This window comes from Limnothrix sp. FACHB-406 (assembly GCF_014698235.1).
Lineage (GTDB): Bacteria > Cyanobacteriota > Cyanobacteriia > CACIAM-69d > CACIAM-69d > CACIAM-69d.
Map to the genome: position 1 here is coordinate 1 of NZ_JACJSP010000018.1, position 95,296 is coordinate 95,296.

Consider the following 95,296-nt stretch of genomic DNA (forward strand, 5'->3'; position numbering starts at 1 on the left):
CTGCCATCCGATCCATCATCAGTGACGATCATCAAGGATGCAGCCGATCGCTACTTTGCGTCGTTTGTCTGTGAAGTGGATCCGATCGCTCTGAAGGCTATCAACAATGGAGTTGGCATCGACTTAGGATTGACCACCTTTGCCACTTTGTCCACGGGTGAAAAGGTACGAAGTCCCAAGCCTTTAGCCAAATCCCTCAAGCGATTGCGCCGTGCTCAAAAATCCCTCAGCCGCAAGGTTAAGGGCAGCAAGCGCCGATATCTAGCCCGACGCAAGGTGGCTCGGATTCACGCCCGCATCAAAGACCAACGAACCGACTTCCTACACAAGTTATCGACCCGGATCGTTCGCGAGAACCAAGCGATAGTTTTGGAAGATTTGAATGTGTCGGGCATGGTGAAAAATCGCAAGTTGGCGCGGGCAATTTCTGATGCTGGCTGGTACAGCTTCCGCCAAATGATCGAGGGCAAATCGATCCGCTACGGGCGGGATTTCCAGGTGATCAGTCGATGGGAACCGACTAGCCAGCGTTGTTCATCTTGTGGTCAATTGGGCGGCAAGAAACCCCTTGATGTACGCGAGTGGGTCTGTATGCAATGCGGGGCAATTCACGATCGCGATGTGAATGCCGCCATCAATATCCAAGTCGCGGGCGGGCAGTCCGAGACTCAAAACGGACGTGGAGGCCAGCGCAAATCCAGTTCGCTGGTAGCAGCCGATGAAGCGTCAACCCGTGGTCTAGTCGAGCAACTTCGGTTGTTTGCCTAGGGCCGGAATCCCCGCTCCTTTAGGACGGGAAGGATGTCAAATACCCCCTGCAATCAATCAACGGGCATTCTCAAAGGATCTATGGGCCGATGGTGATACCATCGGACAGCCTTCTTTGCCCCTTGTTTGCTATGCCCTTGAAGGATTTTGAGCAAGACTCAGCCGGCCGTCACTTCAGCTCCTCGCCGGCCACCCTCACCACCGAGGCAGACTCCTCGATCGCCCGAGAATGGTGGGTCGAGCGTTGGCTAGATCTGCTCAATGGCTATCGTTTCAAGAAGCGGCTGGAACGGGCCCGGGACTATGCTCGCCAAGGCCATGTGCTCAGTATTGATTTTAAAAATGCCAAGGTGATTGCCCGCGTTCAGGGCACGGAACCGGAGCCCTATCGCGTGTCCCTGTCGATCGACCCGTTCACCGATGAGGATTGGGCGGCGGTGGCGGAAACCCTGGCCCAACAGGCGGGTTTTGCGGCCAAGCTGTTGGCGGGTGAAATGCCCCAGTCGATCGAGCGGGCCTTTGCCACCAACGGCCTGTCCCTGTTTCCCTTTGCCTTGGGCGACATTCACAGCCAATGCACCTGTCCGGACAAGGCGAACCCCTGCAAACACATCGGCGCGGTCTATTACCTGCTGGGCGATCGGTTCAGTGATGATCCCTTTGTGTTGTTTCAACTGCGGGGCCGCACTCAGCAACAGTTGCTCAAAGCATTGCGGGAGGTTCGATCGCGCCTGGTGGCGGAACTGCCGGAACCCGTTGTCACCAGTGAGCCGATCGCCCTGGAGCCGATCGACCCGCAAACCCCGATCGCCCCGGCCACCGTCCCCGTGAACCTCCAGCAGTTTTGGGACTATAACCAACCCTTGGAGCCGTCCCTGGTGGTGATTACGCCGCCGGCCGATGGTGACACCCCCCTCAGCCTCTTGGGGCCCTTGCCCTTACCAACGGACGGCACCACGGACAATCGATCGACCCAAAAAGTGGTGACCCAATACCTGGAAGATGTCTATCGAACGGCAGGCCAGGCGGCCACCGTGGCGGCCCTGTCCTGACCCTCCGCCCTCGCCATCTGTCCCCGTGCTGGTTCTTATCGTCCTGGAGGCAATGCCATGACCACCCCCCTGAATGGTTCGGTGCGCGGTGAACGCCCGATCGGGCCGCCCGCGCCCGTGCAGGTGGTGGGCATTGGCTTGGACGGGGCCGCCGGTCTGAGTGAACAGGCCCGATCGCTCATTGCGGAAGCCACCTTGCTGGTGGGCAGCACCCGGCAATTGGCCCTGTTTCCCCAAGCCACCGCCGAAACCGTTGTGCTGGGGGATTTGGATGATGTGGTAGCCGTCATTCGGGCCCACATGATCACCCAAGCAACGGAATCGGAGCCTCGGTTGGTGGTGGTTTTGGCTTCCGGCGATCCGCTTTTTTTCGGGATTGGTCGGTTTCTGTTGGAAAAACTGCCCGCCCACTGGCTAGACTTCACCCCCCACCCCAGTTCCGTGCAGCTCGCATTTGCCCGGGTCAAGCTCCCTTGGCAAGATGCAGTCGTGTTCAGTGCCCATGGCCGATCGCTCGATGGGGCCGTGCGCCTGTTGCGCCAGGGGGTGGAAAAACTGGCAGTTTTGACCGATGGGGTCAGTCATCCAGGGGCGATCGCCCGATTGGTGCTGAGTTTGCGGCTGCCCGTGCGCTATCGGCTTTGGGTTTGTGAAAATCTGGGAGCACCCGAAGAACGCACCCAATCATGGGTTCTGGACGAAGCGGCCCTCACGGAAATTAGCGGCGAACTGTTTGCCAACCTCAACGTGGTGATTTTGGAGCGAATCCCCAACGCCGAGGGGATCGATCGCGCCGCCCTACCCCTCTTGGGCATTGCCGACGGCGACTTTTGCAGCTTTCCCGATCGCCCCGGACTGATGACCAAGCGAGAAGTGCGGGTGCAAATTTTGGCGGAATTGGCCCTGCAACCGAACCAAACCGTTTGGGACATTGGCGCGGGAACCGGTTCCGTGTCGATCGAGATGGCGCGGCTTTGCCCCAACTCCCGCATCTACGCGATCGAACAAACCCCCGCCGGCATCAGCCTCATTGAGCGCAACATTGAACGGTTCCAAACCAGCAACCTCACCGCCATCAAAGGCAAAGCCCCGGAAGCCCTGCGGCCCCTGCCCGCCCCCGATCGGGTCTTCATTGGTGGCAGCGACGGCCGCCTTGGCTCAATCCTCGACTGGTGTGCTCCCCGCATGGCCGTTAACGGGCGTATGGTGGTGGCCCTGGCCACCCTCGACAACCAAGCCACCCTCCTCGATTGGGTGTCGCACCAAACCGGTTGGCAAGTGCGCTGGCTTCAGGTCAGCCTCGCCCAAGCCGTCCCGATCGGGCCGCTCTGTCGCTGGTCGCCCCTCAATCCGGTGATCTTGGCCACCATTACGCCGCGCTAGATCGAGTCGCGTAAAGCAAATAAACCTGAGACCCTTTCAGGATATCCATCTGGTCACAATCAACCTGCGCAAACCCCTGGGAGGTGAGGTGGTTGCGCAGTCGGTCTAGTCGCCCGTCCAAATCATGCACCTCCACCACAACCTGTTGAATCACGCTCCAAAGTTGCTCCAACCCCTGAAAAATCATTTCCTCTGACTTTTCCGCATTAATTTTGAGGAGGTCAATCCTAGGAATGGATTGCATTGAAGGAATTTGATCGAGGCGATAGACAGGACAGCTTAAGCGCTCATGACGAAAATGCTTCTTCAGGGTTTGGTCTAGCAAAAAGCCCCGCAGAAACCGAGGAATTTTGCTGAGCGCCTGCAATCGCTCCGGCACATCGGGGCCACTGGAATTGCGAATCAGGGTTTCCCGAAAGTCCATATATTCCCGATCGGTTTCATCGGGAAAAGCACTGGACAGCATGGGCGTTTCGGGATGAAAAGCAAACTCCGCCGTTCCCGTTTCACTTCCCAAAGCATAGTTATAAATCTGCACATCAACCGGCTCCAACTGAGCCATATTTTGTGTCAGCAATGAGGCGAGCTGTGGGATGGGTTCAAACACATAGGCAGTCATTTTGCGCTGGCAAAGTTCAGCAGCCATGCTCGTAAAAATGCCCACATGCGCACCAACATCCACCACCGTTGCGCCCGGTTCCAGCTTAATTCCATGCTTGAAATACCATTGGCAATCTTCATAAATTGCCAGGGCTTCTGCCGCATTCGGACATTGCAACTGCACCTGATTTGGCAGGGTAGCCGTCGCGATTTTCATCACTGCTGTCATGGCTAGTTGATCAACGGGTTATCGACAATTCATGATCTGAATTTAGAATTCAAAATTCAAGATTGAAAGTTCAAAATCCAGATTCAGATTTAGGCTTCAGATTCAGGCTTCAGTACAACGATTTTCGACTTCACGGATGACGAGCATTTGGGCTTGCTTTTCAGTGGTGGCGCTGGAGGATTGATGGTGAAGGATTGGTGTTTTAGCTGGATTTTGGCAGCGCGGTTTCCGCAAAACCCGTGGCGATCGGGCGGTGGCCAAGCAGGATCTTGAGCTGATTAGCCACCGATTGGCCAGCCGCCCCCGCGAGCAACCCGAAGTGATCGCTCGCAATGTCGTGGGTGGTGATGGAGGTTTGGAGCAGGGTTTGCCAGATGGCGGGGGAGTCGGCCAGGTCTACCTGAATGGCCGGCAGGGCCAGGGGATTGTCGGCCGCCGTGAAGCCCAAGGTGCTGCGGAACAGGGTGACCCGCGCCCGACAGGCAAAGGGTTCGGGGTGATAGGCGCTGAGGAGGCGATCGTGCCGAGCGGCCAACCGCAGATTTTTGTCTAGGAGTCGCCGCAGTTGCTCTGGGCGCAGGGGCGAACAGGCCGCCAGGTGATCGGTCATCAGGCTCGCGTAGTCCGCTGGGGCGACGGTTTGGAAATCGTCGAGACTCAGGGGGCGAGAACCACGCCAGCGGTGAACCAGCAGGTTGGTGATCAACAGGGGAGCAAAGGCCGGATCGACGATCGCGGGGTGCTCCTTGATCGATCGCAAGTCTTCGGAGTCGGGCGCATAGGTATCCAGCAGGATCAGATCGGTGACGGACTGGCCCCGCTGCTCCAGCAGGCGACACATTTCCACGGCTACCGTTCCACCGAATGAGTATCCCCCCAAGCGATAGTCGATCGCGGGGTGAAAGGTTTCAATCAGTGACAGGTAATGTGCGGCCATCGCCGTGATGCTCTCTTGGGGCACGGATTCATTGGCTTCAATGCCCATCAGGGGGAAATCTGGCCCCAGGGATTGGCTGAGGGACTGGAGCCAGTTGGTATCTCCCGGCGCACCGTGGATCCAGAAGGAAGCGGGCTGGGAACCTTGGTCGTGGAACACCATCAGGGGGCTGGCTCCGACGGGCGCGACCGGCGCAGGTGGGGAGCCAAGAGCCACTTGCAGTTGCGCCAAGGTGGGGTGCGCCAAGAACAGATTGGCGGGCAACGATCGCCCCCATAGCCGTTCAAGGGATCGCCGCAAATCCGCTTGCACCAAGGAATCGACCCCCACGGTGCTCAGATCGGTGTCTTCGGTAAGCAACGTCGGATCCAGGCCCAGGGTCTGGCTGAGGAGCGATCGAAGGGTGGCCATGGCAGTGGGAGCGGGAGTGGCCAAACCGGCGGGGGTCACCAGGCCAGCGGACAACGCCGTGGAAACCGCTGCCGAGACCACCTCCGAAACCGCCTCCGAAACCGCTTCAGCCCCCGTTGCTGCAACCGCACTGGGCGATCGGGGAATCCAATGGCGGGTTTGGCTAAAGGGATAGCCGGGGAGGGAGACTTTTTGGGGAGGAATGGGGCGATCGCTGGCCTGGGCGATCGCGCTGAGTTCCGCCTGACCGGCTTGCCAGGCTTGGGCCAATTGCGCGAGGGGCGATGTTTCAATCAGCTCCCCGATCGGCCATTGCCCCTGTGCCAGCCAGGTTTGCATCTGCTCAAACAGGGTCGGGTAATCGGGGGCCACAAAGGCCACCCGCTGGGCCAAGGCCTCCCGGCCGGTTTGCAGCGTATGGGCAACATCGGCCAAAGCATAGCGCTCGCCTTCGTTTTGCAAGGCATCGCGCAGGGCCGCCACCGCAGTCCGGAGGGCTTGGGGTGTTTTGGCAGACAGGGGAATCACTTCCGGCTGCGGCTCGGCCAGGGCCGGCGCGGGGGTGGCCGCCGAATCCAAGACGCGCTCTAGCAACAGATGGCAATTGGCACCACCAAAGCCAAAGCTACTGACCCCAGCCCGCAACACCGCTTGCCCGGAGGGGTCGATCGCCGGTTCCCAGGGCTGCGGGGCGATCGGGATTTGGAACCCACCGCGCTCCAGATGCAGCAACGGATTCAGGGATTGTTGATGGAGCGTGGGCGGAATTTGGCGGTGTTGCATCGCCAGCACCACCTTCAGCAGCCCCGCAATGCCGGAAGCCGGTTCCAGGTGGCCGATATTGGTTTTGACCGATCCCAACCAACGGCGGGGAGCTGGTCGATCGGCTCCCTCGGGCGTGGTGGGGCCCGTCAGCCGACCAAAGGCCTCCGTAAGGGCATCCACCTCGATCGGGTCTCCCAGGGCCGTCCCCGTGCCGTGGGTTTCAATCAAGGTAATGGAAGCCGGATCCACCGCCGCCTGCTGATACACCTGGGCGATCAAGTCAGCCTGGGCCTGAGGGTTCGGAGCCGTCAGGGACATGCCATGGCCACCATGGTTCACCCCAGAAGCCCGAATTACGCCGTAGATATGATCGCGATCGGCCCGAGCTTGGGCTAACGATTTGAGGCAGACCACGCCCACGCCTTCGCCCTTCACATAGCCATTGGCCCGCGCATCAAAGGTGTAGCAGCGTCCCTCCGGCGACAAAACCCCCATCCGCGCCGCCATCATCACGGCGGTGGGGGACAGGAGCAAATGCACACCCCCCGCGATCGCCAAGGGGGCCTCACCGGAGCGGATGGCCTGCACCGCCCGATGCACAGCCACCAGGGAGCTAGAGCAAGCGGTGTCAATAATTTCGCTGGGGCCGCGCAGATCCAGCAGATAGGACAGCCGGTTGGCAATCATGGCGTGGGCGTTACCCGTGGCCACCTGAGGGCCCGCGTCGGGGCCAAACCGCTCCACATATTCATTCATCTGCACCCCCACAAACACGGCGGTACGGCTGCCGGCCAAGGAAGAGGGCCGAATGCCCGCATCTTCCAAGGCGTGCCAGGCCTGCTGCAAAAACAGCCGATGTTGGGGATCCATCTGCTCCGCTTCCCGGGGAGAAATCCCAAAAAATAGCGGGTCGAAGGTGGCCACCTCCGTCAGAAACCCACCCCAGCGGGCAGCCTCTTCCCGGCCAGTCCCGGTCAGTTGGGCAGCGCAGTCCCGCCAATCCCAACGCTCCGGCGGGGTTTCCACAATCAGATCCTTGCCCGCTGCCAGGTTTTGCCAAAAGTCCTGCAAGCTCGGAGAACCGGGAAACAGGCCGCTGATGCCAATGATGGCCACGCCGGAGTCTTGATCGGGCAAGGCCGACGTGACGGGCCCGGCGGGCGCTGGGGGCGTGGCGACCACGGCATTTTCATCACTCAGCGCCGCCCCATCAACCTCGGGGGGAACCAAAACCGCCGCGATCGCGCTGGCATAGTCTGTTTGCAGATGTTCAGCCAAGGTAGCCAAGGTTCCCACCCGAAAGAAGAGGGAAGGACTCAGATCGATCGCGTAGCGCCGGTTAATGCGCGTGGCAAATTCCCGCAGCAACATCGAATCAAACCCGTACTCACTGAAGGGAGTCTGGGGCTGGAGTTTGTGGGGGGCGATCGCCAAAACAGCTCCCGCCATCTCGGCCAATTCTTGGGTTAATGGCTCGGTGATTAATGGGTTGGTGGTTAATGGCTCGGTGGTTAATGAATCGGTTAAATCACGGGTGACCCGAGCAGCCGTGGGTGGGGCGATCACCGGGGCCTTCTGTTCAGCGATCGTTGCCGCGATCGGGGGTGGCGTGGTCGCTGCCGGAACCACCCCGGGCAACCAAGGACGCAACAACCGTTCCAGGGCGGGCGGCTCCCCATCGCAAATCACCACCCGGGTATGTTCCGAGGCCAATAACCCCGCCAAGACTTGCAGGGCAGCGGATGTTTGCAGGAGTCGCAGCCCCGTGGCCGCGAGATAGAGATCTTGGGACTGGGGATCGAGGGTCATGCCACCTTCGGCCCACAGGGGCCAAGCGATCGCCACGCCGCCGTTGGCCTCCGCGATCGCATCAAGATAGCGATTGGCGCAGGCATAGTTACAACTGCCCAAGTCCCCCGCCACCGCCGCCAGGGATGAAAACAGAATCCGCAACGAGAGTGACGACCAATCCAGAACGGTTTGGAGCACCTGAGTGCCCAGGATTTTGGGACGCAACGCCGCCGCAAACTCCGGCCAACTGAGGGATCCCAAGGCCGCCTGCCCCTGAAGACCCGCACAGTGAACCAAGCCCTCGATCGCCCCCCATTCCGTGGTCACATGGGCCACCATCACTTCCATGCTGATCAGATCCGTGAGATCCACCGCGTAGTAGCGTGCTTCACCACCGGCCCGACGAATGGCGGCCAACTGCGCCTCGATCGCCGGAGAGAGGGGCGATCGCCCGGTCAGCACCAATCGCGCTTGATGGTGTCTGGCTAAATACAGCGCCACCTGAGATCCCAGGGCCCCGGCCCCGCCGGTCACCAAAATGACGCTGCGAGGGCGCAAGGTCACCGCAGGCGTAGCGGCAGCCTCCCAGGCCACCCAGTCTTCGCCGTAGCGTTTCCCCAGACGATAGAGAATGTCCGCATCCATCCAGGGGGTCTGCACCTCATCGGTCAGAATCCCAGCCCAATCCTTGGCCGCCGCTTCCACACGAATGGTGCGCAACCGCAGTCGAGCACAGGCGGCCGTGAGCGATCGCCGGAAGCCACCCACCGCCACACGGCCCGGCACATCGCCCCCCGCCCCGGAAAACACATAGTGAATATCCAAGGGTTCAGATTGGGTTTGCAGCAGGGCTTGACTGAGCAAGAACATGCGGTGCAAAGGCGTTTGCTGTAAATCCCGGTTCGATCGGGAATCCGCAGCCAACTCCGTGAGATCCCAGGCTTGGATCAGGCATTGCACGGGCGGACAGACCGCCAACAGCCGGATATAGTGCTCGGCCGCATGGGGATCGATCCGAAAATCCATGGGCAAGGGGTCGGCAGCCAACGGCTCAAAGGGCCCTGACCCTGGCAACACCCCAATCACCACCCGGGGAGCCAGGCGATCGCGCACCGCTTGCAACACCTCTGGATTGGGGGCAAAGAACAGCACCGCCGCCGCCGAGGCACAACGCTCCAAGGGAGCCGATCGCCAAATGGGATAGAACCGGTGGGGCAGTGGGGTCAAGGGCGCGGGAGTTGGCTCCGCTGGCAGGGCCAGCCAGTGCCGCTCCGGCTCAAAGGAATAACCCGGCAGGGGCACAGGATTCCCCGATCCCTCCCAAGGGGGCAGCGGGCCGCCTGCCAACCAAGCTTGGGCCGCGGCGGGAAGGGCATTGGCAAGCGCACCGATCGACCATCGTTTCAGGGCTTGGATTGCCGCTGACACCGAATCGGCCATGACCGCCGCCCGGCACTCCATGGGCACACGGCCCCGGTGGAGCGTGGCCGCCACATCCGCCAAGGCCAACGTTGCGCCATGGGTTTCCAGATACTGAGCCAGGTTCCGCACTTGCCGTTCCAAGGCGGCAGGATGACGGGCCGACAGGGTCAACAGCAAGGGAACCTGGGGCCGATCGCCCGAGGCAGGAGCCACGGTGGCGGGGGTTGGCTCATAGCTGGCCAAAATCACATGCACATTCGTGCCCCCCGCCCCAAAGGAACTGATGCCGGCCCGACGCTCACCCACCCAGGGCGATCGCGCCGTTTGCAACACAAAGGGACTGTGGCTGAAGTCCAGGACTGGGTTAGGCGGTGTGCAATGGAGCGTGGGCACAAGGGTTTGGTGACGCATCTGCAACGCCACTTTGATCACCCCCGCCACCCCCGCAGCGGCTTCCAAATGGCCAATGTTGGACTTCACCGATCCCAGCGCACAGAAGTGCGATTGATCCGTGTAGCGGCGAAAGGCCTTGTCTAGGCCCCGCAATTCCAAAGGATCCCCCACGGTCGTTCCCGTGCCATGGGCTTCCAAATAGCTCAAGGTGGCCGGAGAAATGCCCGCATCCTGTAGGGCCAGCTCAATCAGTTCCGCTTGGGCCTCGGGATTGGGAACCGTGTAGCCCGTGGTCAGGCCATCTTGATTGATGGCGCTACCGAGAATCACCGCCTCAATTCGATCGCCGTCGGCCTCCGCCAACGACAGGGGCTTCAGCAACACCGCTCCCACCCCTTCGCCGGGCACAAACCCATTGGCCCCCTGGCCAAAGCTATGGCAGCGACCATCGGCCGCCAGGAAGCCCAAACCGCTCAGGGCAATGTATTTGGAAGGATGCAACAGCAGATTCACCCCACCAGCGATCGCCACGGCACATTCACCCCGCCGCAAGGACTGGACAGCCAAGTGAATGGCCGCCAAGGACGAAGAGCAGGCCGTATCCACCGCCAAGCTGGGGCCCTTGCAATCCAAAAACCAGGACACCCGGTTGGCCACGGACCAATAGGAGGAGGATCCGAGAATTTGGTTACTGCGCAACCATTCCTGGGCCGAGAGCAACTGATAACTGCCCCAGGTGATGCCCACAAAAACGCCCACCCGACGCGGGGAGCCATCGGCCGCCTGACGCAGGCGATCGGGGGTGTAGCCCGCATTTTCGAGGGTGTGCCAGGCGGTTTGCAGAAACAGCCGCTCTTGGGGATCCATGGAAACCGCTTCTCGGGGGGAAATCCGGAAAAACAGGGGATCGAATTGATCAACCCCATCCAGAAACCCACCCCAACGGCAGACGCATTGGCTAGCGTATTGGTCAGGATTCCAGCGGCTGGCGGGCACTTCGGTAATGCAATCTGCGCCCGCCGCCAGGTTGTCCCAAAAGTCCTCCAGGGTGTTGGCTCCGGGGAAGCGTCCGGCCATGCCAATGATGGCGATCGGTTCCTGGGGATTGAAGCGGCGCGATCGGGGGGTTTGGGCTAAATCTCCCGGGCGATCGGACAGGGGTGGGGTGCAGGTTGGTTCCACCACCGAGATTTCCGCCCCGGGGGATTGCTTCCCAGAAACCTCCACCAACCCCAAAGGGGACACCAGGGAATCAGTTGGTTTCGGTGTCGGTTCCGGTGTCGGTTGGGGTGCAGGTTCTGGGGGTTCCGCCGCTTGGTTCGATCGCAAATACGGGGTCAGGGCGGCCACGGTGGGATTTTCAAACAGCAGTGCTGAATTGAAAGCCCGGTCTGAGGGCTGCTTTTGAATGGCTTCACCCAGGCGCGCCAATTGCAGCGAATCAAACCCCAATTCTCCCAGTCGGGCTTGGGGGTCAATTTCTTCGGGCCGCAAACCCAGCAGGTCAGAAATGATCGATCGCAAAACGGGCAGGGTATCCGGAGCCGCAGCCTGAGCAGCCTGGGGAGCCGCAGGCATCGGATTGGCGACCAGGGGCCGAGCTGCCTGAGCTGGTGTTGCGGAGGGGGCTGGGGAGCTGCTTTGGAAGCGGCCCTGAAGAAACGCTTGGAATTTTTCCGGCTCCCCCGGGGCGATCGCCACTTGGGGATGGGGTTGGCGGATGGCCCAATGGATCAGTTCCAGTCCCTGAGCGGGGGTTAGGGGTTGCAGTCCCGCCATGTCCGCCATCCAAGCCTGGGAAACCTCTGTCAAGGCCATGCCGCCCCCTTGCCAGAAAGGCAGATTGAGGGTGCGACTCACGCCCGATCGCTGTTGCCGTTGCCGCTGGGTTTCCCGTTGCTGAATCCAAGCATCCAAGAACGCATTGGCGGCGGCATAATCGCCCTGACCCGGGGCCCCCATCAGGGCACTGAGGGAAGACAAGCACAGGAAGAAGTCCAGCGGATCCTGGCGCGTGAGGTAATCGAGATAAACGGTTCCTTGCACCTTGGGCCGCAAGACTCGCCCGAAGGTGGGCCGGTCTTTGTGGATCAGAAGCGCATCTTCAATCAGGCCGGCGGCATGGATCACACCGCGCAGGGGCCGGCCCGTTTGGCGAGCAGCGTTGACCACGGCGATCGCCCCGTCCCAGTCGCCCACATCGGCCGCCACGTAGGTGATTTGGGCCCCTTGGGCCCGCCAGGCTTCCAGGCGCGCGGTTTTGCGATCGTCTAGGGGCGATCGACCCACCAGCACCAACGACACCGGAGCCGAGCCGATCGCGTCTTCCACCAACTGTTGGCCAATGGCCCCCAAACCGCCAGTGAGGATATAGCAGCCGCCCCCTTGCCAGAGACCGGACGGGGCTGGGTTCCCTGGCGCGATCGCGGGATCCAACAACTGCCAGGTGCGCACCTGAGATCCCGTTGCTTGGAACTGAAGATGATTCAGTTCTGGACGCTGCCACAGCAGGGCGATCGCCCGCAGCAGGTCTCGGGAAGGATGGTTCAGCTCCGTCACCCCCGACAGCACCGCCGGCCGCAATCGGGTGGTTTCCTGGCCCACGGCGGCACAGAAGGCCGCCGCCGCCGCCGTCCAGGGAGCGGCCGGGTCATCTCCCAAATAAATCCAGGACACCGGACTAGGGATGGTTTCGGGCGATCGCAACAGGGCCCGGCATCCGTAGAACAGGGGATAGAGCGTTTGGGTCAGGCCCTGGCGGATCGCCTGCGGGGGCGCATCACCCGGGGCCGCCGTTGCCACCCCCCGGATCAACACATGGGTGGGCGCGAGGCCTTGATGGGCCAAATGAGCCAGCAGTTCGCCAAAGTCCGATTCCCGCGAGCTGTTCAATCGGTAGCGATCGCCCGGTAGCGGTTCAAAGGCCAAGCCCGGGAGCACCTGAATCACCCGCTGGAACCGGCAGCAATCGGGATGGGCCTGCACCGCAGCGGCCATGGCCGCTCCCTCGGCTTCGGGGCCAATCCAGAGGAGCACTTCACCAACCACGGGAGCGGCCACAGTTCCCGGAGCGGCTTCCGGGGCGATCGCCCGCCAATCGGGAATCAAAACCCCTACCGCTCCCTGGGTCGAGGGCGGCTCTTTTGTCGAGGGTAAATCGGCAGAACGGGCTGGGGAACTCGCCGGGAGCGGCTCCACTCGGCCGGTGTTGAGCGAAGCGGTCACGGGTTGGGCCGGCCGGGGAAACCAACAGGGGCGCAACTCAAACGGATAGGGCGGCAGGGTGACGCGGCGGGGTTTGGGCCCCAGCCACAGGGCTTCCCAATCCACCTCGGCTCCTTGAACCCAGGCGGTGGCCAGGGCAAGGGGGGAATCGGGCCGGGTGCGAATCACTCGATCGTCTGGCCCGCAACGCCCCACCAATCCTTGGGCGATCGGCCCGTCGGCCAAAAAGGCTTCCCATTGGCTCAACAGGTCATTGAGATTTTTGGCCACCACGGCCAAGCGATAGGGCAGGGCAACGCGCCCGGTTTGCAGCGTCCAAACCAGCGCCACCCAATCGATCGGGGCTTCCGTTGCGAAGAGTCCTGGGGCTGGGTTAGTGGTGGAGTCTGGCTGGGGGGAGTTTTGAGCTTGAATCAGCACCGATCGCAGTTGGCGCACCCAAGCTGCGAGTCGTTCCCGATCGAGGGCCGAAACCGGCACCACGTATTCTTCCTCCGACACCCTCAGCCCATCCGCAGTGACCGGGGCCACCGCTGGATTGAATGAATCAACGGCAGGGCGATCGAAGCCGTTGCGTTCAGTTCCCCCGTAATGCAAGTCTCCCGCACTCGATCCGTTGCGATCGATCCCTGGGCGATCCCACAGGGTTTGGGCCCTGGCCGGGTCGGGATTCGATCCCGATCGCCACGATTCCGATCGATATTCCTCCACAATCAGGTGCGCATTCACCCCACCGGCCCCAAAGGAGCTGATACCCGCCCGCCGAGGCAGGCCGGGCCAAGCTTGCCAAGGCGTGGCCTGGGTTTGCACCCGCACCGGGGCTTGGTCAAAGGCAATATGGGGATTCGGATCGGTGGCATACAACGAGGGAGCCAACTGGCCATGGCGCATCTGGAGCAGCACTTTGGTGAGTCCCGCAATGCCCGCCGCCGCCTCCAGGTGGCCAATGTTGGCCTTCAACGACCCGATCGCGCAGTAGGGCTGGTCATGGGTCCCGAGGGCTTCGGTTAGCCCCGCCACCTCGATCGGGTCTCCCAAGGTCGTGCCTGTGCCGTGGGCTTCGATGTAGGACAAGCTATGCGGATCCACCATTGCATCCTGAAGCGCCGATCGAATCACCGCCGCCTGGGCCGTGGGGTTGGGCACGGTGTAGCCCGACACCTTGCCGCCACTGTTGACCGCCGAACCGCGAATGACTCCCCAGATTCGATCGCCATCCCGCTCTGCGTCGGCCAGGGGTTTGAGCACCACCACGCCCACCCCTTCGCCGGGAACCATGCCCGATGCCCCGGCCCCAAAGGGACGGCAAACCCCATCATTCGCCAACATCTTCAGCCGATGCAGGGCCAGCAGATGCCGAGGATGCAAAATCAGATTCACCCCACCGGCCAAGGCCGCCCGGCATTCTCCCCGCCGCAGACTTTGCACCGCCAGATGAATGGCCACCAGGGAGGAGGAGCAAGCCGTATCCACGGCCAAGCTGGGGCCTTGGAAATTGCAAAAATAGGAAAAGCGATTGGCGATCGAGGACGGGGAAGCACCGGTCAGCACAAAATCACCTTGCAGCGCAGCCTCGGCGGCCAGGAGCTGATATTCGCCATACATCACCCCCGCAAACACCCCAACGGCTCGCTGGGCGGCCGGATCGGGCGATCGCACCAGGGTACTGGGGGTTAAGCCCGCGTCTTCCAGCGCGGCCCAGGCCACTTCCATAAACAACCGCTCTTGGGGATCAATCCCGGCCGCTTCCACGGGCGAAATGCCAAAAAAGCGTGGGTCAAAGGTATCGATCGCCCCTAACCAGCCCGCCCGCCGCGCCGTGGGATGCCCGGTTAATTCAAATTCGGGCGACTCAAATTCACGACCGGGCGGCGGTTCACTAATCGCATCGCGTCCGGTGATCAGGGTTTCCCAAAAGGCCGCCAAGTCCGGACTGCCCGGGTAACGACCCGCTAACCCCACAATGGCGATCGCCCCATCATCCACAGCCAGGTTCGTCGGGGCCATCGATCGATCTTGACTAGGGCCCTGGCTCGATCGGCTCGTGGGCCCTGGGGCGATCGGCTCCGCAACCGGCTGGTCACCGCCCGCCAATCCCGGTGCGGGTGTGGTGGGGGTCAGCGATGTTGTTGGGGCTGAGATGGTTGAAGTTGAAGTTGAAGTTGAGGCTGAAGTGGTCGATCGGGGCGCAGATGTCAGTGGTGCTGGAACCGGTGCGGGCGGCAACCCTGGGGAGGGCGCTGGCAGTTCCCCAGAAGACCCAGGGGCAGCCACAACCGACGGAGCCGCCGGCCGAGCCGCCGCCACCAAAGCAGCGATCGCCTCAGGCTTATTCGCCTCCAACCATTGGGTCAATGCATCCAGCGAAGGGCATTGGAACAGCAGCGTTTGGGGCAGCAGGCCAAAGGTTTGCTCTAAGGCGCGAATCAACTCCAAGGTCACCAACGAGTCCACCCCATAGGTCTCGAAGTTGGCTTGGCGCGATAGGGTTGTGCCCTCTAGGCGCAACACTTGCCCAAACACCTGCCGTAAATGGGCCAACACCACCGTTCGGGAATCCCCTTCGGCCAGGGTGGGAGCCGCCACCGCCGATGAGGGTGCAGCGGCCGGAACCGATGGCGGAACCGGCCGATCGGGAACCATGGGGGCCCCTTGGGGAGCCGTCGCCACCGTGGGGCACTCAATCCAACCATCGCTCGCCCCCAGAATGATCGTCTCGATCGGCAAGCCCGCATCGGGCCGGGCAGGACTCGCCAGGTGAATGGATTGGAACCCGGCCGCCCGCAACAGGGCTTCCCACTGGGCGGGACTCAGGAGCGGCGCGTGGGGCAAGCGCCAATCCCCATCCCCAAACAGCCACCAGCCCTCCGTGAGTCCAAAGGTCAAGGTAACAAAGTCTTGAACCCGGGTTCCTTCATTGAGCACCAACAGGCCGTGGCGCTTCAGCAGCCGTTTCGCCTCACGCACGGAAGCGGTCACACTCTCCGTGGCATGGAGCACATTGGCCGCCAACACCAGGTCATAGCTACCGGGTGCAAAGGACTGGGCCGCCACATCTTGGGCAATATTCAACACCCGAAATTCACAGAAGGAGCGGCCTTGGGCCAAGGTCTGCTGGGCTTGGTGTACCAGGGTGGGCGAAATATCGGTGAAGGTGTAATGAACGCTGGCTGCATGGGGATCCAAGGCTTTCAGCACCGCAAAACTGGTTCCCCCCGTGCCGCCACCAATCTCCAAAATGCGGAAGGGCTGTTGGGGCGTGGGCTGGGCGGCCACCACCGCCGCGGCCACCGTGGCGGCGGTCAAGTCGTTGTAGTAATCCATCAGGGGATTGCCGCGATAGATCCCTTCCACCTGGGCAGCGGATCCGCGAGGAAAGAGAATCTCGAGCGGATCGCAGGCCCCGCGCAGGATGTCGCCATAGCGTTCTAAGCAGCGATCGAGCAGGGTCAGACAAGGATCAATGCCCACGTAGCGCGATCGCAGTCGATCGGCTTCGGCGGAGCTGTTGGCAATCCGGCGATCCATCTCCGGCGTGAGGCACAGGGGCGTTAAGCCCAACCCATCACCCTGTTCCGCCAAAAATCCGGCCCGGATCAGCAAGTCATCCAAGGCCCAGAGCAGGCGTTCATAACGGGGCTGCACTGCCAGTTGCGTCATCACCGATCGGACAGACCAGCGATCGGCTGCCGATCGCAGCACCCCCAGTTGGCGCAGGGTAGCCAGCAGTCGTCCATGGGCATGGGCCTCAAGCTGCTGGAAGGCCTCGATCGACTCAGGCGCGATCGGGCGTTCTTGCACAAACCGAGCCATGGCCTGGGCCGCCGCCGGGAGCATGGGCGGGGCGATCGCCCCTGCCGGTTCCGTGGTCCAGCCCGTTAGCTGCAACTGATCCAAAATTTCCGGCGCAACCAGCATGGGCAAACATTGGCGCACTTCCCAACGCAACAACCGCGCCAGGGTTTCCACCCCTTCGGCGGTGTTGATGCCCAAAATGCCCTGCTTTTCAATGCGTCGGCTATAGAACTCCGTGGCCACAATGCCCGTTTCGCGCCAGTAGCCCCAGTTAATGATCTGGATCCGCGGCCCCGTGGGCGGCAGCGCCAAGGCAAAGGCATCTTGGAAGGTGCAACCGGCCGCGTAGTTACTTTGCCCCGCATTCCCCATCAAGGCATTGGCCGACGAGAAGAAGATCAGAAAATCCAGGGGTTGTTGGCGAGTCAGTTCCACCAGCAGCCAACTGCCCGCCACCTTGGGAGCCAGGGCCGCTTGCAGGGCCGCCGGGGTCATGGTGCGCAGGCTGGCATCTTGCAACACCAGGGCGGAATGAATCACCCCTCGCAGGGGCCCCCAGGTTTGCTGAATCTCTTGGATCAGACCGGCCATGGCGACGGGATCCGCCACATCGACCGCTCGGTATTGGGCGATCGCCCCCAAAGCCGTGAGTTCCCGCAGTTGGGCGGCTCGCCCTTCGGTGAGAGGGCGGCGACCCGTCAAAATCAATTTGACCCCGGTGATTGCCGCCAGACATTTGGCCGCTTCGTAGCCAATGCCGGTCATGCCACCCACGATCAGGTAGCAGCCACCGGGATGAATCGGCAACGGCCGCGGATCTGGCGGCAAGGCCATGGGCTGAATCGCCCGCCGCAGCCGACGTGTTCCCCGATAGGCCAGCTCCAACCCCGGTTCCGCCGCTGGTTCCGTGGCAATTCGGCGGGCCAGGTGGGCGAATGGGTTCGTTAGATCAGTGAGATCAAGGCGATCGATTGGCTCAACCAGCTCCAGATCCACCCGGCTGAGATCCAAACAGGTCACCGCCAGATCCGTGAATTCCCGGGACAGGGCCTTGGTGAAGCCAATTACCGTGGCTTGCCAGGGCTGAATCGGCCCGACTCCCACGGCTTGGGCATCTTGGGTGATCACCCGCAGCCGCGCTCCCGATCGCCACAGTCGATGCCGATCGAGACCTTGGATCAGATGAAACAGGCTGACCACCCCTTGATCTTGCAGGGCCGTCAGTTCCGCAAGGCTAGCGGGCGCGATCCGACTCCCCGCCGCCAGGAAATAGATCGTTTCCAAGGGGGGGAGTTGCGGCCAAATCGGCTCCCAATCGCTGGCCGCCGCGCCCACTTGCCAATGGTTCGGGCCCAGGGATTGGCGGGATCCCGCAAGCTGCACTTGATAGGTCGGAGCCGAGGGGTGCTGTGCTTGCAAGGCCGCTGCCAAGGGCCGATCGCCCGGTGCATAAACCATTAACACCGCCCCGGGTCCGGGGGCGATCGGCTCTGGCCAAGGGGTTTCTTGCCAAACGGGCCGGTAGCAGGGCACGGCTTCCACGGCACTGGCTGGGGCCGTCGGGGAACCGGCCAGGGCGATCGCCCCCTCTGAACCGAGGGCCACAGGTGCGCCGTTGTGGGCAGGAACCGGCCCAGCTCCCACGGGCAGCCCCGATCGGGACAGGCCCTGACCATAGCCCCCCGGAACCAAAGGCGGAATTCCAGGATGGCCATTGGGCGATGTGCCCAGCAAGCTGCCTTCCGTGCGCAAGGGACGGAGGGTAAAGGTGTTGATGCGGATCAAGTCCTCGCCCGCCAGGTTTGTGATCCGTAAATCAAAGGAATATTCCGAGATGGGTGCTTGCGAAGGCCGCACATAAACCCAGCAATCCTCCGTCAGGGGTTGCAGGATCTGTAAGGTGGCGATCGAAGCCGGCAGCAGCAGGGGCAAATCCGCCGCCCGAGGAGCCAACAGACCCATCACGCATTGCAACGCCCCATCCAGCAACGAGGGGTGCAGCGCCATCCGAGGCAACCAGGCCAATTCTGAGGCGGGCGCTTTCAGCTTGCCCAGGGCCTCAAAGGGGCCGGCCCACAATTGCTCAACGGTGCGATACAGCGGACCGTGAACCACATCGCGGCCATCCACCAGGTCGTAGAACGCCTTTTGCGTCCAAGCGCTGCCACAACGTCGTTGCACGGCATCGGGATCGAGTCTGGGGGTTTCCGAGGGTGATGGAGCGCTGGGGGTAGAGATCCAAACGGCGGTGGCACAGGGGCGATCGGGCGATGCCGTGACCCCGCTGGGATCTGTCTCCATGCTGGCTTGCAATTGCAGCAGCAACCGCGAATCCTGGGTTTGCCATTGGGGAACCAACGCCATGCCCGCCTGCACCGGGTGCAACCAACCGATATCCCGCAGCTCCCCGATCGGATGGCCCGCCGCCTGGCCGGCTTCCAGCATCTGTTGCAAAATCGCTGCACCAGGTAAGACGGCGGTGCCTTGCACATGATGCTGACTCATCCAAAAGGTGAGATCGCGGGTGGGGGTTGGGGCCGGAGATAGGGCTGAGGGGGTGGGCTGGGGCGACCGTTGCACCCAGTAGCGGGTGCGATCGAACGGATAGCGCGGCAAATCCACCAACCGGCCCGGCTGCGGGTAAAGCGCCGTCAGATCCGACAGGGTTCCCGCCACAAACTCCGCCGCCAAAGACAACAGGAAGGGGCGATCGCTCCGGCCGCTTTGGAGCAGTTGAGCCACCTGGGCCCGCTGGTTGTCGCTCAGTGCGCCATCGGGCGTGAGGATCGGATCGTCCGACGGGGTAATCAACCAGGACTGAGCCGGTATGGCTTCCGGGGCGATCGCCCGAGGCGTAATCACCAACAGGGCCTGGTGAATCTGTCGCAGGTTGGCCAGTTGTTCATCCCAACTGCTGGCCACCCAAGCCGCCCGCACCGCCAAATGGCTGCGCTTGGTGGCCAGGGTCACGGCCAAATCCGCCAGGGGCAGCGGCTCTTGGCTGGTCAGGTGCTGGAGCAAATCCGCCACCCGTTGTCGCAATTGGGCCCGATCGCGCGCCGACAGCACCAACAGATATTCCGGGCGGGCGGGCAGGGCAGGCGCGGCCACCTCGGGAGCCGCCGCCAAGACCATGTGGCAGTTCGCCCCATTCGCCCCAAAGGAGCTGATGGCGGCTAGGCGCGGGGTCTGAGTCCAAGGGCTGCCGTAGGGATCCAACCGCAGGGGGCTGGCATCCAGTTGGATATGGCCATTCAGACCGGTGGAGAGGGGGCAAGGGGGCAACGATCGATGCTTCAGGGCCAACACCACCTTCAACAGGGAAGCAATCCCGGCGGCGGTCAAGGAATGACCAATCACCCCTTTCACGGAGCCGATCGGGATGGAAGCGGGGGGCAGATCAGCGGCACGGAGGGCATCGCTCAGGGCATGGAGTTCGATCGGATCGCCCAAGGGCGTGCCCGTGCCATGGGTTTCCACATAGCCGATCGATCGGGGATCCAGGCCAAACCGCTGATAGACCTCCTGAATGAGGGTGGTTTGGGCCGGGCCGCTGGGGGCCGTGAGGCTGCTGGTTTTGCCATCCTGATTGGTGCCTGACCCTTGAATCACCGCATGGATCCGATCGCCATCGGCCAAGGCCCGATCCAGGGGTTTCAAAATCACAACCCCCACCCCTTCGCTGATCACAATGCCATCGGCGCTGTGGTCAAAGGGTTTGCAGGTTCCCGTGGGCGACAGCATTCCCACCTTGCCCAGCAGCAGGTGCAGCCGAGGCGTGGCCAACACGCTCACCCCACCCGCAATCGCCAAGTCGCAATGGCCCTGCTCGATACTTTCGCAGGCGGTATGCACCGCAATTAGGGACGAAGAACAGGCCGAGTCGATCGCCAGGGTCGGCCCCTTCAGGTTCAACCAGTAGGCAATGCGTGCTGGCAACATGGCCCCCGCGTTACCCGTGAAGGTGTAGCCATCCACCGGTAGCCCCGATGCCAGCAACAGTTCCCAATAGTCGCCGCTCGATGCGCCCACAAACACGCCCGTGCGGCTGCCATCCAAGCGCTGCTGCGGATAGCCCGCATCCTCCAGGGCGGCCCAGGTTTCCATCAGCAACAGGCGCTGCTGCGGATCCATAAACTCCGCTTCCCGAGGCGAAATTTGGAACAGGGCCGGATCAAACGCCCCCACGTCATCAAGAAAGCCCCCGTGGCGGCTGGGGGTTTTGTGGGGAGCCAGTCGATCGGGATCATAGATGGCCCGCCAATCCCAGCGATCGGGCGGCACTTCACCGACCACCGGCTGGCCCCGTTGGATCACCTGCCAAAATTCCGCCAAATTCCGGGCCCCGGGAAACTGGCCGGCCATGCCAATGATCGCAATTTGCCGACCGGGGGGCTTGGTTCCAGGCGAGGACACCGGGGGCGCGGCCGCTTGGGGCAAGGGCGCGGCCTCGGGAGCGGGAGCCGTCCCGATCGGCGGTGTGGTGGGCCGTCGCCAATCGGGAAAGGCTTGCTCAATGTGGCGGGCCAATTGCTGCCCGGTGGGGTAGTTGAACAGATCCGTCGATCGCAACTCAATGGCCAATTCAGCATTAAGCAACTTGGCTAGCTCGATCGCCACGATCGAATCAACCCCCAAATCGGCAAAGGGACGCTTGGGATCCAGGCGATCGGCCGGCACATTCAGATAATTCGCCAACAATTCCACAACCCGTTGCTCACAGCGATCGGGGCTACCCTGGGCCGAAACAGGCACGGCGGGCACGGGCTGGAAGGATGGTTGAGGCGCTTGATTGGCGAATTGATTGGCGAATGGGCCAGAGGCTGGGCTGGGTAATGGATCCGACACCTGATCAGTCACTCGATCGGGCGCAGGGGAAACCGCCTGGGCCGCAGACTGCGGACTACGTTGAGCCACAATCAAACTTTGCAGGTAAGTTTCGGGCGATTGGGGATGGCGCACCCCCAAGGTGCGCACCCGGGGAAAGCCTTGGGCCGCCAGGCAACGCCGCCAATTCAACGGGGTCAGCAACGGTGAGTGGGGAATGCGGTTGGGGGCATCCTCAAACAGCCACCAGCCCCGAGTTAAGCCAAAGGTGAGGGTTGCAAAAACCTCGAAGTGACAAACTTCGCTGAGAATCACCAACCCTCCAGGGGCCAGGAGCTGATGCACTTGGGCCAGGGTGTGATCAATGCGGCGCGTGGCATGGAGCACGTTGGCCGCGCAAATAATGGCAAATTGACCGGGGGCAAACCCTTGGCTGGCTAAATCCGCTTCAATGTCCAGCGGAGCATAGCGGGTGAAGGGATACTGCTCACCCCAGCGATTGCGCCCTCGGTGGACAAAGGCCGGCGACAAATCCGTAAAGTGATAGGTCACCTGGGAGCCGAGGGGAGCCAAGGCTTGCAATACCCCAGCGGTGGTCGCGCCGGTTCCCGCACCAATTTCCAGAATTTGAATCGGTGCTGAGCCGGACTGGGCCACCCGATCGCGCACGGCCGTGGCCACCGCCGTGGCCACCAACCCGTTGAAGTGATCCGCAAGGGGAGTTTCACGGTTGATTGCTTCCACCCAGGGTAAAACCTCGGGGGTGTAGAGCAAATCCGTGACGGCCAAGCGCCCGGCCAACAAATCCGGGTAATGATTCAGGCACAGTTGCAGCAGATCGAGATAGGGGCGGCAGGCTGGGCATTGGCTGCGCAGTTCTGCCTCCAAGCGCGATCGGGTGGCAGCCACTTGGGAAGCGCAACCTTCGGGGCGATCGGGATTCAGCGCCAGTTCCCCCGCCACCTCCACCAGCCATCCGGTGTTTTGAAGAATCGCCAACAGGCCCGCAAACAGCAATTGATGGTCTGGGGAAAGCTGAATCAAGGACTGCAAAGCGGCGGGGGCGATCGGGCGGTGGGCTTCTCGCAGGGCCCCCGCCTGTTGGAAGGTGGCCAACAGTCCCAACGCACCCAAATTATCCAGACGCTCAAACACCATTTCCCAACCAACGAGCGGGTCTCCCTGCTGGCTGGCTTGGGCCTCCACCCGGTGCAAGGTGCGATCGAGCCAATCCTCAATCGGTGGCTCCGGCGCGAGGGGGGCTGGTTCCGTGGGTTCGATCGGGGCCGCTGGGATCACCGGAGTGGCCAGGGTCGGAGCCACCGGGGGCGTGAGGGCGCAAATGTCTCGCTCAAAGGCGTAGGCGGGCAAGGAAATCCGCCGGCCGGGCGGCCCCTCCCAAACCTCAGACCAGGCGATCGCCGCCCCCGACAGAAACTCCCGGATCTGGGCCGCATGGGGCAAGGAGGCGGGCACGGCCGCCGGATCCCGCAGGGGCGAGGCCGTCACCAAATCCGCCGTCCACTGCACCACCAACACCGCCCGACAGTCGAAATGCTGCCGGCCAAAGGTCAGCGTCCAGGCCACATCCGCCAAGGAAGCGGCCGAATTGCGATCGGCCCAGGCGGCCAATTGGGCCAAATTACGCTCCAGGGCCGGGCGCGATTGGGCCGACACCGGAATCACCCGCCAAGGCAAGCTAAACGAACTGGTGGGCAAGGGTTCCCGGGCCGGGCCCTCTTCAATCACCACATGGGCATTCGTGCCGCTGAAGCCAAAGGCACTCAAGGCCGCCCGCCGGGGACGATCCCCCTGGCGCGGCCAGGGCTGCGGCTGTGTGGGCACATAAAACGGGGACTGCTGCCAATCAAAGGCCGGATTGGGTGTTTGCAGATGTAATGAAGCGGGCAAGGCCTCATGCTTCAAGCTCAGGAGCACTTTGATGAAGCCCGCCATCCCCGCCGCTGCCATGGCATGGCCAATGTTGCCCTTCACCGAGCCGATCGCACAGAACTGCTTAGCATCGGTCCAATGCCGAAACGCCTTCGTGAGGGCTTGCAGCTCGATCGGGTCGCCCAGTTTTGTGCCCGTGCCATGGGCTTCCACATAGCTCAGGGTGCTGGGGTCAATTTGCCCCTTGGTGTAGAGGGCCTGTTCCAGTTCCGTTTGGGCTTGGACATTGGGAGCCGTAATCCCATTGGAGCGCCCATCCTGGTTCATGCCCGAAGCCCGAATCACCCCATAGATTGGGTCGCCGTCCCGTTGGGCCTCGCTGAGGCGCTTCAACATCACCACCCCGCAACCTTCGGCCGGCACAAACCCATTGGCAGACTGGTCAAAGGGCCGGCATTGATTAGTGGCCGACAGCATTCCGCTGTAGTCCAAAAATTGATGCACCCTGGGCGAGAGCAACAGCAGGGCCACCCCGCCGGCCAGGGCCAAATCACAATCCCCTTGCAGCAATCCCTGACAGGCCAAATGCAAGGCCACCAGGGAGGAAGAACAGGCGGTATCCACGGGAATCGCCGGGCCCTTGAGGTTGAGGTGATAGGCAATCCGCGCAGGCAAGATGGCCATGGAGGATCCTAAGGAAGCCATGGCGTTGGGTTCGCGGTTGGCCGATCCGTTCTGGCCGTCCTGGCTATCGAGGCCATAGAAGTTGTGGGCGGCTCCCACGTAAACGCCACAGCGCGTGTCTGCAAGGGATTCGGGAGCATACCCAGCATCCTCGATCGCCTTCCAAGCCTCTTCTAGGAAAACCCGCTGTTGGGGATCCATTTGGGCCGCTTCCCGAGGAGACAGCCGGAAAAAGAGCGGATCAAAGGCCAGGGCATCGGGCAACAACCCCCCTCGCAGGGGCCGATCGCTCACAGTGCCCCACCGTTCGGTCAGGTCTGAGAAGGGCGTTTGTCCCGATCGCAGCACGTCCCAAAATTCATCCGCATTGCGGGCCCCGGGGAACCGGCAGGAGAGACCAATCACCGCGATCGCCTCTGTTCCGGTGCGGTCGGGAGCGGTTCCGACCGGGGTTTGCGGCCTGGCGACCTGGGAATTCCCGGCAGTCATACCCGCAGGAGCGGCCATACCCACAGGAGCGGCTGCCGTCAGTTCCGCCGCCACCCCTGAACCCAGCGATGGCTCGATCCGGGCTGGACTGATCACCGGATCCACCACTGGCGGCGGGGCCGGTGCTGTCGGAGCCGGGGTTGCCGCCACCTGGGATTCCAAATAGGTGGCCATCTCCAGGGGCGTGGCATAGCGATAAAAATCCGTGGGGGCAATCTCGCTGCCAAACCGGGCATTGATGCGCCGGGCAATCTGGGAAGACAGGATCGAGTCCACCCCCAAATCCGAAAACGTTTGCTCAGGATCCGGGTGGTGATCCATCTCCAGCACCGCCGCGATCATTTGCCCCAACTCTTGACTAATGGCCAAAATGCGCGCGGGAGAGGGGCGATCGTCAGGAACGATCGGGGCAGGGGCGATCGGGGCAGGAGCGATCGGGGCAGGGGAATTGGCGGCGGGACTAACCAAGACAGGAGCCACCACCGGGGGGCTGGCGGCCGCAGTCCGGGCCGCAATGAAGAGCTGTTGATAGGCATTGCCCAGGCCCGACTTGGCCGTTGAGCCAGGGGGGGAGCTGACCGTTAACCCGGCCTCCGCCAGCAGTTGCACCCAGTTTTGGGGAGGCAGCAGGGGGGAATGTTCCAGGCGCACCGCCGGATCCTCGAAGGCCCACCACCCATCCAGCAGGGCGACGGTGATGGTTTGGCAGTCCGATTTGCGGGTTAGCTCATTCAGCAGCAACAGGCCACCGGGTTTGAGCAGTTGGGCAAGGTGACTGAGCGATTGCTGAATTTGGCGCGTGGCGTGAACCACATTGGTCGCCACGATCGCGTCGTAGACCCCCAATTCAAAGCCTTGGGCTTCGGCGGATCGATCGAGATCAAACAGCCGAAACTGCATGAAAGGATAGGTCTGGCCAAAGGCCGCCTTACCCGCCTGCAAAAAGCTTTGGGACACGTCGGTGAAGTCATACACCAGCCGATCGGCCAGGGCCGCCACGGCCGGTAGCGTAAATTGCGTGGTGGAACCGGTTCCCGCACCCACTTCCAAAACCCGCAGGGGCCGCCCCGGTTGGGCCGCCATCCCGCCGCCCAAGGCCGCCGCCAACACCTGGTTAAAGTGATCCACCCAGGGATTGTCGCGATACATCCCCGTCACCAAATCCAGGGATGAGCCAGGGAACAAGATTTCCGTGGCCAATTTCTGCCCTTGCAGAACGGCCCCGTAGTCCGCCACGGTCAAACAGGCCTCCAGGACTCGAGTGAAACCCACCATGTCTGGGTAGCGCTGCACAAAATCCCGGTGGCGCTCCGCCAGGGTCGTGGGGCCGAGGGCGGCCCGGATCGCCGGCAGGGCTGGGCCCGATCGAACCGCTTCCCCATCTCCCCGCAGTTCCAACACTTGCTGGGCCGCCAGCAGGTTGCAGTGGGCCTTCAAAAGGCGCTCGTATTTGGGCGATCGATAGAGCCGTTGTCGCAACTGCTCCAGAGTTCGCCACTCTCCCGGGGCCGGAAACAGATCAAACTCCACCCAAACGCGAATCAGATACCAGCGGCTGAGGTCGTCGAGTTCCTCCAGGGCTTGGATATAGCGAGGCACATCCAGGGTCGATCGGGTCACGTAGTCTTGGGCTGCCAACCGGGCTGCTTGGCCCGGATCGGCCACCGTCGGCCCCGAGTCAGCCCCGTGATTCGCCAAAGGGGCTGACGGTCGGAATCCCAGCAGATCCAGCACCTTGGCAGAAGCCCGCAGGGGAAGGGACTGGCGCAGGCCCCGTTGCCAAACCATGGCGAACGATCGCAGGCCCAGGGCACGCCCCATGGCCTGCACCCCCCATTGGGCGAGGCGGGTGCGGCCGGCTTCCGTGGACAGTTGGCCCACATCTCCCCAAAATCCCCAATTGATCACCGAGGCAGACAGGCCTTGCACATCCTGGAGATAGGTTGCAAAGGCATCTTCAAAGGCACAGGCGGCCACATAGTTGGCGCTGCCCGGCGTGGGCGCAAAGGAAGCCAGGGAGGAGAAGAATAAAACGAAGTCTAGGGGATCTTCGCGCAGGGCCTCGACCAGGGCCACGCTGCCGGCCACCTTGGGGGCGAGCACGGTGCGATAGGCCTTGGCCGGCATGGCGGTCAGGGGATGATTATCCAAAACCATGGCGGAATGGATCGCCCCGGCGATGGGGCCAAACTGTTGTCGGGCCTGGGTCAGGGCCGCCCGCAACGCCGCCCGATCGCTCACATCCGCCTGTAGATACAGGGCATCGCCGCCCCGTTGACGAATTTGGGCGATCGCCTGGGTTTGGCACTCTCCTTGGGGCGATCGCCCGAGCAACACCAACCGGGCCCGCACCTGATCCGCCAGCCATTGGGCCACCTCCAGCCCGACCCCAGATGCACCGCCCACAATTAGGTAAACACCCCGATCCCGCAGGGTCGAGATCGCGGAACCTTGGGATCGATCGGGATTCGCAGTGGCCGGGGTCGGTTCCGCCTCAGCCATGCCCCGCACCCAACGCTCACCCGATCGCCAGGCCACCTCCAGCGCCCCATCGCTCCCCAGTTCCCCAACAATTTGGGCCGCCGCTGGGGCGGGATCCGTTGCCTCTAAATCAACGCAAACCACGGGCAAGCTGGGGCATTCAGCGCGGCAGGCCCGGCCCAAGCCGATCGCCGGTGCGGCCCAAGGCTGCATGAGGCGATCGCCCGGAACCACCGATTGGGCCCTTTGGGTCACAATGCGCAACAGGGGCAGCGGATCGTGACGGTGGGCCAAGACCTGAATGCCTTGTAGGAACGCCCAGGAATCATCCACCGCGTCCTGCCAGTCGCAGGCATCCATCATTCCCAAAAAGTCAATGCTGGCGATCGGGGTCGTCTGGGCCAGCCAATTGCGCCACAGGGTTTCTCCCGCTAAGGGATTGAGGGTCAGCACCTGGCTGGTTTCCCCCAAGCTGCGATAGTGCTGGGCTAGGGCTTCGGCCCAAGGGGAGGGCGATCGCTGAACAATCAAATGCAGCCCGGGCCGTTGGGATGGGGCCACGGGCAGAGGAGCCGCAAACCAACGCGGCACCAACAGGCGAAAGTCTTCTTGATCAGTGGGCTGTTCAATGAACTGATCGATCGGCTGAGGGGCAGCGGACGATCCAGCAGACGATCCAGAGGGAGCAAACATCAACTCTTCATCCGCCTCCACGGGCCAGTAGCGCACTCGTTCAAAGGGATAGGTGGGCAGGGTCAACAGACGGCGGGGCTGCGATCGGGGCAAGGCTTCCCAGTCGGGATCGCCCCCTTGAACCCACCACCGGGCAATTTTGGCGTAGCGCCGCGCGGCCCAAAGGTCGGGCAAGGTGGGAGCCTCGGCCTCGGCGGCCTCCTGGCTTTGGGGCGTAACGCGGCCCACCCACCCCTGAGGCAGGGCCGCTTCGGTCAAAAAGGCCTGCCACTGTTCACAGCAGTCCGCCGCCGAGGCCGCCACCAGGGCCAAACGATGGGGCATGGCGGCCCGGCCCACCTGCAACGTCCAGGCAAAATCGCGCCAAGCATCACCATCGGGGGATAAATCCCGCAGATGTTGCAGCAATTGCTCCACTTGGGCCCGCAAGGCGGCGGCGGATTTGGCTGAAACAACGATGATTTCTTCGGGGATTTCGGTGGTTGCTGCGGTTGCGACCGTTCCGGCATCGGTTGCCCCGTCAACGGCCCCGTTAATGGCCCCGCCAACGGCGCGATCGCCTGCGGGGAGGGGCGTTGCGGAACCGGAAACCGGCGACAACTCCCGCCGGACAGACTCCGGCCCCTCTTGCACAATCAGATGCACATTGGCTCCCCCGGCTCCAAAGCTGCTGAGGGCCGCCCGCCTTGGGCGGTGAGTTTCGGTTGGCCAAGGGGTGCGATCGGTTTGCAGATAAAACGGAGTTTCCGCAAACGGAATCAGTGGGTTTGGCGTTTCGCTGTGGCGAGAAGGCACCAGTTCGCGATGCTGGAACTGCAAAAGAATTTTGGTTAAACCGGCAATGCCCGCCGCCGATTCCAGATGGCCAATGTTGGACTTGACGGAGCCGATCGCACAAATTTGGTTGGCGGCGGTGTGTTTGCGCCAAGCCTCCGTCAGACCCCGAATCTCGATCGGATCCCCGAGGGCGGTTCCTGTGCCATGGGCTTCCACGTATTGAATCGTGGCGGGATCAACCTCCGCCTGTTCCAAGGCATCCAAAATCAAATCCGCTTGGGCCAGGGGATTGGGTACGGTATAGCCCTGGGTGCGGCCGGCGGAGTTCATGGCCGATCCTAAAATTACGCCCCGGATTCGATCGCCCGCCGCCAGGGCATCGGCCAAGGGACGAATCAGGATCGCCCCCACGCCTTCACCATCCACAAACCCGTTGGCCCCTGCCCCAAAGGCCCGGCATTGGTCACCGGGCGCGAGCATCCGCAACTGGCTGAGGTTCACCAGGTGCAGGGGATGCAAAATCAGGTTCACCCCGCCTGCGATCGCAGCTCGACATTCACCCCGCCGAATGCTTTCACAGGCCAAGTGAATCGCCGCCAACGAGGAGGAGCAGGCCGTATCCACACTCACGCTGGGCCCTTGGAAGTCAAACAGCCAGGAGGTGCGATTGGCCACGGACCAAAAGGCCGCATGGGCCCCGGCCCGTTGCCCCCGTTGCCACTGCTCGATCGCGTAGAGCTGGTAGTTGCTGTAGGTAATTCCCGCAAAGACCCCCACATCATTGCGATTCCCCGGCAACCGCCGCCCCGCCCGATCGCCCTCGGCCTTGGCCCGGCGAACGGCCGCCTTCAGGCGCTGGGGCGGATAGCCCGCATCTTCCAAACAGGCCCAAACGGTTTCTAAAAACACCCGTTCCTGGGGATCCATGTCCCGTGCTTCCCGGGGGGAGATGCCAAAGAAGGCCGCGTCAAATTTATCCGCGTCCTGAATGAACCCACCCCAGCGGCTGTAGCTCTGGCGATCGCCCCCTTGAGGGTCAAAAATCTGCTGCCAATCGAAGCGATCGGCGGGCACTTCTTGAATGGCGCTGCGACCTGCGGCCAGGGTTTGCCAGAAGGCTTCCAAGGTTTCGCCCTGGGGATAGCGACCCGCCAGCCCCACGATCGCCAAGGGTTGGTCACCGTTGGTGGGCAGTGAGTCCATGGCCGCCATGGCCGCTGCTTCGGGGGCCACCGGGGGGCGATCGGGTTCCTCGGTGGTGACGGGGGCCACATTGGGAACATCGGGAGCCACCGGGTCGATCGCGGGCGTTTTGGACACCGGGGAGCTAGTCACCGGGGAGTCGATCGCGATCGAAGGGGTTGACACCGAATGGCTAGACGGTGAGGGAGGGAGCGTTGGACTGGTTAACGCGGGACTGGGGGCCGGGGGCAAGGAACTAGCATGGTTTTGATCGAAATAAGCCCCTAAGCGGCTCAGGGTGGGGTATTCATAGAGCAAGGTTTTGGACAGAGACCCGTAGTGACGCTCCAGGGCTTCGGTTAACTGCAACACCGTCAGCGAATCCACCCCCATCGCCTCAAAGGTGGCCTCGGTGGCCAGTTCGGCGGGATCCATTTTCAAAACTTGGGCAAAAATTCCCTTCAGGGTTGCCCGATGACTGGCGGCCGATTGGGGCGATCGCCCAGATTCTGGGCCCGCAGGGGCCTTTGTGTTGGGATCGTTATTCGCGTTATTTGCACCATTGGTGCTTTCGGTACTGGCCTGGGTGCGCGGGTTCGCACCGGGATCAGTGGCCAACCGGGGGGCGATCGGGAGCAGGGCCGTTTCGGGAATCCAACCGTCACTTTCCGCCACAATCACGTGATAGGGCGCACTGACCGGGCCGATCGCGCTGGCCGCTGGGGATCCGAGGGCGATCGCCCGAACCCCTTGAAACCCTGTGCTGACCAAATGGGCTTCCCAACCTTGGGGATCCAACAGGGGGCCCCCGGGCAGGCGTTGTTGGTCAGGGTCGTGGGCCCACCAGCCCTTGGTGACCCCAAAGGTCATGGTCGAGAAAAGCTGGCTGGAGGTGGCTTCCGCCAAAATCAGCAGGCCATGGTTGCCCAGCAGCAACTTCGCCCGGCTCAGGGTGGCATCCATATTCGCCGTGGCATGGAGCACATTGGCCGCCAAGACCACATCGAAGCTCCCCGGAGTGAATCCCTGGGCGATCGGGTCTTGTTCAATGTTCAAGGTTTGGAACTGGCAGCCGCGATAGTGACCCAGGCGATCGGTGGCTCGGCGCACCAAGGCAGGGGAAATATCGGTGAAAACGTAGCTGAGTTGCGGGTGATCTTGCAGGGCTGCCAAAACGACGGCGGCCGTGGCTCCCGTGCCTGCTCCAATTTCCAGAATCCGCAGGGGGCGATCGGGGCCCCGTTCCGCTTGCCAGGCCGCCAACACCGCCACCACCGTGGCATTCATGCGCTGGGCCAAAGACCCACTGGCATAGACCGGAGCCACCAGCTCACTGGAACCCTGGGGAAACAAAATTTCATGGCCCGCCACTTCCCCCCGCCACAGCCGGGGATATTGCGCCACACAGGCGGATAGCAACTGGAGATGGGGAGTCAGTTCGGGAAACTGCTGGGCCACCCGATCGCGCACCGATTCCCACTGGGCGGCCTGGTCGCGCCAGCCGGGTCGGGCCGCCGCCGCTTCCCACAGGGGAAACAGGGACAAACTGAGGGCCCGGGCCCCTTCGTGGGTGGTGGCCAGGTCAGAGCGCTGCGGAAAAGCCGCCAACAGCGCCAACTGACTCACTTCCTCCAAGACCGCCAAGGATTCAGCCAGGGCCTGATCCGCCACCGGATCCGTCCGATCGCCCATGCGGGTCAGGGCCGCCGATAGGTAGGCTCCGGCATCGGGCAGTTGACTTTGCACGGGGCGATCGCCCGTTAGCCCCAACTCCCGGCGCATCGCCTCCCCACAGCGCAAAACCAGGGCCTGACGCAGACCACTGCCCAGCATCCAAGCAAACCCCGCCAACCCGAGGGCGCAGTCAATGGCCGCCACCTCCAGTTGTGCCATGCGGGCCCGGTAGTCGGGGGAGGCCACAATGCCCACCTCTCCCCAAAACCCCCAATTCAGGCACTGCGCTTGAATCAAACCGGAGCCGGCCAACTGACCCGCCCAGGCATCCTTGAACGTGCCACCGGCCACGTAGTTGGCTTGGCCCGGCGTGCCATAAAACACATTGGCCGAGGAGAAGAAAACCAACAGCTTGGCCCCGGAGGCGATCGCCGCCTGGGATAGGTACAGGGATCCCGCCACCTTGGGAGCCAACACACGGGCCGCCGCCGCCTCCGTCAGCCGATGGAGAGCGCTATCTTCCAGAATCAGGGCCGAGTGGATGACCGCATCGATTTGACCGAAGCGATCGAGCGCGGTTTGAAACGCCTGATGCAGTTGCTGCGGATCGGTCATATCCGCCTGTAGATAGATCGCCTCGCCGCCCGCCTGTTGAATTTGGGTGAGTTGCTGTTGAATGGTCTCGTTCAGGGCCCGCCGGCCCAGCAACACCACCCGCGATTGGCACTGCTCCGCCAGCCATTGGCCAATGGTGTGCCCAATGCCGCCCGTGCCGCCCGCAATCACCACCACCCCCCGGGGAGTCAGCATGGGGCTAGGCTGGGAGCCGCCCGTGGTGGGGCTGGGGCCGGAGAGTTGGGCGAGGGTTTGCACAAACCGCCGGCCCCGTCGCCAGGCGATCGCGCGGCCCCAGGGATCCCCCGGATCCGCCAGCAGTTGTTGGAAACCAGCGGCGGCCGTGGTGGCGTTCTGCCAATGGGGATCGTAAAGATCGAGGTCAAAACCGGTGACCCGCAGGCTGGGATATTCCCGCCGCAGAACTTTGACCATCCCCGCCAAGACGGCTCCCATGGGCAAGTTGGGGGGCGAGGTTTGTTCCGAATCCAGCACCCGGTGGGTATTGAAGGTGATCAGCTTCAGGGTGAGGTTGGCGGCTTTGCCCTGGTGATGGATGGCCCGAATCAGGCGCAGCAGGGCGGGAATGGTTTCCGCTTCGAGGGTGGCCAAAGCTGAAGCGGGTGACTGCCAATCGGTGCTCGGCTCGCGATCGACCCAAAGAATGGTGAGCGGCTCGATCGCCCCTTGCAACTCCGCCCTCAAGGCCGCTTCGGAGGCTGAATCAGTGGCCCATGATCGCAACTGAGCCGAGGGGCCCAGCACCGTCGCGAGCTGCTGAATCCATGCGTGCTGTAGGTCGCGGGAATGGGGGTCGGAGCGCTGGACATCCGGCTTGACCCCGTTGATCGAGGGGCGATCGCCCGGAATTTCCTGAGCCGCCTCAACCGCTGCCCCATAAATCCAAACCGGGGTAACCGTTGCGGTGGCCGGCGGCACAGTCGGAGCCGACAGCAAATGCCAAGCCGGACGATAGAGCACACCGGTTAGATCCAAATCCGTCAAGGGTAATTGCGGAGCACCCTGGGGTTGAACCTCAGCCTGCGTCTCCCCCACGGCCAAGCGACGGGCTGCCTCCTGGGGGGACAGTTGTCCCATTTGGACTTGTTTTAAAATCTCAACCCGGTTCATGGTTACGGCTCTACCTTGACTGCACGACTCAAAAGGGTTGCCAGTTGGCGATCGGTTTCTTCTAGGGATTGCTCTCCTTGGGCCAGTTCCGCGAGCACCGTGAGCAATTCCCGCTCCAGGCTGGGGGGTGGCAAGGCCGACGGAACCACCGCTTGCACCGGCGGAACGGCACTGCTGGCCTTCACGGCCTTGACACAGAAGTTGCGGATGATCGCCACTAACTGCCCTTGGGGATCCAGCAGGGCCAAGTGGAACCGCCGTAGGGCCTGTTCATCGGCCGCCGTGGCCGAAGCTGAACCGAGGGGACTCGATCGCACCAGCACCGTTCCGGCCGCGGGCCAAGGGCCAAACCACTGCACCGACTCGACCATGAACGGCAGCCAGAGCTGATGGTGATCGCTCTGGCGTTGCAATTCCGCCTGTACCGTTTGCCAAACCATGTCCAGCCGTTGGCCCATGGGGCTGAAAACCGGCACGGTGAGAGGCGGAATGGCCAGTTGGGCCCGCGTGCCGCCCGGGAGCCATTCAACCTGCTGAACGCCCCGGAAGTTGGGCCCATAGGCCACGCCCGTTTGGTCAAAGATTTTGTAGAACTCCTGAATCGATAGCGGTTGCCCCTTGGCTCCCAACAAATCAGCAAACTCGGCGGGGAGGGCAGGGGGCCGCTCGATCGCCCGGAGGGCCTGACCCGAGGCATAGGCGATTCCTTGGGCATTCTCCACAGTGAACCGAATCCGATCGGCGCTGGCGGTCAAGGCAACTCGCAGCGTCAGGCCCTGGTCTGGCACTTCGGCCCGGCGCATCCAGGTCACCTCAGCAAACCCGCCAACGGTTCCCCAAGCGGCGGCCCCGTCCCCCTGGCGAATGGTCTCGGCCACCAGATCCAACAGGGCAGATCCCGGCAAGGTGGGGCGGCCGCTCACCTGGTGTTCTTGGGCGATCGGGTTATGGGAGTCAATGGTTTGGCTCACGCTCCAGGGGCGATCGGGCGCGGGGGCCTGTTCCCCATTCGTCATGTCCGACAACACCGGGGGCGACTCGGGGGCCAATCGCTCAGGGGCCAATTCTTCAGGAGCTAATGACGGCGCAACCGGCTCGGGGAGAGGAATCCAGCAGCGTCGTCGATCGAACGGCGATCCAGGCAGGGCCAAGCGCACGGGCGAAACGGGCCGCGGCAGGGCAGTCCAATCCACGGAGCCGCCTTGGATCCAATGCTGGGCAAGGGCGGATAGGGCGGATTGATCAGCGAGATCAACGGCGGTTAACGGGGGCGGAACGGGTTGACCGGGCTGCACTTCCCCCAGCCACCGGTTGGTTGTGCCATCGTCCTGGGTTTGACCTTGGCCATAGGCAGTTAAAGCCCGCTGCAATTGGGCGATCGAATCAACTACAATTGCCAACCGCTGGGCCGCGGGTCGCCGGCCCACTTGCAAAGTGAAGGCCACATCGGCCAGGTTGATCGTGGGATGGTTTTGGAGGAAGTTTGCGAGGTTCTGGGCCGTGATCCGCAGCAGTTGCGGCGTGCGGGCCGACAGAATGATCAGTTCCGCCGGTGCCGATCGCGGTGACTCTGATCCCGATCGAACAGTGGCGGGGGCTTCCTCCACAATCAGATGGGCATTGCTCCCACCTGCCCCAAAGCTGCTGAGGCCCGCCCGGAGCGGGCTGGGCCCTGCCCAAGGCGATCGGGTTCGTTGCAACCGGAAAGGACTGTGCGCAAAGTCGATCGCCGGATTGGGTCGATCAGAATGCAAACTGGGCACCAATTGGCGATGCTTCAGTTGCAGCAGGATTTTGCACAACCCCGCAATGCCCGCCGCCGATTCCAGGTGACCAATGTTGGATTTGATCGACCCGATCGCGCAATGGCCGGGCTGCACTTGGGCATCCCGCGCAAAGGTCAGTTGCAGGCCATCCATTTCAATCGGGTCGCCCAGGGCGGTTCCGGTGCCATGGGCTTCCAGATAGGACAGGTGATGGGCATCGAGCTGGGCCCGTTCCAACGCCAGGCGCACCACTTGGGCTTGGGCTTGGGGATTGGGCACGGTGTAGCCATTGGTTTTGCCCCCGTGATTCATGGCACTGCCCCGGATCACGGCTTGGATCGGGTCTCGATCGCGCAGGGCCGCCGCCAAGGGCTTCAGAATCACCGTGCCCACCCCTTCGCCGGGCACATAGCCATCGCCACCGGCCCCAAAACTGCGGCATTTCCCATCAGTTGAGGCAAACCGCAGATGGGCCATTTGCACATACTTCACGGGGTGCAGATAGAGATTCACGCCCCCAGCGATCGCCAGTTGACATTCCCCCCGACGCAGGCTTTCGCAGGCCAAATGAATCGCGCTGAGGGACGCAGAGCAGGCGGTATCCACGGGCATACTGGGCCCTTGCAGATTCAGGGTATAGGACACCCGATTCGCCACCGACCAAAAGGACGAGTTGGGGAAACTGGGCAACCCCGCCCGCCAAGCATCCAAGGCCAGCAGGTGATAGCTGCCCCAGGTCACTCCGGCAAAAACTCCGGTGGCATGGGGGCGATCGGGATCGTCCGAATCGAGGGTATCCGGGCGATAACCCGCATTTTCCAGAGCTAACCAGGCGGACTCGAGGAACAGTCGCTCCTGGGGATCCATCAACTCAGCATCCTTCGGGGTGATGCCAAAGAAGAGCGGGTCAAACTGATCTACTTGATCCAAAAAGCCCCCCCAGCGGGCGTAGGTTTTGCCCAGTTGCCCCGGTTGGGGGTCATAAAACAGGGAATGATCCCAGCGATCGGGCGGCACATCCGTGATGGCCTCGCCCCCTTGGACCAACAACGTCCAAAGGTGATCAAGGGTTTCTGCACCGGGAAAACGGCCATGGCAGCCAATGATGGCGATCGGCTCCGGGGTGGCTTCCCGATCGACGGGAGCGGCCGCCAAGGGCAGCGGGTCGGGGTTGGCACTGGCAGCCACCGGGGCGATCGCGGGTTGGGGCGATCGCGCTTGGAGGTGTTCCGCCAGCGATCGGAGGGTTCTGTGATGAAAGAGTAGGGTCTTGGGCAAGGGGCCAAACCGCGTTTCAAGCTGCGCCGTTAATCGCCGCACCGCCACGGAATCCAGCCCGTAGATATCCAACCCCGCTTCCGGATCCAGCCGTTCGGGGGCAATTTTCAGCTCCCGACCAAACAGGGTTCGTAGCTCCGTTTGCAATGACTCCTGGGCCGCCGCCGCCGCCGGGTGGGATCCCCAGCCATGGTTTGGGGCATGGTTTGGGGTTTGGGTTGGCTGAGGGTTGGATACCAGACCCGATCGAGCAGTGGATTGCAGTGCTGATGGCGATTCCGGTTGCGATTCCAGGCCCAAAAACCGGCGCAACAACGCCCGATCGCCCCAGGCCGCCACCAACGCCGCTGGCCCCGCAGCCAGCCAGGCCGTCAACAGCGCCAACCCCGCCTCCGTCGGCATCGGAGCCAGCCCTACGGTTTGCCGCAGATGGTGCAAGTGTTCGGCAGGAATCTGCATTCCGCCGTCCTGCCACAGGGGCAACCCAATCACCCAGCGCCGAGGATCCTGGGCCGCAAATTCATTCAAAAATGCATTCGCTGCCGCGTAGTCTCCCTGGCCGGGGTTGCCCAAGACGCTGACCAACGATGAGAACAGCAAGAAAAAGTCCAGGGGATCCGTGGCCGTGGCCGCCGCCAACCGGCGCGTTCCCGTCACCTTCGGAGCCAACACCTGCCGGAACGAGGCTTCATCCTTCAGGGCAACGGCCTGATCGGCCAAGACTCCGGCTCCATGAATCACCCCTTGGAGGGGGCCAAAGCGTTGGCGGGCCCGGCGCAGGGCCTCATCCAGGGACTCGGAGCAGGTGAGGTCAGCACTCAGATAAATGGCCTCGCCCCCCAAGGATTGGATCTCTTGGATGAAGCGCACCCGTTCCCGATCAAGCCGCTGGCGACCCAGCAGGATCAAACGGGCTTGAAACTCCCGGGCCAAATACCGCGCCAGGAGCTGACCCAGGCCACCAAAGCCCCCGGTGATCAGATAAACACCCCCGTTGCGCCAACCGGGCCCGGGCGATCGGCTGTCCGATGGGGCCGAAGGATCAAGGGCAATTTCCACCAGCCGGCATTCTTGCCAGTGACCGTTGTGCAAAGCCAGTTCCCGGGCCTGGCCGGGATGGGGTAGGGGAACTTCCGGGGGCCAAGCCAAGGTCAGTTCGGTGGGCAGTTCCCCGATCGCCAGGGAGACCGCGGCCCAGTGGGGATATTCCGCCACCAGGGTGCGCAAGAAGGCGGCCTGCATGGCGGCGGTGGGGTTAGGGGCGATCGCCACCAGGGTCAAGGGGCGATCGTCTACAAGTCCTTGGCTGAAGGTCTGGCTAAACCGCAGAAGGCCCAACAGGCTCTCGATTTCATCACCAATCCCCACATACCAGCCCTGGAGGGGGCCCGGGGGCAAGGTCTGGCTGGGCGCTGGATTTTGGATAACGGTGGCGGCGGGATAGCGATGCCGTAAGGTTTCGGCCCAAGCCGCCGCCTGTCCCTCGGGGCAACTCAGCACCAAGGTCATCGGCTCGGGAGGGACGATCGCCCCTCGGCCAGCGCCCCCTAAGGCATCAACATCATTCCGCCAAACCCGTTGGGCCAGGACAACCCCTTCCACAACGGGCAATTCCGGGCGTTGGGGGCGGCGCATTGGCTCCCCGGCGGACAACCAGTGCCGCTCCGGCGCGAATGGGTAACCAGGCAGGGAAATGATTTCACCCACGGCCGGCCAGGACACCTCGTTTCCGGCCACCCACCGGGGCGCAACGGCCAGCCAATCCCCTTGCTCCAGTAGCGCTTGCGTCACGGAACAGCAATCGTGCATCAAAGCGGGAGGAGCCTGAATCCGCTGACTGGGCAGTTGGCCACTAAATGTCCATTGATCGGGTTGGCCGGCTAACCACGATCGCAGGGATTGCCGCAACTGGTCCACAGACTGGGTGACAACGGCCAAGCGCGTTCCCAAGGGTTCACGACCCCGTTGCAGGGTGGCCGCAATCGACCCCAAGGGTCGATCGGGATGGGCCGCCAAGTCCGCTTCCAAATCCGCCACCAAAACTCGCAATCGATCGGGATTAGCCGCCGACAGGGGAATCAGCACTTGGGCAGTCTGATCCGTCGGGGCTGGGCCCGAGGGCTGGCCTTGGGCATCCGTCACCGATTCCAAAAGCAGATGGGCATTCACGCCACCTGCGCCAAAGGAACTCACGCCCGCCCGCCGCAAGCCGGCCACGGGAACCCAGGGCGCAAGTTGTCGCTGCACCCGAAAACCCATTTCCGCAAAGGCGATCGCGGGATTGGGAGGATCCGCATGGAGGGACGGAACCAACTGCCCATGCTGCATCTGCAACAGCACTTTGATCAGGCCCGCAACGCCCGCAGCGGATTCCGAATGGCCGATGTTGGATTTCACGGAGCCGATCGCGCAGGGGGTGGGTCGGTTGCCCCCCAACACACGGCTGAGGGCCGCCATTTCCACCGGATCACCCAATTCCGTGCCCGTGCCATGGGCCTCGATGTAACTGACGGTTTCGGGAGCAAACCCCGATTGATCCAGCGCTTGGGCGATCGCCGCTGACTGGGCCAGCGGGTTGGGCACGGTGTAGCCATGGGTGCGCCCCCCGTGGGTGACGCTGGAACCCTGAATAATGCCGTAGATTCGATCGCCATCCGCTCGCGCCTGGGCCAACGGCTTCAAAACCACCGCCCCGACTCCTTCGCCGGCCCCATAGCCATCCCCTCCGGCTCCAAAGCTGCGGCAACGGCCATCCCGGGAGGCAAACTGTAGCTGGCTCATGGTCACAAACTTGGAAGGGTGCAAATAAAGATTCACGCCCCCCGCCAAGGCCAAGTCGCATTCTCCGCGCCGGATGGCTTCACAGGCCAAATGCACCGCCACCAAGGACGACGAGCAAGCCGTGTCCACGGTCAGGCTCGGGCCGTGCCAATTCAGCACATGGGAAACACGATTGGCCACGCCCCAATGGGAAGGTCCAACGGAAACTACCCGCCCTTGGGCCCAAGCTTCTGCGGCCAGCAGTTGATAGCTGCCCCAAATCACCCCCGCAAAGACCCCGCCCTTGGGCCCTTGGCCTTGGCGGTCCATTAACCGAGAGGGCGCGTAGGCCGCATCCTCCAAAGCGTGCCAACAGACTTCCAGGAACAGCCGCTCTTGGGGATCCATGGCCTCGGCTTCCTTGGGGGAAATGCCGAAGAACAGGGCATCGAAGCGATCGACCTGATCCAAAAAACTGCCCCAACGGGTGTAGCTGGTGGTGGGGTTGTGGGGATCCGGGTCGTAGATTAGGTCATGGTTCCAGCGATCGGGCGGCACTTCTTGGAGCGCTTCCTGGCCCGCCGCCAACTGTTGCCAAAAATCCTGGAGCGTTGGCGCACCGGGATAGCGCCCCGCCATGCCAATCACGGCAATCTCTAGCGATCGGGGTTCCGCCTGGGGGTTTGTTCCGGTGGGTGCGATCGGCTGGGCATGGGTTCCATTGGCGTGAGTCCCATTGGCATGAATCCCATTAGTTTCATGGATGCCGTTGGCTTGAATCCCGTTAACCTCATGGGCCCCATTGGTCTGCATTCCTATGTCTTGGGTCGCCTGGGGCGGGTTCGGGGGTTCCTGATTCTTGGGCAGCTCTGATGATCCGGTTAAATCGGGTAACTCAGGCCCGGCCAAGGATTTGGCAAAGTGTTCAGGATAGGTCTGTTGCAAAAATAGGGTGAGTTCATGCAGATTTCGCCGCTCAAAGAACAGACTCGGGGGCACTGGGCCAAAGGTTTGACTCAACCGGGTATTCAGTTTTTTGATCAGCAGCGAGTCCAGGCCAAAGCGATTCCAAGGCTCAAAGCGGGTGAGGAGATCGGGGGGAATGGCCAAGGTTGTGGCGAGCAGTTGCCGCACTTGGGCCAGGGCTGCAATGTAGGCGGTGTCTTGTTCTGGGGATGGGAGATCGGGTGACTGATGGGCGGCTGGCGAATCAATTGGCGGATCGACTGACTGATGGGCGGCTGGATCAACTGGCGGATCGACTGGTGGATCAACGGGGCGATCGGGCGATCGATCGCTTGCTCCATCCTCAGCCCCGGAGACCACCGGCAAGGAACTGGTCTGGGCAAATTGCGGCGAACAGCGCACCGGCAACCAGGGATAGGCCGGCAAATCCAGGGGATAGGCCACTGCCTTGGAATAGAGCCGTTCCCAATCCAGGTCATGGCCCGCTCGATAAAGTTCGCCCAAGGACTCCAACACTTGCCAGCGGCCGGCTCCCGTGGCGATCGCGGCTCCCGCCAACAAACCCGCCGCCGCGATCGGGGCGGCCGACGGTTCCACTCCCGGGCAAGGGGCCGCTGCCTGGGCCAGAAGATAAGCCTGGAGCGTGGCCGGTTGATCGGCCACCCAAGCCACACGGTAACGGAAGTGGCTGCGACGGGTGGCCAAGTTGGCCGCCAACCGCCGCAGCGACAATTGCGGATTAGCCGTCAGGAAATCTGCCAAATCCTGACACCGCCGTTGCAGGGCGGCTTCTGACTTGGCCGAAACCACAAACAACTCCGCGATCGGGGCGTGACCAGCCGGATTGAGGCGGGCCGGAGCCACGGCCGGTGGCTCATCCAACACCAGATGGCAATTCGTGCCACTGAAGCCAAAGGAACTCACTGCGGCTCGGCGCGGCATTCCGGCCGGCGGTTGCCAGGGGAGCAGTTCCCGGTTCACATAGAACGGACTGTCCGCCCAGCGAATGTCCGGGTTGGGGGTCTCGAAGTTCGCGGATGGGGGAATTTGTTGGTGTTTAAAGGCCAACAGCACTTTCAGCAAGCTCGCGAGACCAGCGGTATAGATGGTGTGACCGATGTTGGTTTTGCCGAAGCCAAGGGCGCAAAACTCGTTGGCTGCCGTCTTGTCTCGAAAGGCGCGCGTGATCGCTTCAAACTCAATGGAATCCCCCAGCGCTGTGCCCGTGCCATGGGCTTCCACATAGGTAATGGTGGCCGGGTCAATGTCGGCTTCCGCATAGACCCGACGGAGCAGAGCGCTTTGGCTTTGGCTGTTGGGGGCGGTGATGCCATTGCTTAAGCCATCTTGGTTGACACTAATGCTCCGAATCACCCCATGAATTCGATCGCCCTCGGCCAAGGCATCTCGCAACCGTTTCAGCACCACCACGGCAATTCCTTCACCGGGCACAAAGCCATCGGCTCCGGCCGCAAAGGCCCGCAACTGCCCCGAGGGCGACACCATTCCCGCCTTGCCGCACAGCAGATGGATTTGGGGGGTATGCATGAGGAAGGTTCCCCCGGCGATCGCGGTTTGACAGCGGCCCGATCGCAGGGACTGACAGGCTAGGTCGATCGCCACCAAGGACGAGGAGCAGGCCGTATTCACCGTTAAGCAGGGCCCCTGTAAGTTCAGGAAGTAGGCGAGTCGAGCGCCCAAAATGGCCACATTGTTGCCAATCAACACATGGCCATCGGGGTTCACGCCCCCCTGTTCCAACCAGCGGTCATAGTCCCCGGTTCCGGCGGCCACAAAGATACCGCAATCGCTGCCGTTGAGCTGTCGATCGGGAATGCCCGCATCCTCCAAGGCTTGCCAAGCTTCGGTCAAGAACAGCCGCTGCTCAGGACTCATGAGTTGCGCTTCTGCCCCGGTGATTCGGAAAAAGAGCGGATCCCAATCGTGAACCCGATCTAAGAAAGCTCCGACCCGGCAATAGTGGTGGTAGTCCGGATCGCCCGTTTGGGTGGCCAAGGCTTCGGGATCCCAGCGATCGGGGGGAACCGGGCCACAGGATCCAACCCCCCGTTGCAGGTTTTGCCAAAAGTCGTTGAGGGTCGGCGCATCGGGAAAACGGCCACTCATGCCCACGATCGCGATCGGCTCGGGCATGGCGAGATCGGCCCCCTCCATCACCCCTTCCAGGGCGGCACTGTCGGAACCTCGGCGCAGGTTGCGAGCGCTGGGGGCAGGGGGCGTTGGCATCGTAATCACCACTTTGCCGATGCTTTGCCGACTTTCCAGGTAAGCGAGGGCCGATCGCACCTCCGCTAGCGAAAAGGTGCGATCGACCATGCCTTCGCCGGCCCCTTGGGCCAAGGCCTGGGCCATTGCCTCCAGCGCCAGGGGCACTTCGGGCGATCGGCGCAGGAACCACCGCCGCAAATCCAAGCTCAAAACCGATTGGTTATCCACCAACGTGGACAGATCCAGGGCGGCCGACGTTTTCCAGGCCGTCATGGCCAGTTCCACATAGCGCCCACCGGGGGCCAAACACCGCAAGCCCTTGGGAATTGCATCCCCCGCCAGGGTGTTAATCACCACATCCACCCCGCGCCCCTCGCTCAGGCGCATCACTTCCGTCTGAAAGTCCAGGTCTCGATAGGCAATGACGTGATGCACCCCGATTTGGCGCAAATAGTCCAGCTTATGGGCACTGCCAGCGGTGGCAAACACTTCCGCCCCGATCGCCAAGGCCATACGCACCGCATGAAGACCCGTGGCCCCCGCCGCCGTTTGGATCAAAATGCGCTCTCCCGGTTGCAGCCGGGCCCGCTCAATGGCTTGGTGGGCCGTCAGCCAAGTGACGGGGAAGGCCGCGGCGGTTTCGTGGCTGACGGTGGCGGGTTTGCGCACCGCCAGCACCGCATCGGCGTTCACAATTTCCGCCAGACCGCCCAAGGATTCCCCCAGCAGCGCCATCACCTGGTCGCCCACTTGGAAGTTTTGGACATTGGCCCCCAGGGCAATGATTTCCCCCGACACCTCAAACCCCGGAGTCATGGGATAGGACGGCATGGTGGGATAGAGACCTTTGATGCAAAGCAGGTCGCCAAAGTTGAGGGCGGCGGCGCGCACGGCAATTTGCACCTGATCCGCCGCCGGAGGAGTGATGGGCTGCGATCGCCACTGCACTTGGGCCACGGAGCCGGGTTGCGTTAACCAAACGGCTCTGGGGAAGGTCAGGGATGAGAAGTCAACTTCGGGAATGGCTGCTGCGGTCGATCGGGCGGCTCGGGGCCGATCGGGAGTCGGGCTGGGGACGCTGACCGGCGGGCTGTTGTCGGGGATGGGTGGGGCGATCGGGGAACCAGCGGCCGGGCGAGTTTCTGGATTGGGCTGAGTGAAATTAGGCTGAGTGAAATTAGGCTGACTGGCAACCGGATCAGCCGTTGGCGCAACAGCCATTGGCAGCAACGCCGGCAGCAACGTTTGCAAGTGCTGGGCCAAGCTGCGCACCGTGGGATAGTCAAACAGCACGGTGGTGCGCAACTCTAACCCAAAGGCTTGATTGACCGATCGAATCAGATCCACAGCACTGATCGAGTCCAGTCCATAGTCTGCAAATCGCCCCTCCGCTTCAATTTCCTCGGGGGCAATTTCCAAACAATCCGCCACCAAGCCCCGCACCTGAGTTTCCAACCCATCCAAGCTGGGGGGAGCAGGGGCCGCAGGGGAAACCGAAGCAACGGGGGCAGCGAGGAGATTGGGGGTTGCCAAGTTTGGTGGCGCAACGGCGGCGGGAACCGACTCCAACGGAGCCTGCAAGTTGGGCAGGGTTTGCAAGTGCTGGGCCAAGCTGCGGGCCGTGGGATAGTCAAACAGCACGGTGGTGCGCAGCTCTAACCCAAAGGCTTGATTGACCGATCGAATCAGATCCACAGCGCTGATCGAGTCCAAGCCATAGTCCGCAAACCGCCCCTCCGCCTCAATTTCCTCAGGGGCAACTTCCAAACAATCCGCCACCAAGCCGCGAATTTGGACTTCCAAAGCACTGATGTTGACCGTGGGTTGGGTGACAGGATTGGCGGTGGATGGTGCGATCGAGGAACTCAAGGCGCTAGCAATCTCCGGGCGATCGGGAGCTGGGGGTGCTCCCATGGTGACGATCGGGTCTGACTCGCTGGCCTCAGGCGATCGGGCAACACAACCGAGCCGATCGCAAAGGGCATCAGTGCCTCGAAAGATGGCCACTTGGGTCGCATCGCTGGCCAGAAGTTGTTCAAAGGCGGCCAGTCCTTCTTCCGTGCCAATGGCCCCAATCCCTAGCCGCTGAAGCCGCTTGCGATACATGGGCGCAGTGACCCGGCCGCTTTCGCCCCAATAGCCCCAGTTACAGACCACCCAGTGAACCGCCGGGCGTTGCCGCTGCATCTGGGTCATGTAGGCATCTTGGTAGGCACAGCCGGCCACGTAATTCCCCTGGCCCGCATTGCCAAGGAAGGAATTCAAGGACGAAAAACAGGCGAAAAAGTCCAGCCGATCGAGAACCGTGGCCTGGGCCAAGGCCCGGATGCCCGCGGATTTGACCCCAAAAGCCACCTGAAAGTCGGTCTCGCTCATTTGTGCCAACAGGCCATCCCGCAACACCAGGGCGGAATGAATCACGCCATGGATTGCGCCATAGCGCGATCGCAAGGTGGCAAACAGGAACTCGATCGCGGCCGCATCCGTAATATCCACCGCCTCATAGGTGGCCGTGGCTCCGGCGGTGGTCAGGGCTTGCAGGAGTTCTTGAATCGCTGCATCCAGCGGCCGCCGCCCCAACAACACCAGCCGCAGTCCCGGGATCTTGGCGGCCCATCGCTGGGCCAGGGCCGCTCCAATCCCCCCTGCGCCACCCGCAATCACGTAAACCCCGCCGGGTCTGAGGGGCAAGGGCGATGGGGTTGCAGACGTGGGAGGGGCTGGGATAGCAACCAGGTCGCGTCGATAGAGACCGCTCGATCGCAGCGCCAGCTCACAACGCTGGGAAGCCGCCGACAGATTAATCGCCAAAGCTGCCAGCAGGGAGGACGCTTGGCCGTTAGCCAGCCACGTCTCATCCACATCCACACGACCCACCTGCCAATGGGGAGACTCCGCCGCCAAACTGTGCAGCAAGGCGACGATCGCCGCCGCATCCGGTTGCGGGGTTTCGGTGGGTTCCACCGCCGCCGCCCCTGTTGTAATCACCCGTAGCGCTAAGGGCGTTGGGGAGGGGAATCGCTCCTGAAGCGTTTTCAGGAACCGCCATAGCAAGATTGGCCCTTCCTCCCCGATCGCGGGCCAATACCAAACCGTGGTGATGGTCGGGGCGGAATCGGAGCGATCGGGCCATTGCTCCAGTACCTGTCCCCGGTGGGCCAGGCTCACCGCCTCGCGAATCACCGCCGGAACCGGCCCCTGAGCGGAGCAAAGCAACCCCCAGCCCGTTTCCTCCAAGACCGTTCCGCTGGCAAGGTTCGGGACGGGGCAAGGTCGCCATTGGGGCTGGAACCATCGCAACGGCTCTGGGTCGATCGGCTCTGAGGGGGGTTCCCGATCGGGCGGGGCGGAATGGGGTGCAGCCGGTTGCTGCCCTTGCGCGGGTTGCCATTGGGCCATTTGCAACCGCCCCCCTTGAATTAGAAACACTTGATTGCCGTGGCGATCCAAGCCCATCAAATCAAATTGCCCACCGCGCGATCGGCGATGGGTACAGCGAACCCCAATCCGCCGCACATCCACCAGCGAGCCATCTAGCCAGCAGGCATCGATGCCGTAGGGCACTAATAACGGCTCCAAGGGCGGCTCTGGTTTCGGTTCCCGTTGGGGAGCATGGGAATTCAAGGAACCGGTCGGCTGGGGTAATGCACCCACTGGGTTAGCCCCATTCGCCAGCAACGTGGCCGCCACCTGAAACGCCGCATCCACGATCGCCCAGTCTTCGCCCCCCGTTTCCCGAACCTCTCCCCAAGCCCAGTCCTGCAAAACCGTCACTTGGGTTAGGCATTGGCAACTGAAGCCATAGTCCAACCCTCGACCCAAGAAAAATTGCCGCAGGGCGATCGCGTCGTAAACCGTTGCCGCCGCCATGGTCTGGGCGGTTAACTCCGGTGCTTGCTCCCACAGGGCTGGGGCTGACTTGGCCGGCCCGCCATGGGTGGCCCGACAAAACACCTGGCCCGCCGAGTCCACAATCTGGAAAATTTCCCCTTCGGCCCCTTGGCCGCCGGTTTGCAACATCACGGTTAACGGGTCGCGATCGACCACCGCCGGGGCCAAAAACCGCACATCACGCCACTGTGATCGAGATGGGGCAGGCGCTCCGGCAGCCCCAGCCGCCCCAGCCGCCAACAGCATCGTTAAGAAATAGCCCCCCGGAACCACCCCGAGCGATCGCACCCGATGATCTCGCAGCATCGGATCCGCAGAGGTGAAGGTGACCGGCCGAGACCAGCCAGCCCCCAGCGAGTCAGATGGGCGATCGAGGCCAGGCCCCACCGCCGCCGGCCCCGATCGGCCCAGGAAATCAGCCCCATTCTGCACCCAAGACACAGCACACCCCCCCAGCGATGCCACCAATTGACCATCAGCCGACAACAACAGCAGATCGAAGCGGTCTTGCGACCAGGGCAACGGTATTGCCGCATAGTCGATCGCCACCCCCGGCCGCCAAACCCGACAGGAAGCCACCTCCGACACCAGCGGAATCCCCCGCCGCCCCATCGCCGCCTCGCCCAGCGGCATCAGCAGCGCCGCCGTGAGCCAAGCCGGATGCAGCAGAAAACTGTGACCATATCCCGCAGCCAGTGAGCTAAGTTGCCACCGGGTCACAAGCCATTCTTCAGTTCGCCACAAAGCACCTTGACCTTGATAAAACTCGCCTAACTGCAAGCCCAATTCTTGCAATTCTGCGATCCGATGTGGCCAAACATCACTAGGCTTATGACTGTCTAAATCACGCAGCAAAGATTGGGGCAGAGGCGATCGAGCGGCCCCCTCCATTGCTAGCTTTTTTGTTTCAAGCTGGCAATGCAAACAAATTTGCCAGTGGCCTTGGTCTTCCGAACCTTGAGCCGCTTCAGCGCTGGCCACCGTAATTCGAGTTTTGGTAATTCGCGCCTCCGATTCCATGGGCTGAAATACCACTCGTAAATGATGCTTCTGAGACCCCCTGAAAATGATTGGACGAATATAGTGCAAATGATTAATGACTAATTCTGTTTGATCCTCGTTTAGTTTTGCATCGCGACTCAGTGCAATCCGCAGGATCAGATCTAGTAAGCAACTAAACGGCAGCGTTGGCTGCTCAAAAACACAATAGTCACGAATAACAGGGTCTTGGAGCTGAACATCAACTTGATAACTTTGTTCAGCACTTTGATTAAGGTCATTCATTGGTCATGAAGGATTTTGAATCTCAATCTTTCAGGAATATTGACCAGGCTCAAGATCTTTATAGAAGCTCTGACATCGACTGGTTTTAACAATCGGGTCACAATTGATCGGCAATTGTGCAAATAGCGAAAATTGTGCCAATTCGGGATCAATTCGCTAGTCAAAGTTAGGTTAAAACAAGTTCATTCTTCCGAAAGCAGAGCTTGAAAGCACAGAAAATGCCTGAAAATGATGAAAAACTATGAATTCTTGAGAAAAAGAACAAACCAATTAAGGCTTGATCGGCATTAGCTTTTGATAGATAAGCAAAAGCAATTTTGATTCTTTGGGTAAAATTTTTGAATTTGGTTCAGCGTTATACAGTTTTTCGGCAGCAAACTTTTCTGGATCAAGGTTAATTGTCCTTGATTAGTCATTAGTAGTGAATACCAAATTGGTTCACCTGAGAACCAAAAGGCATTTTCCACAAGACATTAAGACGTTCTATAACCGAAGTTTTCGATGAGGAACCTATCGGACGAAATTTCGGTGAAAGCTTGGTGGCACTTCAAACGTTAACCTGTGGTTACCCCCTTTGTCGAGTATATCATCAGCCCCTAATTCCGATGATCGGGTTGCCAAGGAAATCCTGGCAACAAAATATCCAATAATAAAATTATGTTTATGGATCGGTTTATGGAGATGATACTCCTTGGCTGATCATGCGGAAGTCAAGGACAAAACCTAAGCATTGCTCGCTTTACAGGATTCCGGCATCTCTAAAACTTAGTTTTGTTTACGGTTCTTAACTTGAATTTTTCAAGAGCAACTCTCATGAAATAGCAAGTATTGAAAGTTACACAGGATGAGTCTCAAATATTTTCGTTGGGCATTGGGGTTCCTTGATTTGTTAATTTCAATACAATCACCTTCAGAATCTGGATGACTCCAAGATTGCAAGGAGGTTCAAGGGAGGCTCACCGGATTTCTTTGGGCCTAATTTTGCGATCGTCAAGGACTTTTAAAGGAGGAAAAACTAGAGGGCTATTTGTGATCCTGTTTGAATTGAGACGGTTGGAGGGTCTGAATAGCCATCGTCCAAGCCGCAACTTGAATAGCTGCGGCCTGGCGGGCAGTCTGATCGGCATGGTCTGATCGGCACGGCCGGAGATGCGGGTTCGTTGCTGGCAAATGCTGGCCGCCTGGCGATTTGCGGTTAAACATCGCCCCACGATCGAACCAAGGCCGCTGGCTGCTGTCCCGATCGCTCAAGTCTTGCTGAACGTCAACTCCCGAAAACTCAGCAGGGCGGGATAGGACGAGGCGATCGATCGGCCGGCGGCCACTGGGGCCGATCGGGACTGGGGTTCCTGGGGAATCTGCAATTCGGGAGCCACGGCGGCCATGGGAGAAAAGTCCCGCAGGATCGCATGGCTATTGCTGCCATCCAGGCCAAAGGAGCTGACGGCGGCTCGGCGGATGGGGTGCTGGGATGGCCAGGGCTGGGCCTGACGCGCCACAAAGAACGGCGATTGTTCCAGGTTCAGGCGCGGGTGGGGGTGGTCACAGTGCAAGGTGGGTGGAATTTGGCCGTGATGCAAAATCAGGGCGGTTTTGATCAGGCTGGCAATGCCCGCCGCACTGAACAGATGACCAATGTTGCTTTTCACGCAGCCGATCGCACAGAACTGCGTGGCGGTGGTGTGTTGGCGAATGGCCTGGGAAAGGGCCTTCAGTTCCACGGGGTCGCTCAGGGGGGTGGCCAAGCCGTGCGCTTCGAGGTAGCCCAAGGCGGCCGGATCCAGCCCCGATCGGGCCCAGGCCTGTTCAATCACCCGTTGCTGGCCGGTGACGGTGGGCAGGGGTAGCCCAAAGGGAGAGCTATCTTGGGCGATCGCGGAACTTTCAATGACGGCATAGATTCGATCGCCCTGCGCGATCGCCTGGCTCAGGGGCCGGAGCAACAGGGCCCCACATCCTTCTCCGAGTACTGCACCCTTGGCCGCTGCATCAAAGGCCCGGTGCTGGCCATCGGGGGACAGGAGCTTGGCCGCCGCCCAACTGGCAGGGAGCTGGCCCGCCTCCAGCAAGTGCAAACCGGCCACCAGGGCAGCGCGGCATTCTCCACTGCGCAGGCTTTGACAGGCGAGATGCAAAGCGCCGAGGGAAGCGGAATCCGTAGCATTCAATACCAAACTGGGGCCGCGCCAACCAAACAATTGGGCGGCTAAGCCGGGAGCAAATGTGACCCCTGTGCTCACAAATAAGCCCACGGACTCGCCCCGCCAATCTCCCACGCCATAGCCAGCATCCTGGAGCGTCTCCGCAAAAATACTGAGCAGTTCCACGCTGCCCGGATCCAAGGTCTGGGTCATACCATCGGGCCAGAGATCCGAAAACTGAGAAGAGGAACGGGGGGTAATTCGACCGGCCCAACTCGGGGGGGTGCTGGGGACGTTGGGATCGATCGCGCCTTGTAAGTCAGAAAACGATGACATTCCCGGCGATGCGGGCCGATGCCAAAAATCGGGCGGCAATTCCTCAATACTGCTGCGGCCCGCTAGCAGGTTGGCCCAAAATTCGGCGGGGTTTTGGGCGTTGGGAAAGTGGCAGCCCATACCAACGATTGCGATCGCCTCGCCCTCACTGGAAACGGTCGATCGCCCGGTCGGCGAAGACGCTGCCGATGGGGGCGTGGGCGGCGAGCTGGTTGGGGACGCAGTTTGGACTTGAGTTTGGGCCTGAGCTGGAGCTTGAGTTTGAGCCTGAACTGGGGATGACCCTTGCGGGGGGAACGGCGGCGGCGCAGCGCTGGTGAGCCAATAGGCATCCTTCGCAAAGGGGTAACCCGGCAGGGGAATCCGTTGACTCCCGGGCGATCGCAACCGTTTCCAGTCGATTTCGGCCCCCTGAGTCCAGGCCTGGGCGAGCAATGCCAGCGTGGCAGCCGTGGGCATCCCAGATTCGGGCAGGGCGGGCGCGGGCATCGGGTCGGCCCCCGCCAGTACCTGGCCTCGCCATCCGCCAGTGGGGAGCTGGCCTTGGCGAAACGTTGCAAGCTGCTCCAACAGGGTGTCTAGCCGATCGGTCACTAGAGCCAGGCGTTCCGCGAGGGGTTCGCGCCCACCTTGCAGCGTCCAAGCCAGATCATCGAGGCTCGGCCGCTCGGTTCGCAGATGGCGATGCAATTGGCTGGCCTGTTGCGTGAGTTGATTGGCCGTGCGGGCACTCAGGACAATTAACCAAGGGCCGGCGCTGCTGGGTTTTGGCTGCTGGGTTGGCCAATCTTCCAAAATTAAATGGGCATTGGATCCACCGGCTCCAAAGTTGTTCACACAGGCCAACCGGGGGCGATCGCCCTTGGGCCAAGGTTGCGCTTGGGCTAGAACCTGAAAAGGTAGTTCCGAAAACGCAATATTGGGATTCGGCGGGTTGCAGTGCAGTGTGCCGGGAATCGTGTCATGGCGCATGGCCAGCAAAACCTTGGTCAGGCCAGCGATGCCCGACGCGGCTTCCAAGTGCCCAATGTTGGACTTGACGGAACCCAAGGGAATTCGATCGCCCTGATATCCCTGCCGTTGAGCCACGGTGGCCAGCCCGCCCACTTCGATCGGATCGCCCAGGGCCGTGCCCGTACCGTGACATTCCACATACTGCAAGTCCCCAAACTGGATGCCTGCCTCCGAGAGCGATCGCTCGATCGACTCCGTTTGGGCTGGCCCGCTGGGAACCGTAAAGCCATTCACCCGGCCTCCGTGGTTAATGCCACTGCCCCGGATTACGCCCCAAATGAAGTCACCATCCGCCCGGGCCCGGGCCAAGGGCTTGAGCAACACAGCCCCCACGCCCTCGCCCGGCACATAGCCATCGCCCCCTTCACCAAAACTGCGGCAACGGCCATCGCGAGATAAAAAGCCCCATTGACTGAGGTAGAGATAGCGGAATGGGTGCAAGGTAAGGCTCACGCCCCCGGCCACCGCCATGGTGCAGTCACCGGCCAGCAGGCTTTGGCAAGCCAGGTGAATCGCCGTCAGAGACGAAGAACAAGCGGTATCGATCGCCAAACTGGGCCCGGTCAAATCCAGAAAATGGGAAACCCGGTTGGCAATGATCCAAAACAAGGCCCCAGCACCACTGGGCTGATCGGCACTCCAACTCAAATCCCGCGCCACGTGGGAATAGTCGTGCCACATGGCCCCAACAAAGAGGCCAACCCGTTCCCCCTGGCGCGATTGACGGCTGCCATAACCCGCATTTTCCATCGTGTGCCAAACCGACTGGAGAAACAGCCGCGCTTGGGGGTCAATTTGCTTGGCTTCCTTGGGCGCAATGTTAAAAAACAGCGGGTCAAATTCTTCAACCCCCGGGATAAAACCGCCCCACTTGCCATAGGTGCGATTGGGTTGTTTGGTTTCCGCAAAGTACGGCTGGTAATCCCAACGGTTGGCGGGCACTTCCGTGATGCACGATCGCCCTTGATACAGGTTTTGCCAAAAGGTTTCCAGATCAGGAGACTGGGGATAGCAACCATCCACACCAATAATCGCGATGTCATAGCCACCGGGGGGCCGCTGCCGATCGGGCAACTCCAGGGACTGGGTTTGGGGGATGGGGGCCTGAGGGTTAGCGGCTCCGGTGTTGGGAGCCTTCATCTCAGGAGCCTTCATCTCAGGAGCCTTCATCTCAGGAGCCTTCATCTCAGGAGCCTTCACCTCAGGAGCTTTGGGGGCCAAAGCTTGCGGCTCCGGGGAGGGTGCAGGATTGGGCGATCGGGTGACCTGGGTGGGGGCTGGCGCGATCGAGCTAGGAACTGGGGCCGCCGGAGATGGCGTGGCCGGCGCGGTGGTCGCGCCAGCAGGCGCGGTTAGCTGGGCCAGGTGGTTGGCTAGCACTTTGATGTTTGGATAGTCAAACAGGACGGTGGGTCGCAGGCCGGAATATTGCTTTTCGAGGGTTGCCACAATTTCCTCGATCATCAATGACTCCAGACCCAGGCTGAAAAACCCTTCCTGACGGGGTACGGATTGGGGATCGGTGTTCAGGGTGCGGGCAACCAGAGCGGCCAATTCTTGCTCGATGGTGGCGATCGAGGGGGTGGGCAGGGACGGCGGGGCGGATGGGGCGATCGCCGCCGGGGTCAAGGGGGCAGGCAATGCTGGGGGCACATTCGGGGCAGGGCGCGATCGGGAGAAGCGCTCAAAGATGGTTGCGTCCGTGCCTTTACCGGTGACCAGAACGGGCTGAGGGCGATCGCTGGTCAGCAGATCAAGGAAGGCAAACCGACCGGCCGCCGCGCTGAAGGGTTCCATGCCCGATCGCTGGAACCGCTCGGCCAGCATGTCGGTGGCTCCCATGCCGCGCGATCGCCACAGGCCCCACTGAATCGCCCCAGCGCGTCCGGGCCAATGGCGATTGCGGTAGGCACAAAAGGCTTCCAGCAGTCGATTCGCCACCACGTAGTTCGCCTGTCCAGGGTTGCCGGCCGCCACGGTGATTGAGGAAAATCCCAACCAAAAGGCCACGGGTTGATCCTGCAACCGTTGTTCCAAACGCAAAGCCCCAAGGAATTTGGGAGCAATCAGCCGATCGAGGGAGGCAAGGGTTTGGGCATGGAACAGCCGATCGTCTAACTGCCCGGCCGTATGAATCACGCCGTGAATGGTGCGGTGGGTGGTTTTCAGAAGCCCTGTGAGGCGATCGAGGTCGGCTTCTTGGCAAAGGTCTGCTTGTAGATAATCCGCCGTGGATCCCAAGGATTCCAGCAGGGCGATCAGTTGGTCGGTTTGGGCCCGGCGGGGCGATCGACCCACCAACAGAAAATGAACGGCCGTTTGCAGCGCGATCGCCTCGGCCACTTCTGCGGCCAAGGCCCCGCTCCCACCCGTGATTAAAATGCAAGATCCCGGTTCCAGGACGGAAACCGGCAAGGGAGGCGCAGATCCGGGGGCCACTTCCCGCAACTCGGCCCCATAGCGATCGCCCCCACGATAGGCCACGCGATCATGCTCCCAAGGGGTTGCCGCTTCCGCCGCGATCGTGGCGCTGGCTTCTCCAACGGTTAGTCCCAACTCCAAGTCCAGGGATTTCAGGCGAATTTGGGGCAACTCCAGGGCCACCGTGCGCCCCAGGGCATCAATCCCCGCCGTGGCAAACCCCAAAACCCGATCGCTCGGGGTCACGGCTTGGGCATCAAAGGTCACGGCCAAAAGCTGGAGCGGATCGGCGGGGCGCACTTTCGCCCACTGTTGCAGGAACAGAAAACAACCGCGCACGCCCTGGTTCAAATCGGCTTCGGCTTGGGTGACCCAATCCCGATCGCCCTGGGGCCCATGACCTGACCCCGCTGCCGGGGGAGCCGTGACCCAATAGACCAAGGCTGGGGAAAGGGGCGAGTCGATCGCGTCGGCCCCTGCGATCGCCCGGAATTGCTCGGGAGTCAACAGATGCGTCAGGCCCTGTCGCACTTGGTCTGGGTCAGTCCAATCCCACTGGCAAACCCGATCGCCCAAAACCTCAAAGGTTGAACCGGCTAGGCACAACTGAGCCTCAATCCCCTGCGATCGCAGCCGCTGGCGCAAGGCCAAACCCCAAGCAGCCCCCTGGGCAAAAATGATCGTCGGCGCGGCGGTGGCCTGAGTTGGGGATGCAGTGGCGGCGGGCAAAACAGTCCAGTCGGTTTCAAAGTAGGACACCTCCGGCGCAAGCAAGGGAGCCGCCGCCAGGGTTAACTCCCGAATCACGGCCAGGGGGCGGCCATCCGTCCCGATCGCGATCGCTGAAAACTGGCTTTCGGTAGCCTGGACTCGGCATTGTTGGCGCTCAAACCGGACGGTGACCCAGGATGCAGGCTCGCCAGCCGCCAGATCGTCGGATCGATCGGGCGATGCTGTGGGGGCAATTGCGGCAGCGGATGACGATTCCCACTGGGCTTGCAACTGGGATCCCCACCAACAGCCCGCCACTTGCCCCGGCACGACAAAATCTCCAAAATCTCGGGCATCGCCGCTCCGTTCCGCAGACCATTGCCGGTGTAAATACACGGCCGCTTGCAAAATCCCATCCAAAAAGGCGGTGCGATTGGGGGCTTGCAATTGAAAGAGGGCTACTTCATCGGTGATTTGGGCCTGATGGATCACCTGCAAGGCCCTGCCGTACTGATAGCCGCGCGATCGCAAGGCGGCATAAATGGCCGTTCCCGGAATCTCGCCCACCCGATCATGGCCAACCGGGCGATCACCTGATGCTCGCCCGGCCACTGGATCGAGGGGCGGTCCTGAGGATGACTCCGCAAAGGTGGCACTCAAAATCAGTCGATCGCGCTGCCAAACCTGAACCCGATTCGGCAACTCCACCTGGGCCCCCAGGGTCACGGCCTCCGCATCCCCCACCCCCAAGGCCACGGCCTGGTGCAAGGTAATCTCTGTCAGCAATCCGGGCGATCGACCCAGTGATCGGGTCACCGCATCCCAGGCCAAGCCAATGAAGCTGGCGGCGGGCACAATCCAGCGCCCATTTAAAAAGTGCGATCGGAGCACCAAATCGGTTTCGGGAAACACCTGCTCCCAGCGATCCAACAGGGCCCCGGAGGAGGGCAGCACCTCGCGGGCCGCCGGGGCAGCGGGCAACGGAGCCAGCCGATCGCCCTCGGATGCCTTGGGAAAGAGCCAATACAACTGGCGATCGAAGGGATAGCGCGGCAAGGACAATTTGGGATAGGTGGCCGGGAAATGGGCTGACCAATCCACCGGACTGCCCGCCAGCCAGGCCGCCAAGGCCGACTGCACCGAATTTCCCACATCCTCGGGAGTCAGCACCTCGGGTAGTTCGGCCAGCGAGCGCGGGCGATCGGGCAGCAATCCCGACAGCAGAACCGGCCAATCCATGCCCGGATCCAGCACGCCCATGGTGAAGGCCCGCACCAGTTCCGCCAAGGCCGCCGAACCCGTGGGATAGCGATCGGTCAAGTCCCACTTTTGGCACAAGCGAGCCAGGCTGCTGCGAATGGCCACAAACATCAAAATTCGATGCTCTGGGCGAGGTGCGTTCGATCGCAATGGGGACTGCAATGGAGCGTGCAACACTGAATCAAGGTCAATGCCCACCTGCTCCAACGGTTGCCGCCAGGTTTCCACAAAGCGCGTAAAGGTCATTTGCCGTCGCCACAGGGTGCGGGCCACCTGCAAAACCGATTCCCAATCTGCCTCCGGCAACGCCACCGAGGCCCAAAGGGTCTTGAGCGCTTCGGCATCCTGCACCAACTGGCCCAAGGTCGATCGCGCCTCCGAAGGCGTTTCCACCGTTGCCGCCACGGGCTGAGACGGCAGCTCAAATTGCGCCAACGCCCGCTGCACATCGGCCCAACTGCTGGCCAAACAACCAAATCGCCAAGGAAAGCTTTCGCGCCCCAGGGCCAGGTTCGCCGCGATCGTCCCCAAGTCGGCTGCGGCCACCCGTTGCGCCCCTTCCTGGCCCCACTGGGCAACCAAGGCGGCCAAGCTACGTGCTGATTTGGCAGACAACAGGAAGGGAATCACGGCAGTTACCCGATCGCCCGTCTCCGAGGCCCCTTGACCCGCGATCGCGTTCCCTGTCGCCAACGCCAACGGCGATCCGGCTTCCTCAGCCACAGCGGGCGACCGGGGTGGCTCTTCCAACACCAAATGGGCATTGCTGCCTCCAAAGCCAAAGGAACTCACCCCCGCTCGCAACGGCAAATCCGCCGCCGCCGGTTCCCAGGAACCAAGGGCCACCGCTGGCACAAAGGGAGAAGTGGTGAAGTCAATGAGCGGGTTGGGAGTCGTTAAGTTCAAGCTGGCGGGAATCTGACGATGCTGCAACATCATCAAGACCTTGATCACTCCGGCAATTCCCGCCGCCGCTTCCAAGTGGCCGATGTTGGTTTTCACGGAACCCACCTGGCAATAGCCGATCGCCTGGGCCGTGGTGCGGAAAGCCTGGCAAAGGGCCTCCATCTCGATCGGGTCGCCCAGGGAAGTCCCCGTGCCATGGGCCTCCACATAGGTCACCGTGGCCGGATCCACTTGGGCATCGGCGTAGGCCGCCTTCAACAGTTGGGTCTGTCGTCCCACGTTGGGGGCTGTGATGGACTCGCCCACCGCCGAATGGTTCACCGCGCTGCCCCGAATCACCCCAAAAATTCGTCGATTCTGGGCGATCGCCCGTTCCAGGGGCTGGAGCAACAGCACCCCACAGCCCTCGCCAGGCACATAGCCATCGGCCTGAGCATCAAACGTGCGGCATTGACCCGTTGGACTCAGCATCCTTGCTCGGGAAAATGACAGATGCTTCCAAGGGCGATGGTTAAGGGTTACGCCACCCGCAAAGGCTAATTCACATTCGCCCGATAGCAACGCCTGTCGAGCCAAATGGATGGCCACCAAAGACGAAGAGCAGGCTGTATCCAGGGTCAAGCTCGGGCCGCTGAGACCCAACACATGGGACAACCGATTCGACAGAATGCAACTGTAGCTGCCTAACCCCGAAAATCCATCAATTTCCACCTGGGGATCCGTCGTAACTTGCCAATAGTCCATGGTCATTGCGCCCAAGTAGACCCCTGTTGGCTGCTGACGGAGCGAAGCTAGGGACAGGCCGGCTTCTTCCACGCAATGCCAAGCCACTTCCAATAGCAACCGCTGCTGAGGATCCATGTACTTGGCTTCTCGGGGAGAAATGGCAAAAAATCCCGCATCAAACGATCGCCAATCCTTTAGGAAACCGCCCCATTTATTCCCCGTTTGTTCGCGGTAGGCTTGGTGATCCCAGCGATCGGGAGGAATTTCCCCGATCGCGTTCACACCCGCCGCCAAATTGCCCCAAAATTCATCAATATCCGCCGCCCCAGGAAAGCGACCAGCCAAACCAATTACAGCGATATCTTGAGTCATGGTGGGGTATCTCAAACCGGCTTTAATTTTTCGTGGGGCAGTCATTACTGAGGCGATGGAAGCGACTAGCACGATTAGGATGAGGCTTTCAACTCATCCCGCCAAGTCGAATGAGTCAACCATTGGATGGAGAGCATTTTGGCTAAACCATGATTTTTGAAAAGGATCAAAGTTAATTTCCGTTTGTCGCGGGAAGACCACTGAAAGCACAGTTTGATCGGCAATCCAAAGACGCGCTTGATATTGAGCAAAATGCCGAAAGCTGGCTCGATAGTGATTTGGAAAAATGCATTGCAAATCCGCGATCGACAACAGCTCCATCGGCACAGTCATGCCGCAGCGCAACACTTTTGATAGGGCTTCTTTTAATGTCCAAAGAGCCAATAGCCGCTGAGGATATTGAGAATATTGAGAATAGTAATCAAAGGTTCTGTCACACCAGCTTTTTTCGGAATCTGGAACCGCATCAATCAAGGTTTGATAAAGCGTGGGATTAAAGGTTTCCACATCAATGCCCACGGGGTAGCCCGCCTCAAAAGCAACCGCCACTGCCTGACCTGAATCATGGGCGATGCTCACCTCAAATGGCTCCTGCCCCCCATACCGCACCACTGGCTGCCCAAAGCTACCCGGTTCAATGGAGATCGATCGATAGTCACAATCGCCAATTAACTGAACCAAAGCCCCTTTGGCCGCCATTCGCCCCATCAAGTACGACATCCGCCGCCTCAAAACGGGCAACTTTTCAAAATAGTCCAACTCCGCAGGCGAGAGCAGTTGCGATCGATAGGGTGCAACGTCAACGTAGTTGGCAATGTTCACACATTCAAATCGGCAAGTGATCGATCGCATGATGCCAGCCCCTGTTTTAATTTGGCTTTGATTTGGCTTTAATCTGGCTTTGATTCAGCATTTTGCTTATTCAGGATTTTCATTAAATTGTTTCGGTGACCTAATCTAATTCTTAGGTTCCATTTGTTCATTAACTTGACCCAAAACTAGAAACCGAATTTAGTAATTCAGCGTAGGAGCTTAACTTAAACAATCAATTTGAGAATTTCACTGAACCACTGAATTAAAGAGCTGAGTTGGATGTTGAATTTAGAATTCTAAATTTCAGCACCTACTTAAAACCCAATTTAAGAAATTACTCTGAACGCCATTTTTTTGCTAAATTCACGGCTCGTTCGAGCGATTGCACATTCTGTCCAAAACGATCCATCACTGCCATACCCTTTGATGAGGAAGATGCATCCAAAATTACCCGCACAAATCCAGACAAAGTGCCATTTGATCCCACATCTAGATAAAGATTGGTTCCCATTGATTCCAAGCCTCGCAACGCCTTTTCAAAGTTAATGGGATTGCGGAACGCTTCCCAGAAAGTACGCACCGCCTGAGTTGGTTGCTGGTCATCGGCGCGATCGCCACATCCATAACGCCAAAAACGACCGGTTTGGAACTGAGGTAGGCGATCGAACTCTCGATCAATAATCTCTTGGGCTGAATCAATCCAAGGGGAATGAAACGCTTGGATCACCGGTAAACGCTGAAACAACACCGATTGACTCTGTAAGATTTGCTCTAGCCGATCGAGACTGCTCGATCGACCACTGACCACAAAACTTTGGTTGCAATTAATACTGGCCAAAGCAGTGTCTTGAAACCAATCAGGATGTTGATGCCAGAGATTTAAGCCATCCAAAATGGCTAGCATTCCCCCAACCGGCGTGTAGGATTCAAAGGCAAAGGATGCGCGAATTAAAGCAACCAGCAGTTGAAAGCGATCCACCACACCGCTGTAGGCCGCCGCTGTCAACTCTCCGAGGCTATATCCCAAAACCAAGTCAGGAAGGATACCCATCGACTCGATCGTGGCCGCCACCGCATAGTTAAACGTAAATAACAGCGGATTACTGTATCGCGTATACAAAAGTAGTTTTGAATCTTCTGCCAGTGCCGTTTGCGAGTCAGCAAACAGCTCAGTGGCCAAATGAATACCTAAAAGCGGCAACGCCACCTCAGAAAATTCATTCATGCAGTTCCGAAAAACAGGATGGCAGCGATATAGCTCCTGCCCCATTTCCATATACTGCGATCCTTGACCAGGAAACATGAAGACAACTTTCGCAGCCATGGCTTCAACTCCTAGTCTTCAACTGAGCTTGCAACTTGCGCCTTCAAATTTCCCTTAAACCTTTTCGGGAACCAAATCTGGAGAGATTTGATACAGCAGTCGGGTTAGCGTGTTGCCCACTCCCAATTCTTGAAACGTGCATTTTCCCCGATCGCACAAATGGGCGATCGTTTCCGTCCAGCGCACCGGACTCGCAATTTGCTGCGTTAAATTCTCAACCACATTCTCCAGCGTATAAGGCTGCGCTGAAGTGTTAGCAATCACTGAAAATCGCGGAGCACGAAAATTCATTGTCCGAATAAATTCTCCAAACTCTCGCGCTGCTTCTTGCATGTAACGCGAGTGAAAAGCCCCGCTAACATTCAACACCACATATCTCGTGTCTGGAATTTCCTCAAACACAGCCGCCAAATCATCAATATCGCGCTTGGGCCCTGAAATGACCACTTGCCGAGGCGAATTATAGTTCGCAATATCAACCGTATCAAATGCAAAATCATCTAATATTTTGCGAATTTTTTCCACATTGCTACCAATCACTGCCGCCATTCCCCCACCCTGCTGACGGCCCATCAATTGCCCTCGGTATCGAATTAAATTTAGCCCCGTTTCAAAATCAAACACTCCCGCCGCAAACAACGCATTATATTCGCCCAAAGAGTGCCCGCAAGCCGCATTAGGCCAAAAACCACCCGAATCAATATGGGACTGCCAAGCCAAGGCATTCACCACAAATAAAGCAATTTGAGTAAATTCTGTCCGGCTCAAATTACCATTGGGATCATGCAAACACAGCTCTTTTACAGAAAAGCCAAGAATATTATCTGCTTGCTGCAAAAGCTGCGGATAATGAGGAAATAGTTCATTCCCCATTCCACAAAATTGGGATCCTTGACCCGGAAAGAGAACAACATTTAAATTCATCATGCCGCTCCTTCAGTGCGTCAATCAGGACGTTTAGGTAACATGGAGGAAGTTCAGCGAAGCCAACTAGACAGCGCAAACTTCAAAGCGAATTTCAAAGCAAGCTCGTAGTCATCAGCTTCGAGAAACAGGTCTTTAACAACAGGGCCCTAAGATTGAGAATTAAAGAATCTGGCAGTTTTCGTCTTGTCCAATCCATAGGATTGAAACCTAGACCAAGCGTCGAAAGCACTGATTCTTCAATCCAAGTTTTTAGAATCAGAGGTTGTAATCAGGCAGTGCAGCTTGCAAATTCCTCAACCATCAGATCAAAGATTTTGCCCATATCGCCACGGCTAATTGAAGACTCGCAGAAGCCCACACCAAGCGTGACGGTGTTCCTAAAGGTAGAAGCCGTCATCATAAAAGCTGGGGCATAGGCAACGGGACCCAAGCCGTAGGAATAAACCACTTGATGTCCTGGGATGGGGATGTCAGTGTTGCCAACATCCGAAAATAGGGGTGTGCCAATTCCTGATTCAGCAGCTTGGTCAAAAGCTTGGTTCAGTAGCCAGTCTACCCACGCAAAAGGAATGAGAAAAAGAATTTCCATGGCGATTGCTGGCAAAACGCCAGGCATGGCTCTTTTTTGGCTGATTAAGTCAGATTTTATGAAAGACAAGGTGTCTGCAAAGGAGTCTGCTTGGTTGACGTGAATGTTAGAAATCAATGGAACCGCGAGATTACAAATTTTAGGCATATCTCCATGCCGGAGATAATGGCGAAGGTCGAGGGTGTTGATAATTGGAAGTGATGCATCGGGCCCTGCATTGGTGAACCGACGCAGAGCACGCGCAAACCCTGTCAACATCACTTGATTTAGGGTTGCTCCACGATCTTTCGCATACTGAATTAGATTCTCAATCTGCCCCCGATCCAATTTGTAGGTTATGTATATTTGATTTTCATGGGTGCAATTGCTAAATGGCACTTTTAATTGACCTGGCTTCAAGAAGTTCTTCTTGCCCTTTTTCAGCAATTGCCATCTCTTTTTGGCAGGAACCTTGTCAAGAACTTGCCATCCATCACGCCGAACGGTTACAGAACTCGGGGTATGTTCCTGACCGTTTTGCAGCACCCCATAGGTTTCAGCAAGGGACTGAAGCAAACACCGCAGTCCACTGCCATCAGAAACAACATGGGACATCTTGAGGCAAAACGTATCTTGAAGTGCGTTTTCGCCTTGGTGCCGGAAAATTCTCAGTTGCACCAAGCTATCGGTTGTTGGATCGATCGATCGAGATCTAAACTCTTCAACAGCCTGTTGCACATCGGCGACTTCAAGCAGCTTGAATCGGTCTTTATGTTTTTCCTCAGATCGCAGCCAGTAGGGCGATACACTGTTGTTCACCCACTGGCATTGCAGGATCACCTCTGAATCTAAAACCAAATCGAAGCTCTTGAAAAATAGATCTTCATTCAGGCAACTATCTAGTGTAAAAACGCATTGAACAACGCCATTACAGGTTGCGAGGCTAATGTATTGGATTTTGTCTTGGGCCGAGGCAGGAAATTCTGAAGATGAAAACATAGCTTTATCCTTACTTTGTCCTTCGCCGCTTCAAGAGTCAATCACGGCTATTGCTAGCCTTAGGAATTTTTTGAATTGACTGATCAACAATTTTGTCAACAATCTTTTTTTGACAAACTTCGACAAATTTTCGACAAAAATATTCTTAGTTCCTGAGCTAGTTTTTCAATTAAAACCTCCCAGGAAAATTTTTCAAAAAGACCCTCTCTTAAGACAAAAGGCCGAAGTAGTTTGGCGTGATGTCTAAGTTTTTTGTCAATTTGAGTTTTCTACAGGTTGAAGTTACGGTCAAACAAGGATGCCAAACAAGCCAGCACCCTTGCTTAATCCAACCCCGAAGATCGCTGTTTAAGTAAGTGCATCTCCGCCTTTCACAAGGGCAAGTGAGATATTCTTGGCCAGGTCTTTGAGCCACTTCTCCCCTGATTGCTCATTGAGAGTCTTGAATTCACTGGCAGCCTGGATTTGCGAATCGACAATCTTTTCCAAAATTCCCTTGGCAGAAACTGGAGCAGCCTCGATCGCGCCTGCTTGAGCAGCAGGGTCAACAACCTTCTTCTTGTAAATCACAACCGGCATGGCTTCACCAATTGAGTTAGCCTCAAATGTGATGATTCGCTTGATTTCTGATCCAACCTGGATAGGGGTTCGCATGGCTTTTGGTATTCCTCAAAATCAAACTCAATCCTCATTCAGATTAATGTATTCTCTTATTAAATGTCAAGTCAAATTGAAGCATTAAATGATTTTCTAAAAATCTTTTAAAAGGTCATTTTTGAAAAATCAAAGACCAAGTTTAGGCATCAAAAGATTGCCTTTTCAAGGCAGAAATTATTTGGACAATGACTTTAAATGGAGTTATTTTTCTCGAAAATCTTTCTCGAAAATAACTGATTAATGAATAAATTGAAGTAATTAGAAGATAGTGATGTCGAGAAGACTATAGCGAAGAAATTGGTCTGCAATTATCAGTCGGTTTAGCCCAACTGAATTATTTTCTACTAGTTAATTGAGCTTATTGCTTCAGTTTATCTCTGATTAACGAAAAGCAGAAATTAAGGCGAGATTAAAGACTGATTCCAGTACATTAACGCTGCCACATTGTGAATGAGATCGCGATATTGGTCTCAAGGTTTAGTGGAAAACTACTCTTTTCCAATCTGAATTAGACCACTCCCTCCTGTTTGAGCGTAGGGTTCAATGTATCTGATTCCTAAGGGATAAACGGAGTGGCTAGGCCTTTCTAGTTCCTGCCAATGCTCGTCATCCCGTAGAGGTGTTTTGGGACAAAAGGGCAGGTAATTCTAAACTTCACGGGAGCCGCCATTTCTTTTTTGCAAGCCAGAGAAGAGCTAACTGACCAATTAAAAAAGGTTCAGCATAGAGCGCTCTTGTTAGCACTGATTATGCTTATCCGCGTTAGGAATGGATGTGCAAATTAGTCAACACCGTGCCATGGCCAACTCAGAGAGGGAAATGACGTTGCTCCCATGAATTCATGATTCGCTTAGGCAGCAGCAATCGTTGCCAATTCGTCCTTGAGTTTAAAGAACTCCGCCGTCGCCTCATAACCACTCTTCACCAGCCGCAGCTTGTCCTCGTGGCTCATGTTGAAATCAGTGGGCGAGAGCTTTAAGGTGTCAATGCTGATCGTCCGTGCCTTGTTGCGGGCGCTGATCCGAATGGAGGACGTAGCCTCAAATAGGCTTTCGAAATACTCCTTCAGGTCAAAGCCTTTCTCTAGACCAGAGGGGCTGAAGCCGGTTCTTAAGCTCACTCCCAAGGTTTCTTCGTTGTAGCCCTCTTCGCTGGTGAAGGGCGCATAATCAAAAGTCCACAAGGGATAGGGCAAGATCAAGCCACCATCAACATAGTAGTGATTGTCGGGAATGCCGCCGGGGAATCGCCAAGCTTGGAAGAAGAAGGGAATGGACATGGAAGCGCGCACTGCGCCTGCAATTGGCGTGTCAGGAGTCGCACGGTAGGAGAACTCCCGCAATCCTCGAGCGGTCAAATCTGTACCGAAGACATAAAGATCTGCAAATCCAGCATCTACGAGATCTTCAAAGGTGGCCTTCTTCGTTAGTTTGCGCGCAATGATGTCTTGGATCCACTGATAGAAAACATCCCCGGCATAATAACCATAATTCTGGACGAGGTTAATCGGGCTGGTGGGATCGGTGAACTCCCCCATGTTCAGGTTCATCATGATGTCTTCGATCTCTGCTGCTGAAAACCTCAGGGCAATTAAGGTTCCCATGATGGCTCCCGCAGAAGACCCAGCAACGCGCTCAAATTTGGAGAGGAGGCCGCGCTCGTTCAGGGATTGCACAACCCCTACGTAGGCTGTTCCTAACACGCCTCCTGCTTGCAGTGCCAGGTTTTTGTAGTTACCGCTGCTCATGAATCAAACTCCTTGTAGGTAAAACTCGTGACTGGAATGGGTTGACCTGTGAAACTCGTTCCGAAAAGCTCTGAGGCGAGGCAATGAGCGGCATAGAAACGTAGACTCAGGGCGCTTGAACGGTTCAGCCCTTTGCCTAAACCACTAGCCTTGGCGCTCGGGGATGCTACAGAGCAAATGGCAGCAAGCTCTTAGATTCAGGAGTGCGCCGAACAATGACAAAAACGGGGGTTGTTGCTTGGGTGATTTGCCCCTGTTCCCGCATAGCAAAAAGGGTTTGGGTGACTCCGTCGTAAATCGCGCCATCTCCTCTGGTCAATAACTCTTCGAAGCAACGATCGGGGGTTGCTTCATCGGATTCCAGTTCAACAATGATGGGGAAGGAACCAGGGCTGGGGATGGTCTCGCTGGCGGCAGCGGCTTCGGCGGCAGCGGCTTCGGCTTCCTGAACTTCAGCGGGCAGCGGGATGTTGGGGAGAATTTCTGGGAGTTCCAGTGCAGCGCTCTTCCAAATAGGGGAGCCTTGCAAGGTTCCATGGTTGGCAGCGGTGCTCTTGTCGTTGATGACATCTCCGCTGCCTTCGTTCAAAGGCCAATAGCCCAACAAATTCTCTTCGGATCCGAGCAGTCGATAGGACTTGTAGGCTTGAATTTGCTCTTGAGTGCGTGCAGTGCCCCAGAACCGAACTTCGGTCAAATCGCCTTGGAAATATTCGCCATGGCCCTCTGCTTTGCGGCCAATTTCGAGGGGGCCTTGGGTGATGGAGGCGGGGGTGTCGCCCAGGATGGTTTGAACTAGCTCTCCATCGAGGTAGAAAAACACATCGTTGTCAGCATTGAAGACGATGGCAACGTGATACCAAGATCCCGCTTCGATCGAAACAGAGGCTGCATAGTCAACAATCCAATATTCCGTAAAAAGTAGCGCTTCGTTGATGAGGCCAAAGCCAAAGCCTGGAAATTTAGAAAATAAGCGTAGGTAGCCACCAATTTGCGCAACGTTCACCCAAGCTTCGAAGGTGAAATTATTAGCAGGGGAGAGGGACTCTTGATGGGGAATTCGGATGTAATTCGACTGACCATCAAAATGAAGTACTGAAGTCATGGTGATTAGAACCTTGGATGATTGGTGTCATTTCCAAACCAAACTATTGAATAAAAACAGACATGTTTATTAATACTGGAGTATCTAATACTGAAGTATCAACATTCGTCTGAATTTAATTCACAAAACAACCATCTCTCGCAAATTCCAGAATATTTCTTGATAACCGAACAGGCATATTCGGCTTTCTTAATATTCTACATGAACCCAATTAACCTCCAGAAAAAATGTCATCAAAGCTAGAGAATTTTGAGTAAGTAGATCCAGATAATTAGGATCCCAGCCCAAACTTCAATAGCAAGATTGGGAACACTTTTAGCCCAAGCTGAGTATTGATTTGGTGGTAACCAGCTCACGGCTGTTTCGAGGTGTTGATGCAGAAAAATCCAAGCCAAAACGATGATCCCAAGCCAGAGTAATTTCTTGGCTTTGTCAGCGAGCTTTGACGAGGTTTTTTGCTCAGCGACTATTCTTTTGCGAACTGCCTTGCCACGAAGCTCGATCGTTGTCAGATCGGAAAATTCGGCAACTTTCTCCGTGAGTTGCATCACAATTTCCGTGATGCCCAGTTGCTTAAGCTGAAGCTGACTGCGCTTAACGGCCCCTCGAAAATATCCACCAACGAGACTCATATAATCTGCGTTGGGAACTAGGTAATTCAAGGATGCATCCATCAATCCCCAGGTGCGGAAGACTCGCAGCAGTTGCCAACTGGAGGAAACGCGGTTCCTGCGCATGACCGACCCAATTTGAACCCCGATCGAGCTGATCGACTTCTCATGGTATGAGAGGCTGCGGATGTTCATTTTGGCATCCCACTGGCGATAGCACTGGATCAGTTGCGCTTTGACGTTTTCAATGTCTCCTGTGGGCAGGGAATCGCACAACATCAAACTGTAATCTAGTGCTCGATCGTAGTCCCGTTCTCCGAGAGCCTGCATACTGCGTCGGTAGTAGCGCAGGAAGTGGGAATCGAGACTGCCGATCGCCCCCAAATCAATGAGGCAAATGTGGCTATCTCGCAACAGCATGACGTTGCCAGGATGCAAGTCCCCATGAAACAAGTTATCTTCCAGCATTTGACGGAAGAAACTTTCAAAAAGGCGCTTTCCCACCAACTTCGGGTCAATATTATTGAGTCGAAGAATCTTTTCCAGATATTCGGGATCAGTACTGGCGGCACGGATATAATCTGACATCAAGATGCCGGGAATATATTCCATGGTCAGGACTTTCTTGGTGCTGTAATCACCAATCACAGCGGGAACATAGATGTTGTGTTCCCTGAGCGTCACCGTCATCCGTTCCAGGTTGGATGCTTCGTAGCGATAATCAATTTCCTCCTGAATCATTTGATCAAGCTCTAGGCTGATGTTGTCCCAATCCACATAGCTCTGTAGCTTCAGCTTCTTGATCAGGGAGAGCAAGAAGCGGATGAGTTGTAGATCTTGACCAAACTTTTCTTCGACATCCGGGCGCTGAACCTTAACAGCAACCACACCAGGAAAGGATGGGATTCGGGCCCTGTGGACTTGCGAGATTGACGCAGCCGCAAAGGGCCGCTCTTCAAACTCAATGAAGATCCTTTCCAGAGGGAGACCTAATTCCTCTTGGATAATTTGCCGAACATAGTCCAGGGAAAACCCATAGGATCGATCCTGAAGCTTGGAGAGTTCTTGGCAAATTTCGGCGGGGAAGAGATCCAAGCGAAGCGACAGGAGCTGACCCACCTTAATCAGCAATCCCCCCAGCTTTTCGATGGAGAACCGAATATCCCGAGCCAGCTCTGTTTTGAGGTTGGCTGCACCCATCGCATTCTTGAGGGAGTACTTGAGGGTCAGCCGAGAAACCTCGTACAGCACCAAAACGATTCGGTTCTTCAGGAAGCTTAAGTTGTTGACCGGGAGCAGCCTTTGCTCTGGCGGCAATTCCAGTGGGATCGGGATCAGATCGGGCTGAATCATTAAATTTGTGCTGATGCTTACACGGGACGATCGGACACTTGCGAAATCTGTCCCCAAAACTTCAGCTTAAGCTTCAGCTCAGCAGCCTTTGGGGATGATTGCACATCAGTTCTTCACTAGTCGTCGGAGGATGCAACAACAACAAATACGGGGATGACGCTTTCGGGCAAAATTCCTTGGGCTTTCAGTTGCTCTAGGGCAACGGATACGTTGTCACAAATGAGACCTTTGCCGGAGTTCACCAATTCTTCGATGTCAGAGTTTGCCTGTGGCTCCATTTCAATAACAATCGGAAATTTCGAGGACTTTGTGCTATTTCCCATGACTGTCACTGTTTACGTTGCTAACGGTCGGCGACGCTCTGTATTTGCACGCCTGCACTCCCCAGGTAGTGTACTCCAATTTTTTTGGAAAAGTCACCGTGAATTATTTTTTTACAAGTTTTTGAAATTCTTTAATTTTATCTTAAACCGTATTCAAATATACAATTTTTCAGTCTTTGCATCTTTGATCGATCTTGGCGTTTGATGAATGTTTTTATACTTGAAAAATCTCGATTTTGCTGCCTTTAGGTATCGTTAAGCACATAAAAACAGCATGAATGCAAAGCGATCAAATATTTCAGCAACCTATGATCGCCGCAAGCTTTCCTGATTAGTTTCATTAAACCTAAGAGACAGCCAACCGCAGTCGATCGATTGGAACAAGACTTTCCAGACGAAGGTTACGGAATAGGCTTCAGAATTGAGGAGTAGACGAAAATGCAAAGATTATCTTTCGGCTGATTTTCGCTCTCTAATGAACGCGAAAGATGGGCGTTTTCTGAATCAATTGGTGGTGTGGTGACAGATCACAGGCGATCGGGGGGTGACGAAGCGGAGGCAAAGAGCGGCGGAGAGTAAGCCAGGTATGAATCGGCGGGTTAAAACTCCGATTTTGGGGAGTACGGGTTTCTACTGATGCGAAAGGATTTGAAGGAGGTGGAGGCGATCAAAAAGGTGAGGTGGCGAATCTGACGACAGACTCACCACCTCACGGGATTGGAAAGTTTAGAACAGGGCTGAAACGAGTGTTTTGCGGTGCTGCGCTGTGCGGTGCTGTGCTGTGCTCAACGCCTTACGGCATCAGAGGTTTGATCACCGATCACCCGCGCGATTTGGTTGTCGAGAAATTCGCAGTGCTCAACGCCTTACGGCATCAGAGGTTTGATCACTTGGTTAGCTTTTGCAGTTGGCGATCTTGCAACCGTGCTCAACGCCTTACGGCATCAGAGGTTTGATCACCGGGTGGGATAGATGCGCCCCCACCTGTTGTTGCTGGGTGCTCAACGCCTTACGGCATCAGAGGTTTGATCACGCGATCAAGCTCTGTCAGAGTTGCGCCGCGAATTGGGGTGCTCAACGCCTTACGGCATCAGAGGTTTGATCACAGAGATCCATCGCTTGATCGGGATGCGCTATACCTTCAGTGCTCAACGCCTTACGACATCAGAGGTTTGATCACCGGATTATTGATGCGGCCACAGGCGACACGATCGAGTCCGTGCTCAACGCCTTACGACATCAGAGGTTTGATCACTCTTCAGCGCGTGCTGAATTTGGCGGGCCCGTTCCAACTGTGCTCAACGCCTTACGGCATCAGAGGTTTGATCACGGGCAATGCCCCTACTTCAACCCCGCCTACAACGACCGTGCTCAACGCCTTACGGCATCAGAGGTTTGATCACGGAATTTAATGGACGTTTGTGGTTTTTTCAAAACTGCGTGCTCAACGCCTTACGGCATCAGAGGTTTGATCACGCGCCGGGAAAGATTTGCTCAAGGGTCGCTTCGGCGTGCTCAACGCCTTACGGCATCAGAGGTTTGATCACGACAGCTCAACGGGAAAGCCGACTCCGACCACAACGTGCTCAACGCCTTACGGCATCAGAGGTTTGATCACGCGAATTCCCTTGGCCGCGGCCACCGCCTCAGGGGTGTGCTCAACGCCTTACGGCATCAGAGGTTTGATCACACGACCAAAGACGGACAAAAGTGGTTGGCGGTCAAGTGCTCAACGCCTTACGGCATCAGAGGTTTGATCACTGGTCACGATCCGCCCGTTCCGTCAGGTTTTCCACATGTGCTCAACGCCTGACGGCATCAGAGGTTTGATCACCTGCTTCGTTCAAGCGAAACTCGTTTGTATAGACCGTGCTCAACGCCTTACGGCATCAGAGGTTTGATCACCGGCCAGCTCCGGTGCAAATGATCGATCGAGGTTTTTGTGCTCAACGCCTGACGGCATCAGAGGTTTGATCACCAATGCCGGCCGTGATGCCCGCCGCTAGATTCGACATGTGCTCAACGCCTGACGGCATCAGAGGTTTGATCACCCCGCCGCTTGAAACCCTTACGGGACAAGCGCCGAAATAGAACCTTACAAGCATCTTAGCCGATCGCCCCGCATCTGCCCAAAAATCACCCCCGATCGCCCTTTTGCCGATCGCCCAACCCTTGCCCCATCTCCCTTTCAGCTATTTACAAGCATCTCCAAAGATCCCAAAAATCGCCAAACCCAAACCCCATCAACATTCTGCGCCCTTCCAACCCCTCGCCCCGCCGCCACCGCCCCAGGTGCTTGTTTTTGGGCAACATTCCCGCCCGATCGCCCCCGTCCGATCGCGATCCATGCCGAAAGCCCGATCGCCCCATTGGCCCCAAACAATCCAGAGCGCCAAAGCGAATTAGACGCTATGGAATTCGTTACAATGCGGTTGGCTTCCTTTCCCCGTTTGCCCTACCGTTCCGCTCCTATGACCGACGTTCCCGTTTCGCGCATCCGTAACTTCTCGATCGTGGCGCACATTGACCACGGTAAATCGACCCTGGCCGATCGCCTGCTGCAAGATACGGGCACAGTGGCCGCGCGCGACATGAAAGAACAGTTCCTCGACAACATGGAACTGGAACGGGAACGGGGAATCACCATTAAATTGCAAGCGGCGCGGATGGACTACCGGGCCAAAGACGGCAACGACTACGTGATCAACCTGATTGATACCCCCGGTCACGTGGACTTTTCCTACGAAGTGTCCCGCAGCTTGGCCGCTTGCGAAGGGGCCCTGCTGGTGGTGGATGCGTCCCAAGGGGTGGAGGCCCAAACCCTGGCTAACGTTTACTTGGCCTTGGAAAATAATTTGGAAATTGTGCCGGTCTTGAACAAGATCGACCTGCCCGGTGCAGAACCCGATCGGGTGGCTGGCGAAATTGAAGACACGATCGGCCTGGATTGCAGCGAGGCCATTCACGCCTCGGCCAAGGAAGGGATCGGGATCCGCGAGATTTTGGAAGCGATCGTCCAAAAAGTGCCCCCGCCAGCGGACACCGTAGACAAACCCCTGCGGGCCCTGATTTTTGATAGCTATTACGACAGCTATCGGGGGGTGATTGTTTATTTCCGCGTCATGGATGGCCGAGTGAAAAAGGGCGACAAAGTGCGCCTGATGGCCTCCGGTAAGGAATACGAAATTGATGAATTGGGCGTGTTGGCCCCGAATCAATGCCCGATCGATGAGCTGCACGCGGGAGAAGTGGGCTACTTGGCCGCTTCGATTAAGGCCGTGGGCGATGCACGGGTGGGCGACACCATCACCCTGGTCAGCAAACCGGCGACGGAACCTTGGCCCGGTTACACGGAAGCCAAGCCGATGGTGTTTTGTGGGCTGTTTCCGACGGATTCCGATCAGTTTGGCGAGCTGCGGGAAGCGCTCGATCGCCTGCGTTTGAACGATGCGGCCCTCAGCTACGAGCCAGAAACCTCCAGCGCCATGGGGTTTGGCTTCCGTTGCGGCTTCCTGGGGCTGCTGCATATGGAAATTGTGCAAGAGCGGCTGGAGCGGGAATATAACCTGGATCTGATCGCCACCGCGCCTTCGGTGGTTTACCGCGTCACCAAGATTGATGGTGAAGTGGTGATGATTGACAATCCCAGCGAGCTGCCGGAGCCGCAATATCGCGAAACAATCGAAGAACCCTACGTGAAGGTGGAAATGATCACGCCCGAAAGCTTTGTCGGGACGTTGATGGAGCTATCGCAAACGCGGCGCGGGGTGTTTGTGGATATGCGCTACCTGACCCAGGGCCGGACAACCTTGATCTATGAAATTCCGCTGGCGGAGGTGGTAACGGACTTTTTTGATCAAATGAAGTCGCGATCGCGCGGTTATGCCAGCATGGAATATTCTCTGATTGGCTACCGGGAAAATCCGCTGGTGCGGCTGGATGTGCTGATTAATGGCGATCGGGTGGACTCCCTCTCCGCGATCGTCCACCGGGATAAGGCCTACTACGTGGGCCGGGCCCTGGTGGAAAAGCTGAAGGAGTTGATCCCGCGCCATCAGTTCAAAGTGCCGATCCAGGCCACGATCGGCTCGCGAGTCGTGGCCAGTGAAGCGATCCCCGCCCTGCGCAAGGATGTGTTGGCCAAGTGCTATGGCGGTGATATTTCCCGGAAGAAGAAATTGCTGAAGAAGCAAGCGGAAGGGAAAAAGCGGATGAAGGCGATCGGCACGGTGGATGTGCCCCAATCTGCGTTCATGGCCGTGTTAAAAATCGATCGGGAATAGGGCGATCGACCTGGGGCCCATGGGAGCCAACCCCTTGCAAGATGGTTCAAAGCTTGAGAATTTAGGGTGCATTCCGGCGTAACTTTCGGATCAGTGGGGGTTAAGGGCTGTTTTCAGGGACTTTTGCAGGGCGATCGGGACTCACCATCCCCATGCACCCGGTGAACCTCCCACAGTCGCATCCGGAGTTCGTTCCGCAAAGGGCGTAAGGAACATTGAGTCCTTACTGGGTCACGGAACAAAGCCGATCGAGGCCAAGTGGGAAGGAAGCCAGTCAGCGGCGCTCCGAACTACAATAGGTCATCAAAATTCGCCAAGAGCCTGATCGGTGGTCTGAGTCCTACTCCATCCGGCATCAGTCCCTGGGTAACCTGTTCTGAAAACTCGCAGTCGCCAATGCCCTAAACCCTTACCATTCGTTGGCTGAAGCGATCGACCAGTTGTTCGTTGCCCTTTGGCATTTCAACTCCCCATCATCCCGCGCTAGGGCGCTATGGCCGGCTCTTTGCTCCCACAATGGATGCTTCTTCACTCCCAACGGCAACTTGGCCCGCAGTTTCTCCAGCACCACAGCCTGGGTTGCAACCCGATCGGGGCTGGGGGGCAAGCCCCATGATGACCAAGCCCACAGTCCTGGTCATTGACGACGAAGCCGATATTCTCGATTTGCTCTACCGAACGCTGCATCGAGAGTTCCAGGTTTTGCGGGCCAACAATGGCCCAGAAGCCTTGGACATTTTGGCCAAAGACCCCAACGTGGCCGTCATCATCTCGGATCAGCGAATGCCGCTGATGAGTGGGACGGAATTTTTGAGTTTGACGGCCGAGCAATATCCGGACGTGATGCGGATTATTGTCACCGGCTACACGGATGTGGATGACCTGGTGGAGGCCATCAACTCCGGCAAGGTGTTTAAGTACGTCACGAAGCCTTGGGATGACGAGGATCTGAAGGCCTCGGTGCGCAAGGCGGTGGAAACCCACAATGTGTTGCGATCGCGCACTTGGGAGTTGCGCCAAGCCCTGCGGCGGGAGTCATTGCTCAACGAAGTTTCCACCACGGTGCGCAGTGTCATGGACTCGCGCACGATGCTGCAAACGATCGTGGAGGCGGTGGGCCAGGCCTTGCAGTCAAACTGCTGTTTGTTGCGGCCCGTGGAAGATGGCCACCTGACCAATGAGCAGTTTGTCCATTGGTCGAGCGATCCCACGGCGGTGACTCAGCAGTCGATCGAAACGATTTTTGAAAGTTTGCGGGAAACGGTTTGGCTGGTGGAGTCGGCCACGTCGGTGGATGATGCGGCCACGGATCAGCGGCTGCAAACCTCGGAACCGGTTTGGCAAGGGCGGCAATCGGCCTTTGAGCGGTTGGGCATTCGATCGAGCGCGATCGTACCGATGGTCTATCGCGGGGAAGCCATGGCCGTGATGGCGCTCCATCGCTGCGAAACGGTGCAGCCCTGGAGCGAGGAAGATCTGCAGTTGGCCGTGGCGGTGGCCGATCAGGCGGCTTTGGCCCTGGCCCAAGCGCGGGCCTACGATCGGGTGCGGGCCCTGGCCGATCAAGAAGCCCTGGTGAACGCGATCGCCACGGCCATTCGATCGAGCCTGGAACCCAAAACCATCTTTGCCACCATCACCCAGCAGTTACGCCAGGCCCTGAAGTCCGACGGTTGCGCCCTCTCCCTTTGGACCAAGGACGATGAGTATGTGCAATGTGTGGGGTTTGATGAGGTTCCGCCCTTGGGCGGCAATCATCACGATTGGTCTTGGAGTCCCCAGCAAGTGGATCCGGTGGCGGCGGCCCGGCAACATGAGCCCCTGCCCCGCTCGATCGCCCCGATCGTCAGCAACCCCGTTTTGCAACAACTGATCGACACCCAACAGCCGATCGCCCTCGATGACCTACACGAAAGCAGCCTCTCCGCCAGCTTGCCCCTGAAGCAGCAGGCCCGGGCCCTGTTGGTGGTTCCCCTGCTTTCGGAGGGAAAAATCATCGGCAGCATTTCCCTGCGCCAGGCCAATCCCCGCCCCTGGAAGCGCACGGAAATCAAGCTGGTGCAAGCGGTGGCCGTCCAAGCGGCGATCGCAGTGCAACAGTCGCGCCTCTACCAAACCACTCGTCAACAGGCGGAACAACTGCTGGCGCTCGATCGGCAAAAGACCGAATTTTTCCAAAACATTTCCCACGAGTTCCGCACGCCCCTGACCCTGATGATTGGGCCCCTGGAAGCGGCGGTGAATCAAAAGCAAGGCTTGCCCTACGAGCAGGCCGACGTGGCCCTACGGAACTCGCGGCGACTGTTGCGATTGGTGAATCAACTACTGGACTTGCAGCGGGTGGATGCGGGCCGAATGCAGCCCACCTTCCGCCCCTGCGATTTGGCGGAGTTTGCCCGCTACATTTTGGAATCCTTCCGCCCCTACTGCGATCGCAAGGAGATCGCCCTGGTGGCCAACCTCACCCCCTGCCCCGACACCTATCTGGACAGCGAGCGCTTCGATAAGGTGCTCTATAACCTGCTCTCCAATGCCATGAAGTTCACGCCGCGCGGCGGAACGATCACGGTCACGGTGGAAGCCACGGGGCAGCATTATCTGTTGCAAGTGAGCGATACGGGGATCGGGATTCGGGCCGACCAAATTCCCCACCTCTTTGAACGGTTCCGCCAGGCCGAAGGTTCCGTGAGTCGGGGTTACGAGGGCACGGGTCTGGGCCTGGCCCTGGTGAAGGAGTTGGTGGAACTCCATGGCGGGCGGGTGACGGTGGAGTCGGACTATGGCCAGGGGGCAACTTTCTCCGTTTGGTTAGACCGGGGTTCCACCCACCTGCCGCCCGATCGAACGATCGAGCAACCGGTGGCGATCGAAGGCAGCCGCGCCGCGATCGAGCTGGCAGACCTGGCCGCCGAATTGCTGGAGCATGATGCCGCCACCCGCGCCAACGATCCATTGCCGGATCCGGAACCGCAGGACTTGGGCGATCGACCATTGGTGCTGGTGGTGGACGACAACCCCGACCTGCGGAGCTATGTCAGCAGCATTTTGCGTCGGAATCAATACGGGGTGATTGTGGCCCGCAACGGGGCCGAAGGCATCGCCGCCGCCGAGCAATACCAACCCCATCTGATCTTGACCGATTTGATGATGCCGGGGGTTTCCGGGTTAGACCTGATTCGGCAGGTGCGCCAAGACAAAGCCCTCCAGGGCACGCCAATTATCTTGCTGACGGCCAAGGCCGATGCCGACACCCGGGTTGAAGGGGTGGAAATTGGCGCAGATGCCTATCTGGCCAAGCCCTTTGACGATCGGGAATTGCTGGCGGAAGTCCATAACCTGATCGCCCTCAAGGCCAATGAACGCAAGGTTTCGGAACTGAATGCCTACTTGACTGAATCGGTGTTGCGGCGCTTTTTGCCGGGATCCTTGGTCAACAAGGCGGCCGCGGGCGAGTTGATGTTGGACTTGCAACCGGAGCCTCGGCTCATTACGGTGCTGTTCAGCGATATTGTGGGCTTCACGCAGCTCTCGAACACGGTGCGATCGCGCAAGGTGGCCGAGCTGCTGAATGAATACCTGTCGGAAATGACCCACATTGCCTTTGCCAACGGCGGCACGATCGATAAGTTCATGGGCGATGCGATTTTGGTGCTGTTCGGTGCTCCCGAGGAAGCCACCCCCAACGAGCAGGTGCAGCGGGCCGTGCGCACCGCGCGTCAAATGTCCGAACGACTGCACCAACTGAATCAGGTTTGGGGCGAGCAGGCCATTCCCCCTGTCCGGTTCCGCTGCGGCATTCATCAGGGTACGGCGGTAGTGGGCATGTTTGGCAGTGCGGAGCGATCGGACTACACGGCCATTGGCCCCTGCGTGAACATCGCTTCTCGGATTCAGCAGGCGGCCCGACCGGGCACGGTTTTGGTGTCGGCGGCCGTGGCGGACTATTTGGATGAAAACGACATCGAAAAAGTGGGGCCCTTGGAATTGAAGGGCGTTGATGAAACGGTGTTGACCTTCTCGGTCAATCTCAACCTAGAAGACTAGGGCTGGCCCATGCTCAATCTTCAGTCGGGCCGACCCACGGCCGTGAAAGCAGCCCATTGGAACGGGTTGGGGTAGCGATCGCGGGTTTGGATCATGGCTTGGCGCAGGGCCGCCACGGGCGAACTCCCCTGCTGAAGCGCTGCATAAAAATGGCCCATCAGGATTGCGGTGGGTTCGTCGGGAATTTTCCAAAGGGTCACCACGACCCGATCGGCCCCCGCCGCCAAAAAAGAACGAGACAACCCCAACACCCCATCGCCGGTAATCCGGCCGCGCCCCGTATCACAGGCACTGAGCACCACCAGTTCCGCCGCTAACCGCAATTCCATAATTTCACCGGCACTGAGAAGGCCGTCATCACCGGCAGCCGGTGCAAGGGCAATCGCCCCGGGCATTCCCGAATTACCCAAGTCATCTAACAAACCATGGGTGGCCAGATGAATTCGGCGCGCTTGGGTAATCCGATCCAAAATTTCGCCTTTGGTGGCCTGGGCCCCCAACAGCGGCTTGACCTGAAGCAGTTGGGCCACTTGGCGCGCTTCCGATTCGGCCCCGGGTAAATTGCTCAGGGGACTGGGGGCCGCTCCCCAAACGGGAGGCACGGCCGGCATCACCGGATTGCCCACCACCAGGGCCGCGCGATCGACCCCCACCACCACATCGGATGCTAAGGGGCGATCGGGCGGGGTTTCGGCAAATTGCAACCGCAACACATCGATCGCAGGGGTGAGAAACAAACTGTGGCGATCGATCAGCATCTGACCATCCTCAGCTTGCAGAGCAGCAAAGGGCACTAAAAACAGCAGCCCTTGGGGCACGATCGCCACCGGTTCCTGGGGATCTGTGGGCAACAAGTCCGCGATCGGGGCGATCAGTTGCCGATGCAGCCCGTTCAGTTGACGGCGCAACTCTGCCGCCAGCAGTTGTCCTTGGGGCAGGATTCGCCGCAGCTCTTGAATTTGGGTAGCCAGGGTGGCTTCGGCCGAGGCTCCCGCCATCGCTACCGTGCGGAGGGTCACGTCTCCTTGGGGATTCACCACCCAAATGTGGAGCGATCGCTGGCCGATCGTGTATTCCACCAAGGTCAAGCGGCGATCGCGCGCTAACTGCTGAATTTGGCTGAGGGTGGGGGGTGGGCTGGCCGCGGGGCTGGGTTGGTTGGCCAAATGGCCCGATCGGGCGGCCAACAGTTCCACAAAGGCCCGGGCCCGGGCCCGTTCCGCCACCTCCAAGGCTTGCCCCGCCTGACCTTGGACAATCAAAGCCTCTTGCAACAGGCGATAGGTTTGGGCTTGGGTGTCCGCCAGGGCGATTTTGTTGTCGTCGCTCAGGCCCGGCCGCACCGACTCCCACCGCTCGATCGCCTGAAACAGATGGTCGATCGCCCGAGGAGCCGCCCGCTGCTGTAAATAAAACTCCCCCAAACGGGTTAACAAACGCCCCTCTTCGGCCCGGGCCCCCGTCGCTCGATGGATCCCCAAGGCGGCCTCGAAACCGGCCTGGGCCTGCTCGCGATCGCCCGCATCATTAGCCAACAGGGCCAATTGTTCCCAGGCTTGGGCCTCACCGGGGCGATCGCCATGGGTTTGGGCCAACTGGCGCACCTGCTCCAGGGCGTTGCGGGCCTCCGAACGGCGACCCACCGCCCGCAACGCCTCACCCAACATCAACTGAGCCTTGGTCATCCCGATCGCCTTGCCGGGATAATCCTCCGGCAGCAGGTTATAGAATTGCACCCCCTGCTGGGCACTGACCACCGCTTGGGTTGCTTTGCCCTGGCGCAACTGCACTTGCGATAACCAAGCGGCTAAGTAGCCCTGTTGCTTAGGCAGTTCATACAAGCCCCCATCCAGGGGAATCCCTGCATGAGCCTGGTCAGCCGCATTGGCGATCGCCCGATCGAGCCAAGCCTCCGCCTGGTGATATTGACCCAAACGCTCATAGGTTTCCGTCAAATTCGCCATCACCAGCCCGATCGTGGGCCGATCGCCCGTTTCCGCAATCACCCCATGGGCCGCCTGCTGCACCTCCAACGCTCGGGCGAATTCCCCCAATTGCAGATAAACATTGCCCAACTGCACCTGGGTTTTCGCGAGCCGCGAACGATCGCCCAAGGCCTGGTACTGGTCACGGGCCTGTTGTAACTGGGCGATCGCCTCGGGCCAATTGCCCTGGTCGATCGCCGCCTGGGCCCGCGCCGTCAATGGGGCCCCCGGATCATCAAACAGACAAACCGTAATCGGCCGAAACGGGCAGGTATGTTGCCGCAGGGGGTTACCCAACAAAATCAGCGATCGCAACCGGGCCAATCCCGGCTGCTGGGGCAGTGCCGTGATCTGATTGCGGGTCAAATCCAGCATTTCCAACTGATCCAGGTCTTGCAGGGGCGAGAGATCCTGCACCTGATTGAACCCCAAAATTAATTGGCGCAAGGACGACATCCCCGCCAAGGGTCGCAAATCCCGAATTTGGTTCCCCGGCAGCGACAGGGCCCGCCAATGATTGAAGGTGGCGATCGGTTGCAAATCCTGAATGTTTTGGTTGGACAAATCCAACACGGGCAGGGCCGCCAAATTGCGCCAAGCCTGTTCACAATTCTCGGTCTTGGCTACCCGCAACAAGGCTCCCACCGTGTGCCGCGCCGCCGGATCCAGTCGATCGCGCTGCCGACACCAATCGGCAAAATTCACCAGTCCTTGGGCCGATCGGGAGTCTTGGGCGATCGCCGGTTCGATCGCCATCCCCAGCCCCCAGCCCACCAGCACCACCAGCAGTCCCAGCCGCCCTCGATCGCCCATGGTGTTTTTCCCAAACCAGCGCCTCCAATCTAGATCGCTTCGGCGGGAACGCCACCTCAACCGCCTGGCAACTGCATTTCCCTGGGATTAGGCCTGACGAGTGAGCTTGGCATTGACACTCCCCGCTCTAAAAAGACAGAGACAAGGTTTTCACGCTCCCGTGCGACCTGATAACAGACAGACAACTTGTACGTTTCCGTCATAACAGACAGGCGTAGACTATTGCTTGCTTCAAGGTCATCGAACCCCACTCAGCAAGCGCGGCTCTCATCCCGACATTCCCCTTCGGGAGAGCGCGGGGCTTCCCGCCGATTAGCTAAAATTGAATTCAGCCCTCCATCGGTGTTTTGGGCTTTTTTTACGAATTAGCTCTAAAACGATCCTGAGACGATGACGATCGCCCTGTGGATTGATCGCGCCTTTTCATCCCTGACCCATTACCCAGCGCCATGATTGAGGAATCACAACCCAACACTCCGTTTTGGCAAGGAATTGAGGAATTTAATCGTGGGGAGTTTTATGCTTGCCACGACACGATCGAGGCATTATGGGTGGTGGCGAATGAGCCGGAGCGCACGTTTTATCAAGGGGTTTTGCAAGTGGCGGTGGCGCTCCATCACCTCAGTAATTTGAATTGGCGCGGGGCTGCAATTTTGTTGGGTGAAGGGCTGAGCCGCTTGAATAAATATGACGATCATTACAGTGGAATTGATGTAAACCAGCTCATTGCCCAGGTGGCGGATGTTTTGCACTTTATTCAAGTAATGGGGCCCGATCGGGTAGAAACTGCCGCGATCGCCTTGGGATTACGAACTGGGTTGCTTCCTCTGGAGTCTGGAAATTTGGAATCATTTGCTCAGCCATCTTTGCCGCGCATCCTGCCGGCCGCCCAAGCCTGCTCGGGAGAAGAAACCCCGTAAAAAAAGGGACTTGGTAGCAAGATTTTGTCCACAATTCTCTAAATCTGTCCGATTGATCGGTAAGATTCAAAAACATCCCCATTGAAATTCAATTGGGCGAAATAGCAATCGAGTAGGACTTAAATACCCCCTATAACGATTGTCGGTTGGCAGTGAGGCCATTGGCACTCGCCTCCTGACTGATCGGATCGTTCGGCGCGATCATGCTGCGTGATCGTTTTCAGGAAGCGCGTTTGTGGCAAACGACTGGTATCACCGCTACAACCCCTTTAGCGAGCAATGGCATCCCCTGCGGTGGGTACGCCCATTCATGCGTCCCAAGACCTTGGCCCTGCTGGAGTCTTGCACGATCGGGCTAATTGCCGGGTTGGCGGCCGTGTTGATGAAGTGGGGGGCGGCTTGGGTAGGAACCCAGCGGATCGCGATCGCCACCCGTAGCCCCGTGCCGGCCCTGGCGTTAGCGGCGGTGGGGGTGGTGGGTTGTTGGCTGGCTGGCTGGTTGGTGCAGCGCTTTTCGCCGGACGCTGGGGGCAGCGGGATTCCACAGGTCAAGGCCAAGCTGGCCTTTGGGCCGATCCTGTTGGATTGGCGGGCTGTTTGGGTCAAATTATTGGCCACCACGCTCACCTTGGGGTCTGGGTTAACCCTGGGTCGCCAGGGCCCCACGGTGCATGTGGGCGCTTCTATCGCGGCCCAACTCAGTCGTTGGATTCCCACTTCGCCGGCCTATCGTCGCCAAACAATTGCCGCCGGGGCCGCGGCTGGTTTGGCGGCTGGGTTTAATGCCCCGATCGCGGGTGTGCTGTTTGCGGTGGAAGAGCTGCTGCATGATGTGTCGGGTTTGACCCTGGGGCCGGCTCTGTTGGCGGCCTTTGTGGGAGCGGTGGTGGCGCAGTCCTTGGGCGGTGATATTTTGCCCGTGAGCTTGAACCTATCGCGGGTGGCCACGGAATTTACGGCACGGGATATTCCGGCCTACCTGTTGTTGGGTTTGTTGGCCGGTTGGTTGGGAGCCAATTTCAATCGGGGGGTGATTGCCAGTTTGGGTCTCTATCGCCGGTTGCAATGGGGGTTGCCGGAGCGGATGGCCCTAGCTGGTGGAATTACGGGCCTGGGTATGGCGATGTTGCCAGCGGCGTTTTGGAACTATAGCTGGCTGCGGGAAGATTTGGTGCTGGGGGGGACGGCTTGGCAGGGCGCGGCGATCGCCTTTGGGGCCCATTTCCTGTTGACTTTGGTGGCCTTTGGTTCCGGTGCGCCGGGGGGCTTGTTTGGCCCTTCGCTGATTTTGGGGGCCGCCTTGGGCAGTGTGGTGGGAGCCTTAGTGGGGGCCCACTCGATCGCCACCTACGCTCTGGCCGGGATGGGGGCATTTTTTGCGGCGGTGTCGCGGGTGCCAATCACGGCGATCGCGATTGTGTTTGAAATGGCGGCGGATTTTAACCTGGTGTTGCCGCTCACCATTGGTTCCACGGTGGCCTATTTGGTGGCCGATCGCCTGGATTCTGGATCTTTATACGATCGACTGCTGGCCCTCAAGGGGTTGGAGTCGGAACCGATTCCCGATGTGGATTTGCTGGCGGATTTAACGGCCAAGGATGTGATGAATCATCCGGTGGAAACCCTGCGGGCTAGCCAAACCTTGGAAACGGCTCGCCAGCGGTTTGCCGATTCGCACCATCGCGGTTTTCCGGTGGTGGACGATCGGGGAAATTTGGTGGGCATTTTGACCCAATCGGACATCACGGATTTGGATGCCGAGGATTTGGCCGCCACCGATCGGGTGACGGCGGCCATGACTCCCCAGCCGATCGCGGTGCAAATTGATGATCGGCTGTCGGATATTCGCTTTTTGCTCAGTCGCTACAAACTGGGACGACTGCCCGTTTTGGAAGGGCAAAGGCTGGTGGGCATTGTCACGCGCAGCGATCTGTTGCGCGTTGAGTCCAAACGACTGGGGGGGGAAATTAATCCCCAGCAGCCGCGCCGGCCCGCCTATGCCATCTATAAAACCCGGGGGCCGAACACGGGGCGATCGCGAATTTTGGTGCCGATCGCCAATCCAGCGGCGGCCTTGGGGCTGTTGCGGTTGGCGCTGGCCATTGCGCGCGATCGACAGGCGGAGGTGGAATGCTTGCATGTGATGTTGGTTCCTGTGGGTCAGTCCCCGGCGGAAACCTCGATCGATCCGGCGCTGGTGGCCCCCATGCGCAAATTGTTTGAACGGGCAACCCGTGCCGGTCGCCAATGGCGCATCTCCATCCATAGCCAAATTTGCTTGGCCCGGGATCCGGCCGAGGCCATTTTGGAAGTGATTCAACGGCGGCGAATCGACTTGGTGATTATGGGTTGGCAAGGGGCGATCGCCCGGCCAGGGTTACCGGTTTTTGGCGACTCGATCGCCCGACTGTTAAACGATGCCCCCTGCGAAATCATGTTGGTGAAATGGGGAGAAGACCTGTTCAAACGGCCGCGAATTCGTCAGCAGGAGGCGGTGCAGGCCATGCTCAGTCTCGATCGCTGGTTAGTGCCGATTAGTGGTGGGCCCAATGTGGAGCGGGCCCTGAATCTGTTGCCGCCGCTGTTGGGCCTGACCCGATCGGCCGCCGTCACCCTCTGCCAAGTCGTGCCCAAGGTGGCCACCAGCGAGGAACCAGACTTCAGCGAATCGGCGGCACAACCCTGGACGACCGATCTTTTGGATCAGGCCACCGCTCGCCTCACCAAAACCAGCCCCACTTCAGTCACGGCGCTGGCTCTCTGTGCGGATCAGGTGGCTGAAACCATTTTGCACTTGGCCGAAAGCCTAGATAGCCAAGTGATTGTATTAGGAGCCAGCCGAGAAAGCCTACTCAAACAGGTCATTCATGGTAACTTGCCGGCCACGATCGCCCAGCAATTTCAAGGCACAATTTTAGTGGTTCGTGGCCCATTGACTGGTAATGATTAAGTGCTTGCTGCTGAATTAGCTGCATTAGCTGAATTAGCTAAATTAGCTGCATTAATTGAAATCCGAGCTGGATTGGCGTTTGCTTTCATCAATCGGCCAATCTTCATCTTCACCACCGATGCTAATACGGCGAATTTCCAAAAATTCTCGACTCAGTTGAGAAAAGGCATTAATCAACACATCCAGGGCGATCGCATCACTGGTTCCCAAGTCAAACCAACAACGGGCGCGGGTTCCTTCAAACTCCACTTCGCCCATGTTGTGCATCAGGGCCATCATCGATTGATCCAGTACTTCACTGTCATATTCCATATAGCTCAAGTCCAAGCCCACCTCTTGAACCTGCGCGTTTTCGGCATTGAATCCACCTAATTTCCCTAAGAAAAACCAGGAATCAAAAACCTCTTCAATGTATTGCTGCTCCATGCGCCCTGGAACGGTGTCCAGCTCCAGCCAAATCCAAACATTAAAGGGGTCAAACTCGCGAAATTGAATGTCCATGGAAAAGAGAGAGGAAAGGGATGAATTGCCAATCACTGAATTGATTCGATTAGTCAAATGAATTCAATTCAATAGACCAACGCAATCACAAGCATTAACCAGCCGCTAATGCACTACAGCCTTTACTGAAAATAATTGGCACGCCATATTGCAGATGCCATGAGGCAACGGTTTGGTGGGCATTGCCCACCCTACGATCGACTGTGCTTAGTTAGCGAGGTCAGGGCTGTCAGTTGACTGGATTGAACTGAATTGAATGGATGAACTCAACCGATCGAAATCAACGGGAGCTGCCTAAAGCAACGCGCCGCCACAACTGGAACCAGCACCGGCCGTGCATCCGTAGCAGTGGCGATCGGTCTGAACCGTTTGGATTAAATCCAGGGAACCGGCTGCCAACAGATCCGCCAGGGTCAGCATTTTACCATCGGGCGATCGGGCTGGGATCTCCTCCATTTGGTTAAAGTCGCAATCGTAAAGATAGCCTCGATAGTCCACCGATAGCTGATCACGACACATCAACCCTGCCACGGTGTCGGCATTGAAATTTTGAGCCAAAAACTGACAATAATCGGCTTCCAATTGGCGAGCTTGCAGGGCTAATTTAGTCCGCCCGATCGGGAGATTGGTGATGGTCAGTAAATGATTGAAATCAATGTTGTGATCAGCTTTTAAACGCTGACGATAGGCCACTTCCAAACCCGCTTGGGCCGGTGGCAGTGAAAAATTAGCTCCTGTGGGAACCGGTGGGTTATAAACCAAGTCGATTTGCAGTTTTGGATCTCGCCCATAGCCCCGCTGATTTAGGAGTTTGAGGGCGGCAATGGAGCGATCGAACACACCGCGTCCCCGTTGTCGATCGACATTCTCTGACAAATAACAAGGCAGCGAAGCCACGACTCGCACATGATAGTTTTGGAAAAAGTCCGGCAAATCTTCAAACCCATCCTCAAAGAAAATGGTTAAATTTGACCGAACAATCACTTCCTTTTTGGCAGCGGCCGCCGCTTGTACCAAAGCCCGAAAGCCGTCGTGCATTTCTGGTGCGCCGCCCGTTAAATCCACCGTTTGAATCTGTGGAAATTGCTGAATGATGGCAATTAACTGCTCACAGACTTCCGGGCTAATGGCTTCAGTGCGTTTCGGCCCCGCTTCCACATGGCAATGGGTGCAAGCCAGGTTGCAACGTTTGCCAAGGTTGATTTGCAACACACGAATGGTGCGCTTTGTTAGGCAAGTGCCAAGGGCTTCGGCAAAAGGACGCGGAGAATCAACGGCGGCAATCACAGGACTATGCATGAAATCTCTAGAACTTCCTAACGATCCAACTTGAAGCTTAGAACTTGAAGCTTGAATCTTGAACTTTGAATCTTGAAACCGGAAACTTTTTAACAACTTTCCCAGGCGTGATCCACTTGCTGAAATAGCTCCGGTAAAGTTCCCTGGTTGTGCAAAACCACGTCGGCCCGCGCCATTTTTTGTGCCAGTGGCCATTGGCTGTTGATGCGAGCTTGGGCCTGATCAACCGTCAAATGATTTCGGGCCATTAACCGGTGCAATTGCTGGGCTGGCTCACAACTAACCACCCAAATTTCCGTGACTAAATCGGTCATTTGGGCTTCAAATAGGAGGGGAATGGCTAAGACAATGCTGTTCGATCGCCCTTGATGAGCCGCAATTCCAGCCAACAAATGGGCCCGCACGATCGGGTGAATTTGGGCTTCTAACCATTGGCGCTCGGCCGGCTGCTGAAACACAATTTCGCCTAAGCGGGGTCGATCGAGCGAGCCATCAGCACCAATCACATCAGCACCAAACCGCTGGGCGATCGCTGGCAAAAGGGGTGACCCCGATTCCACGGCCGATCGCGCCAACTGATCCGCATCCAACACCGGCAATCCATAGCGTTCTGCCAAATAGTCTGACACTGTGGTTTTGCCCGTGGCAATGCCGCCCGTAAGTCCAATGATTCGCACCTGGGCCCCCTGATTGATTCCGGGACTGAACTCCTACAATAATCGTAGGGATGGCATCCCGGTTTGTTGGGGCTGTTTGGCCTTGTCTCCTGTCTGCAATTCTGGTTCCATTTTTTCCCTGCCCCATTTTTTGCACCCCCATGTTGAAGGTTCACCGCGCGATCGGCATTGCTCTTGTGGGCGCTTGGTTGAGTAGCCCGGCCCTGCCGGTGCGAGCCTTCTCGGAAAATGATCTGCTGCGATTGCGACGCACCAACGAGTGCAGCGGTTGCGACCTCAGCGAAGCCGACCTGTCGGGCAACAGCTTCATTGGAGCGCGGTTGGTGGGGGTGAATTTATCAAAGGCGAAGTTGGCGAATACGGATTGGTCGGGGGCTGACTTCACGGGGGCGAATTTGGAGGGGGTTGACCTGTCGGGGGCCCGGTTGTTTGAGGCCAAGTTTCAGGCGACAAATCTAATTGGTGCAACCCTTTCCGGGGCTGATTTGACCAATGCCAATCTATTCCAAGCATTTTTGAGTGGGGCCAAGCTCGATCGCGCCGTGTTGTTTTATGCCAATCTCAGGAACGCTGACCTGACCAACGCGGACTTAACCGGCGCAGATTTGACCCTAGCGGAACTGAACGGGGCTAAGTTGAGCGGGGCCCAACTGCCACCGGGTTTTCGACTTTAGGCCTGGGGTTAGCCAAGGCCCCGAGGCGGCATTGGAACCTGGGCGCAAGCTGACCGGCTTTGGCCTAAACCGGCTTTGCCCTAATTCAACTTAATTCGGCTTCATTTGGCTCCAGTTAGCTCCAGTTGGCTTAACTCAGCAGCGACTCAAATTCCTGGCGCAACCCATCCGCATTGCCCAACCGCGACACCATTAAACTGCCCTGGCCCGCGTCCGCAAGGCGATGTTTCCAAAAGGCGATCGCCTCAGCATTTTGCATCCAAAAATCCACCACCGTGGCGGAAATATCATTCCAAGACCAATCATGCCGCCAAAGCACCGGTTCGATCGATTCCAAGGTGGCATCCAGCGTGCATTGAAAACTACCGATATATTCCACAGGGGGAGCGGGCGATCGCTCAATTAACTGTTGTTGCTCATGAAAAAAGTGCAGCACTGGAGACACACCCACAATTTCAAATGTGTAATCCATGGCAAACTCCCACAAATTTCAAAGGGCATTTCTGAAAAATAGAGGCGCAATCTTCTCCGAGCGCATGTCTCAAGGGCTGAGAAGGTGATTGCAAACGGTGAGGGTCATGAAATTGAATGAAAAGGGATTCGTTCTGATTCGTTCTGAGCTGTGAATGGGGGCTATGAATTGATTCTTGACTTTATGTATTAGCGCAAATTTTTTGAGCTTGGCAATGATTTTAGAAATTTATTGGCAAATGCAACAACCTTGTAAAAATCTCAAGTTATAAAAGACTCAATTGATACAAAAATTTCGTTTTATAGGCTGCAATCTGTTAGCACTCTCAGCTTTTTAGTGCTAATTGCTGAAGACTGACGCGATGTTCGATTGCCTGCCAGCTCATCAAAAATCGGCGTTGACCAAAAGCCAGGGATCGATCGACCCCTGGCGCTTGTTTTTTGAATTGGAACGAGCAATCAATTAGCGCACCATGGGCACACCATTGACGCACTATTGACGCACCATTGGCGCAGAAGGTGGATGGCGACGATCGGGGTTGAATCCTAGCGATCGTCCGCAAAATCCTGCATTTGTCCAGTGCGCACCGAGAGCTGTTGATTGCCACCCCGATCGCCCCGTCGCACAGTCATGGCCAGGGCCTGACCCACGCGGCGGCGTTCCACCAGTCCTTGCAACTGTTCCGCGCTGGTGACCCCCGTGCCATCAATTTGCACAATCACATCACCCCGCCGCAGGCCACCCCGGGCCGCAGGCGAATCGGGAATCACATTCACCACCAACACCCCCGACACTTCCGGCAGCATGATGGCGGCGTTGGGGTCGCTGTTGTTTTTGCGGGCCAAGTCGGGAGTCAAGGTGCGCATCTGAATGCCCAGGAACGGATGGGGCACGGCCTGACCCTTCGACAGCAAAGGCAAAATGCTCTTTACCTTGTTGATGGGAATGGCGAACCCAATCCCCATCGCGTCGGCACGGATGGCGGTGTTAATGCCAATCACCTCGCCCCGATCGTTCAGCAGCGGGCCGCCGGAGTTTCCGGGGTTGATGGCCGCGTCGGTTTGGATGAAGTCTAGGCGCTTGTCGGGAATGCCCACCTGCACGCTCGATCGCTTCAGGGTGCTGACAATGCCCAGGGTGACCGTGTTGTCCAGCCCCAACGGGTTCCCCACCGCGATCGCCCAATCGCCCACTTGCACCAAATCCGAATCGCCCAGGGGAGCCACCGGCAACCGTTCATCACCGGGGCTGATTTTCACCACCGCCAAATCGGTGACCTCATCGGCCCCCAGCACGCGCCCATCAAACTCTCGCCCATCCTTGAGGGTCACGGTCACGCGATCGGCCCGATTCACCACATGGGCATTGGTCAACAGCAGACCATCACTTTCAATAATGAAGCCGGAGCCTTGCCCCGCAATCCGTTGGCGCTGTTCTCGGGGCATTTGCCGAAAAAACTCATCCCCAAAGAAGCGCTCAAACAGCGGATCGTTAAAAAACGGGTCAACCCGCCGGGTCACGGTGCGTTCCGTGTCGATGCGCACCACGGCCGCACCCACCCGGTTCACAGCCGCCGTCACAAAACTGTTGCTGCGGGGAGCCGCCACCTCCGCCGGGCGCTGGGCCGTGGCGCTGTCATCCACCAGGGCAACGGCGGGGGCAATTGGGCCCCCCAGGGCGATCGCCCAGAGCAACACCGCCAGCCCGATCGCCCCGATCGCCCGTTGCCATGACGACGGTTGCCATGGTGACGATTGCAGTTGAGACCGTGGCGATGGTTGCGTTTGCCCGCCGAAAAATATTAAACCCAGGCGCTGTTTCAGGCGTTGTTTCAGGCGTTGTTTCAGGCGTTGTTTCAGGCGTTGTTTCAGGCGTTTCAGTGGGTTTTGTTGATGATTGGCCCCAAGTCCCATAACGCTAAATTCCATTGCGGTTGTTTGGTTCCAAATGTTCCAGATTTTCCAGAGCTTCCAGGCAATCCAGGTGATCCAGGTGATCCAGAGGCTTCAGGTGTTCTAGGTTTCTTGGCTTCCGGGTTGCTAGGGGTTCTGAGCACAAGTCCCTTGCGAACTGAATGCCAGCCCATATCGACATCAAGACATCAGGGGAGCCAGAAAGCGAAATCCGAAACAGACTCGCGCCCGCTTCGGATTCAAAATGGCTGGCAAGGGCGGGGCGATCGACTCCCCAGAACCATACCGGAGCTGAACGTTAGGTAATTTGAATCAGCCAGGTACCGATATAGCGCAGCAAGGGCGTGTCACCGGGGGTCAAAATCCGGCAGTTAAAGTAATACATCCCGCCCATGTCCGGGTTGCGCACATTGCTGAGCACCACCTCAAGCTGCTTACCCGAGGGAATCGGTTCCTTAGGATAAATCTCGATCGTGTAGTTTTCCGGATTCCAAACCACCCGATCTAGCTCAACCTTCTCGCCACCGTTCTTGTACCGCACATCAATGCGATCGGTGTCGAAACGTCCCTTGTAATAGTCGGGATAGTCGATCGCGATTTGGGCGATCGCCAGGTTCTGAGCCGGAATCCGCAACCGGTAGCGATCCCAGGAGCTTTCACGACCCCGATCGAGCCGGAAGCTCAGTTGACTTTCGCGACGGGGGCCACCAAAGAGCGTGAATCCAGGCAACTCCTGCGCCACCACTGCCGGCACAACTGCCAGGCTGCAACTCAGCGCGGCCAAGGCTGCCAAACCGCGACGCACCCAACGCTGCGACAGGGCACGCGGCTGACTCGAAGCCGGGGCAAAAGACTTAAAGGGCATGGATGGTGTCTCCCAATTGGAGCCAAACAAATGGAGCAATGAAGCGGCGATAAACCTTGGACATCGGGAATTTTCACCGCGAAAAGCTCACCGGGGCAACTCATCGAAAGCTTTCATTTTCAGAAGACTCACCGAAGAGTTTTGCCGAGGGAATTTGCTGGTGAAACGCTGTCGATCGCTGATGGTGACTGGGTTTTGGGCCCCATCCCCATAGGTATCGTTGATGATCACTGAGACAGCACAAAAATGGCCAAGATTTACCAATTTTCTAAACAAAGCGTATCAAAACTTTGACCGCTTGTGGGGAGCGCGATCGCCCCAACCCAAATCGCTCGCCAATTGTCGCGCCAAGCGGCGCTCAAAGAGAGGCTCCGAAAGAGGCTCAAAGAAGTACTCAAATTCAAGGCTCAAATTTAAGGCTCAAACTTAAGGAGCGCTCAAATTCAGGGGGTGCTCACGGGTTCTCGATCCTGCACTGACGCGAGTTCGCCCCCAATCCCATGGGCCATTAGCTGCCATTGGGCCAACGATTAGCAGTCCTGTGGCTCCGGTTTGCCAAAAGGGCCCACCCCCGCGCGACACTAACGAAAGGCAAATTGCACCATGGTCGGGCCCCAACCCCGCGCCACTTGCTGTGATTTAGCCCTCAGAATTTGCACCGGGAGCAAAATGGCATGACAATTACCATTTCGATCGCAGCGGATCATCTCCAAACCCTAGACCTCAGCCCCATCCAACGGGCGATCGAGCCGCTCTTGGCCAGTGGCATTGCCGCCGCCGAACAACAAGTGCAACTCACCATTGACCTGCCCCGCGACCCCACCGACCCCCGCGAGCTGTCGGAAATTCCCGAAGTGCGGCTTTGGTTTCTGCGGGCAGACGCGGTTTATCCTTGGTTGCCCTTTGTTTTGGACTGGAAAGCAGGCGAACTCGGTCGTTATGCGGCCATGCTGGTTCCTCACCAATTCCATCCCACCGACGGAATTCAGTTCAATCCCGAAGCCTTGGAACTATTCGTGATGGGCAAGATTTTTGTATTAGCCAACTGGCTGAAAACCCAAGGAATTGGCACGCGATCGCGGCTTCAGGGCATGGCGCAAATGCTGGGCTACGACCTAGACGAGTCCTTCTTCGACTTGCTGGATTTGAGTTAGGTACTAACATGATCTCCGCTCCGGTCACCAGCCCTTTCAATGCCTTGGAAGAGCAGCCAAAACTAACTAGCACCTTGCTATCAGCCCTTGGCGATTTGAGTAATATTCAGACTGCCATTCCCAGAATTGCGAAAGACACTCGGCTCATGCAGCTCATCCAAGAGCAGGTTGCTGATTGGCCTAGTGAACATCATCTTCATCTGGGTGATGCCCGAACAAGCCTGAATCTTCCACCCGAAAGTGTCCATCTCATTCTGACTTCGCCGCCCTATTGGAACCTAAAGTCTTACAACTCAATTCAAGGACAAATGGGAGCAATTGACGATTATGATCAATTTATTCATGAACTCAATTTAGTTTGGGAGCAGTGCTTTCAACTACTCGCTCCCGGCGGTCGATTAATTTGCGTTGTGGGTGATGTTTGCTTATCTCGACGGAAAAATAACGGCCGCCATTCCGTATTTCCTCTTCATGCTTCCATTCAAGAAAGTTGCAGAGCAATTGGCTTCGATAATCTTTCTCCCATCATTTGGCACAAAATCGCCAATGCTTCCCTAGAATCAAAGGGAAATGGCACGGTTTTTATGGGTAAACCCTATGAACCCAACGGAATTATCAAAAACGATATTGAATTTGTTTTGATGCAGCGTAAGCCAGGGGGATATCGAAAAGTGAACTTAACAACTAAGTTGCTGAGTATTATTCCAGAAACAGATCACCGCACTTGGTTTCAACAGATCTGGAGTGACATTCCAGGTGCATCAACACGTCATCATCCAGCTCCTTATCCCCTAGAATTAGCCACAAGATTAATTAAAATGTTCTCGTTTGTGGGTGATGTGGTGCTTGATCCTTTTTCTGGCACAGGAACAACATCCCTCGCGGCTGCTCAGTGTGGACGCAATAGCATTGGTTATGAAATTGACCCCACATATCTAAAACAATCCTATGACCGTTTAGCCCAGGAGCTAACGAGCCTGTTCAGCAAAACTACGGTGATCCTGCATTCTGATTGCTAATCATTAAGACCTTAGTGTTTAAAAATAACTGAAATGCAAAATGTACTCCAAGATCTGGATACTAGGCTGGCGGTTGCTGTTCAACGGTTTTGGCAAATACGATCTGAGTCTGCTCAAGCAGTCCGTTCAGGAAAGCATCTTGATGATTTTCGTGAATTAGTTGCCAGCCTCTTAATCACGGCTGGCGTTGAGGAGAGTTGCATTTACTGGAAACAAGATACAGAGCTGCCAGGGTGGTTTCGCGCAGAAAAAAGTTGGGACTTATTAGTGATTATCAATCATCGGTTGGTTGCTGCGATTGAATTTAAATCCCAGGTTGGGTCTTTTGGGAATAATTTTAACAACCGAACTGAAGAAGCATTGGGTAGTGCAACTGATCTATGGAATGCCTACGAAAAAGGGGCATTCTATCCTTCACCGCGTCCCTGGTTAGGCTATTTTCTTTTGCTTGAAGATGCTGAAGCTGCTCATCGACAAGTTTCAATCAAGGAGCCTCATTTTTCAGTCTTTGAGGAATTTCAAGGTGCTTCCTATGTCGCTCGATATCAGCAACTACTCATCAAGCTAATCCGCTCTCGGTTGTATGATTCTGCTTGCTTTTTAACTGCTCCTCAAATGGGAACAGAATCAAAAATCTATGATCAGCCAGAGCCTGAATTGACGTTTCGAGGGTTTATGGTTTCACTGTTGGGACGAGTCATTGCAGCGCTGGAGCTTTGATTTTCATAAGTTTTCGATTCCAGGTTGATGAGTTTTGAGATGTGGGCACAATGCGGGTCGTAATTCAACGGGTGACGGCTTCTCGTGTGGCGATCGGGGGGGAAACCGTCGGGCAAATTGGCCGGGGGTTGAACCTGTTGGTGGCGATCGCCGCGACCGATACGGAGGCAGAGTTGCAGTGGATGGCGCGTAAATGTCTGGATTTGCGGCTGTTTCCCGATCCGGCGGCGGCTCATCCTCGGTTTGATTTGTCGGTGAGTGAGATTGGCGGCGAACTGCTGGTGATCAGTCAATTCACGCTCTATGGCGATGGGCGCAAGGGGCGGCGACCCAGTTTCGATCGCTCCGCCGCGCCCGATCGGGCCGAGGCCCTGTACGATCGCTTTGTGGAATTGCTGCGGGCCAGTGGTTTGCGCGTGGAAACCGGCCGGTTTGGCGCAATGATGCAAGTCCAAATCGACAACGATGGCCCAGTGACCTTGATTTTGGATTCCTAGAGTCTGGATTCCTGACGGAGAGAGAAGATGACGGTGGTGGTGGCCGCGCTCTATCAATTTGTGGCGGTGGATGATTGGGCCGATTGGCGATCGCAGTGGCTCGATCGCGCCGAAGCCTTGGGGATTCGCGGCACGTTGCTGCTGGCCCAAGAAGGGATCAACGGCACGATTGCGGGGACTCGGGAGGCGATCGATCAGATGTTGGTGGCCCTGCGATCGCACCCGGCCCTGACAAATTTGAGCGCGCGCGAGTCGATCGCCCCGGCCATGCCCTTCCAACGGCTAAAAATCAAACTGAAGCGGGAAATTGTCACCTTCAACCAACCGGTGGCCCCCACGGAGCGGACGGGAACCCGCGTGGCTCCGACCGAATGGAACGCGCTGATTGCTGATCCGGAGGTGAAGCTAATCGACACGCGCAACCAATTTGAAGTGGCGATCGGTTCGTTTCAGGGGGCGATCGACCCGGAAACCCAGACCTTCACGGAATTTCCCGACGCGGTGGAACGGTTGCTGGATCCCCAGCGCGATCGCAAGGTGGCCATGTTCTGCACGGGCGGCATCCGCTGCGAGAAGGCTTCGGCCTACCTGTTGGCCCAAGGGTTCGAGCAGGTTTATCAACTGGAGGGCGGCATTCTCAATTACTTAGCCACCGTTGACCCGGCGGAAAGCGCCTGGCAGGGTGAATGCTTTGTGTTTGATGAGCGGGTGGCACTGCAACATGGCTTGCAACCGGGGACGTATCAAATGTGCCGTGCCTGTGGTCGGCCGGTCGATCGCAATCTCGACATCTGTCCCCACTGCCAATCCAGTTTGGGAGATGCCTCGTGAGCGATCGGGTGATCGAAATTTGGCAGGATCCGGCGGTGGTGCGCCATGTCGATCGCCTCTGGGCCAGTTTCCAGCAGGTGGTGGGGCGATCGTTGGGGGATTTACCGGCGGATCTCGACCCGATCGAGCGATCACGTCGGATTTTTCACGCACCTTTTGTGGTGGTGTCCCACGGCACGGAAGCCGACCCGATTTTTAACTATGCCAACCAACGGGCGATCGAGTTGTGGGAGCTGAGTTGGGATGAGTTTGTGCAGTTGCCATCTCGGTTGAGCGCCGAGCCGATCGCCCGAGAAGAGCGAGCCAAAATGTTAGAAGAAGCAGCCGATCGGGGCTATATCAGCAACTATCAAGGGGTACGAATTTCCAAAACCGGTCGTCGATTTCGGATCCTCGATGGTCTGATTTGGAACCTAGTCGATGAAGCGGGTCAACCCTACGGCCAAGCCGCCACATTCCAGCAAATTAAACCAGTCAATTGATATGAATTAATTCATCAAAATCAATTCATTAAGCTGCTTAATTGTAATTCATTCAAGTGTGCAACGACCAAGTGTGCAACGATTGCATTTTCATAATTCACCCCCAGTAGGGGCGCACCGCTGTGCGCCCTATGCCGCATGTGACGATTTAACCAGTCATTTTCACCATAAATGACACATTAGACCTCTTGCGTCAATCAAGACCCTCACCCTAAATCCCTCTCCCAAGTCGGGAGAGGGACTTGATCACCAGCTACGAGATCGCTGTAACGCAATGGTTCTGGCCCCCCTTCGCCCCCCTTGGGAGAAGGGGTTGGGGGATGAGGGCTTCTGGTCGATTCGCGTAAGAGGTCTATTCAACCATCAAACGAATCAAGGATAAATGACCATTTACCTCATGCCATATGTGACAGTTTAGCCAGTCATTTTCATCACGAATCATGCATTTAACTATCAAGCGAATCGAGGGCGCACGGCGGTGCGCCCCTACCAGGATGGTTGGCGATTTGCGTGATTCAATTGTTGTAATGAGCGATCACCTGGGAGACCTTGCCCGTGCTGCTGAGTTTCATCAACTCACCCGACTGCGTGCCCTGTTGATTGATGTAGTAAAGCACCAAACTTTCAATGCCCCACATCACATCTAACAGCTCAAACTTGAGATTGGGATAGACTTCCAACCCCTTTTGGAAATAGCGACGAAGGGCAGCTTTTCCTTGCACCCTTCCCGTCGGGTCACCCAAGAGCCGAGCCGCGATCGGGGAAATCAACACCACATCTTCCTCGTAGTGGCTCAAAATGCGATCGAGGTCGTGGCTATTCCAAGCCGCCACCCACTCTTGCGCAAATTCCTGGGCCTGGGATTGAGTCAGCATTGGTTTTTCCTCATTGAGTCGATCGCCTGGAATTTTAGGGGATCTCAATAGGGTTGACCATCTCGATGATAGATAGCCCAAGAGCCATCTATTTGTTGACAAGCTTTTAAATCATCATTCGGATAGGTCACTTCATCGCCCGCCGTGCGATCGCCCACTTCCAAATAAACCGCATCTTCAGGCGATCGATTGATCAGTTGATGAGCAATGCCAGTTCCAGCCTTGAAGCCATAGCAATCACCGGAATGCAACTCAAATTCCCGATCGCCCACAAGGAGAGTGAGCGTTCCCGCCAAAACAAAAATAAATTCATCTTGTTTAGAGTGACAATGGGCGAGAGCCGACGCGGAACCGGGCGCAAGTTCGGTTAAATTCACTCCAAAGTTTGACAATTGAAAGTAATCGCCCAATTTTCGCTTTAATCGACCCTTAACCACCGCGTCATAGGGTGATGGATAGATGGTTTGGCCACGCTGGGCGGGCACATTGTTGGCCGTAATCGGGTTAGGTTCCATGCAGAAGTGTTGAATGACAGATTCAGGTTATAAAAAAGGGGTAAGAAGATGTAATTCTTACCCCAAACAATCAAAAAGTAGTACACCAATGTTACGCTCATT

General features: G+C 58.3%; 37 protein-coding genes and 1 CRISPR repeat array. Of the genes, 14 read left to right on the forward strand and 23 right to left on the reverse strand.

The window, feature by feature from the left end; genetic code table 11:
• From H6G53_RS15175 to cbiE, 3 genes are all read left to right on the forward strand, one after another.
• The coding region (locus H6G53_RS15175) for an RNA-guided endonuclease TnpB family protein (RefSeq protein ID WP_190534403.1) at nucleotides 1-768 on the forward strand (768 nt) is incomplete at its 5' end.
• A 131-nt stretch (nucleotides 769-899) separates the two neighbouring features.
• Nucleotides 900-1,820, forward strand: a complete 921-nt coding sequence (locus H6G53_RS15180) for an SWIM zinc finger family protein (RefSeq protein WP_099534055.1) — start codon at nucleotides 900-902, stop codon at nucleotides 1,818-1,820.
• A gap of 57 nt (nucleotides 1,821-1,877) precedes the next feature.
• Nucleotides 1,878-3,203, forward strand: coding sequence for a precorrin-6y C5,15-methyltransferase (decarboxylating) subunit CbiE (gene cbiE / locus H6G53_RS15185; protein ID WP_190528662.1), 1,326 nt, complete (start codon nucleotides 1,878-1,880; stop codon nucleotides 3,201-3,203).
• On the opposite strand, the gene H6G53_RS15190 is transcribed toward cbiE, so the two are convergent.
• The 14 genes from H6G53_RS15190 to H6G53_RS15255 form a co-directional block, all read right to left on the reverse strand.
• Entirely contained in the window at nucleotides 3,190-4,032 is an 843-nt protein-coding gene (locus tag H6G53_RS15190; protein WP_190534404.1) for an FkbM family methyltransferase, read from the reverse strand. The two genes, cbiE and H6G53_RS15190, sit on opposite strands and share 14 nt — an antisense overlap.
• A gap of 202 nt (nucleotides 4,033-4,234) precedes the next feature.
• The gene (locus H6G53_RS15195; RefSeq protein ID WP_190534407.1) at nucleotides 4,235-33,217 is read right to left on the reverse strand and encodes an SAM-dependent methyltransferase; all 28,983 of its coding nucleotides are present in this window, start codon (nucleotides 33,215-33,217) and stop codon (nucleotides 4,235-4,237) included.
• Between the two features lie 2 nt (nucleotides 33,218-33,219).
• A complete protein-coding gene (locus H6G53_RS15200; protein ID WP_347343151.1) occupies nucleotides 33,220-47,127 on the reverse strand; it encodes an SDR family NAD(P)-dependent oxidoreductase in 13,908 nt (4,635 codons plus the stop codon).
• 1,511 nt (nucleotides 47,128-48,638) lie between these two features.
• Nucleotides 48,639-57,278 (reverse strand): SDR family NAD(P)-dependent oxidoreductase, encoded by an 8,640-nt coding sequence (locus H6G53_RS15205; RefSeq protein WP_190534413.1) that lies wholly within the window; start codon nucleotides 57,276-57,278, stop codon nucleotides 48,639-48,641.
• A 93-nt stretch (nucleotides 57,279-57,371) separates the two neighbouring features.
• On the reverse strand, nucleotides 57,372-58,130 hold the full coding sequence (locus H6G53_RS15210; protein WP_190534415.1) for a 4'-phosphopantetheinyl transferase superfamily protein: 759 nt from the start codon (nucleotides 58,128-58,130) through the stop codon (nucleotides 57,372-57,374).
• 295 nt (nucleotides 58,131-58,425) lie between these two features.
• Nucleotides 58,426-59,415 carry an acyltransferase domain-containing protein gene (locus tag H6G53_RS15215; RefSeq protein ID WP_190534419.1) on the reverse strand — a complete coding sequence of 330 codons (990 nt, stop codon included), beginning with the start codon at nucleotides 59,413-59,415 and terminating at the stop codon, nucleotides 58,426-58,428.
• Nucleotides 59,416-59,469: 54 nt separating this feature from the next.
• Complete coding sequence (fabD, locus tag H6G53_RS15220; protein ID WP_190534422.1) at nucleotides 59,470-60,339, reverse strand: ACP S-malonyltransferase; 870 nt, start codon at nucleotides 60,337-60,339, stop codon at nucleotides 59,470-59,472.
• 271 nt (nucleotides 60,340-60,610) lie between these two features.
• Entirely contained in the window at nucleotides 60,611-61,909 is a 1,299-nt protein-coding gene (locus H6G53_RS15225) for a condensation domain-containing protein (RefSeq protein WP_190534426.1), read from the reverse strand.
• 348 nt (nucleotides 61,910-62,257) lie between these two features.
• Nucleotides 62,258-62,563 (reverse strand): hypothetical protein, encoded by a 306-nt coding sequence (locus H6G53_RS15230; RefSeq protein ID WP_190534429.1) that lies wholly within the window; start codon nucleotides 62,561-62,563, stop codon nucleotides 62,258-62,260.
• 853 nt (nucleotides 62,564-63,416) lie between these two features.
• Nucleotides 63,417-64,313, reverse strand: coding sequence for a patatin-like phospholipase family protein (locus H6G53_RS15235; RefSeq protein ID WP_099532232.1), 897 nt, complete (start codon nucleotides 64,311-64,313; stop codon nucleotides 63,417-63,419).
• 166 nt (nucleotides 64,314-64,479) lie between these two features.
• Complete coding sequence (locus H6G53_RS15240; protein WP_190534432.1) at nucleotides 64,480-65,418, reverse strand: LamG domain-containing protein; 939 nt, start codon at nucleotides 65,416-65,418, stop codon at nucleotides 64,480-64,482.
• 239 nt (nucleotides 65,419-65,657) lie between these two features.
• Nucleotides 65,658-67,382, reverse strand: coding sequence for an AarF/ABC1/UbiB kinase family protein (locus tag H6G53_RS15245; RefSeq protein WP_190528644.1), 1,725 nt, complete (start codon nucleotides 67,380-67,382; stop codon nucleotides 65,658-65,660).
• A gap of 116 nt (nucleotides 67,383-67,498) precedes the next feature.
• Nucleotides 67,499-67,705 (reverse strand): hypothetical protein, encoded by a 207-nt coding sequence (locus H6G53_RS15250; protein WP_099532229.1) that lies wholly within the window; start codon nucleotides 67,703-67,705, stop codon nucleotides 67,499-67,501.
• 781 nt (nucleotides 67,706-68,486) lie between these two features.
• A CRISPR array of direct repeats spans nucleotides 68,487-69,756; the repeat unit is 36 nt; unit sequence GTGCTCAACGCCTTACGGCATCAGAGGTTTGATCAC.
• A 145-nt stretch (nucleotides 69,757-69,901) separates the two neighbouring features.
• Entirely contained in the window at nucleotides 69,902-70,075 is a 174-nt protein-coding gene (locus tag H6G53_RS15255; RefSeq protein ID WP_190534436.1) for a hypothetical protein, read from the reverse strand.
• Nucleotides 70,076-70,176: 101 nt separating this feature from the next.
• On the opposite strand from H6G53_RS15255, the gene lepA reads away from it, so the two are divergent.
• Together lepA and H6G53_RS15265 are read left to right on the forward strand one after the other, a co-directional pair.
• Complete coding sequence (lepA, locus tag H6G53_RS15260; protein ID WP_099532124.1) at nucleotides 70,177-71,988, forward strand: translation elongation factor 4; 1,812 nt, start codon at nucleotides 70,177-70,179, stop codon at nucleotides 71,986-71,988.
• 612 nt (nucleotides 71,989-72,600) lie between these two features.
• Complete coding sequence (locus H6G53_RS15265) at nucleotides 72,601-76,032, forward strand: response regulator (protein WP_099532122.1); 3,432 nt, start codon at nucleotides 72,601-72,603, stop codon at nucleotides 76,030-76,032.
• Nucleotides 76,033-76,052: 20 nt separating this feature from the next.
• Here H6G53_RS15265 and H6G53_RS15270 read toward each other — a convergent pair whose 3' ends face one another.
• Nucleotides 76,053-78,830 carry a CHAT domain-containing protein gene (locus H6G53_RS15270; RefSeq protein ID WP_190534438.1) on the reverse strand — a complete coding sequence of 926 codons (2,778 nt, stop codon included), beginning with the start codon at nucleotides 78,828-78,830 and terminating at the stop codon, nucleotides 76,053-76,055.
• 449 nt (nucleotides 78,831-79,279) lie between these two features.
• Here H6G53_RS15270 and H6G53_RS15275 point away from each other — a divergent pair, with 449 nt between their 5' ends.
• Nucleotides 79,280-79,750, forward strand: a complete 471-nt coding sequence (locus H6G53_RS15275) for a DUF309 domain-containing protein (RefSeq protein ID WP_099534894.1) — start codon at nucleotides 79,280-79,282, stop codon at nucleotides 79,748-79,750.
• A gap of 235 nt (nucleotides 79,751-79,985) precedes the next feature.
• Nucleotides 79,986-82,700, forward strand: a complete 2,715-nt coding sequence (locus H6G53_RS15280; protein WP_234407074.1) for a chloride channel protein — start codon at nucleotides 79,986-79,988, stop codon at nucleotides 82,698-82,700.
• A gap of 51 nt (nucleotides 82,701-82,751) precedes the next feature.
• On the opposite strand, the gene H6G53_RS15285 is transcribed toward H6G53_RS15280, so the two are convergent.
• From H6G53_RS15285 to coaE, 3 genes are all read right to left on the reverse strand, one after another.
• Nucleotides 82,752-83,201 carry a DUF3531 family protein gene (locus H6G53_RS15285; RefSeq protein ID WP_190534441.1) on the reverse strand — a complete coding sequence of 150 codons (450 nt, stop codon included), beginning with the start codon at nucleotides 83,199-83,201 and terminating at the stop codon, nucleotides 82,752-82,754.
• A 294-nt stretch (nucleotides 83,202-83,495) separates the two neighbouring features.
• The gene (gene arsS / locus H6G53_RS15290; RefSeq protein WP_190528636.1) at nucleotides 83,496-84,500 is read right to left on the reverse strand and encodes an arsenosugar biosynthesis radical SAM (seleno)protein ArsS; all 1,005 of its coding nucleotides are present in this window, start codon (nucleotides 84,498-84,500) and stop codon (nucleotides 83,496-83,498) included.
• An 89-nt stretch (nucleotides 84,501-84,589) separates the two neighbouring features.
• The gene (gene coaE / locus H6G53_RS15295; protein WP_190534444.1) at nucleotides 84,590-85,177 is read right to left on the reverse strand and encodes a dephospho-CoA kinase; all 588 of its coding nucleotides are present in this window, start codon (nucleotides 85,175-85,177) and stop codon (nucleotides 84,590-84,592) included.
• 140 nt (nucleotides 85,178-85,317) lie between these two features.
• Here coaE and H6G53_RS15300 point away from each other — a divergent pair, with 140 nt between their 5' ends.
• Nucleotides 85,318-85,851 (forward strand): pentapeptide repeat-containing protein, encoded by a 534-nt coding sequence (locus tag H6G53_RS15300; RefSeq protein WP_158234528.1) that lies wholly within the window; start codon nucleotides 85,318-85,320, stop codon nucleotides 85,849-85,851.
• A 130-nt stretch (nucleotides 85,852-85,981) separates the two neighbouring features.
• Here the strand turns inward: H6G53_RS15300 and H6G53_RS15305 are convergent, their stop codons facing one another.
• The 3 genes from H6G53_RS15305 to H6G53_RS15315 form a co-directional block, all read right to left on the reverse strand.
• A complete protein-coding gene (locus H6G53_RS15305) occupies nucleotides 85,982-86,323 on the reverse strand; it encodes a hypothetical protein (RefSeq protein WP_190534448.1) in 342 nt (113 codons plus the stop codon).
• 545 nt (nucleotides 86,324-86,868) lie between these two features.
• Nucleotides 86,869-88,251: an HhoA/HhoB/HtrA family serine endopeptidase gene (locus tag H6G53_RS15310; RefSeq protein ID WP_242030938.1), complete on the reverse strand. Its 1,383-nt coding sequence runs from the start codon at nucleotides 88,249-88,251 to the stop codon at nucleotides 86,869-86,871.
• Nucleotides 88,252-88,534: 283 nt separating this feature from the next.
• A complete protein-coding gene (locus tag H6G53_RS15315) occupies nucleotides 88,535-89,101 on the reverse strand; it encodes a DUF2808 domain-containing protein (RefSeq protein WP_099534887.1) in 567 nt (188 codons plus the stop codon).
• Nucleotides 89,102-89,775: 674 nt separating this feature from the next.
• Between H6G53_RS15315 and H6G53_RS15320 the strand changes: the two genes are divergently transcribed.
• The 6 genes from H6G53_RS15320 to H6G53_RS15345 are packed head-to-tail and all read left to right on the forward strand — an operon-like array spanning nucleotide 89,776 to nucleotide 93,804.
• Complete coding sequence (locus H6G53_RS15320) at nucleotides 89,776-90,255, forward strand: CRR6 family NdhI maturation factor (RefSeq protein WP_099534886.1); 480 nt, start codon at nucleotides 89,776-89,778, stop codon at nucleotides 90,253-90,255.
• An 8-nt stretch (nucleotides 90,256-90,263) separates the two neighbouring features.
• On the forward strand, nucleotides 90,264-91,274 hold the full coding sequence (locus H6G53_RS15325) for a site-specific DNA-methyltransferase (RefSeq protein ID WP_190534450.1): 1,011 nt from the start codon (nucleotides 90,264-90,266) through the stop codon (nucleotides 91,272-91,274).
• Between the two features lie 33 nt (nucleotides 91,275-91,307).
• On the forward strand, nucleotides 91,308-91,994 hold the full coding sequence (locus H6G53_RS15330) for a PaeR7I family type II restriction endonuclease (protein ID WP_190534453.1): 687 nt from the start codon (nucleotides 91,308-91,310) through the stop codon (nucleotides 91,992-91,994).
• 50 nt (nucleotides 91,995-92,044) lie between these two features.
• Nucleotides 92,045-92,491, forward strand: a complete 447-nt coding sequence (gene dtd / locus H6G53_RS15335) for a D-aminoacyl-tRNA deacylase (RefSeq protein ID WP_190534456.1) — start codon at nucleotides 92,045-92,047, stop codon at nucleotides 92,489-92,491.
• 27 nt (nucleotides 92,492-92,518) lie between these two features.
• The gene (locus tag H6G53_RS15340) at nucleotides 92,519-93,322 is read left to right on the forward strand and encodes a rhodanese-related sulfurtransferase (RefSeq protein WP_190534459.1); all 804 of its coding nucleotides are present in this window, start codon (nucleotides 92,519-92,521) and stop codon (nucleotides 93,320-93,322) included.
• Entirely contained in the window at nucleotides 93,319-93,804 is a 486-nt protein-coding gene (locus H6G53_RS15345; protein ID WP_347343152.1) for an MEKHLA domain-containing protein, read from the forward strand. Before H6G53_RS15340 ends, H6G53_RS15345 begins: the two co-directional genes overlap by 4 nt.
• A 515-nt stretch (nucleotides 93,805-94,319) precedes the next feature.
• Here the strand turns inward: H6G53_RS15345 and H6G53_RS15350 are convergent.
• Nucleotides 94,320-94,679 carry a nuclear transport factor 2 family protein gene (locus H6G53_RS15350; RefSeq protein WP_099534883.1) on the reverse strand — a complete coding sequence of 120 codons (360 nt, stop codon included), beginning with the start codon at nucleotides 94,677-94,679 and terminating at the stop codon, nucleotides 94,320-94,322.
• A gap of 44 nt (nucleotides 94,680-94,723) precedes the next feature.
• Complete coding sequence (locus H6G53_RS15355) at nucleotides 94,724-95,194, reverse strand: cupin domain-containing protein (RefSeq protein WP_190534462.1); 471 nt, start codon at nucleotides 95,192-95,194, stop codon at nucleotides 94,724-94,726.
• Nucleotides 95,195-95,296: the final 102 nt, after the last annotated feature.

Excerpts from the sequence above, each read along its gene's own strand:
- H6G53_RS15215 (WP_190534419.1), bottom strand. The coding sequence starts at position 59,415 with ATGGCTGCGAAAGTTGTCTTCATGTTTCCTGGTCAAGGATCGCAGTAT.
- dtd (WP_190534456.1), top strand. The coding sequence starts at position 92,045 with ATGCGGGTCGTAATTCAACGGGTGACGGCTTCTCGTGTGGCGATCGGG.
- H6G53_RS15340 (WP_190534459.1), top strand. The coding sequence starts at position 92,519 with ATGACGGTGGTGGTGGCCGCGCTCTATCAATTTGTGGCGGTGGATGAT.
- lepA (WP_099532124.1), top strand. The coding sequence starts at position 70,177 with ATGACCGACGTTCCCGTTTCGCGCATCCGTAACTTCTCGATCGTGGCG.
- H6G53_RS15315 (WP_099534887.1), bottom strand. The coding sequence starts at position 89,101 with ATGCCCTTTAAGTCTTTTGCCCCGGCTTCGAGTCAGCCGCGTGCCCTG.
- H6G53_RS15240 (WP_190534432.1), bottom strand. The coding sequence starts at position 65,418 with ATGACTTCAGTACTTCATTTTGATGGTCAGTCGAATTACATCCGAATT.
- H6G53_RS15255 (WP_190534436.1), bottom strand. The coding sequence starts at position 70,075 with ATGGGGCGATCGGGCTTTCGGCATGGATCGCGATCGGACGGGGGCGAT.
- H6G53_RS15275 (WP_099534894.1), top strand. The coding sequence starts at position 79,280 with ATGATTGAGGAATCACAACCCAACACTCCGTTTTGGCAAGGAATTGAG.
- H6G53_RS15210 (WP_190534415.1), bottom strand. The coding sequence starts at position 58,130 with ATGCGATCGATCACTTGCCGATTTGAATGTGTGAACATTGCCAACTAC.
- H6G53_RS15270 (WP_190534438.1), bottom strand. The coding sequence starts at position 78,830 with ATGGGCGATCGAGGGCGGCTGGGACTGCTGGTGGTGCTGGTGGGCTGG.
- H6G53_RS15305 (WP_190534448.1), bottom strand. The coding sequence starts at position 86,323 with ATGGATTACACATTTGAAATTGTGGGTGTGTCTCCAGTGCTGCACTTT.
- H6G53_RS15285 (WP_190534441.1), bottom strand. The coding sequence starts at position 83,201 with ATGGACATTCAATTTCGCGAGTTTGACCCCTTTAATGTTTGGATTTGG.
- H6G53_RS15320 (WP_099534886.1), top strand. The coding sequence starts at position 89,776 with ATGACAATTACCATTTCGATCGCAGCGGATCATCTCCAAACCCTAGAC.
- H6G53_RS15225 (WP_190534426.1), bottom strand. The coding sequence starts at position 61,909 with ATGTTTTCATCTTCAGAATTTCCTGCCTCGGCCCAAGACAAAATCCAA.
- H6G53_RS15325 (WP_190534450.1), top strand. The coding sequence starts at position 90,264 with ATGATCTCCGCTCCGGTCACCAGCCCTTTCAATGCCTTGGAAGAGCAG.
- H6G53_RS15205 (WP_190534413.1), bottom strand. The coding sequence starts at position 57,278 with ATGACTCAAGATATCGCTGTAATTGGTTTGGCTGGTCGCTTTCCTGGG.
- H6G53_RS15180 (WP_099534055.1), top strand. The coding sequence starts at position 900 with ATGCCCTTGAAGGATTTTGAGCAAGACTCAGCCGGCCGTCACTTCAGC.
- H6G53_RS15350 (WP_099534883.1), bottom strand. The coding sequence starts at position 94,679 with ATGCTGACTCAATCCCAGGCCCAGGAATTTGCGCAAGAGTGGGTGGCG.
- H6G53_RS15190 (WP_190534404.1), bottom strand. The coding sequence starts at position 4,032 with ATGACAGCAGTGATGAAAATCGCGACGGCTACCCTGCCAAATCAGGTG.
- H6G53_RS15300 (WP_158234528.1), top strand. The coding sequence starts at position 85,318 with ATGTTGAAGGTTCACCGCGCGATCGGCATTGCTCTTGTGGGCGCTTGG.
- cbiE (WP_190528662.1), top strand. The coding sequence starts at position 1,878 with ATGACCACCCCCCTGAATGGTTCGGTGCGCGGTGAACGCCCGATCGGG.
- H6G53_RS15200 (WP_347343151.1), bottom strand. The coding sequence starts at position 47,127 with ATGGAATCGGAGGCGCGAATTACCAAAACTCGAATTACGGTGGCCAGC.
- H6G53_RS15330 (WP_190534453.1), top strand. The coding sequence starts at position 91,308 with ATGCAAAATGTACTCCAAGATCTGGATACTAGGCTGGCGGTTGCTGTT.
- H6G53_RS15230 (WP_190534429.1), bottom strand. The coding sequence starts at position 62,563 with ATGCGAACCCCTATCCAGGTTGGATCAGAAATCAAGCGAATCATCACA.
- H6G53_RS15355 (WP_190534462.1), bottom strand. The coding sequence starts at position 95,194 with ATGGAACCTAACCCGATTACGGCCAACAATGTGCCCGCCCAGCGTGGC.
- H6G53_RS15265 (WP_099532122.1), top strand. The coding sequence starts at position 72,601 with ATGATGACCAAGCCCACAGTCCTGGTCATTGACGACGAAGCCGATATT.
- H6G53_RS15310 (WP_242030938.1), bottom strand. The coding sequence starts at position 88,251 with ATGGAATTTAGCGTTATGGGACTTGGGGCCAATCATCAACAAAACCCA.
- arsS (WP_190528636.1), bottom strand. The coding sequence starts at position 84,500 with ATGCATAGTCCTGTGATTGCCGCCGTTGATTCTCCGCGTCCTTTTGCC.
- H6G53_RS15235 (WP_099532232.1), bottom strand. The coding sequence starts at position 64,313 with ATGAGCAGCGGTAACTACAAAAACCTGGCACTGCAAGCAGGAGGCGTG.
- H6G53_RS15245 (WP_190528644.1), bottom strand. The coding sequence starts at position 67,382 with ATGATTCAGCCCGATCTGATCCCGATCCCACTGGAATTGCCGCCAGAG.
- fabD (WP_190534422.1), bottom strand. The coding sequence starts at position 60,339 with ATGAATTTAAATGTTGTTCTCTTTCCGGGTCAAGGATCCCAATTTTGT.
- H6G53_RS15250 (WP_099532229.1), bottom strand. The coding sequence starts at position 67,705 with ATGGGAAATAGCACAAAGTCCTCGAAATTTCCGATTGTTATTGAAATG.
- H6G53_RS15195 (WP_190534407.1), bottom strand. The coding sequence starts at position 33,217 with ATGAACCGGGTTGAGATTTTAAAACAAGTCCAAATGGGACAACTGTCC.